Source organism: Pseudomonas sp. BIGb0381 (assembly GCF_024809815.1).
Taxonomy (GTDB): domain Bacteria; phylum Pseudomonadota; class Gammaproteobacteria; order Pseudomonadales; family Pseudomonadaceae; genus Aquipseudomonas.
In genome coordinates, this window is the sequence record NZ_JANUEN010000001.1 from 394,310 (window position 1) to 509,652 (window position 115,343).

Genomic DNA, 115,343 nt, shown 5'->3' on the forward strand with positions numbered 1-115,343 from the left:
GTTTGGCGTTGTAGCTCTCGTTGAGGTCGGCAAGCATGTTCTCGATGGCGGCCGACTCGGCAAGCTCGGAGTCGCGCGCGTGGAGAACTGCAGGTGTGCCGTCGGGTTTTTTGTCGATCAGGTGGACGATGCAATGACGGATCGGCATAGGCTTCTCGGCTGGTTGAAGGGGAGCGGTTGGCCTCCCCGAAAAGTCGCCCAGTGTACCGCACCCATTGGCCAAGACGTGCTTCGAAGGTGTTTTGGGTGCCTTCCGACGGGGCATATGCCTTTTTTTCACGGTTTAGAGCGATAAAGCTGACCAAATGGGTAGGTAGAGGCGGATATTTCCCCGTCTCTGTGCTAGTTTTGCCCCGTCTTACGCCAAGTCTCGGCGATAAGCGTGCATTCAGCATCTGTCAGGTCGAACCAATCCCCGTTTCAAGCATCTATAACCCCGATCTCCGTGGTTATAGCCGGGGGTGCCAGGCCGTGACGGTCGGGCTCGACGGCTGACACTGCACTCTGCAATCCATATGAATTTGATAGGGAAGGAACACCACAATGGCTATTACTAAAGACCAACTGATCGCTGACCTGGCTGAAGCAGTAGACGCACCGAAAACCACCGTGCGCGCTCTGCTGGACCAACTGAGCCAAGTTGTTGCTGATCAGCTGGAAAACGGCGGCGAAATCACTCTGCCAGGCGTTGGCAAACTGAAAGTGACCGAGCGTCCTGCCCGTACTGGCCGTAACCCTTCGACTGGCGCTGCCATCGAAATCGCTGCCAAGAAAGTTATCAAGCTGGTTGTGGCCAAAGGCCTGACCGACGCTGTTAACAAGTAAGACGCAGCAAAAAAAAACCGTGCTCCGGAGCGATCCGGGCACGGTTTTTTGTTGCCTGCGATTTGTCTCTATCGCACCCAGCGCTGGCGCCAGATCTGCTGCTCGTTCTTGGTCTGGAAGGTCCAGGCCACGAAACGGCTTTGCTTCTGGCCCTGGGACATTTCCACCACCTGGCTTTCCAGCACGCCGGCTTTTTTCAGGGCGGTCTCGATCGCGGGCAGGTTTGACGCTTTTGATACCAGGGTGCTGAACCACAACACCTTGTGGGCAAAGTGCGCACTTTCGGCGATCAACTGCGTCACGAAGCGCGCTTCACCGCCTTCACACCACAACTCGGCCGATTGACCACCGAAGTTCAGCACCGGCAATTTGCGCTTGGGATCGGCCCTGCCCAGGGCGCGCCACTTGCGCTCGCTGCCCTTGGTGGCTTCGTCCATGGACGCATGGAACGGCGGGTTGCACATGGTCAGGTCAAAACGCTCACCCGGCTCCAGCAGGCCCAACAGGATGTGCTTGGGGTTTTCCTGCTGGCGCAACTGGATGACCTTGCTCAGGTCGTTGGATTGCACGATGGCCTTGGCGGCGGCCACGGCGATAGGATCGACCTCCGAGCCGAGGAAGTTCCAGCGGTACTCCATATAGCCAATCAGCGGGTAGACGCAGTTGGCGCCCATGCCGATATCCAACACCTTGACGATTGAACCACGGGGAATCTTGCCGTCGTTGGTACTGGCCAGCAGGTCGGCGAGGAAGTGCACATAGTCGGCACGCCCTGGTACCGGCGGGCACAGGTAATCCTGCGGGATATCCCAATGCTGGATGCCATAGAACGACTTGAGCAGCGCCCGGTTGAACACCCGCACCGCGTCCGGGCTGGCGAAGTCGATGCTCTCTTTGCCATAGGGGTTGATGATCACGAATTGCGCCAGTTCCGGCGTGGTCTTGATCAGCGCCTGGAAGTCGTAACGGCCTGTGTGGCGGTTGCGTGGGTGCAGGGTAGCCTCTTTGCGCGGCGCGACGGGTTTGGCCGTGGCTGCGGTTTTAGGCTTCTTGCGTGGAGGTTTGGGCGTAGTGGGGGCGGTCATGATGATTCTGGTGTTGGCTCAAAGTGACGGCCATTGTCACACATTCCCGAGGATAACTCGGTCAAATGTGGGAGGGGGCTTGCTCCCGATAGCGGTGTGGCAGTCAAAAATGCTGGGACTGATACACCGCTATCGGGAGCAAGCCCCCTCCCACATTGACCGCATGCACAAAAAAAAGAGACCCGAGGGTCTCTTTTTTCACACGGATTGCCCCTTACAGGCTGGAAATCCGCGCATGTTGCTCCGCCAGCTTGCCCAGAGCCTGTTCGGCCTCGGCCAGCTTGGCGCGTTCTTTGTCGATCACTTCAGCCGGTGCCTTGTCGACGAATGCCGCGTTGGACAGCTTGCCGCCCACCCGCGCCACTTCACCTTGCAGGCGCAGGATTTCCTTGTCGAGACGGGCCAGTTCCGCGCCCTTGTCGATCAAGCCGGCCATCGGCACCAGCACTTCCATGTCGCCGACCAATGCGGTCGCCGACAGTGGCGCTTCGGCGCCCTCAGCCAGTACGGTGATCGATTCCAGCTTCGCCAGCTTCTTGAGCAGCGCATCGTTCTCGGTGAGACGACGCTGGTCTTCGGCGCTGGCGTTCTTCACGAACACCGCCAGCGGCTTGCCCGGGCCGATGTTCATTTCGGCGCGGATGTTGCGCGTGCCGAGCATCAGGGTCTTGAGCCATTCGATATCGCTTTCGGCCGCCTCATCGATGCGTGCTTCGTTGGCCACCGGCCAAGGTTGCAGCATGATGGTCTTGCCTTCGATACCGGCCAGCGGCGCCAGGCGCTGCCAGATTTCTTCGGTGATGAACGGCATGAACGGATGCGCCAGGCGCAGCGCCACTTCGAGCACGCGCACCAGGGTGCGACGGGTACCGCGCTGGCGTTCGATCGGCGCGTTTTCGTCCCACAGCACGGGCTTGGACAGTTCCAGGTACCAGTCGCAATACTGGTTCCAGATGAACTCGTACAAGGCTTGTGCGGCCAGGTCGAAACGGAACTGGTCGAGTTGGCGGGTCACTTCGGCTTCGGTGCGCTGCAGCTGCGAGATGATCCAGCGATCGGCCAGGCTCAGTTCAACGGCTTCGCCGTTCTGGCCGCAGTCTTCGCCTTTATCCAGTACGTAGCGCGCGGCGTTCCAGATCTTGTTGCAGAAGTTGCGATAGCCTTCGACGCGGCCCATGTCGAACTTGATGTCGCGACCGGTGGACGCCAGCGAGCAGAAGGTGAAGCGCAGCGCGTCGGTGCCATAGCTGGCAATGCCGTCGGCGAATTCATCGCGGGTCTGCTTCTCGATCTTCTTCGCCAGTTTCGGCTGCATCAGGCCCGAGGTGCGTTTCTGCACCAAGGTTTCCAGGTCGATGCCGTCGATGATGTCCAGCGGGTCCAGGACGTTGCCCTTGGACTTGGACATCTTCTGGCCTTGGCCATCACGCACCAGGCCATGCACGTACACGGTCTTGAACGGTACCTGCGGGGTGCCGTCTTCATTCTTCACCAAGTGCATGGTGAGCATGATCATCCGGGCAACCCAGAAGAAAATGATGTCGAAGCCGGTGACCAGCACGTCGGTGGAGTGGAATTTTTTCAGGAACTCGGTCTGTTGCGGCCAACCCAGGGTGGAGAACGTCCATAGGCCCGAGCTGAACCAGGTGTCGAGTACGTCGTTGTCCTGCTGCAGCGCGACGTCCGGACCCAGACTGTTCTTGGCGCGTACTTCGGCTTCGTCGCGGCCTACATAGACCTTGCCCGACTCGTCGTACCAGGCCGGAATGCGGTGGCCCCACCACAGCTGACGGCTGATGCACCAATCCTGGATGTCACGCATCCACGAGAAGTACATGTTTTCGTACTGTTTAGGCACGAACTGGATACGGCCGTCTTCCACCGCCGCGATTGCCGGCTCGGCCAGCGGCTTGGTGGACACGTACCATTGGTCGGTCAGCCACGGCTCGATGATGGTGCCGGAACGGTCGCCCTTCGGCACTTTCAGGCCGTGGTCGTCAACGCTGACCAGCAGGCCGGCGGCGTCGAAGGCAGCAACGATCTGCTTACGCGCTTCGAAACGGTCAAGGCCCGCGTATTCGGCCGGGATCTTGCCGTCGATGCTGTCGTTCAGCGTACCGTCCAGGTTGAACACCTGGCAGGCCGGCAATACGGCGGCGTTCTTGTCGAAGATGTTGAGCAGCGGCAGGTTGTGGCGCTTGCCGACTTCGTAGTCGTTGAAATCGTGGGCCGGGGTGATTTTCACGCAGCCGGTGCCGAATTCAGGGTCGCAGTAGTCGTCCGCGATGATCGGGATGCGGCGGCCTACCAACGGCAGCTCGACGAACTTGCCGATCAGTGCCTGGTAGCGCTCGTCGTTCGGGTTAACCGCTACGGCGGCGTCGCCGAGCATGGTTTCCGGACGGGTGGTCGCGACGATCAGGTAGTCGTTGCCTTCAGCGGTCTTGGCGCCGTCGGCCAGCGGGTACTTGAGGTTCCACAGGAAACCTTTCTCGTCGTGGTTTTCCACTTCAAGGTCGGAAATCGCCGTGTGCAACTTGGTGTCCCAGTTGACCAGGCGCTTGCCGCGGTAGATCAGGCCGTCTTCATGCAGGCGCACGAAGGCTTCTTTCACCGACTCCGACAGGCCGTCGTCCATGGTGAAGCGCTCGCGGCTCCAATCGACGGACGAACCGAGGCGACGGATCTGACGGCTGATGTTGCCGCCGGACTGGTCTTTCCATTCCCAGATTTTTTCCAGGAATTTCTCGCGACCCAGGTCGTGACGGTTCTGGCCGGAGGCTTCGAGTTGGCGCTCCACCAGCATCTGGGTGGCGATACCGGCGTGGTCGGTACCCGGTTGCCACAGGGTGTTGCGGCCCTGCATGCGGCGGAAGCGAATCAGGGCATCCATGATCGCGTTGTTGAAGCCATGGCCCATGTGCAGGCTGCCAGTGACGTTCGGTGGCGGAATCATGATGGTGTAGGACTCGCCCGCGCCTTGCGGAGCGAAATAGTTCTCGGACTCCCAGGTGTTGTACCAGGAAGTTTCAATAGCGTGCGGCTGGTAGGTCTTATCCATGCGCGGCGGGACCCTAGTTGGCATTTATTCAGGAAAGCCGGCAAGTATAACGGGGGATAGGGCGCAGGGCGAGGCGAAGGCGGGCTTAAGGTGCAGGCAATCAAATGAGGGAGGGACCAGCCCCCTCCCACAGGGGATCTGATGGACGGTTTAAGACTGGTACTGGCTGAGCAGCCGCTCCATCCGCGCATCCATCCGGCGCTTGATCTCGGTTTCGATATGGGGGGCAAAGTCGTCGATCACGTCTTGCATGATCAATTGCGCAGCGGCACGCAGTTCGTTGTCCAGGTGCAGCAGCAGGGCGTCGGGGCCCTTTTCAGCGGACGCAGGGCCAGTGTCCACGACGACGGGGGCTTCGACGACCGGCTCCGGTGCAGCCTGCTTGCTACCGACCATGTCGAACAACAGCGGAATCTGTACCTCGCCATCGGCCTGTTCGGTCAGCAGCGGCGGTTGCAAGTCATCATCACCCAGCAACTGACGGATCGACTCGAGGTCGTCCAGCAGGTGGTCATCTTTTTTTGTCGGGTTGGGAGTGTCCATCATGTACTCAAAGTCGTTGTAGCCGGTGATCTTGCAAAGGATAGCCCTGTTCGCGGTAGAAACGGAAACTCTCCCGCGCGGCCTGACGAATAGCCGGATCCTCCACCACCACTTCCGCCACACGGGCGAAGGCCTTGGCAAACGGCGGTACTTTCAGGTCCAGGTTAACCAGCAGGTCATGGTGATCGCCGCAACTGTCGCCCAAACCCAGGACAACCTGGCCTTCGGGTTCGGATTCTGCGGGGCCGTGGGGCACGAAGCTTTCGCCCTTGAAGCGCCACAGGCGGGCGTCGAGTTCATCGCGTTGGGTGGCATCGCTGCAATGCAGGTAGATGCGGTGGCCCATGCGCCAGGCTTTTTCGGTGAGTTTGCAGGCAAAGTCCAGGCGCGCGAGTGGATCGGCGCTGGGCAATATATAGAAGTCGACTTGGGGCATAGCGGTTCCTGGGCTGCCGCGCCTGCCGCCGTCATAATGTAGGAGCGAGCTTGCTCGCGAAGAACCTGAGAACAATGCGCTCATCCAGGATGAACGCGTTATCGTTGACGCTCTTCGCGAGCAAGCTCGCTCCTACAGTTGACCGCGGCAGGCAGCCGGGCAGGTGTTTAGGCTTTGGCGCGGTCCAGCAGGTATTGGGTCAGCAGTGGCACCGGACGGCCGGTGGCACCTTTGTCCTTGCCGCCGCTGGTCCAGGCAGTGCCGGCGATGTCCAGGTGCGCCCAGTTGAAGTTCTTGGCAAAGCGCGACAGGAAGCACGCAGCGGTGATGGTGCCGGCTTTCGGGCCACCGATGTTGGCGATGTCGGCGAACGGGCTGTCCAGCTGTTCCTGGTACTCATCGAACAGCGGCAGTTGCCAGGCGCGGTCGTCGGCGGCCTTGCCGGCGCTGAGCAGTTGCTCGATCAGCTCGTCGTTATTGCCCAGCAGGCCCGAGGTGTGGGAACCCAGGGCAACGATGCAGGCGCCGGTCAGGGTGGCGATGTCGATCACGGCTTGCGGCTTGAAGCGCTCGGCGTAGGTCAGGGCATCGCACAGCACCAGGCGGCCTTCGGCGTCGGTGTTGAGGATTTCCACGGTCTGGCCACTGAGGGTGGTGACGATGTCGCCCGGACGGGCAGCGCCGCCGCTCGGCATGTTCTCGGCGCAGGCCAGGATGCACACCAGGTTGATCGGCAGCTTCAGCTCCAGCACGGCACGCAGGGTACCGAACACGCTGGCGGCGCCGCCCATGTCGTACTTCATCTCGTCCATGCCCAGGCCCGGCTTGAGGCTGATGCCGCCGGTGTCGAAGGTGATGCCTTTACCGACGAGGGCGTAAGGTTTCTCGGACTTCTTGCCGCCGTTGTATTGCATCACGATCAGGCGTGGCGGCTGGTCGCTGCCCTGGCCCACGGCATAGAACGAGCCCATGCCCAGTTCCTTGATCTTCTTCTCGTCCAGCACTTCGACTTTCAGGCCCTTGAACTCTTTACCCAATGCCTTGGCTTGTTCGCCCAGGTAGGTTGGGTGGCAGATGTTCGGCGGCAGGTTGCCCAAATCGCGGGTGAACGACATGCCATTGGCGATGGCCAGGGCGTGGGTCACGGCGCGCTCGACTTCAGCCTGGGCGGCCTTGATGGTCAGCAGGGTGATTTTCTTCAGGGCGCGGGGTTCGGCTTTCTGGCTCTTGAACTGGTCGAAGAGGTAGCCGCCGTCCACCAGGGTTTCGGCCAGCAGGCGGGTCTTGCCGTAGCTGTCACGGCCTTTTACAACGATTTCATCGAGTGCCAGCGCTGCATCGCTGCCGCCCAGGCCCTTGAGGGTGTTGAGGATACCGCTGATGATCTTGCGGAACGGGCGGTCGCCCAGTTCAGCGTCCTTGCCCACGCCCACCAGCAATACGCGTTCGGCTTTCAGGTTAGGCAGGCTTTGCAGCAGCAGGCTCTGGCCGACTTTACCGGCCAGGTCGCCGCGCTTGAGGACCGCGCTGATGGCGCCGCCGCTGAGTTCGTCGAGTTGCTTGGCGGCCACGCCGAGCTTGCGGCCTTCGCCGATGGCGACCACGAGGGTGGCGGTTTTCAACGTTTCGGGGCTAACGCTTTTTACAACCAATTCCATTTTCGGGTCCCTTATAAAGGTCTGAGAGCCTTGCGTCTGTACGCAGGCTTTAAAGCTTGGCAGCCGTGTAAACCGCCAGCGACAAAGGCCGCAGTTTGAACCTCGCCGACGGAGCCTGACAACCCTTGGCGTACGCTTTGTAGGTGCGCGTGAGGTTGCGCAGTGACAGGCGCGGTCAATCACAGGATAATGCGCCATCTTTTTAGCCGGCCCGGTGTAAACGGGCTGACTCGGTATGCTTGCTTGTTTGGCCGCCTTAGCCTGACAACCCTGGAGTGTCTGGTTTGATCGTCTTCCGTTATCTGTCCCGCGAAGTCCTGTTGACCCTGAGTGCCGTGAGTGCGGTTCTGCTGGTCATCATCATGAGTGGTCGTTTCGTCAAATACCTGGCCCAGGCTGCCTCCGGCGCCCTGGACCCAGGCTCGCTGTTCCTGATCATGGGCTTTCGCCTGCCGGGGTTCTTGCAACTGATCCTGCCGCTGGGCCTGTTCCTTGGGATCCTGCTGGCCTACGGCCGCTTGTACCTTGAAAGTGAAATGACCGTGCTCTCGGCCACCGGCATGAGCCAGCAGCGTCTGCTGGGCATGACCATGATTCCGGCGGCCGGCGTTGCGCTGATCGTGGCTTGGCTGAGCCTGAGCCTGGCTCCCCAGGGCGCCATGCAGTTCCAGCTGGTGCTGAACAAACAGGACGCGATGACCGAGTTCGACACCCTCGAGCCGGGCCGTTTCCAGGCGCTCAATGACGGCTCACGGGTGACTTACACGGAAACCCTGACTGATGACCGCGCCAACCTGGGCGGCGTGTTCATCTCCGAGAAGCGTTTTGGCCAAGACAAGAAAGACCGTGGCATTTCCGTGCTGGTGGCTGATTCGGGTCGCCAGGAAGTGCGTCCTGACGGCAGCCGCTACCTGATTCTGGAAAATGGCTATCGATACGATGGCAGTCCAGGCATGGCTGACTATCGCGCGATCAAGTACGACACCTATGGCGTGATGCTGGCTCGACCGGATATCAGCGACGAAGTCACCGATCGCGACGCCATCCCCACGAAGGACCTGCTCGGCAGCAAGGAACTGCGCTCCATCGCCGAGCTGCAATGGCGGATTTCCCTGCCGCTGCTGGTGTTTATCGTGACCCTGATGGCCGTGCCGCTGTCGCGCGTCAACCCGCGCCAAGGTCGTTTCCTCAAGCTGTTGCCGGCGATCCTGCTGTACATGGCTTACCTCACTATCCTGATTTCCGCCCGTGGTTCCCTGGAGAAAGGCAAGTTGTCGCCGGTCCTGGGCCTGTGGTGGGTGCACGGAATGTTCCTGCTGATCGGCCTGGGGCTGCTCTATTGGGAGCCTATTCGTTTGAAAATGATGAGCCGTCGTGGCCAGAAGGAGTTGGCTCGTGGCTAAGCTCGATCGCTACATAGGTAGCAGCGTCCTGATCGCGATCCTGGCGGTACTGGGCATCATCCTGGGCCTGGCCTCGTTGTTCGCTTTCATCGATGAAGTCGGCAACGTCAGCGACACCTACACCGTGTGGGACGTGCTCAGCTACGTTGCACTTACCGCGCCGCGTCGTCTCTACGACATGATGCCGATGGCCGCGCTGATCGGCTGCCTGATCGGCCTGGGCAGCCTGGCCAGCAACAGCGAACTGACCATCATGCGCGCCGCCGGGGTGTCCATCGGTCGTATCGTCTGGGCGGTCATGAAGCCAATGTTGCTGCTGATGCTGTGCAGCGTGCTGATCGGTGAATACGTAGCGCCGCCGGCCGAAACCACCGCCCAGGCCAATCGCGCCCTGGCCCAGGGCTCGGGCGATGCACAGAGCGCCAAACATGGCCTGTGGCACCGTCAGGGTGATGAGTTCATCCACATCAACGCCGTGCAACCGGGCGGACTGCTGATCGGTGTGACGCGCTACACGTTCGATAAGGAACGTCACATGCTGTCGTCCAGCTTCGCCAAACGCGCGCAGTACAGCGACGAAAAGTGGCAATTGACCGACATCACCACGACTTACTTCCGCAATGTCGGCCAAGGCACCAAGGCCAGCACCGAAGTGATCAATGTGCCGAGTGAGGCGTGGGACATCGCCCTCAAGCCGGAACTGCTCAATACGGTGGTGATGATCCCCGAAAGCCTGCCGATCTCCGGGCTGTGGGGTTATATCCACTACCTGAAGGACCAAGGCTTGAATAACGGTCGTTACTGGCTGGCATTTTGGGTCAAGGTGTTACAACCGGTGGTGACCGCGGCACTGGTATTGATGGCGATCTCGTTCATCTTCGGTCCGTTGCGCTCCGTAACCCTCGGCCAGCGCGTGTTTACCGGGGTGCTGGTGGGTTTCACCTTCCGCATCGCCCAGGACCTGCTCGGCCCGTCGAGCCTGGTGTTCGGGTTCTCGCCACTGTTTGCGGTGCTGGTGCCGACGACCATCTGCGCCTTGGCTGGGTTCTGGCTGCTGCGCCGGGCCGGCTGATACCGCAGTGATGCATAAAAAATGCCCCACTCGAATGAGTGGGGCATTTTTGTTCTGGTCAGCAAAGATGACGCCTGGCCTGAGCATCAGGTACAATTCCCGGCTATTTTTCAGCGGGCAATCTGCCTGCAGCCTTTTTGAGTGTTGATCCGTGAGTGATTTGAGTCATATCCGCAATTTCTCCATCATCGCCCACATTGACCATGGTAAGTCGACGCTGGCCGATCGATTCATCCAGATGTGCGGCGGCCTTGCCGAGCGTGAAATGGAAGCCCAGGTGCTGGACTCCATGGACCTCGAACGCGAGCGCGGGATCACCATCAAGGCCCACAGCGTTACCCTGTACTACACCGCCAAAGACGGTATCAAGTACCAATTGAACTTCATTGACACCCCGGGCCACGTTGACTTCACCTACGAAGTCAGCCGCTCCCTGGCGGCCTGCGAAGGTGCGCTGCTGGTGGTGGACGCGGGCCAGGGCGTTGAAGCCCAGTCCGTGGCCAACTGCTACACCGCCATCGAGCAAGGCCTGGAAGTCATGCCGGTACTGAACAAGATCGACCTGCCACAGGCCGATCCGGACCGGGTAAAGGAAGAAATCGAAAAAATCATCGGCATTGACGCCACCGACGCCGTCGAGTGCAGCGCCAAGACCGGCCTGGGCGTCGACGAAGTGCTCGAGCGCCTGGTCAAGACCATTCCAGCCCCCACCGGCAACTACGAAGATCCGCTGCAAGCGTTGATCATCGACTCCTGGTTCGACAACTACCTGGGGGTTGTCTCCCTGGTACGCGTGCGTCACGGCCGTGTGAAGAAGGGCGACAAGATCCTGGTCAAGTCCACCGGCAAGATCCACCTGGTGGACAGCGTCGGCGTATTCAACCCCAAGCACACCGCGACCACTGATCTGAAAGCCGGCGAAGTAGGCTTCATTATCGCCGGTATCAAGGACATTCACGGTGCACCGGTGGGTGACACCCTGACCTTGAGCTCCACTCCTGACGTCGACGTGCTGCCGGGCTTCAAACGCATCCAGCCGCAGGTCTACGCCGGCCTGTTCCCGGTCAGTTCCGACGACTTCGAAGACTTCCGCGAAGCCCTGCAAAAGCTGACCCTCAACGACTCGTCGTTGCAGTACACCCCGGAAAGCTCCGACGCCCTGGGCTTCGGCTTCCGCTGCGGCTTCCTCGGCATGCTGCACATGGAAATCATCCAGGAGCGCCTGGAGCGCGAGTACGACCTGGACCTGATTACCACGGCGCCGACGGTTATTTTCGAGCTGTTGCTCAAAAACGGTGAAACGATTTACGTCGACAACCCGTCCAAGCTCCCAGACCTGTCTTCCATCGAAGACATGCGCGAACCGATCGTGCGAGCCAATATTCTTGTGCCGCAGGAACACCTGGGCAACGTCATTACCCTGTGTATCGAAAAGCGTGGCGTGCAGCACGACATGTTGTTCCTCGGTACCCAGGTGCAAGTGACCTACGATTTGCCGATGAACGAAGTGGTCCTGGACTTCTTTGACCGTCTCAAATCAACCAGTCGCGGCTATGCTTCGCTGGATTACCATTTCGACCGTTACCAATCGGCTAATCTGGTGAAACTGGATGTGTTGATCAACGGCGACAAGGTCGATGCCCTGGCACTGATCGTGCACAAGGACAACGCGCACTACAAAGGTCGCCAGCTGACTGAAAAGATGAAAGAACTGATTCCGCGCCAGATGTTCGACGTCGCGATCCAGGCCGCCATTGGCGGGCAGATCATTGCGCGAACCTCCGTCAAGGCTCTCAGAAAGAACGTACTGGCCAAATGCTACGGTGGTGACGTCAGCCGTAAGCGCAAGCTGCTTGAGAAGCAAAAGGCCGGTAAAAAACGCATGAAGCAAGTGGGCAACGTGGAAATTCCACAAGAAGCCTTCCTTGCGGTGCTCAGGTTGGATAGTTAGGTCCTATGTCGCTAAATTTCCCGCTGTTGCTGGTCATCGCCGTTGCCGTTTGCGGTCTCCTGGCGTTGCTCGATCTGGTGTTCTTCGCCCCGCGTCGGCGGGCGGCTATCGCGTCCTATCAGGGCAGCGTCAGCCAGCCCGATGGCCTGGTGATCGAGAAGCTGAACAAAGAGCCCTTGCTGGTTGAATACGGCAAGTCGTTCTTTCCGGTGTTGTTCATCGTGCTGGTGCTGCGTTCGTTCCTGGTGGAGCCGTTTCAGATCCCGTCGGGCTCGATGAAACCTACCCTGGACGTGGGTGACTTCATCCTGGTGAACAAGTTCTCCTACGGGATTCGCCTGCCGGTGATCGACAAGAAGGTCATCGAAGTCGGTGACCCGCAGCGCGGCGATGTGATGGTGTTCCGCTACCCAAGCGACCCGAACGTCAACTACATCAAGCGTGTGGTGGGCCTGCCGGGCGACGTGATTCGCTACACCAGCGAGAAGCGTCTGTTGATCAATGGCGAGTCAGTGGCCGAGAAGTTGATCGGTTCCGAACCGAACAGCCTGGGCAGTGCCGAGCTGTACCAGGAAAAACTCGGGGCGGTAGAGCACGAAATCCGCAAGGAAATGAGCCGCTACCGCGCCATGCCTGATGGCGAGTGGAAAGTGCCGGCCGGGCACTATTTCATGATGGGCGACAACCGCGACAACTCCAATGACAGTCGCTATTGGGATGACCCCAGCATTCCCAAGGATCTGCTGGGCATGGTTCCCGACCAGAATATCGTCGGCAAGGCCTTTGCGGTCTGGATGAGCTGGCCGGAACCCAAGCTCAGCCACCTGCCGAACTTCTCGCGGGTCGGGCTGATCAAGTAATACAAGCGGCGCTGTGAACACAGCGCCGAATGCTTTTCTGGGGCTTGGACATTTTCCGTCCCCGTGCAATACCAACCAGGATTTGAATTTGAACACTGCGTCAATCGTCGATGGCCGCCGGTGCCACCACACAGATATGGGTAAACCGTGACCGTTTCTCTAAGTCGTCTCGAGCGCCAGCTCGGCTACACCTTCAAGGATCAGGAATTGATGGTCCTTGCCCTCACACACCGCAGCTTTGCAGGGCGTAATAACGAACGCCTGGAATTTCTCGGTGATGCCATCCTCAATTTCGTCGCCGGTGAAGCCCTGTTCGAGCGCTTTCCCCAAGCCCGTGAAGGTCAGCTGTCGCGTTTGCGCGCACGGCTGGTAAAGGGCGAGACCCTGGCCGTACTGGCCCGTGGTTTTGGTCTGGGTGAGTACCTGCGCCTCGGCTCCGGTGAGTTGAAGAGCGGTGGGTTCCGCCGTGAGTCGATCCTGGCCGATGCGCTTGAGGCGTTGATCGGTGCGATCTACCTCGATGCAGGCATGGAAGCGGCCAAGGAGCGCGTCACCGCGTGGCTGACCTCCGAGATCGAAAGCCTCACGCTGGTCGACACCAACAAGGATCCGAAGACCCGCCTGCAGGAATTCCTGCAATCGCGCGGTTGTGACCTGCCACGCTACGAAGTGGTGGATATCCAGGGTGAGCCCCATTGCCGCGTGTTCTTCGTGGAATGTGAAATCACCTTACTGAATGAAAAAAGCCGAGGTCAGGGTGTGAGCCGTCGTATTGCCGAACAGGTAGCGGCCGCTGCAGCACTGATTGCCCTGGGCGTGGAGAATGGCCATGACTGATTCAACCGCAACACGCTGTGGCTATGTTGCCATCGTCGGCCGCCCGAACGTGGGCAAGTCCACGCTGCTGAACCATATCCTCGGCCAGAAGCTTGCAATCACCTCGCGCAAGCCGCAGACCACCCGCCACAACATGCTGGGCATCAAGACCGAAGGCAGCGTGCAAGCGGTGTATGTCGACACCCCGGGTATGCACAAAGGCGGTGAAAAAGCCCTCAACCGCTACATGAACAAGACCGCTTCGGCGGCGTTGAAAGACGTCGACGTGGTGATCTTCGTGGTCGACCGCACCAAGTGGACCGACGAAGACCAGATGGTCCTCGAGCGTGTGCAGTACGTCACCGGGCCTTTGATCGTCGCGTTGAACAAGACCGACCGTATCGAAGACAAAGCCGAGCTGATGCCGCACCTGAGCTGGTTGCAGGAGCAACTGCCGAACGCGCAGATCATGCCGATCTCGGCCCAGCACGGCCACAACCTCGAAGCCCTGGAGCGCGTGATCGCCGGCTACCTGCCGGAGAACGAGCACTTCTTCCCGGAAGACCAGATCACCGACCGCAGCAGCCGTTTCCTCGCCGCCGAACTGGTGCGTGAGAAAATCATGCGCCAGATGGGCGCCGAGCTGCCGTACCAGATCACCGTCGAAATCGAAGAGTTCAAGCAGCAGGGCAAGACCCTGCATATCCATGCGCTGATCCTCGTCGAACGTGACGGCCAGAAGAAAATCATCATTGGCGACAAGGGCGAGCGCATCAAGCGCATCGGCACCGAAGCGCGCAAGGACATGGAATTGCTGTTCGATTCCAAGATCATGCTCAACCTGTGGGTGAAGGTGAAGGGTGGTTGGTCCGATGACGAGCGCGCTCTGCGTTCCCTCGGTTACGGCGACCTGTAAGAACACCGCAGGGCAAAAAATGTGGGAGGGGGCTTGCTCCCGATGGCGGTGAGTCAGTTAATAAATAAGTGACTGACACACTGCCATCGGGGGCAAGCCCCCTCCCACATTAGGTTTGTGTTGTTTTCAAGATAGAGAACCCATGTCCCAATCCCAACCCCCCAGCCAACTCGCCTACGTCCTGCACAGCCGCGCCTACCGTGAGACCAGCGCGCTGGTGGATTTCCTCACGCCGCAAGGCCGCCTGCGCGCGGTGTTGCGTAGCGCGCGGGGCAAGGCGGGGACATTGGCGCGGCCCTTCGTGGCATTGGACGTGGAGTTTCGCGGCAAGGGCGAGCTGAAAAACGTCGGCCGCCTGGAAAGCGTCGGCACTTCCGCCTGGCTCAATGGCGATGCACTGTTCAGCGGCCTCTACCTCAATGAATTGCTGATCCGCCTGTTGCCCGCCGAAGACCCGCACCCGGCTGTCTTCGATCACTACGCCGCCACCTTGCTGGCCCTGGCAGAAGGCCGCCCCCTGGAGCCGCTGCTACGCGCCTTCGAATGGCGCCTGCTCGACGACCTGGGCTACGGTTTTGAACTGAACAACGACCTGCATGGCGAGCCCATCGCCGCCGACGGCATGTACCGCCTGCAAGTGGATGCGGGCCTGGAGCGTGTGTACCTGCTGCAACCGGGCCTGTTCCAGGGTACCGAGCTGCTGGCCATGAGCGAGGCCGACTGGAGCGCACCCGGTGCGTTGTCCGCCGCCAAGCGCCTGATGCGCCAGGCCCTGGCTGTGCACTTGGGCGGTCGGCCGCTGGTCAGTCGCGAGTTGTTTCGAAAGCCCTGACATCCCCGTGTATGCTGTGCAGCGTTTCTTTCCCCTTTTCAGGAGCGCTTCCGTGACCACCAGCAATCGCATTCTTCTTGGCGTCAACATCGACCACGTCGCTACCCTGCGCCAGGCCCGGGGCACTCGTTACCCTGACCCGGTCAAGGCCGCGCTGGACGCCGAAGAAGCGGGCGCCGACGGCATCACTGTGCACCTGCGCGAAGACCGCCGTCACATCCAGGAGCGCGATGTGCTGCTGCTCAAGGACGTGCTGCAAACCCGCATGAACTTTGAGATGGGCGTCACCGAAGAAATGATGGCCTTCGCCGAGCGCATCCGCCCGGCGCACATCTGCCTGGTCCCGGAAACCCGCCAGGAACTGACCACCGAAGGCGGCCTCGACGTAGCCGGCCAGGAAGCGCGGATCAAGGCTGCGGTGGAGCGCCTGTCGAAGATCGGCAGCGAAGTGTCGCTGTTCATCGACGCCGACGAGCGCCAGATCGAAGCGTCCCGCCGTGTCGGCGCGCCGGCCATCGAACTGCACACCGGCCGTTACGCCGACGCCACCACACCGACCGAAGTGGCGGATGAACTGCAGCGCATCATTGACGGTGTGAACTGCGGCCTTAATGAAGGCCTGATCGTCAACGCCGGCCACGGCCTGCATTACCACAACGTCGAAGCGGTGGCTGCGATCAAGGGCATCAACGAGCTGAACATCGGCCATGCGCTGGTGGCCCATGCGCTGTTCGTCGGGTTCAAAGGCGCTGTGGCCGAGATGAAAGCCCTGATCCTGGCGGCCGCCAAGCGCTGACCGCAGATTCACCTGTAGGAGCGAGCACGCTCGCTCCTACAGGTGTGCGCCGTCTTTGTGTCATGCGGCAATGCGAAGCCTTACTGTTTAGCCAATGCAGGTGTATCGTATCTGCCCTTTGCAGGCCCTGCGCCTGCGGCAGATACGTGAGGTTGTTGTGTCCCGATCCTTTTCCCGTCGACAAATCCTGGGTGGTCTTGCAGGCCTGGCCGTAGTGGGCGTCGGTGCCGGTGGCGCCTACCGCTACTGGCTGGGGAAGGTCGCCGAAGCCGAAGCGGGGCACGATTACGAACTGATCGCCGCGCCGCTCGATGTAGAGCTGGTGCCGGGGCACAAGACCGAAGCCTGGGCCTTCGGCCCTTCGGCACCTGGCACCGAGTTGCGCGTGCGCCAGGGTGAGTGGCTGCGGGTGCGCTTTATCAACCACCTGCCGGTCGCCACCACGATCCACTGGCACGGCATCCGCCTGCCGCTGGAAATGGACGGCGTGCCTTACGTCTCGCAATTGCCGGTGTTACCCGGCGAATACTTCGACTACACATTCCGCGTGCCCGATGCTGGCAGCTACTGGTATCACCCCCATGTGAACAGCAGCGAAGAACTCGGCCGAGGCCTGGTCGGCCCGCTGATCATCGAAGAGCGCGAGCCCACCGGTTTCAAGCACGAACGCACCCTCAGCCTGAAGAGCTGGCACGTGGACGAAGAGGGCGCCTTCGTCGCCTTCAGCATTCCCCGTGAAGCCGCGCGTGGCGGCACGGCCGGGCGCCTGTCGACGATCAATGGCGTATCCCAGGCGGTGATCGACCTGCCGGCCGGGCAGATCACCCGCGTGCGCCTGCTCAACCTCGACAACACCCTGACCTATCGCATCAACATCCCCGACGTCGAGGCGCAGATCTACGCCCTGGACGGCAACCCCGTCGAGCCGCGCCCGCTGGGCAAGGAATACTGGCTGGGCCCGGGCATGCGTATCTGCCTGGCGATCAAGGCGCCGCCGGCGGGCGAAGAACTGTCGATCCGTAACGGCCCGGTGCGCCTGGGCACTTTCCGCTCAGTCGCCAACACCGATGCACCGAGCGAATGGCCCCCGGCATTGCCCGCCAACCCGATTGCCGAGCCGGACCTGGCCAATGCGGAGAAACTCAACTTCAATTTCGAGTGGGTCGGCTCCGTATCGGTGGATAACGGCAAGCCGCCGAGCCTGTGGCAGATCAACGGCCAGGCCTGGGACATCACCGACAAGACCTGCGCCGACCGACCGATTGCCAAGCTGGAAAAAGGTAAGAGCTACATTTTCGAATTGAAAAACATGACCCAGTACCAGCACCCGATCCACCTGCACGGCATGAGCTTCAAGGTGATCGCCTCGAACCGCCACAAGGTGATCCCGTATTTCACCGACACTTACCTGCTGGGCAAGAACGAACGCGCCCGCGTGGCATTGGTGGCGGACAACCCTGGGGTGTGGATGTTCCACTGCCACGTGATCGACCACATGGAAACCGGTCTGATGGCCGCCATCGAGGTGGCGTGATGCGCCAGTTTCGCCCCACGGCGATTATCGACCGCAGCCGCGATCAGGATTTCATGCGCGAAGCCCTGGCACTTGCCGCCCAAGGCGCGACGCTGGGCGAAGTGCCGGTGGGCGCGGTGCTGGTGCAGGACGGTGAAATCATTGGTCGCGGCTTCAACTGCCCGATCAGCGGCCATGACCCCAGCGCCCATGCCGAAATGGTCGCTATACGCGCGGCTGCGCAAGCGGTCAGCAACTACCGCCTGCCGGGCAGTACGCTGTACGTGACCTTGGAACCGTGCAGCATGTGCGCCGGCCTGATCGTGCATTCACGAATTGCGCGGGTGGTGTATGGCGCGTTGGAGCCCAAGGCAGGGATCGTGCAAAGCCAGGGGCAGTTTTTTACCCAGGGCTTTCTGAACCATCGGGTGTTGTTTGAAGGCGGTGTGCTGGCGGAGGAGTGCGGCACGGTGTTGAGCGAATTTTTCAAGGCACGCCGGGCCAAGCCCCCGCTCTAAAAAAACTGATGAGCAAATGTGGGAGGGGGCTTGCCCCCGATAGCAGAGTGTCAGCCACCACATCTATGGCTGATACATCGCTATCGGGGGCAGCCCCCTCCCACATTTGGATCTCTGTTTCCGGGAGATTAGCGGTTACTTCTTGGCGATGATGACCGCCCGCATCGGCGCCGGCAGCCCTTCAATCGTCTTGCTGTGATCCTGCGGATCGAGGAAGTCGCTGAGGGACTGATACTTCATCCACTCCGTCCCGCGCTGTTCCTCCACCGTAGTCACGCTCACATCCACACACCTCACATCACTGAACCCGGCACGCCGCAGCCACAGCATCAATGCCGGTACCGACGGCAGGAACCACACGTTACGCATCTGCGCATAACGGTCTTCCGGCACCAGCACCTGTTGCTGATCGCCTTCCACTACCAGGGTTTCCAGGACCAGTTCGCCGCCCTTGACCAGGGTGTCCTTCAGCGCCAGCAGATGCTCGATCGGCGAGCGACGGTGATAGAACACACCCATGGAAAACACTGTGTCGAAGCCTTCCAGGTTCGCCGGCAGGTCTTCAAACGGGAACGGCAGGTGCCAGGCCTTGGGTTCGGACAGGTAACGCTGTACGGCTTGGAACTGGCAGAAGAACAGCCAGTTCGGGTCGACGCCAATCACGCTGTCGGCCCCGGCGCCGAGCATGCGCCACATGTAGTAACCGTTGCCGCAACCGACATCGAGAATGCGCTTGCCCTTCAGGTCCAGGTGCGGGGCCACACGCGACCACTTCCAGTCCGAGCGCCATTCGGTGTCCACATGCACACCGAACAGGTGGAACGGGCCCTTGCGCCACGGGCTCAAGCCCATCAGCGCGGTGTGCATCTGCGCGCGGGTGGCATCGTCGCAATCGGTGTCCAGCACCAAGCCATTGAGCAAGTCGACTTCGCTGGGCTGGATCTTTGGCAGCGCGTCCAGGGCACTCTGCCAACGCTCCAGGTCGCCATGACCCTTTTCCATCTTGCTATCGAGCTGCGCTTGCAGGCCTTGGGCCCATACAGCCAGAGGGGTGCCGACCAGATGGCGGGCGAGGGGGGACAGATCAATCATGGCAAGGCAATCAACGAGGCAAAGTTAAGACACTGGAACCACGGCACGACTTTCGAGAACCCGGCCGCCAGCAGGCGTTCGCGGTGTTCTTCGAGGCTGTCGGGCTTCATGACGTTTTCGATGGCGCTACGCTTCTGGGCGATCTCCAGTTCGCTGTAGCCGTTGGCGCGTTTGAACGCGATATGCAGGTCGGTGAGCAGTGCCTGTTCTTCAAGGTCGTTGAAGCGCAGCTTTTCCGAAAGGATCAATGCACCGCCGGGCAGCAATGACTGGCGGATACGCCCGAGCAACGCCAGGCGCTCATCCGGGGCGATGAATTGCAGGGTGAAGTTCAACGCCACCACCGAGGCCGGTTGGAACTGCAGCGCGAGGATATCGCCGTCGATTACCTCGACCGGCAGCAGCTCCTGGAACATCGAGTCCTGGCCATTGAGGTATTCGCGGCAGCGCTCGACCATGGCCGCCGAGTTATCCACAGCGATCACTCGGCAACCGTCCGTGCGCACATGGCGACGTAAGGCCTGGGTCACCGCACCCAGGGACGAGCCCAGGTCGTAGAGCACGCTGTTCGGTTGGGCAAATTGCGCCGCGAGCACGCCGAGGTTTTCGACAATCGTCGGGTAACCGGGCACCGAGCGCTTGATCATGTCCGGGAACACCCGCACCACGTCCTCGTTAAAGGCGAAGTCCGGCACCTGGGGCAGGGGCTGGGCGAATAGGCGATCGGGTTCTTTGCTCACGGTTGTTCCGGCGACGAGGGGGAAAGGCCGGCATTTTAGCCAAGTTGGTCAGCGGATGCGCGGGTTGTCTGATGGAAAGCCGAGGCGGTGATGCCCCATTGGCCGAGCCAGTAAGTTGTGATCAACAAATACGGCGCGGCCTCGAACGACAGCACAAACCGATTGATGCCGATCAGCGTGTCGGAAAATACAAACGACACCGCCCCCGCCGCCGCCAGCAGCGCCGAGCGTTTCGGCACATCGCTGCCCAGGCGTGCCAGCGCGCGCCAAAGCATGGCGCTGATCACCAGTGCGTAAACCACCACCGGTATCAGCAGTTCACCGAGGCCGTGGGAGATCAGGATGCTCAGCAGGATCGCGCCCACACCCAGCGCCAATACCAACGGCAACAGCGCCAAGCGGCGGCAGTCGCTGAAATAGGCTTTGAGATAGGCCAGGTGCGCAAACAGGAAGGCGCCGAGGCCGAAGATAAACAGGTCGCCCGGCCAGGCGAGCAATACATCGCCGACCAGGGAAAAAATCAGCCCGAGGCTGATCCAGCGTCGATAGTCAGTAGGCGGCGCATCATGTAGCCAGCCCAGCAGCGCCAGTACCGGCAGCGGCTTGACCAGCAGGCACAGCAACGTGGCATGGGTGCTCAGGCCGTAGATAAAGGTGCCTGCGCCCATCAGCGCAAGAATCAGCCATGGCATATCAGTTCACCGTAATGGCGCAGTCGAAGGTCTCGGCGGGCTCGGCTTCCGGTTCCCAGGGTTGCTGGGAGGTCAGGCGCAAACGACCCTGGCCGGCCGTGAAAGCCTGGAAGCGCCAGGTGGACTGGCCTCCGCCACCGACCACACCGGATTCCGAGCTGCTGTACACCTCGGGGCTCAGTGCGCGCAGTACGCCTCCGGCGGAATCCTGGATGGCCCAGCGATAACCCGTGGTTGGGTTGCTTGGCAGGGTGAGGATCAGGTTTTGCCCGGTTTTGAGTTGCAGCGGACAAGCGCCCTGTTCTTCCACGGTGACGTTTTGCTTCGGCGCACTGGCGCAGGCGGCGAGCAGGCAAAGGCTCAGGGGGAGAAGCAGGCGGGCAGCGGTCATGGGGGCTCCGTTGTTTGGCGACGAAGACCGAGCATAACCGAAGATGAGACAAGTTGTGACAAGAGGGCCGCAGAGTGCCCTTCGTGGCGAACCGGCTTGTTGTGGCGAGCAGGCTTGCCCTGCGTTGGGCTGCGAAGCAGCCCCTTTTAAAAGACCCCATTCTTTCCGGAAGAATGGGGTCGTTAGTTTTGGGTCTGCTGCGCAGCCCAACGCAGGGCAAGCCTGCTCGCCACAGGGGCAGGCTCAGGCTAGTGAAATATCAGAAGAGCACCTTCGCCACATCCGCAAAGCGTTTGGCAAAGTGCACCGTCATGCCTTCCTTCAGGTACTCCGGCAACTCTTCGAAACTGCCGCGATTGGGCTCCGGCAAGATCAACTCGTGAATCTTCTGGCGCCGCGCCGCAATCACCTTTTCACGCACCCCGCCAATTGGCAGCACATGCCCGGTCAACGTCAGTTCGCCAGTCATGGCCACGCCTTTTTTCGGCGCTTGATTGCGGGCCAGGGACAGCAGCGCGCTGGCCATGGTCACCCCGGCGCTCGGGCCGTCCTTCGGCGTGGCGCCTTCCGGTACGTGCAAGTGCACGAAGGCTTCGTCGAAGAACTTCGGATCGCCGCCAAACGACTTCAGGTTGGAGCTGATATAGCTGTAGGCGATTTCGGCGGATTCTTTCATCACCTCACCCAACTGCCCGGTCAGCTTGAAGCCGCGATTGAGGGTGTGGATGCGCGTCGCCTCGATCGGCAACGTAGCGCCACCCATGCTGGTCCAGGCCAGGCCGGTGATCACACCGGTACCCGACAACACCTGCTCGTTGCGGAACACCGGCATGCCGAGGGAGCTTTCCAGGTCCTTGTTGCCGATCTTGATCACCGAGTTCGGCGCGTCCAGCAGCTTGACTACCGCCTTGCGCACCAGTTTGCCCAGCTGTTTCTCCAGCTGGCGCACCCCGGCCTCTCGGGCGTAACCGTCGATCAGTGCGCGCAGGGCGCCGTCGCTGATGCTCAGGCTGTTTTTCGAAACGCCAGCTTTTTCCAGCTGTTTTGGCCACAGGTGGCGTTTGGCGATGGCGACTTTTTCTTCGGTGATATAGCCCGACAGGCGAATCACTTCCATACGGTCCAGCAGCGGGCCGGGAATCGAGTCCAGGGTGTTGGCGGTGCACACGAACAGCACCTTGGACAGGTCCAGGCGCAGGTCCAGGTAGTGGTCGAGGAATTCGACGTTCTGCTCCGGGTCGAGGGTTTCGAGCAGCGCCGAGGCCGGGTCGCCCTGGTAGCTCTGGCCCATTTTGTCGATCTCGTCGAGCATGATCACCGGGTTCATCACCTCCACGTCCTTGAGCGCCTGCACCAGCTTGCCCGGCATGGCGCCGATGTAGGTGCGGCGATGGCCCTTGATCTCGGCCTCGTCGCGCATGCCGCCGACGCTGAAGCGATAGAACGGCCGCCCGAGGGACTCGGCGATGGATTTGCCCACGCTGGTCTTGCCCACGCCCGGCGGGCCCACCAGCAGCACGATGGAGCCGGCGACTTCGCCTTTATAGGCGCCCACCGCAAGGAATTCGAGAATGCGGCTCTTGATGTCATCCAGGCCGGCATGGTGCTTGTCCAACACCTTGCGCGCGTGTTTGAGGTCGAGTTTGTCCTCGCCATACACGCCCCATGGCACCGAGGTGGCCCAGTCCAGGTAATTGCGCGTCACCGCGTATTCCGGTGAGCCGGTTTCGAGGATAGACAGTTTGTTCAGTTCTTCATCGATACGTTTTTTCGCCTGGGCCGGCAGCACCTTGCCCTCCAGGCGTTGCTCGAACTGTTCGACGTCGGCGCTGCGGTCGTCCTTGGTCAGGCCCAGTTCCTGCTGGATGACCTTGAGCTGTTCCTTGAGGAAGAACTCGCGCTGGTGCTCGCCGATCTTGCGGTTCACCTCGGCGGAGAGTTCTTTTTGCAGGCGTGCGACTTCCACCTCCTTGCGCAGCATCGGCAGGACTTTTTCCATGCGTTTGAGCATTGGCACGCAGTCCAGCACTTCCTGCAGCTCATTACCGGTGGCCGACGTGAGGGCGGCGGCGAAGTCGGTGAGGGGCGACGGGTCGTTGGGGCTGAAGCGGTTGAGGTAGTTCTTCAGCTCTTCGCTGTACAGCGGGTTGAGCGGCAGCAGTTCCTTGATCGCATTGATCAGCGCCATGCCGTAGGCCTTGACCTCGTCGGTCGGATCGCTTGGCTGGTGCGGGTATTCGACTTCCACCAGATACGGTGGGCGGTGGTGCTTGAGCCAGGTTTTGATCCGCACGCGGGTCAGGCCCTGGGCGACGAATTGCAGCTTGCCGTTCTCGCGGCTGGCGTGGTGCACCTTCACCAGGGTGCCGTACAGCGGCAGGGCGGAGGTGTCGAAGTGGCGTGGGTCTTCCGGCGGCGTGTCCATGAAGAACAGGGCGAGGGAGTGGTGGTCGGATTTGCTCACCAGCTCCAGGGTCTCGGCCCACGGCTCTTCGTTGACGATCACCGGCAGCACTTGCGCCGGGAAGAACGGCCGATTGTGGATCGGGATGATGTAGACCTTGTCCGGCAGGTTTTGCCCAGGCAGGGCCAGGCCGGTATTGGACGAAGGGGTTTCAGCGTTTTCGGGGTCGGCGTAATCGTTGAGGTCGTAATCAGGGAATTCTTGCTGGTCGCTCATGGGGCACCTGCATAAGGAAGTATGCAGGTTAGATGGGGCGGGGTAGCAGTGGTTTCAATGGTGGGGGTGAGATAGCAACATATTGCATGAAATTACTGCGGCGACTTGGTCAATGTGGGTCAGCTGATTTTGTGGAGGTAGGCGGGGAGTGGCTGTTCTGGCAGCACCGACAGCACTTTCAGACGCTGCAACATCCGCTGCCGCGCCCGCTGCAAATGCTCGCGCAGGTTCAACGCGGCCGCATCGAATGCGCCATGCAGCAGCAGTTCCAAAATCAAGCGATGTTCGGCGAGCATCGCCGGATCAGCGCCGATGCCCAGCAATCGGTAAAAAATCCGGCTGATAATCATCGGGCTCTGGCCTTGGCGAATCAGCGCGGCAATCTTGCGGTTTTGCAGGCCGGCCAGGCAGCGCTGGTGCAGGTCCTCTTCGATCTGCTCGATGGCTTCCAGGCTGCACTGCGGGCTGTCCTGGGCATCCAGCACGCGCTGCAGCATGGCTTCAAGCATGTCGCGGTCGAGGTTCGGGGCACTTTGGCGCAGGGCTTCGGGTTCCAGGCAGGCGCGCAGTTCGTAATCCTCGGTGACCTCCCGCGCGGTCAGTGGCCCCGCCAGCCATTGGGAATAGGGCTCTTTTTCCACCAGGCCACGGTCGCGCAGGCGCATCAGCGCCTCACGCACCACCGCGCGGCTGACGCCATAGTGGTCGGCGGCGGCCTGTTCATCCAGGCGGTAATGGCCAAAGGCGATGCAGGTGGACAGCGCCGCGCCGATTTCCTCGACGATGCGCTCGCCCAGCGGCCGGGTGTCCACCAGTTCGGCCTCGCCATTGAGGCCCAGGTGCGCATGGCTCAGGGGCAGGCGCAGCGGTTCCATGGCCAGGCCTTCGGGGTTGATCAGGTAACCCCGGCCGTTGAAACGGCAGATCAAGCCCTCAGCGTGCAGCAGGTCCAGCGCCTTGCGCACCGGCACGCGGCTGGTGCCGAACAGCTCGGCCAGGGGCGCTTCCAGCAATACCAGGCCATGGCGGGCGGTGCCGTTGACGATCGCGTCGCGCAACACCTGGTGAATCATCGCGTAACGGGAGGCCGAGGCGGACACTGCTTTCATCGATTTCTCAAAGGCATGTAGGACGGTGGCCGGGGATTCTCTCATAAGTTGCGCCTGTCACTCTGCGCCACGTCGGTGGCACTTTTTTGGGGCCTTGAATGTAGGAATGTTACTTTTCTGCACCAAAATGTACTTATTAATAAAAGGTACATTATTTCATCGGAGGCGCTTCGCAAGCGTGGCGCAAGGTTTTTTTCCATCGAGCAACACCATCTATCCCGTAGCTCTGGGTAAAAATGCGTAATCGCGTCAAGAGCGCTACGCAGAGACTGGCACGAAAGCTGCCTTTGTAAAATGTACATTTTATGAATATGTACGTTTTATGAGGTTTCCCTGATGTCAGACGCCACTTCACTGGCCGAGGATTTCGCCAGCGGTCGCAGCGACCCGGTGCAAGTCCTTGAGCAGGCACTCGATCAAGCGAGCCGCTCGACCAGCGTATTTATTTCCCTGACCGCCGAGCGCGCCCGCCGTGAAGCCGAAGCGTCCGCCGCCCGTTGGCGTGCCGGCCAGCCCTTGAGCGTGTTCGACGGCGTACCCCTGGCCTGGAAAGACCTGTTCGATGTGGCCGGCAGCATCACCACCGCGGGCGCCGCCTACCGCCGTACTGCGCCCGCCGCGTTGCTCGACGCCCCCAGCGTGGGCCTGTTGTGCCGTGCCGGGATGGTCAGCGTCGGCAAGACCAACCTCAGCGAACTGGCCTATTCCGGGTTGGGCCTGAACCCGCATTTCGGCACGCCGCACAATCCCCATGGCACGGACCATGCGCGCATTCCCGGGGGCTCGTCGTCCGGGTCGGCGGTGGCGGTCGCGGCCGGTATCGTGCCGATCGCCATGGGCACCGACACCGCCGGTTCCATCCGCATTCCGGCGGCGCTCAACGGATTGGTGGGGTACCGCAGCAGCAGCCGACGCTACAGCCGCGACGGTGTGTTTCCCTTGGCCCACTCCCTCGACAGCCTCGGTCCGTTGACGCGCAGCGTGCGCGATGCCTTGGCCATCGACGACCTGCTCCATGGCCGTACCCAGCAGCACAGTGCCCGCCGCCTGAAAGGGCAGCGTTTTGTGTTGGAACAGGGCGTGCTGGCCGACGTGGAGCCTGCCGTGCGCAACAACCTGCTGCGCGCCGTTGAGCGACTGAAGGCGGAAGGCGCGCTGATTGAAGAGCGTGAAAGCCCCCCGTTCCAGGCCACCCTGGACCTCATCAAGCACCAAGGCTGGCTCGGCGCGTTCGAGGCCTTCGCCCTGCACCAGTCCCTGCTCGACAGCACTGATGCCGAGCAACTCGACCCCCGTGTGCGCCGCCGCCTTGAAGCCGCGCGCGGATTGCCGGCCAGCCAACTGATCCACCTGACCGAGGCGCGCCGCCGCCTGCAACAGCAACTGCTCGACGACCTCGACGGCGCGATCCTGATCACCCCCACCGTCGCCCATGTCGCCCCGGCGTTGGCACCGCTTGAAGCCGACGACGAACTGTTCGTCAAAACCAACCTCGCCACCCTGCGCCTGACCATGCCCGGCAGCTTTCTCGACATGCCAGGCGTCAGCTTACCCAGTGGCCGTGATGCCCAGGGCCTGCCCACCGGGCTGCTGCTCAGCGCCCCGACAGGAGAAGACGCGCGGCTGTTGCGCGCGGCCTTATCCGTCGAATCCGTACTCAACATTTAAGGAGACACACCATGGCTAAAGACATCCTCTGTGCATTTGGCGTCGACGTCGACGCCGTCGCCGGCTGGCTCGGTTCCTATGGCGGCGAAGACTCGCCCGACGACATCTCCCGCGGCCTGTTCGCTGGTGAAATCGGTGCGCCGCGCCTGCTCAAACTGTTCGAACGCTACGGCCTGCGCACCACCTGGTTTATCCCCGGCCACTCGATGGAAACCTTCCCCGAGCAGATGAAGGCCGTGGCCGACGCCGGTCACGAAATCGGCGTGCATGGCTACAGCCACGAAAACCCGATTGCGATGACCGCCGAGCAGGAAGAAATCGTCCTCGACAAGTCCATCGAACTGATCACCCAAGTCACCGGCAAGCGTCCCACCGGCTACGTCGCGCCGTGGTGGGAATTCAGCAAGGTCACCAACGAGCTGCTGCTGAAGAAAGGCATCAAGTACGACCACAGCCTGATGCACAACGACTTCCACCCCTACTACGTGCGCAAGGGCGACAGCTGGACCAAGATCGACTACAGCCAGCACCCCGACACCTGGATGAAACCCCTGGTGCGCGGTGAAGAAACCGACCTGGTGGAGATCCCGGCCAACTGGTACCTCGACGACCTGCCGCCGATGATGTTCATCAAGAAAGCCCCCAACAGCCACGGTTTCGTCAACCCGCGTCACCTCGAAGAAATGTGGCGCGACCAGTTCGACTGGGTCTACCGCGAGCACGAACACGCGGTGTTCACCATGACCATCCACCCCGACGTGTCCGGCCGCCCGCAAGTGCTGCTGATGCTCGAGCGCTTGATCGAACACATCCAGAGCCATGCCGGAGTGCGCTTCGTCACCTTCGACGAAATCGCCGACGACTTTATCCGCCGCCAACCGCGTACCTGATCCCAACCCAAGCAGCCCCCACCTCCCGAGGCGCGATTATGTCCATCTACAACAAGCTTGACCTGACTGGCTGGAAACCCCGGCAACTGACGTCCCAGGAAGTACGCTTCGCCACCTGGATCGCGTTTTTCGCCTGGGTGTTTGCGGTGTATGACTTCATCCTGTTCGGCACCTTGCTGCCGGAGATCGGCCGGCACTTTGGCTGGGGTGAAGTGGAGCAAGCTGAAATCGCGACCTGGGTGGCGGTGGGTACCGCCGTCGTCGCCTTGGCCATCGGGCCGATCGTCGACAAGCTGGGGCGGCGCAAAGGGATTATTTTCACCGTGGCCGGTTCCGCACTGTGCTCGGCGCTGACCGCCATTGGCGGGGCGTGGGGCAAGTCGCCGCTGATTCTAATCCGTTCGCTGGGCGGCCTGGGGTATGCCGAAGAAACCGTCAACGCCACCTATCTGACCGAGTTGTATGGTGCGTCAGAAGACCCGCGACTGACCAAGCGTCGCGGCTTCATCTACAGCCTGGTGCAGGGCGGCTGGCCGGTCGGTGCGTTGATCGCCGCCGGTTTGACCGCGCTGTTGCTGCCGATCATCGGCTGGCAGGGTTGCTTCATCTTCGCCGCGATCCCCGCGGTGGTGATCGCGATCATGGCGCGCAAGCTCAAGGAGAGCCCGCAGTTCCAGATCCACCAGCGCATCAGCCAACTGCGTAAAAGCGGTGCGGTGACCGAAGCGCAAAACGTTGCCGTGACCTACGGCGTGGACTACGACGAACACAGCAAGGCCGGTCTCAAGGCGGCTTTCCGTGGCCCGGCCCGTCGCGCCACGCTGGTGATCGGCGCTGCGCTGCTGCTCAACTGGGCAGCGATCCAGGTGTTCAGCGTGCTCGGCACTTCGGTGATCGTCAGCGTGCACCACATCTCGTTCGAGAACTCGCTGATCATCCTCGTGCTGTCGAACCTGGTGGGTTACTGCGGCTACCTCAGCCACGGCTGGATGGGCGACAAGATCGGCCGTCGTAACGTCATCGGCCTGGGTTGGATGCTCGGCGGCCTGGCGTTTGCCGGCATGCTGTTTGGTCCGAGCAATATGCCGATGGTGGTCGGGCTGTACAGCCTGGGCCTGTTCTTCCTGATCGGGCCGTACTCGGCGGCGCTGTTCTTTATCAGTGAAAGTTTCCCCACCAGCATCCGCGCCACCGGCGGCGCGATCATCCATGCCATGGGCCCGATTGGTGCCGTGGTCGCAGGTTTTGGTGCGACCCAGGTGTTGTCCGCCGGCAGTGACTGGCAGACCGCCGCGCTGTGGTTCGGCGCGCTGCCGTGCTTCTTGTCCGGCGCGCTGATGTTTGCCGCCCGCCATGTGCGTCCGGAAACCGTTCAGTAAGGAGAATGTGATGAGCCGTAAAGTTGCGCTGATTACCGGTGCCGCCAGTGGCATTGGCCAAGCCCTCGCCGTGGCCTATGCACGCAGCGGCGTCGCGGTGGTGGGCGGGTATTACCCGGCCGATCCCCACGACCCGAGCACCACCGTGTCGCAGGTGGAGGAGGCGGGGGGCGAGTGCCTGATGTTACCGCTGGACGTGGGCGATACCGCCTCGGTGGACGCCCTCGCCGAACAGGCGGTACAGCATTTCGGCCGGCTGGATTACGCGGTGGCCAACGCCGGTTTGCTGCGCCGTGCGCCGCTGCTGGAGATGACCGATGAGCGATGGAACGAGATGCTCAATGTCGACCTCACGGGGGTGATGCGCACCTTCCGCGCGGCGGCGCGGCATATGAACGAAGGCGGCGCGTTGGTGGCGATCTCTTCGATTGCCGGCGGCGTGTATGGCTGGCAGGAACACAGCCATTACGCCGCAGCCAAGGCTGGTGTGCCGGGGTTGTGCCGCTCGCTGGCGGTGGAGTTGGCGCCCCTGGGCATTCGCTGCAATGCGGTGATCCCGGGGTTGATCGAGACACCGCAATCGCTGGATGCGAAGAACTCCCTCGGCCCGGAAGGCCTGGCCAAGGCCGCGCGGGCGATTCCGCTTGGGCGGGTAGGGCGCGCAGATGAAGTGGCGTCGCTGGTGCAGTTCTTGACCAGTGAGGCGTCGAGTTATTTGACCGGGCAGAGCATCGTCATCGACGGCGGCCTCACCGTGCGCTGGCCTGACTGACTGATGTACTTGATCCAAATGTGGGAGGGGGCTTGCCCCCTCCCACATTGGAAGTGGAATTTTTCAGGAGTTTTTGCATGAACCAACTGACCAACCGCCGCGCCGTGATCACCGGTGCCGGCAGTGGCATCGGTGCCGCCATCGCCCGCGCCTACGCCGTTGAAGGCGCGCGCCTGTTACTGGCCGACCGCAACGCCGCCAGCCTCGCCGAAACCGCAATCACCTGCCGCAACCTCGGCGCCGAAGTGGTCGAGTGCGTGGCCGATGTCGGCACGGTCGAAGGTGCCCAGGCCAGTGTCGACCGTTGCGTCGAACACTTCGGCGGCATCGATATCCTGGTCAACAATGCCGGGATGCTTACCCAGGCGCGTTGCGTCGACCTGTCCATCGAGATGTGGAACGACATGCTGCGCGTCGACCTCACCAGCGTGTTCGTCGCCAGCCAGCGCGCCTTGCCGCATATGCTCGCGCAGGGTTGGGGACGGATCATCAACGTGGCGTCGCAACTGGGCATCAAGGGCGGCGCCGAACTGACCCACTACGCGGCCGCCAAGGCCGGGGTGATCGGCTTTACCAAATCCCTGGCGTTGGAAGTGGCCAAGGACAACGTGCTGGTCAACGCCATCGCCCCCGGCCCGATCGAGACGCCGTTAGTGGGCGGTATCAGTGACGATTGGAAGCGCGCCAAGGCTAAGGAGCTGCCCTTGGGGCGCTTCGGCCTGGCGGACGAAGTGGCGCCCACCGCTGTGCTGCTGGCCAGTGAGCCGGGTGGCAACCTGTTCGTCGGCCAGACCCTGGGCCCGAACTCCGGCGATGTCATGCCATGAGTGAGGTGTAGCCATGTGCGGACTCTGCGGATTGCTCGGCGAAGACCTGCACTGGAGCGACCCCCTGGGCGATGAACTGCCCCGGCGCCGCGAACGCCTGCGCCGTATCGCTGCGATCAACCAGGTGCTGGCGGTGTTCCGACTCAAGGTCGAAGACTTCCAGGGCGCCTCCTATCTGCTGTTGGGCGCCACCGGCAAACAGGCACTGGCAAGCGGGCTGGATCAACTCTGGCAGGCAGCTGAAACCATGCTCGGCCGGCCGCTGGATCCCCTTGACCCGCGTCTACTTGACCACCTGGAAAACACCCCATTGTAGGGCCGGAGGTAAATATGAGCATTGCTCTAAATGTGATCACCGGCTTCCTCGGCAGCGGCAAAACCACCTTGCTCCAGCGCCTGCTGCAAGGTGAAAGCCTGGGTGACACGGCACTGCTGATCAACGAATTCGGCGACATCGGCATCGATCATCTGCTGGTGGAAGAAGTCGCGCCTAATACCGTGCTGTTGCCCAGCGGCTGCATCTGCTGCTCCATCCGTGGCGAGCTCAAGGACGCGTTGCTCGGTCTGTTGCAACGTCGCGAGCGTGGCGAAATTCCCGCGTTCAAACGGGTGATTCTCGAGACCACCGGCCTGGCTGACCCGGCCCCGATCCTCGCCACCTTGAACAACGACGTGCAACTGCGCGGGCGTTTTCATATCGGCCTGGTGGTGACGCTGGTCGACGCCAGCCACGCCGCGTTGCAGGAGCGCCTGCACCCGGAATGGCTGGCCCAGGTCGCGGCGGCAGACCGTTTGCTGCTGAGCAAGACTGATCTTGTGGATGACTGCGAACCGCTGCGTGCGCACCTGCAGGCGCTCAACGCAGGTACGCCGATCCTCGATACCCACGCCATCCACAGCGGCGACCAACTGTTGCTCGGTGAAGGCCTGCGCAGTGCCGAACCCGCCATGGAAGTCAGCCGCTGGCAATTGCATCAGACCACCAGCGCCAGCCATGGGGCAGCCCAAGTGTGCAGTATGACCTTCGACCAGCCGCTGGACTGGGTCGGCTTCGGGGTGTGGTTGTCGATGCTGTTAAGATGCCATGGCGAACGAATCCTTCGCGTCAAAGGACTGCTCAACGTGAACGCCAGTAACGCCCCCATCGTCATTCATGGCGTGCAGCATTGCCTGCATGCTCCGGTCCATCTGCCTGCGTGGCCAGGCACCGACCGGCAATCGCGCCTGGTGTTTATCCTGCGTGGCCTCGATCCTGCGTTGCTGCAGCGTTCCTTTGAAGTGTTCTCACGGCGGTTCGCCGGATGATCACCTTACGGGTGCTCGGCACCTCGGTCACCTTGCTCGAATGCCTGCGCGTGCGCGCCGAACAGGAACTGGGGATTCGGCTGGTGTACCAGGTGCACGACGTCGAACAGGCCCAGCGCATCGCGGTGATGCAGCCCGACAGTTATGACCTGTACGACCAATGGTTTCACAACGTCGACTTCGTGTGGCCGGCCCGGGCGATCCAGCCCATCGACACGCGGCGTATCGCGCTGTGGCACGAGATCAACGACCTGCCCAAGCGCGGTCGGCTGTCGCCCAACGACCGCCTGGGCAGCGGCAGCGTGCCCAGCGAGCGCCTATTCGTTCAACACGACGGCGGCCTTGGCAGCACCGTCACCGAACGCATCAGCATGCTGCCCCTGACCCACAATGCCGACAGCTTCGCCTACCGCCCCGAGCGCCTGCCCGAGGGGTTTTGCCACGGTAACGAAAGCTGGGGCTGGCTGCTGGACCCGGCGTGGCGCGCACGCACGGCGCTGCAGAGCGATGCCGCCATCGGCGCCCTGGATGCTGCGCTGGCCGTGCAGGGCGCGGGACTGGCACGCTTCAACGACATCGGCAATATGAGCATCGAAGAGATCGACGTGCTCGCCGATATTCTGGTGCGCAAGCAGAAGGAAGGGCATTTCGCCGCGTTCTGGTCCGACGATGAAGAGGCGGCGCAACTGATGCTCAGCCCGAGCATCGATATTCAGAGCTTGTGGTCGCCGACCCTGATGCGCCTGCACCGCGCCGGGGTGAAATACCGCCTGGCAGTCCCCCGCGAAGGCTATCGCGCCTGGTTCGGCGGCTTGTCATTGTCGCGCCATGCCCAGGGCCCGGTGCTGGATGCGGCGTATGCGTACCTCAATTGGTGGTTGTCCGGCTGGCCGGGTGCGGTGATGGCGCGCCAGGGTTACTACATCGGCAATCCGGCGCGCAGCCGCGATCACCTCAGCAGTGCCGAATGGGATTACTGGTACGCCGGCAAGCCTGCGCGGGAAGAGTTGCCCGGCAGTGATGGGTTGCCGTTGATCGATATCGGCGAGGTGCGCGATGGCGGCTCCTATGAGCAGCGCATGGGGCATATCGCGGTGTGGAATTCGGTCATGGATGAGCACAACTATCTGGTGCGGCGTTGGGGGGACTTCATGCGCGCCCGCGGCTGAATAAGCGGGTATGGCCAAGGGGTTGTCGCCAATAAAGTGACGGTGAAAACCCCGTTTTTATTCGGTGCGCTTCTGCTCTGTCCCAGCTAATCTGCTAAGACAAAATTTCCAGTCTAAATGGATGTTTTTTTGACGGCGGGTCTGGGCGTAGGGAATGCACATGACTAAGGGACGCGGCGGCAGAGAGAGGCGAACGCTGCCGGAGGGCACTGCCATGACATGGCGCCATACCTTTCAAACCCGCATCGCCGGGGTGTTGGCGCTGTTGCTGCTGGTGGTGGTCGCCGCGACCTATTTCGCCGTCAAGAGCGCCACCCGCCGAGCCGTGGAGAATCAGGCACAAGTCCAACTGAAAACCGGAACCCAGGTATTCGAGCGTCTGCTGGACCTGCGCGGGCGGCGCCTGCGATACGGGCTCGACTGGCTCGCTGGCGATGGCCCGTTCAAGCAGGCCGTGGCCGCGGGCAAGCCTGCGCCGATCCTGGCGGCACTGCGTCGCCACGGCACCGGCATCCGTTCCAGCGAAGTGTTTGTGCTGGGCCTGGACGGCAAGGTCATGGTCAGCACGCTCCCCATCCTCACCCGCGGCCAGCGGTTCCCCTATGACGTCGCCTTGCGTCATGCGCGGCGCAATGGCCTGCAAATGTTGATCGTGGCCCTGGACGGGCGGCCTTACCTGCTGGTGCAGGATGAGGTGCGCGACCCGTTGCCCATCGCGCGCATCGTGATGGGCTTTGCCATGGACCAACTGTTCGCCTATGAACTGCGCTCCATGAGCAACCTGGAAGTGTCGTTCCTCAGTGTGCAGGACGGCACGCCCGGCCCGCTGTTCAGCACCCAGCCCGACGCGTACCAGGCCACTGCCCTCAGCCTGCTGCACGGCGCACCGCTCAACCCTGAGGCGCAGATCCATGTGTTTCACGGTCAGCGCGTGCTCAGCCGAGTGCTGGCGTTGGCCAACACTGGCGAGGGTGATGAAGTGCGTGTATTGCTTCAGAGCCCGCTGGACCATGCACTGGAATCCTTTGCGCCGCTGGACCGGCAGTTTCTCGGGATTGCCCTGGCGGTGCTGCTGGTGTCGTTGGCCGGCGCGCTGTTCCTGGCGCGGCGGGTCTCGCGCCCGCTCAATGCACTCGTGGAGGCGGCCGGGCGCATCGGGGCCGGTGATTACCGCACGCCGGTGCGGGTACGCAGCCACGATGAATTCGGTTTGCTGGCCCGCGCCTTCAATGCCATGCAAAGCGGCATCGCCGTGCGCGAACGGCAACTGGCCCATAACGCTTTGCATGACTCCCTCACCGGCCTGCCCAACCGTGCCCTGGCCATGGAGCGCCTGGGCAGTGCGATCAGTGCGCGGCGGCCGGTGGTGTTGCTGTACCTGGGGATCGAGAACTACCGCGTTATCAACGAGGGCTTCGGTCCCGAGGGTGTGGATGAAATGCTGCGCGAAGCCAGCCGCTGCCTGTCCATGAGCCTGCTGGCCAGCGACACGGCGGCGCGCATCACCGGCAGCGAGTTTTTGCTGTTGCTGGAAAACACCGAGGTCGACCGTGCCGTGGCCCGCGCCGACCGCCTCTACGCGCTGCTTACCGAACCCCAGCGCATCGGCAATGACGAAGTGCGCCACGAAGTCAGCATCGGTATCGCCGCTTACCCCGCCGATGGTCAGCACGTTGAAGAACTGATCAGCCGCGCCGCTATCGCTCGCCATGATGCGGCGACGCTGCCGGGCTATCTGCAGATATACCAGCAGGACCGCGACCTCGCCCACCAGCGCCAGATCACCCTGATCCGCGACCTGCGCCGGGCCGTCGTCGAAGGCGAGTTGTACCTGTGCTACCAGCCCAAGCTCGACCTCAAGCACGGCGACGTGTGCCAGGCCGAAGCCTTGCTGCGCTGGCAGCATCCCACCCTGGGGCTGGTGTCGCCCGCCGAATTCATCCCCCTGGCCGAGCGCACCGGCAGCATGGGCGGGCTGACCCAGTGGGTGATCGAAGAAGCCATCCGCCAGATCGGTGAGTGGTCGCAGCGCGGCATGCACATTCAGTTGTCGGTGAATATCTCGGTGGATGACTTGGTCGATGACGACCTGGCGATCCGTGTCACCACCCTGCTGATGCAGTACGGCGTGGCGGCCAAGCAGCTGATTTTCGAGATCACCGAAAGCGCGATCATGCACAACCCGCAACAAGCCTTGAGCGTGCTGGAGCAACTGCGCGGTTGTGGCATCAGCCTGTCGGTGGATGACTTCGGCACCGGCTATTCGTCGCTGGCGCAACTGCAGCGCCTGCCGGTGCAGGAGTTGAAGATCGACCAGTCCTTCGTGCGCAACCTCGACAGCACCAGCGGTGACGGCGTGATCGTGCGTTCGACCATCGAAATGAGCCACAACCTGGGGCTCAAGGTGGTGGCCGAAGGCGTGGAATTCGAGCCCAGCCTCAAGCTGCTCAAGCTTTGGAACTGCGACACTGCCCAGGGCTACCTGATCAGCCGGCCGCTCAATGCCATGGCGTTCGAGATGTGGATGCGGCGTGAACGGACACCGCTCTAACGACGGGTGCAGTCCATCGCCCCTCCCGGATGTTGATCTTCATTGCTTATGAAAAAGGCGGCTACCTGTGAGGGTAGCCGCCTTTGTTTTGCCGCCGATAACGCTTAATCCGGCAGTTTAAACGCCATCACGTAGTCACCCTGTTTGGTCCCCAGGGAACCATGACCACCCGCCACGACCAGCACGTACTGCTTGCCGTCCTTGCCGGTGTAGGTCATCGGTGTGGTTTGCGCGCCGGCCGGCAGGCGGCCTTCCCACAGTTGCTTGCCGTTTTTCACGTCGTAGGCACGCAGGTACTGGTCGAGGGTACCGCTGAGGAACGATACGCCACCGGCGGTGGTGAAGGTGCCGCCCAGGCTCGGTACGCCCATGGTCAGGGGAACCGGGACCGGCGAGCTGTCACGCACGGTGCCGTTCTTGTGCATCCAGATGGTCTGGTGGGTGGTCAGGTCGACCGCGGCCACGTAACCCCATGCCGGTGCCTGGCACGGCAGGCCCAGGGGCGACAGCAGGGCTTCGAGGATCACGCCGTACGGCGCGCCTTTGTTCGGCTGCACGCCTTCGGTTTCGCTGACGCGTGGGCCTTGCTTGGCGATATCGGCCGCCGGGATCAGCTTGGATTTGAACGCCATGTAGCTCGGGTTCACGAAGGCGATCTGGCGTACCGGGTCGACGGAAATGCCACCCCAGTCGAACACGCCGAAGTTACCTGGGTAAACGATCGAACCTTGCAGCGAAGGCGGGGTGAAAGCACCGTCGTAGCGCATGGATTTGAAATCGATACGGCACAGCATCTGGTCGAACGGCGTCACGCCCCACATGTCACGCTCTTTGAGCGGCGGTGGCATGAAGTTCAGTTCGGACTTCGGTTGGGTCGGGGAAGTACGGTCACCCGCGACTGCACCTTGCGGCACGGCCACTTCGTGGATCGGCACGACCGGCTGGCCGGTGGCGCGGTCCAGTACGTAGATGCTGCCTTGCTTGGTCGACGCCATCACCGCCTGCTTCACGCCGGCTTCGGTCTTGATGTCGATCAGCGACGGCTGGCCGCCAACGTCCATGTCCCACAGGTCATGGTGAGTGAACTGGAAGGTCCACTTCACGTGGCCGCTGTCGATGTCCAAAGCGGTGAGGCCCGCTGCGTACTTCTCGGAATCGTCGGTACGGTCGCCGCCGTATTGGTCAGGCATCTGGTTGCCCATCGGCAGGTAGAGCATGCCGAGTTTTTCATCCACGGCGAACATGGACCACATGTTCGGCGAGTTGCGGGTGTAGGTCTTGCCCTCGGCCAACGGGGTGGTGTCGTCCGGGTTGCCGCTGTCCCAGTTCCACACCAGCTTGCCGGTGTGTACGTCGAACGCGCGGATCACGCCGCTGGGCTCGTCGGTGGAGACGTTATCGGTGACGTGGCCACCAATCACCACCAGGTTTTTGGTCACGGCCGGTGGCGAAGTGGAGTAGTAACCGCCGGGGGCGAAGCTGCCGATATTGGCACGCAGGTCGACCTGGCCTTTGTCACCGAAGTCTTCGCACATCTTGCCGGTGTCGGCGTTCAGGGCGATCAGGCGGGTGTCGGCGGTCGGTACGAAGATGCGTTTCGGGCAGGCGTTCGGCGCGGCAGCCGGGCTGGCGCTGCCGGTCGGGCTCTGCTCGGAAGCGTAGGCGGCGTCATCGTGATACGACACGCCACGGCAGGTCATGTGTGCCCAACCCTTGAAGTTCTCGGCGCCCTGGCTGCTGATCTTCGGATCGAAGCGCCAGATTTCCTTGCCGGTGTCCGGGTCCAGCGCGATCACCTGGCTGTGCGGCGTGCACACGTAGAGCATGCCGTTGACTTTCAGCGGGGTGTTTTCTGCGGTGGTTTCACCCGGATCGTTCGGGCCTGGGATGTCGCCGGTGCGATAGGTCCACGCCGGTACCAGCTTGTGCGCGTTTTCCGGGGTGATTTGCGCCAATGGCGAGTAGCGATCACCGTAGGCCGAGCGGCCATAGGAATTCCAATCGCCATCCGCCTGGGACGGTGCGGCGCTGGCCATGCCCGGTACCGCGTCGCGGTCCAGTTGGCCGGTCTTGACCATTTCACCGGGGTTGGTGAATTGGCTGGCAAGGGCGGTAGCACCGGCCAGCACCACGGCCACGCTCAGCGCTCCAGTGCCCAGCGGGGCAGGTTGGCCACGCAGCAATGGACGGCGAAACCACGGGAGCAGCATGACGATGCCCAGGGCGAACAGCAGCGCCAGGCGCGGCACCAACTGCCACCAATCCAGGCCGACTTCCCACAGGGCCCACACGGTGCTGGCGAACAGCACCAGCGCGTACAGGCCCAGCGCGGCGCGGCGGGTGGCCAGCAGCAACAGGCCGGTCAGGGTGATGCCGATACCGGCCAGCAGGTAATACAGCGACCCGCCGAGCAGGCTCAGCTTGATACCACCGGCCAGCAGGGCCAGCCCCATGATCAGCAGCAAGACGCCTAGCAGCCTTGGGAGCAGGCGGCTTGGACTTGAAGCACCGTCAGTGCTCATAGTTGTGTTTCTCCGTTACGTTGGAATTATGTATCCCCGTGTTTCTTCACTGTAGATGACGATTCGGCACGGGCTTGGTTCAGCGTTAATTACGTTTTTCTGGGGATATCAGCGTTATCCACAGGCGGGCGATTTATTCCCAGGCGCAGATCGGTGTAAGACAGCGCTGTCTTGACGGGTAGGAATAATCAGCAAAATGGGGTCGACCGGGGGAGTGAAACGTTTCAGGTTATTGCCGACAAGGATAAAGCGCCGGCGCACCAAGAGAAAGCACGAATCGCAAGATGCATCATTTCCGATTTGGTAACAGTGACAGATCGTCGCTGCCAAATAGGGGGGGAGGGGGAACTTCAGGGTTTTTTAGACGGTGGGGGCGGACGGTGATAAGGGTTGAGACGGGTGGTTACAACCTAACATCTGTCTTTCGCCGAAAGCGGGAACTTTTTTACCTGTAAGGGTGGAGTGATAAGGTGTGCACCTTCGTGAGTACTTTTTCATAGGCCCGGCATGACCGCGACAAGCAACGACCCCCTCCACGGCGTGACCCTGCAACACGTCCTCACCACCCTGGTGGAACATTACGAATGGGAAGGCCTTGCCGAACGCATTGATGTGCGCTGCTTCAAGAGTGACCCGAGTATCAAGTCCAGCCTGACCTTCCTGCGCAAGACGCCTTGGGCGCGGGAGAAGGTCGAAGGCTTGTACGTCAAGCTGATGCGCACCAAACGCCCGCTGGATTGATCCCATGAAGCGGTATGTGGCGGCAGCGGCGCTGGCCGGTTGGGTGGGGTTGGCGATTCAGCAATACCTGATTTTCTATTCGCGCTGGGAAGCCGGCGCCAGCCTGCTGGGCGGGCTGATCAACTTCTTCAGTTTCTTCACGGTGCTGACCAATACCCTGGCAGCGGTGGTGCTCAGTTACGCACTGATTCGTCGGGACTCTGCCGCCAGGCGGTTTTTTCTCGCGCCCAGTGTCAGCAGTGGCATTGCCGTGAGCATCGTGGTGGTGAGCCTGGCCTACAGCCTGTTGCTGCGGCACTTGTGGCAGCCCGAAGGCTTTCAATTTATCGCCGACGAATTGCTGCACGATGTGATGCCGGTGTTGTTTGTCATCTACTGGTGCCGGTGTGTACCCAAGGGCAGCCTGCGCCTCAAGCACGTTGGTGCGTGGGTAATTTATCCGCTGATCTACTTCGCTTATGTGCTGCTACGCGGAGATTTGCTCGGGCAATATCAATACCCGTTCATCGATGTCGGCACCCTCGGTTATCCACAGGTGTTTGTGAATGCCGGGGGCATTCTGGCCGGGTTTGTGCTGGTTGCACTGGCCGTGGTGGGGCTGGATAAGCTCATCAAGCCCCGCGCGTGATTCACTCCTTCCTTAGCGCTATTGGGCACGCACCGTCTTGTCGAACGGTTGCGTGCTTCCTCTCGAACTCTTCAACTCATTAGTTAATCTTTTCACATAAATGCCCTGGTTTTTCAGGTGATGTAATCCTGTTCCTACAGTTATATTTACCCATAAAACCTTCTCGTTAAAATCCATGTAATCCAATTCTTACAGATACATTCAAAGTTTTGGCAAATTGCCATAATTTTCCTATGTGTCTTGGTGTTGCAGGGCTACGTAATTAAATGAATCTGCCGACTTAACTTCTAAAATCTGCGCTGGATAATTGCCGGGCTTCAAATGAGCTGAGTTGCAATGCAAGTAATTGGAAAAAAGTGGGATGTTCTGCGTGCTAAAGCGGCGGAATGACTTAATGACGTTTATTACTATGTGAGCCTCTATACATGAACGCTAAAATTAACACTGCGCTGTTATCCATCGGGTTGTTGGTAGGGTCGATGTCTGTCGCTCAGGCGGCGGATGGAACGGTCACGTTTGTGGGCTCGGTCCATTCCGGGGCCTGCTCCATCAAGCCTGACTCCGTCGATCAAACCATTCCCCTCGGCGCGATTGCCAAGCATCAGTTGCAGGCGGGAGGGAAGTCCGAGCCTCGGCGCTTGCTGATTGAGCTCGAAGGCTGCGATCTGGCCGGCCTCACCGATAACACCGTGACCACGACTTTCACGGGGGCGCCATCCAGCGTTGTGCCGGGTGCGCTGGGTACCGTCGGTAGCGCGGGCAATGTGGGCATCATGATGACCCATGGCAGCCAACCCGTTCAGTTGGGTGTGGCTACCACACCGCAGGTTATTGCCACCGGTGATAACACACTGGAGTTCGGTGCCTATGTGCAAGGCGCTGCTACGGGCGACATCGTGCCGGGCGATTTCAGCGCGGTGACCAATTTCACCTTGGCTTATCAGTAAGCTTTTTCCCCCGCCACCCAGGGTGGCGGGGGAGGCTGGTGGAGGCATAGGTGAAAACATTCATAAGTCTCGCTATTTCCTCTTCATTGACGATGTTCATCAGCCCTTGGGTGGTTGCCCAGGTGCCTGCGCAAGGTAATGGGCTCGTCACGCTGGGAGGAGAGGTCGTTGACTCGGCCTGTGGGCTGGAGTTGGTCAGTGTCGATCAAACCATCGATGTGGACCCCGAGCCCATTGGCCGGTTTTTGCGACGCGCCAGGGGAGGGGACCAATCCTTCCAGTTGCGCCTGGTCAATTGCACATTGAGTCGCACCGACCCGTTGCGCCCTGGAGTAACGCTGCCCGACTGGCAGCACCTGCGGGTGACATTTGATGGCCCCACCGACAGAGGCGGCCGTTCTTTTGCGGTGTTTGGTGGCTCGCAAGGCGTTGCTCTCAATATCGAGGATTCCGTTGGCCAACTGAGTATTCCCGGTCAGCCGATGACGCCGCATCCCTTGTCGGAAGGCGACATGACGCTTCACTTCACGCTTCATTTTGTTGGCAACGGATTGCCCATAGTGGCCGGCGCGCACCGTGCCGCAGTGCGGTTCAAGTTGGAATATTTCTGAACTTTGATGGGTTGCTTGCATGTTGAATACGGCGAAGGTCAAAAATACGCTGCGCTCAAACTTTTTCAGTGGGTTGATATTATTGCCGGGCACTGCGATGGCTGTCGGGGATATTGAGTTTAATACGGACGTTCTTGATCTGAGTGATCGAACTAATATTGACTTGTCTCAGTTCGCGCGCAGCGGTTTTATTCTGCCTGGCACTTACTCGATGGGGGTGCAGATCAATAACCAGGCGATTGCCGAGCACCCAGTGGCTTTCTATCCTCCCGATAATGATCCTAAAGGCAGCCAGGCCTGTTTGTCGCCGGCCTTGGTGGGCCTGTTGGGCCTCAAGGCGTCGGGCGCTGCTGAACTCAAGTGGTGGAAAGGCAGTGACTGCCTGGATATAGAAAGCTTGCCGGGCATGGAGGTCAGTGGCGACCTGGCCACCTCCACGCTGAACATCAGCGTGCCCCAGGCCTACCTTGAATACAGCGCCATCAATTGGGATCCACCTTCCCGTTGGGATGAGGGCGTGCCGGGGCTGCTGGTCGATTACAACATGACGGTGCAGTCCAGTTATCAGAAGAATGACGGCACCCGAAACAATCTCAGTGGTAACGGTACCCTGGGGGCGAATGCCGGGGCCTGGCGCCTGAGGGCGGACTGGCAGGCGCGTGTCGAAAAAGGCCTCGACAGCGGGTACGGGGACCCACAACAGCTGGAGTGGAGTCGTTACTACGCCTATCGCGCAGTGCCTGCACTGAAGGCGCGCCTGACGGTGGGAGAGGACTACCTGTATTCGGACCTGTTTGACAGCTTCCGCTATACCGGCGCCGCTCTCATTTCCGATGCAAGCCAGCTGCCCCCCAACTTGCGTGGTTACGCGCCGGAAGTGGTGGGGGTCGCCAAAACAAATGCCAGGGTTGTTATCAGCCAGAAGGGCCGCGTGCTCTATGAAACGCTGGTCGCGGCAGGCCCGTATCGTATTCAGGACCTCAATGACGCCGTGAGCGGCACCCTGGATGTGCGGGTGGAAGAGCAGGATGGTTCGGTACACACCTTCCAGATCGATACGGCAAGCATTCCCTACCTGACGCGCCCTGGCCAGGTTCGTTACAAGCTGGCGGCGGGGCGACCCTCCGATCTTCAATACGGCGCCGATGGCAATGTTTTCGGTACCGGTGAATTCTCCTGGGGGGTCAGCAATGGCTGGTCGCTGTTCGGCGGCGCTATCACCGATAACAACTACCGTGCGTTGTCTGTCGGCGCCGGTCGTGACCTGTTGGCGCTTGGAGCCGTATCGCTGGATGTCACTCAGTCCCACGCCAGTGTGTGGGGTCAGTCGCTCTCGGGCAAATCCTACCGCCTTCAATACTCCAAGCACTTCGAGCAGTACGACAGCCAGGTGACGTTTGCCGGTTACCGGTTTTCCGAGAAAAACTACTTGAGCATGAGTGAGTACCTGGACGCTCGCCATTACGGGTTGAACGGCGAGCGTGGCGAAATCGATAACGTTGAGTTCATCGAGGGCTGGAAACCGATCGGCGACAGCAAGGCACTGTATACGGTGACGCTCAATAAGCAGTTTCGTGACCTTGGGGCGACGGTCTACGCCAGTTACAACAAACAGACGTATTGGGGGCGCCCGGACACGCAGCGCTGGAACCTGTCGATGTCGCGCTACTTCAATGTGGGCTCCGTCAGGAACATGAGCCTGTCCCTGAACATGTACCGCAGTCAGGAGTACGCCTACAAGGATAGCGGAATGGCGCTGACGGTCAGCCTGCCATTGGGGCGCAGCGGCACACTGTCGCTGGATGGGAGCAGGACCTCGGGCAAAGAGAGCTTTTCCACGCGTTACAGTGACCGCATCGATGAACGCAACAGCTACCAGCTCAGTGCCAGCGATCGCTCTGCCAGTGGTTATCTGAGCCATATTGGCGACCAGGCTGATATCGATCTCAGCGCCAGCACACAACAAGGCAATGGCAGAACCCTCAGTGCGTCTATTCGCGGTGGCGGCACGCTCACGCCCTACGGTGCGGCCCTGCACCGAACCAATACCGTCGGCGGGACCCGCCTGATGCTCGACACCGGTGGGGTACCCGACGTGCCTGTGCGGGGTTACGGCGTGTCGACCCGGACCAACGCCTTCGGCAAGGCGGTGATCTCCGATATCAGCAGCTACCAGCGTACGGCCGCCAGTGTTGACCTGGAGAGCTTGCCGAGCAACGTCGAGGCCACTCAGTCGGTGACGCAACTGACACTCACCGACGGGGCCATTGGTTATCGATCGCTGGACGTGATTGCCGGTGAAAAGGCCATGGCAGTCCTGCGCCTGCCGGATGGCAGTTCACCGCCCTTCGGCGCGACGGTGAAAAACATAAAACAGCAGGACACCGGAATTGTGAACGACGGCGGCGCCGTTTACCTGAGCGGCATCCAGGCCGGCGAGCAGATGATCGTCAGTTGGGGCGGCATCGACCAATGCCTGCTCACGCTGCCTGTGGTGTTGCCAGCCGACAGCTTGACCGATGCCCTGCAACTGCGCTGCCAGAGTGTCGCCACTGATCAATCCTCACCCGAGCCAGCAGCGCTGACCGGGAAGCGCACCGATACGGAGAATACCGCCTCATGATGCTCAATACGCGCCCTACACTCCTGGTCTTCGCACTGCTGGCTCTGGGCCTCAATCCGAACGCTGACGCTGCGGTTGGCCTGGACCGGACCCGTGTGATTTTTGATGGGGGCAAGGATGCCACCAGCGTGAACATTACCAATAACAACACCCAGTTGCCGTACCTGGCCCAGGGGTGGATCGAGGACGAGCAGGGCAACAAAATCGCCTCGCCCCTTATCGTGCTGCCGCCGGTTCAACGCTTGGAGCCCGGTAAACAAAGCCAGGTGAAAGTCCAGGCGTTGCCAGCGGTCAAATCGTTGCCCCAGGATCGCGAGACCGTCTACTACTTCAACCTGCGGGAAATTCCTCCGCGCAGCGACAAATCCAACACCCTGCAAATTGCGCTGCAGACCCGCATCAAATTGTTTTACCGCCCGCAAGCCATCATGCCCAGCCAGCAGGACTTGGCCAATCCCTGGCAGGAAAAGCTCACCCTCACCCGGCAAGGCGACCGTTACCAGGTGAATAACCCCACGCCTTACTACGTGTCCCTGGTGGACGCGCGCAGCAGCAAAGACGGCAAAACCGTGGCGGGCTTTGAACCGGTGATGATCCCGCCCAAGGGCACGCTGGTTTTGGGGCCAACGGCCAAGGCACTTGGCCAGGCCCCCTATCTGGCCTATGTGAACGATTACGGTGGACGCCCGCTCCTGGCGTTCACCTGCAGTGGCCAGACTTGCACGGTGAACGCGCAAGTCTCATCGCCTAATGAGTAGCGTCTGCTGCGGGAGAACGCCATGAAGTCGCACAACGTGAAAGTCCTGGGCTGCGTGTTATTGGCCTTGGCGGCGCGTGTGAGCGCCGAGGATGACGACGGTATCGATGGCCAGCGTGGCCGGTTGAACGTTAACGGGTCCATGCATGAATCGCCTTGCAGCCTGGAGATGACATCGCGCCATCAAACGATTGACCTGGGCGCCGTGTCGGCCAGCCAGTTGCAAAGACCTGGCGACCAGGCGCCATCGAGGCCCTTTCAGCTGCGCTTCCAGGACTGCCAGCGCATCGCCGGCAGTATCCGCAGTGAGCGTACCGGGAACCTGGCATGGAGCGCCCATCAACCGGTGCTGTCGGTCACGTTTATCGCGCCTGCCGATGCTGATGATCCACGGCTGGTCAAGGTGCAAGGCATCACCGGTATGGGGCTGCGTTTGACCGACGCCCTGGGCCGGGACGTGCAACTGGGCTCCCGGGGCGAGCCGTTGTTTTTGACCGAGGGCAGCAGTCTCCAGACCTGGCATGTTCAACCCACGCGCACCTCCGCTCCGTTGACCAGTGGCGCATTTCGGGCCGTGGTGGATTTCAGGCTCAGTTATGAGTGAGGGCAATCTAATGACGAAGGCAGTCGGCTCGCGGGCCATTCTTATAGGGGGAGGCCTGCTGTGGGCCGTCAGCCAGGGTGCGCTGGCCGAAACCAGCCTGATCATCCGCGCGGTCATCATTGCGCCTCCTCCATGCGTCATTAATGGTGGGAGTACGCTCAACGTGCCCTTTGGCAATGATCTGCTGACGTCGCGGGTGGACGGTGTCAACTATCGTCGCGACGTGCCCTATACCGTCACCTGCGACGCGCCTTTCAGCAATGCGATGAGGCTTGAGCTCAGGGGCACCGGGGCTTCGTTCGATGGTCGCGTACTCTCGACCCGTAACCCTGATCTTGGGGTGAAACTGTTCGTTAATGGCGCGGATTGGCCCCTGAATGCGGCCGTGAACTTTACCTATCCAACCTTCCCCGTCGTGCAGGCGGTGCCTGTCAAACGCGCGGGCAGCAGACTGACGGGGGGCGCGTTCGATGCCGCCGCTACCCTCGTGGTCGATTACCAGTGATGAGGAACGATCAATGACCTGTTGGCAGCGGCGAGCCTTGCTCGCCTTGTGTTCCATCGCCCTCAGCAGCGGCGCCTCGGCCAACTTGACCTTCAGCGGAACGCTTAATGAACCGCCGCCCTGCACGATCGATGCGGGGAACAAAATTGAAGTCGATTTCGGCGATGTCGGCGTAAAGCGAGTCGATGGTGTGAGATACCGTCAGGAGGTTGGCTACACCATCAGTTGTGGGGCCGACACGCTGCCGTGGGTGCTGAAGTTGAGTGTCAACGGGACACCTACGACATTCGACGGCGCGGCATTGCAGACCAGTGCGCCAGACCTGGGGATTCGGATATTTCAGAATAACCTGCCGTTTCGACTCAATACGCCACTGGACATAACCGTGTCGTCACCGCCGGTATTGGAAGTCGTGCCGGTCAAGCAGCCGGGTGCAACGCTGGCCCCCGCAAGGTTTACAGCGGTGGCCACGCTGTTGGCCGAATACCAGTAGGAGTTGAAGCCATGGGACATGAAAGGGTTCATCGGAGGTGGCTGTGTGCCGTGCTGGCGGGGCTGCCAGCCTTCAGCCTGATCCCCGGGGCGCAGGCGGCGGACAACCTGAATTTCAAGGGCAACCTGGTTGAAGAGGCCTGCACTATCCGGCCTGGCGACGAGGCAATTAACCTGGAGCTCTGGGACCTTACCAGCAAGCACCTCTACATCAACACGCGCTCAGTGGGCAAAGGTTTCAAGCTGCATCTGGAGGACTGTGACACCACGATCGGCAACACGGTGACCATCACGTTCGGCGGCGTGGAAAACCAGGCGCTGCCCGGATTGTTCGCGCTTGATGGCGGTAGCGGTGCCTCGGGTATCGGGCTGGGGCTGGAGACGCTGAGCAACAAGCCATTACCCGTGAATAACGTCAGTGACGAACAGGTGTTGGTCAATGGCAGCAATGTGATCGAGCTCAAAGCCTATGTGCAGGGTGAGCCGAATGCCATCAGGGATCAGACCATTGGCCATGGCGCCTACACCGTGACCTCTACGTTCACGCTGGACTATCCGTAATTCATAAGCTCAACAACCGGGTGCATACGCATTGGCTTTCAGGTCATTTACACGGGCTGATTGTTCGCTGGATGGCGCCTGTGTAGAGAAGCAACGAGAGATCAACATGAAACGACTATATGACAGCGCCATTGTGCTTCTCCTGCTGATGGGCATTAACACGACCGCGCAAGCCGTAGACTGCAGGGTCAATGGCGGTGAGTGGGCGCGCGTCACTCATCTGACCGTTCCCGTAACTGTGCGACTCGATACAGATCGCACGAGGATTCTGATGGAAGGTGCTCGGCTCGAATGTCGGTTTACGGCTGGAGCGGGCCCCGTGTGGGGCGCTGACTATTGGGAAACGGGCAATGCCTCAGGTACACCTTGGACATCCGGCCCCAAGTTCGCCGGTGAACAGAGTGGTTTGCGCATCAATGGCGCTTTCCTCAATACCCCGGTTCCGGCGGGTATACGGGTGGCCACCATGCCCAACAACGGGATCGGCTATCCGATCAATATCACCCCCTATATTCTGGTGCGCCACAGTCCCTCCAACCCGATCGATATTCGAGCAGGCGACACCCTCGGCCTGTTACGCCTGACCAGCTCGAACAATTACGACGCGACTCGGCCGCAACTCACCGTCACTTATACGGCCGCCAACAACTTCACCATCTCCCCGTCTACCTGCACGATCAACAATAACAACCCGATCGAGATCAACTTCGGCGATGTTCATCAGAGAGCAATAGGTACCGATCCGCTGACCACGTCCATCCGCAGCAATCGCCGGCTCACTTATTCATGCCCGGACGGCGGGATTTCCACGCCGATCACCATCACTTACAAGGGCAGCCCCTCATCGTTCGACACGCGTCTGCTGATGATGACCAACCCGGACGTGGGGACAGCCCTTGTTCGTGGCGCAAGTGCGGTTCAAGTCGGTGGTTCGTTCCTGACCCAGATTACCAACAGTGTAGGAGGCGACGATGTGACGTTTTCCCTCGTACGGCGTGCCGGGTCCTTGCCTGCCGCCGGGGCTGTGAGCGGCAGCGGTGTACTTGTCATGGGGGTGCCATGACATTCCCACACCTTAGGCTTACTCCTCTTCGCTGTCGGCCGCACGCCAGTAACCCACGGCCTTGAGGAATTCCTCATTGACCTTATGCGTGTCCAGGAGCACCCGGCGGACCTGGCGCGACAGCTTGGTTTCGGTGGCGACAAAGCTGTACAGCGAGCCACTCGGCAGCGTGAGGTTTTTCACGCTGTCGAGCAGGTCATCCTGACCGCGCACCACCCAGATCACCTCCACATCGGCGGCGCTTTCCAGGGCCTGCTGTTCCGCCGCATTGGCGATTTCAATCAGCGCAAGTACCTTGCGCCCCGCCGGCAGTTCTTCCAGGCGTCGACCAATGGCCGGCAGCGCGGTTTCGTCACCGATCAGCAGGTAGCTGTCGAAGATGTCCGGCACGATCATCGAGCCGCGTGGCCCGCCGATGTACAGGTGTTGGCCGACCTTGGCCTGGTCGGCCCAGGTGGAGGCGGGGCCGTCGCCGTGCAGCACGAAGTCGATGTCCAGCTCGCCGGTGTCCAGGTCGAAGCGGCGTGGCGTGTAGTCGCGCATCGCCGGTTGCGGGCCGTCACCCTTGATGCTGAACGTCGGGCTCTCCAGCGCTGCCTGTTCGGCGGCGTTCTGCGGGAACAGCAGCTTGATGTGATCGTCACTGCCCAGGCTGATAAAGCCCGCCAGTTCCGGCCCGCCCAAGGTGATGCGGCGCATGCGCGGGGTGATATCGACTACGCGCAGTACCTCGAGGCGGCGGCGTTTGATTTCGTGGGTCACGCGGTGGATGGCTTGGGTATTCATTGGGCTTCCCCGTCGGCAATGGCTTGGGCGGTGCCGTTGAGCAGCGCCGCGACACGAACGATTTCTTCCGGGCTCCAGCGCCCGTGGTGCGAATGCAAGGCGTGACGCAGGTTATGCACCGCCTCGTGGATTTCCGCTGGGCGATCATGGCCGCGCAACGAGCGCTTGCTCACCTCCATGCGCAGGCGAATGCCGTCGAGAGCGACAGCCTGTTCGCTTAAGAACAGACGACCGGCGTCGGTGATTGTGTAGCGTTTTTTTCCACCCTCGGCATCGCCGGCGATCAATTCGCTTTCTTCCAGGAAGGTCAGCGTGGGGTAGATCACGCCGGGGCTGGGGCTGTAGGCGCCATCGAAGAGGGTTTCGATGCGGCGAATCAGGTCATAGCCGTGGCACGGTTGTTCGGCGATCAGGGCCGGCAGCAGCAATTTCAGGTCACCCGGCGCAAAGACGCGCGGGCCACGTCCGCCGCGTTCGCGGCCGGGGCGTTTTTCGAAGCCGTCGCGGTCGTCACCGTGGTCTCGGTGGTGATGAGGGTCTCTCATTGTCGTGTTCTCCTGTCTGATTTAGATACAACTTAAGATATATCTTACGCTTTGCGCAAAAGCGTCTGACGAGCGGTAGCGGCGACAAAATGCAGCCTGCAACGGGCCGGATGCATTGAATTAGCGCCTGGCAATACCAGCAATTACTTGACAGGTAAATGGCACTTTTATGAATGAAAGATAAACTGGTTAATCAGTGCGTTAGTTCTAATCACGTTGAGAACCCCTCAATAGATAGCGTGTAGCCCATGTCCTACGGATAAGTGATTAATGCGAGTGGTACTGAGGTATCTGCGGTGTAATAAATGGATGACAGTTAATATTCATCTTATTGAATAATAAGGTTTTTATCTGTCGCGTCGCGTCGTGATTAATTACGCGTTTAAGCGAAAGCGCTGGCATCGTTAAGTGGGTTTTCGAGGGACTATTTACCGGCGTCGCAAGACACGAATTGCTCGGGTTTTGCCATGCAGTAAATAACGAATCCCCCACTAACATCTGATGCCACAACAGGTAATTAAAATGCTTAAAAAGACCGCTTTCGTACTGCCACTGATCGCACTGGCTGTCGGCGCTTCCAGCGTGTTTGCCGCCGGTGAAGCCACCAGCGTCATCAACATCAAGGCAACGATCCCAACCAAACAGTTCCACGCCCAGCCGTTGGACCCGGATTTCGGTAAGGACGAAACCATGTCCTACAACACCGTGACCGGTCAGTTGAGCCCGATCCGTGCGACCTACGCGGTAAAAAATACCGACGGTTCGATCAAGGCCTACATCGAAGGCGGCCCGGCTTCCCTGAGCAACGGCACCTCTTCGATTGCCCTGACCACCACCTTCAACGGCGTGACCCTCACCGGTTCGCCACTGGAAGTCGTGGATGATGCCAGCTCCACTCCCGGCACCCAGGCTGACCTGGTCGTTGCGGCCGCCAAACCGGCTGACACCGACGCTGGCCTGTACACCACCAACTACACCGTGGTGTTCGATCACGAGCCGCGCGTCACCCGTTGAGCGCGATTTGTTGATCGATAAGCATCGGCTTATTGCTTAGCCCTTACCGATCGACGGGCAGCCTCTGTCGGTTGATCGGTATCCAAGAATTCCCCGAGTGTAATCAGAGTATCCGTTCATGTTCCCGATGATTCTCATCGCGGCAGCGCTTGCCTTGTTGTTTTGTACGGGGGCGTTTGCAGCTGACGCGACAACTGGCACAACCCCAAGAAGTTTGCTGTCCCAGGCCAAGGGTTTACCGGCGGACTTTGAAGAGCACTTTTTTGATGTGCCGTTGGCAGTACGGGTCGAATTGGACCAGGAGTTTGTCGCCGAGGCGATGATCGTGCTGACCCGTGATGACCGCCTGACCCTGCTGGATTTCACCGATCACGAAGGCAGTGTGATCAAGGACGTCGAGCGTGATAGTTGGGGTGATTACCTCAAGCAGGGCGTGCCGTTGGGCGCCTGCGAAAGCAGCTGCCCGGCGCAACTGCTGGCGGTCCACTACAACCTGGAAAAGTCCCTGGTCACGTTGTTGACCGAAAACGCCGAACGTGAGGGGCAAGAGTCCAAGTATTACTCCCTGCCCTCCGGTGGCAGCACCGGCCTGATCGTACGTAACCAGCTCAACCTCAGCGGCGGCCAGGGCCAGGACCTCGGCGGACGCCTGGGGCTGGACGCCAGCGGCAGCCTGGGCAACTGGAACCAGGTGATGAACATGCAGTTTTCGCGCTTGGGCGGCCCGGACGACGATGCCCTCAACCATGCCGTGTACTCGCTGTATGCCCAGCGCGAAATGCGCGGTGAGTTCCTGCGCCTGGGCTATTTCACCCCCAATGCCGAAGGCCTGACCCGCCAACTGCGCACCTTCGGTGCCAGCCCCGACACCGCCGTCGGCGTGATGTATGGCAGCTCCGACAGCCTGATGATCAGCAACCCCAAGCCGAGCATCTACCCGATTTACGTCACCGCCAATCGCCAGGCCTCGGCGGAGATCTACCGCAACGGCCTGCTGATCAACACCCAAGCCGTTTCCACCGGCCTGCAAAGCCTGGACACGCGGCCCTTGCCCGGCGGCATCTACGAGGTGGAAGTGCGCCTGGTAGAAGACGGCCAGATCACCAGCACCACCCAGGAGTTGGTGTACAAGCCCAACAACTGGCGCAACCTCGACAACCGCTGGCGCTACAACGTATTTGCCGGGCAAGAGAGCAAGTTGCTCAGCAACTGGGACGAACAATCCAGCGGCGACCTGACCGCCGGCGTATCCCTCAACTACCTGGCTCACCCGCGGGTGGTGCTGGGCATGTCCGGGCGCCAGGTCAAGGACAGCATGCAATACGGCACGTCGCTGGACTGGAGCCTGGCCAGTAACGCCAGCCTGTATGCCAACGTCTACCAGACCGACAACTACGGCACCGGCGTCGACTTCAACAGCCTCTACAACTACGGCCTGGGCAGCGTGGTGTTCAACCACACGCGCAGTTGGCTGGACAACCGCAACACCTACGAAACCCTGCCCGACGGTACCCGCATCCGCCAGCGCGATGTGTTCATCGGCCAGACCAGCCTCTCGTCGCTGTCCATCAATCATCGCCTGAGCAACCTGCGTTCCATCAATGCGCGGCTGGCCTACAGCGAAGGCAACAACGAAGGCCTGGGCCTGGACCTGGGCTGGACCGAACGCACCCAATTGTTCGGCAGCGATGCCAACTGGCGCTTGTCGGTGTTCGACCGCCCGGCCAGCTCCAGCACCGGCGACAAACGCAATCGCGGGATCGACCTGAGCGTCAGCCTGGCGCTCGGCAGCCCCGGCGAGCAGTGGTCCGCCAGCATCGGTACGCGAACCTCCCGCGATGGCAAGCGTGACAACAATGGCTCGCTGAGCTACCGACGCGACCTGCAGGACCACGTGCTGCAAAGCGTCTCCGCTACGGTACTGGCCGATACCTACGGCGTGGGCCTGTCGGGCATGGCCAGCTTCCAGAACGACGCGGTCAATGGCGACGGCTTCGTGCAGCGCTCATCGTTCAATAACGAACTGACCGGTGGCCTGAACCTGGACAGTACCTTTGCCTTCGGTGGGCAGAAGATGGTGTTCACCAGCCAATACGCCGGCAGCGGCTCGGGGATGATTGTCGATATTGAAAGCGACGTGGACGACATCGTCCTGCGCGCCGATGACCTGAGTGGCGGCAGCACCGTGCTGCGGCCGGGGCGCAACTTCATCCCGATCACCGCCTACAGGGGCAGCTCGGTCAGCTTCGACTTCGACGGCAACCACGCCCCGGCGGCGAATATCCAGCCACCCCGCACCGCCTACCACTTGAACAAGGGCGGCGTGGACTACCGCAAGGTCAGCGTGATGCGCACCGTCACCGTACTCGGGCGCCTGGTGGACCCCCAGGGCAAGCCGCTCAAGGGCCATCACATCCTCAACCACGCCAGCCGTGGGGTGAGCGAAGTGGATGGGTTCTTCTCCCTGGAGATGAACGCCAGCTCGCCGACCCTCGAAGTGCGCCGCAACAACCAGTTGCTGTGCCAGTTCCGCCTGGATACCGCCAACGCGCGCAATGAAAACGACGTGCTGATGATCGGTGATCTGCGGTGTACGCCGGATACGTTGGCCGATTCCGCTATCACCACACACGTAGCAGGTTGAGTGTCATGACACGTTCACTAATTACCATGAGACCTATCAGCACATTGATCACCCGGTTCGGCAGTGTGGGCGCAGCTCTGTTGTTCAGTACAACGGCGGCTGCATTTACCCAGGAAATTACTGCTGTGTTCAGCCCCGATCCCGGCAACCCGATGGTCAACAAATTCAAGAACACCACGCCCATCAGTACGATCTGCGAATTCCATATTCCGGCACGGTGCAAGGCGCTGGATATTTTCAGTCTTCGAGAACCGACCTTCACCGCCAGCTCCAATGGACCGGTTTTGGCCAATCACGAGGACGACCGTCAAGGGTTTATGGTGCAGGTGCCTTCAGACTGGCGAGATTTGACCGTCACGCATCTTAGAACGGGAGAGACTGAGACTGTACAGATGCGCATTGCAGGTCTGGGTGGGATGTGGAGTGTTTCGCGCCCGCCGGGAGTCTCGGCTTGGGCCCAACCAGGTGTTGGCTGGGACCGTCAATGGCGACAAGCGCCCAGTCCTTGCCAAAGCACCAACCATCTGGCGGCAGGCGTTACGTTTGCCTCGTACTTCTGGCTGGTTCCTGAAGGGGCTGGCATTTGCAATCGAAAGCCCTCGGTGGACATCCCGGTGATGAGGTTCACTCAGCTGGAGTATGCCTATGAGCTCAGGACGCCCAACCCGCTGGGCATGTCCTCCGGCGAATACACCGGTAGCCTCACCTACACGATGGGACCTCGGGGTGATTATGATTTTGGTGATGTGATGATGCCCTCACAAAATTCCATCACCTTCAATTTCACCCTGACTGTGCAACACCAACTTCAGGTCGAGGTTCCCCCCGGTGGCAACCGTGTCGAACTGATCCCTCAGGGCGGCTGGCAGGCCTGGTTGAACCAGGGGCGCAAGCCGGCGCGGCTGTTCCGTGACCAGACCTTCAATATTTCCGCCTCGTCGCGCTTCAAGATGCAGATGGCCTGCGAGCGCGTCATCGGTGACACCTGTGCGTTGAAAAACAACACCGACGGTCATGAAGTACCCCTGGATATCAGCGTCAGCCTGCCCCATGGCTTGAATCGTCAGGATGGCGCAGCCGTGAACCGCCAGCCGCTGCTGTTGAGCGGTGCCGGTACCGAGTTGTTCCAGCCGGGGTTCTACGTCGATCGACGGCCCGGTACGTTGCACTTCGAGGTCACGAAAGACTCCGCCGACCAGATGCTCAGCCGGGGCGGATCGACCTATTCGGGCCAGGTCTCGGTGGTCTGGGATTCAGAAGTATGAGGTGCCGTCAGATGGATGCCGTTGCGGGAAGCGGCAAGAATGTATCGAGGCTGGCAGGGCGGTGTTCGCAGCTTGCTGCCAGTTTGTTATTGGCGTCGCTGGCAATGCCCGTAATGGGTGTGGAGATGAACATCCATGCTGAGTTTCGGCCGGACCCTTCACAGCCGCACTTGAATAAGTTCGAGAACAAAACGCCAAGCGTTGGTTACTGTGCGTCTTTTCCCGCCCAATGTACTGCCTTGAATATATTCAGTCTCAGGGCCGCCATTTCGGCGGATTCCGTTACGCAGATCGCTGCTTTTCATACGGATCAACGCCAAGGCGCGATGTTTAAAGTGCCAACGGAGTGGCAGGACCTGACCGTCGTGCATCGACAGACTCAGGAGACCGAGACGTTAAGGGTACGGATCATGGGTGTCGGCTCGACGTATGCCATCCCCAATCTGGTCAGTCTGGTGGGCGGCGGCGTTACCCCTTTGCAGGCTCACCAGCAATTATGGACCGGCTCCAGTTGGGTTTACCCGCCGCGCACCTGCCTGGGCACAGGGGTGAGCTTGTATGGGACGACAACGTATGGGTTTTTCTGGCGAACACCGGTCGGTTCTCTCTGTGCCAGACAAGCCAGGTTCGATATTCCCACCATGCGCTTAACCAACCTGGAGTTCGCCTATGAACTCATCACGCCCAACCCCTTGGGCATGACTTCAGGGGAGTACGTCGGTCGCCATCAATACACCGTAGGGCCAGGGAAGGACTTTGATTTGGGCGACGTGATGTTGCCCAGCAGTCCTACCCTGACCCTGAACTTCACCCTGGCGGTGCAACATGACCTTAAAGTCGAAGTTCCCCCCAACGGCAACCGTATCGAGCTGGTGCCCCACGGCGGTTGGCAAGCCTGGCTGAACCAGGGCCGTAAACCTGCGCGTTTGTTCCGCGACCAGACCTTCCGCATTTCTGCTTCGTCGCGTTTCAAGATGCAAATGAGCTGCGAGCGGACCATAGGCGACACCTGCGCCCTGAAGAACCCCACCGACGGCCATGAGGTGCCGCTGGACGTCAGCGTCAGCCTGCCCCATGGCCTGAATCGACCGGACGGCAGCGCTGTGAATCGCCAACCGCTGTTGCGCAGCGGCGCCGGTACCGAGCAGTTCCAGCCGGGCTTCTATGTCAACCAACGGCCCGGCACCTTGCACTTCGAGGTTAAGAAGGATTACGCCGACCAGATGCTCAGCCGGGGTGGATCCACCTACTCGGGCCAGGTCACGGTGGTCTGGGATTCGGAGCTCTAAATGAGGTTTACAGCAATGAAACATTTGTTGGCGCTGTGCGCGCTGTGCTGGTTGCCGCTGTCGGCACCAGCGGCCCCCAATATCAACGTGGGGGTGTTTTATGACTACCTGGACGGCGACAAAAGCACCTACCTGAAACGGGTCTTCAATGGCGGCGACAGTACGGCGTTCATCAAGGTGTCGGTGATGGAGATCCTCTACAAGGCCGACGGTAGCTCCGAGGAAGTCGAGCTCCAGAGCAACGCAGAAAACACCGCTCGCGATGGCTTGATGGCCACGCCGGCGCGTCTGATCGTCCCCTCCAATGGCATGCAGGGCACACGCTTGCTGTACCTGGGCGCGCGGGAAAAAGAGCGCTATTTCCGCCTGCGCTTCGTGCCGGTGATGCCGGAGCCCGAGGATGACTTTGCCGTGTCCAGTGAGGCGCGTGAATCCTATAAAGAAAGTCTCTCGGCCGGGGTCACGGTGCTGGCCGGGTTTGGCACGGTGTTCTTCGTGCGCCCCAAAGACACTCGCTTTGCCACCCGTATCGACGAGCAACCCGCCCAATACGCGCTGCATAACGACGGTAACAGCGTCGTGGTGGTGGATCAGTTCAAGGACTGCGCCAGCGGCGATGCCCAGGACTGTCTGCCCGTCACCAAGAACCACATCCTGCCCGGTCGTGCCTTCAGCTTTACCAAGCAGGCCGGGCGTACCTACCGCTTTACCCTGGTTGAGGGCAGCGAAAAAAAACCTTATGAGGTCAAAGGCTGATGCTCAGGAAAAGAGCCCATGGAGCCGGGTATCGCCCGGACAAGGTCATCGCGACGCTATTGCTGTTGATGGTTACAGCGCTGCTCAGTACCCAGGCCCTCGCGATCCGTGAGGAGCAGGTGTTCGATGTGTCGGTCACCATCCCAACCGCCGATTTTTACGTGCTGCCCATCAACCCGGTGTTTCTGGAGCGCGAGCAGGAGATGGCCTGGAACCTGGTGAGTCGCACGCTCAAGCCATTGCGTGAGCACTTCGATGTGAAGAACAGCGGCGGCGGCATCGTCGCGCGCCTGGGGGAGTTGCCGGTGCTCTCCAACGGCCGGCGCCTGATTCTGTTGAATGTCAACTTCAACGGCGAATGGCTGGACTTGACCGACACCCTGGTGGTGCCTGCCGAGGAGGCGCGGGCCGGCAAGCGGGTGCTGTTGGAAATTGCCGCTGTCGAGCCCGAGGACGGTTATACCCCGGGCGACTATTTCGGCAGCGTTCATCTGATCTTCGACGCGTTGCGACCGTGATAACGAGGTGCTTATGAAATACGTTTATGCAGTACTGGGCATGTGCCTGTGGTCCTTCAACGCCCAGGCCGGGCCGGCCATCAACGTCGGCGATTTTTACGACTACTTGAATGGCGACAAGAACACTTACCTCAAGCGCGTGTTCAACGGCGGCACCAGCACCGCGTTCGTCAAGATCAAAGTCACGGAGATGCTCTACAAACCCGATGGCAGCTACGACGAAGTGCCCCTCAAAAGCCAGGCCGACGGCCTCGTGCGCGATGGCCTGATGGCCAGCCCGGCACGCCTGATCGTGCCGGCCAATGCGATGCAAAGCACGCGCTTCCTGTTCATGGGCGAGCGCGATCGGGAACGTTACTTCCGGGTGCGCTACCTGCCGGTGGCGCCGGAAAAGGACGATGACTTCGGCATCAATGACGAAGACCGCGCCGCCTATGAAGCATCCCTGGCGGCGGGTGTGCGGGTGATGTCCGGATACGGTACGGTGTTTTTTGTGCGGCCCGAACACAGCCGTTTTGATACCCGCGTCGAGAACGGCGGGCGCACCTACACCCTGCGCAATGCCGGTAACACCGTCGTAGTGGTGGATGAGTTCAAGGACTGTTCGGTCGCCGACCGCACGGACTGCGCGCCGATCACCAAGAACCATATCTTCCCGGGTCGGGTGTTCAGCTTTGAGAAGCAGGCCGGACGGGTCTATCGGTTCTTCGTGGTAGAGGGCAGCACCGAGAAAGTCGTCGAGATCAGTGGCTGAGGTACGCTGCACAAGGTATGGCCACCCGGTTGCAGATACGGCATCAGCACCGGCGCCATGCCCTTGAGCACCTGCACCGGCAGTGCCGAGGTAAAGGTGAAGTTCTGCGCGCCGCTGCCGGGGACGAAGGCGGTGAGGGTGCCGAAATGCCGGTCGCCGATATAGAACACAAAGGTCGCCGTGCGGTTGATCGACTTGGAGCTGAGCACGCGCCCACCGGCGCCAATCGCTTCGATGCGGTTGTCGCCGGTGCCGGTCTTGCCGCCCATGGCCAGCGGTGTGCCGTCGCCCAGCTTGAAGCTGCCCGACACGCGTTTCGCCGTGCCCGCATCCACCACTTGGGACAACGCCCCGCGCAAGGCGGTGGCGACTTCGCTGGGCATCACCCGCTTGCCTTTGTCGGGGTTGTTGACCAGGTGGGTTTCATAGGGGGTGTCTGCGGCAAAATGCAGGCTGTCGATGCGCAGCGTCGGCTCGCGTATGCCGTCGTTAAGGATCGTCCCCACCAGTTCCGCCAACGCCGCCGGGCGGTCTCCCGAGCTGCCGATGGCGGTGGCCAGGGAAGGCACCAAATGGTCGAACGGGTAGCCGACCGCCCGCCAGCGTTGATGAATATCCAGGAACGCCTCGATCTCCAGCATGGTACGGATGCGACTGTCGCGCGCGCTCTTATGACGGCTCTTGAACAGCCAGCCATAGACCTCCTGGCGCTCGTGCTCGCTGGCGGCGACGGCTTGGGTGAAGGTGGCGTCGGGGTGGTTCAGCAGGTAACCGAGCAACCACAGGTCCAGGGGGTGGACCTTGGCGATATAACCTTGGTCCGGCAGGTCGTAGGCACCGGGGCCGTAGTTTTTGTAGAGCTTGCTCAGGCGCTCGTCGGTGAGTTTTTCTGCGGTTTTGGTGCCGGTCAGGTGCGAGCGCACGAAGCTGTTGAAACTCGCCTGGCTGGCCTGGGGCAACAGGTAGCGGTGCACGGCGGCCAGGCGGATGGCGGTAGGGTGCAGGCCGTCCAGAAAGGTCGCGAGCCGGGCCTGGGTGTCCTTGTTGCGGTATTTTTTCCAGAAGCGCAGCAGGAAGGTCGTGCCTTCGCGGTCGGCGAACTGGGCCAGGTATTCCTGGCGCCGTGGGTCGCTGTCGTCCTTGAGCAACTCGGCACTGTTGTTGTCACCGTGATAGGTGCTGTAGCGCACCAGGTCGCGCATCAGGCGAATGAACGGCAGGTTGATCGACTCGCGCAGGGCGTCGCGCAAGGTCGGGTTGCGGCCGTTGTCTTCATTGCGAAAGTTATGGAAGCGATGCAGGCCGCCACCGGTAAAAAAGCTTTCGCCGGGGCTGGCGGAATATTGCCGGTCGAGCGCGGCGTCGAGCATTTTCGACAGGCTCTGGTCGCGGTTTTGCGTCAGGTAGTCCACGGCCCAGCGCGACAAGCGGTCCTGCTCGTCAATCTCGACTTTCTTCAACGCGGCGGGCGTCTGGCCGGCATAGCGCTGGTGCAACTCGCTGATGATTTGCAGGTAGGTGGTGAGCACCCGCAGCTTGGCGGTGGAGCCCAGTTCGAGCTTGCTGCTCTCGTTGATATCGAAAGGTTGGTCGGTGTTGTCGGTCTGCACCCGCACCCGCGCGCCGTCGCCCGTCATCTCGTATAGCGTGAAGCTGTAGCGCACCTGAGTCGTGCTGGCGGGTGTCAGCAGGCGCGGGCCGAGCAGGCCGAGTTGCCCGGCGAAGGCCGGATCGGCCAGGTGCTTGAGGTAGGCGGTGGTCTGGGTTTGCAGGTCATTTTGCAAGGTGCTGGTGGCGCTCAGGTCCAGGCGATCAAGGTCATACAGCGGGCGGTTGAGCAGGGTGGCTAGACGGTTGCGGGCCACGCTGATGCCTTTGTTGGTTTCAATCGGTTGGATCGTCGGTTGCTGCTGCCAGTCGCGGTAACTGACCTTGCTGGCCAGGGCCGCCTTGGCCAGGGCAGGGGCGATGACGCTGTTTTGTTCCAGCAGGCGGATATGGCTGTCGGTCAGGGTCGCCAGCTCCGCGTGGCCTTTGGACAGGTAATGGGAAGGCCGGCGCTGGGCGATCATCAACGACAACACTTCGCGCAGGGCCAGGCCCTTTTGCGCGAGGTTCTGCGGGCTGTTGTCGGCGAGCAGCGCATTGGTGCGGTTGAAGTCGGCGCCGTACCACACCCGCAGACCGTCGGCCATACCATGCACTTCGCCGTGACCGGGCACCGCAGACAACGGCACGCTGTTGAGGTAGTCGCGCACGATGTTCTGGCGCGCCTGCAAGGTCTGCGGGCCGTCCTGATAGGCGCGCACGCTGGCGGAAAACATCTGGCGCAGTTTCTCGCCGCCCGACAGCGTCAACCCATCAGGGGAGTGGCGGTATTTTTCCAGCTGGGTGGCCAGGGTGCTGCCGCCGGCCGTCTGTCCGGGCAAATGCAACAGCTTGGCCACTTGCGACCACGCCGCCTTGGCGAACCGCGGCCAGTCCACCGCCGGGTTGGCCTGGGGGTGTGCCGGGTCGAGCAGGTCGCGGTTTTCGATGAACAGCAGGCTGTTGACCACCACGGGCGGGATCGCGTCGAAACGCTGGTAGGACTGCTGTGGATAGATGAACTGGTACAACGGCTCGGCGCGGCAGTCGCTGATCGACAAGCCCGCCTGGATTTTCTCCGTGTAGGGCACGAACAGGCCGCGCTCGACATAGGTCATCAAGGGCGCGGAGAAGCGCACCTGGCTCTGGATCAGGTAGTTGCGCTTGAGCAGGCGCGGCAGGAACTCATCGAGGTCACTGTAACCCAGGCGTTTGTCGAACGGCCCGGCACCGGGATAAACCAGCGCATCGCTGGGGCCGGGTTCCAGGGTGTAGGTCAAGGTCGCGGCCAGGCGGCTCAGTTCCCGGGCCTGCCAGTGCGACGTGCGCATTTCGCGCTGGGCGGCAAAGCCCGCAGCGATCAGGCCGATCACCAGCAGCAGCCATACCATTCGCCACCTGTACAACGGTTTGCGGGGGCGTCGTGGCAATGGCTGTTCGTCCATGCTGTCGGTGGGAGCCGCAGCCTCGGTTGAATCGGTTTGCCATAAAGCGCCCATAGTCGATTGATCCATCCCTGCAGATTGATCGGACTTGACTGAAGCTTAGACGCTGATTGGCGCTGTCGAGGAAATTGTCTGCAGTGAGGGCGGGCGGGTGCATACCCGGTTACCACAAATGGGCGCGGGACTGCCCCTACCGTTCAGGGCTTATCGGACCGATTCCAGCGTCCGTACAAGGAAGTCCAGCCCATGCCTGAAACACCTTCATTGCGTCGTAACCATATCGAGCAAGTTCTCACGCTGTTTTCCAACGCCCCCACCCTGCGGGAGGTGGCGATCACGCAGGTGCAGGCCACACTCGATCGACGTTTCCCAGCCTTCAACCTGCTGGCCGAACGGGTGGCCATCGGCACCCCGATGCAGGCCGACCAGTACCACTACAGCCTGCTTGCCGATGAGGTGATGGTGCGCCTGACCAGTGCCCGGCCGATGCGGTATATCGAGGACTACCATCAAGTATGCCTGCGTCAACGAGAAATCCATGTGCCCGGTGGCCCGCCCTTGGCGGCTATCGAGCAGGTGGTCAACCAGCTCGGGCCGAACCTGTTGCAGGCCTGGCTGGAGCGGCTGGAAGCATGGTGGCGGGCAACGGTGCCGGTGAACACCACGCGATGGGCCTACCTGTCCGATGACTGCCTGGCCTTGTTGTATGACAGCCAGAAACCGCCGGGGATGGATGAGCAGCAATTTGCCCGGTTATTTCCCCGCACGGCGTTACGCGCCAGTCGCCCGGATCGCGAATGGAGCCTGCACGGCGCAACGTTGCAGGTCCAGACCGTACATGTCAGGCCGCAAGGTTCACAGACCTCGGAAATGCTGCCGCTGCTGATCCTCGCCCATCGGTTGCCCGGTGCCGAGCTGCCTGCCTTGCTGCTGTTCAGCCCGGCGACCGGCCTTCACCCGCTCGCCCGCCTGGAGGACATCGAGCCATTGATTCCCGACTACCTCAGCCAGCGCCTGGCCGGCCCGACGCTCGAGTGGTTTGTCCAGGTGCCCTGGGGGGATCCATTCGATGCGCTGGCCGCCAGTTATGCCGAGCGTCAGCGGGCGGATGTATTGGCCATCGACCTCACGGTGCCCCGAACGCCCGCGCAGTTTCAGCACATGCTCGACTATGTGACTGATCCTTCGCGCTGGTTTGAGTCAGTCCTGACCCCGTTTCAACTGCGCTTGCAGGACCAACTGCCGCTGTGGCTGATCCATGCGTCGGCGGCAGACAGCCTGGCGTACGCCCGTGCGCTTCAGGCACTGGTCGTGGCGCAGGCCGCAGCCGGCGGGCGTAGCTTTGTTGACGGCATCGCGCCGCTGCGTACCTTTGCCGCACAGGCTCTGAAGCAATGCCTGCGCAAGGATCGCCGGGCCGACGGCATCGAGCCGGAAGACATCGAACTGACTTACCACATCGTGACGGCGGCGATGACGCCGGGCGGGTTTGCCACGGGCGAGGTGCACCCGGTGAGCCTGAGCCTTACGGACCTGGCCTTGGCGAACCTGGGTGGTTTTCCCCATTTGCCGTCGTCGATCCACCTCAACGGCAGCCCCGCCCCCGACTGGCTGACGGCAACGTTGCTCAAGGGGTGTGTGACCGAGGTGGATATCGGGCAAACCTACCCGGCGCTGCTCCAGCAAACGCTGGTGGACGACGCGGCTGAGCGGCAGCGCCGTGAAGGGTTGTTCACCCGGCAGGTCCGTGCACAACTGCCGCTGCTGGCGTTGCAGATGAAGATCAAGGGCGAGCACGGCTTGACCGAGGCCGGTTATCGCCTGGTGCAGGCGGCCGTGATGCAGCAGCCAGAGGCGGCGTTTTGGCCGTTGGCATTCGAGGCCACGCCGACCTCATCGCCGGATGCGGTGGTCAATCTGTATGTGATTGGCCCCCGGCAGTCCGAGGAGGGGCCGCATCTGCTCTACCAGCCCTTGTTCAGTCCCTGCCTGCGTGAATTCGCAACGGCTCAAGCCTTGTTCGATGCGATCAAGGCTCCCGGCGAACTGCAGGACACGGTACTGGCCTGGCTCCCCGCGACACGCCAGGCGGTGTATGCCAACGGCGGTTTCGAGGAACCGCATGTGCGGCGCTTCCTGGCCGGCGATGAGTTCAGCGTGCCCGAGCGCCCGGCGCCGGCGCGCTTGAGCAAGCAACCGCTGGCCGCTGACCCGCTGCCTCAGGTATTTGCTTCCACGGTCCAGGCGCTGGTCAGTCTGGCCCAACGCCAATCGGTGTCCAACGCCGAGCAGCGCTGGGCGACGTTGAAGGAAGGCGGCTGGTTGCTGTTCAACAGCCTGTTGCCGTTCCTCAGGGGACCGGTGGCGTTGGTGGGATGGATGGTTCAGGTGATGGACAGTGTTCAGCAGGACGTGCAGGCCATCAGCGGCAACCAGCCGGCCTTACAGGCATCGGGTGTGATGGACCTGTTGAGCAACCTGGTGCTGATACTCGCGCACCGGGCTTCGCCCCACGAGTGGCCGTCGACCCTGGACCTGCAACACCCGGCGTTCGAGCCGATCCCCCCGAGGCTCGCGCCGGCAACCCTGGTGCGTGGCCCACTCGACGTGCAACTTCGCGCCCCCGGTGGCTGGAGCAATGCCCGCGACACCCTGACAGCGGATTTGAAAACCCGCCTTGAGCAGCTGAGTCTCAAGGCCTTTGCCCTGCCTTGGCCGGTACGTTTGCCCGGCGCGCAGGTGGGCGGGCGGCTCAATGGGATGTTATTCAACCCCGCCACGCAACCGCCGCAGTGGCAGGTGCTGGTACGCGGTCATTTGTACCGGGCCAGGGTCACGGACAACAGTGTGCGGATCATCAGCGCCGATGGTCGTGTGTCCGGGCCTTGGCTCAAATTGGTGGACAATGTCTATTGGGACGTGGATTTGAGCCTGCGTCTGCGCTTGATCGGCGGGCAGCCCGATACACCGGTGGCAGGGGCGGACACTGAGTCGCGTCACGAGCAATTGGAGCGGGACTATCGTCAATACGGCCAGCGTCGGGAAACCGCGAATCGGGCCATGGTCGTGGCCTACACCCTCAAGACCAGTGATGCCGCCAGCGTCACCGACCAGCAGCGCGCCACGGCGAGCAGTCGTTATACCCAGGAGTTGCAAAGCAAGCTGGAGGCTTCGTTGCTGGAACTGCAATGCCTCAAGGCGCTGCAACTGCTCAAGCCCCGAGCGGGCTATGAACGTGAACTGTCGACGTCGCTCGAGGGGCTGATCCTCAGCCTGCGGCAACTGCTGATGCACGCCCGGGCAACGACCGTCGCCATCAATGCCCGATTGGTTCCGGTGCTGGACCGGGTGCAATCGCTGAGTGAGGACGAGGCCACCTGGGACGTCAATCAACAGGCCCACCAGGTGTTGATGGAAGGGCTGCGGCAGTTGGCTGACAGCAACGAAAATGCGATCCGCTGGCGTACTCAGGAACTCAACTTGCTGCAAGAGCTGGAAGCGGTTCCCAAGTTCGGGCGGGACAGGGCCCAAGCTTTGCGGCAGAGCGAGTTGGTTGGGCCGACGGTGCTGGAACTGCAGTCGTTGCAGGTGACGGCCCTGTGGGCGGTGGCGCTGAAGACCGAAGGGCCGAGGCTGGATGAAGATTTTTTCCAAAGCCTGGACGACACCATTCAGCGCGCGCGTTGGGCCAGTGGGTCCCAGGCGCAACTGGACGAATTGGCGCCCCATAGCACGGAGTTACGCATCGAGTTGCTGGAGAGCTTCAACCGTGTCTACGCCCAGACCGATGACCGCATCGAATTCTGGCGGGCCATGGAGCCGGATAAATTCCATCTCGGTTACCTGGATAAGTTGCAGCAGCTGTTCACCCAACTGCACGCTGAGGTCGAACGCGAGCTGTCTGCGGCCCTGATGCCCGCGAACCCTGCGCCACGCCCGGTGCCGGCACCTCGTGCACCGCGCAAAAATATCATTCGCACACGCAATCAGGGTTTGTATGTCGCTCAACTCAAGATGACGACTGGCGAACAGCCGACGCAGGTGGCAGAGGTGTTGGATGCCCAGAACAGCGTGATTGCCTCGTTCACCCCGGCCGCCGATGGGATCTGGGAACCGGTCGAGAAAGCGGCTCCCCGGCGTGCAGGTTCAATGCCCAGTCTCAATCGCTTGATTGAGCAGGGCCAGGCCTTGCGGGCTGCGGTGGAGCAAGCCATTGGCGAAGTTCTGAAAATGGCGCGCAGGGCCAACGAACCGCAGTCGCTGCAGGACATCCTGGAACAGCGCGCCGACAAGTTGCGCCAGTGTGCCGAGGCCATCCAGCGACACCTTCAGCACAGCGAGCCGGCGCGCCTGGCTGCCACCCAGCGGGCGCGGGCCAGGACCGAAGCCGACGCACTGCGGGCTGCTGCCAGTCGTTTATCCGAGCAGGGCCTGCAGGCTCGATTGAATGCGATCAAAGCGCGCCTGCCCACTCAGTCCGGGGTGGACGTGCTGGTCAGCCATCATGAGGCGAATATTTTCCGGCAGGGCGGGCGTGTCGCTCTCGCCGCACGCCCCAATGATTGGTTGCAGGCTTATGGGGTGGTGGATGTACACACGCGCCAGCCCCTGTGGTACGCGCATTTCCACTATGAACGCCAGGCGGGGCCGGACGACCATTTCACTGCGGCGCACCTCAAGACCCCGGAGCAACACCGCATGGGCAAACAAACCCAGGCCCAGGCGCAGGCCCAGGCGTTTGCCAGCATCCAGGCCGGGCAGGGCGGGCGGGCCTCGCAGGCCCTGGAGATCCATCGTGGCGAAATCAACCTGCGCATGGCGCGCAAGTTGTTCTTCGACGCACCGCAGTGGAGGCGTGACGAATAGGCGCGGCTTGAAATGACGCACCATTGCCGTGCGATACTCCAACCGCGCAATCGGAGTTTTCCGGGAATTCCCGCTGAATATTGCCGTTTATAGAGTGAAAATCACTGGGTTGAGCTTTTTATACTGCACCCCCCTGATCTGGCCCGGCCAGACCGTTTGACCCAAAAGGTCAAGCGGAGACGGCACCCCATGGCGCACCCGCCGTGGCGTGCCGGACTCGGAGGCTCATATCCAATAACAAGACGAGGTTGTATCCCTATGCCAGTCGGCAACCACCTGCCCCATGGCGAGACCGCTTCGGGCGGCCCGCTCAAACGCGAACTGGGCGAACGGCATATCCGCCTGATGGCGCTCGGCGCCTGTATCGGTGTCGGCCTGTTCCTTGGCTCGGCCAAGGCCATCGAAATGGCCGGCCCGGCCATCATGCTCTCCTACATCATCGGCGGCCTGGCCATCCTGGTGATCATGCGCGCCCTCGGCGAAATGGCCGTGCACAACCCGGTCGCCGGCTCATTCAGTCGCTACGCGCAGGATTACCTCGGCCCGTTGGCGGGCTTCCTGACCGGCTGGAACTACTGGTTCCTGTGGCTGGTGACCTGCGTGGCGGAGATTACCGCCGTGGCCGTTTACATGGGCGTGTGGTTCCCCGACACACCGCGCTGGATCTGGGCCCTGGCAGCCCTGATCAGCATGGGTACCATCAACCTGATCGCAGTGAAGGCCTTCGGTGAATTCGAATTCTGGTTCGCGTTGATCAAGATCGTCACCATCATTGCGATGGTGATCGGCGGCGTCGGCATCATCGCGTTCGGCTTTGGCAACGACGGCGTGGCACTCGGCATTTCCAACCTGTGGACCCACGGCGGCTTTATGCCCAATGGCGTCCAGGGCGTGTTGATGTCCCTGCAAATGGTGATGTTCGCCTACCTGGGCGTAGAGATGATCGGCCTCACCGCCGGGGAAGCGAAGAACCCGCAGAAGACCATTCCCCGCGCCATCGGTTCGGTGTTCTGGCGCATTCTGCTGTTCTACGTGGGCGCGTTGTTCGTGATCCTGTCGATCTACCCATGGAATGAAATCGGCACCCAGGGCAGCCCGTTCGTGATGACTTTCGAGCGCCTGGGCATCAAGACCGCCGCCGGCATCATCAACTTCGTGGTGATCACCGCAGCGTTGTCGTCATGCAACGGCGGCATCTTCAGCACCGGGCGCATGCTCTACAGCCTGGCGCAGAACGGCCAGGCACCGGCCGCGTTCGGTACCACCTCGAGCAACGGGGTACCGCGCAAGGCACTGCTGTTGTCGATTTTTGCCTTGCTGCTGGGCGTGTTGCTCAACTACCTGGTGCCGGAGAAAGTCTTCGTCTGGGTCACGTCCATCGCCACCTTCGGTGCGATCTGGACGTGGGTCATGATCCTGCTGGCGCAGCTCAAGTTCCGCAGCAGCCTGAGCCCGGCCGAACAGAAAGCCCTCAAGTACCGCATGTGGCTGTATCCGGTCAGTTCGTACCTGGCCCTGGCGTTCCTGGTGCTGGTGGTGGGCCTGATGGCGTACTTCCCGGATACCCGCGTGGCGCTCTATGTGGGACCGGCCTTCCTGGTGCTGCTGACCGTGTTGTTCTACGTGTTCAAGCTGCAGCCGACCCAGGTCGCCCAGGGTTCACAGCCGTCGGCGTGATCCCTTGAGCGCGGGCCGGCCTGTTTCGCGACAGGTCGGCCCGCACTGTCTCAGACCCGCTGCAACGTGCGTTGCGTGCCTTCGGTCAACTGCCGTACCAGGCGGTTGTGTTCGTTGGCTTCCTCGTCGGCCAGTTGCTGGCGACGCTCCAGGTATTCATCCGAACGCCTGTCCAAAAACGCCTGATCCAACACGCTGACTTTGTAGGTGATGGTGTCCTTGACGGTGAAAAACGCCTCCGGCTCACTGCTGGCCAGGTACTCGATCCAGAACTGGGTGGCCACGATCGCCTCCTGCAACGCCGGTGACTGGCCGAGCCTGCGCAGGGTCCGGCGCGCGTCGTCGATCACTGCCGGCGTCACATAGTCATCCACGCTGTACAGCAGCTCCAGTGGATAAAACGGCAGGTTGAATTCCCGCGCCAGTTTACTGCGCAGGTAGATGGTCACCTCGGCGTGATCGACGTCCAGGTCGGCACGCTCGCGCGCAAGCACGAACTGGTCGGCAAAGTGATCGAGCTGATTGAGGTAGAAGCAACTCTTGGCCAGTTCCAGCAAGGCCCGGTCGGCCAGGTAGCTCCTGGGTTGCAGCTTGGCCTGGTGGATACGGTGATGCAGCTCCATGTTGGTAAAGGCCAGCAGCACGCTGTCGCCGCAATTGCCTGAACCATAGGTATTGAGGCAGATCGTGTTGCGCAGTTGCGTCGATTCGCTCATGGCGATCAGCAGGCTCCAGACCCGCTCGGTCAGCCGTGTTCTTGACGCGGGGCTGCGGTAGGCGTGGGTCCTCTTCAGGTCACGCAGTACCCGGAACACATCATCGGCACTTGCCGTTTCATTCGCCTTCAACTGCTCCCACAGTTGTTGGCGGGCGGCCACGTCCTGCGCCGCCACGCCGGTCAGCCAGGTATCGAGGTCGTTCGGCGCCGCCGGGGCATGGGCCGGTGTACGCAGTTGGCCACCCAGTCGGATACCCGTGGCAATCCGGTAGGCGTCGATGCTCTCCAGGGTCTCCACCGACAGCGGGTTTTCGTGCAGCAGGGTGTTGCGATTGGCGGTTTGCAGCCAGGGGTTGGTGAAGACTTCTTCGGGAACGGTAGTGATCCCGTTTGCCTGCAGGTGCAGCTCTGTAAGCACCGGCAGCGCGCTGGCCCCGATGGGCCATTGCGTGATGCCGGTGTTGGCCAGGCGCAGTGTATTCATCTGCAGCATCCGGCTGACATCCGGTGTGAGGGTCAGGTCCGGGTTGTCGTTCAGGTCGAGTTTTTGCAAGTTGACCATGTTTGCCAGGCGCTGCACGGCCTCTTCGGTCAAACGCAGGTCGTTGTCACTCAGGTCAAGGTGGGTGAGGGTGGTCATATCCGTGATCGCGCTGGGCAAGTCCGTGAGGCGACAGTCGACGCGCAATGCCTTGAGCTGGGCGAACTTACTGAGAAATTCCGCCCCCGTGGCAGGGAACGTGTTGCCGGAAATTCGCAGGTATTCAATGTGGCTGAAGCCGCTGGTACCCGTCAGGAAAGACCCCGGCGGCAGACCTTCATCGTCCAGTTGCAACTCCAGTGACGGCACGTTGAACAGGCCGGCGATATAGAACGTCGCGTTTTCGCGCCGCCATGCGCCCCGCAGTTGGTAGGCGATATGGCGTCGCCGGCCACGGTTCATGCCCAAGGGGTCGTTGAGTGCGTTGTCAGCCGGCAGCAAGGTTTCACTCCAGCGGGAAAGCTCCACATCCATGGCCTGGTACTCGGCCTGGCGGCGCTCCAGCTCGATCAGTATTTCCGGGTCCGTCATGTTCAACGACCGCAAGAAGCGCCGTGCGTCGTCGTTGTTGAAGCTGGGGTAAAGCTCCTGGGCCTTGGCCACCAGACTCGGCGGTCGGGGGCCGAAAAAAGACTGGATCTGGCGCCATAGCGGATACACCAGAAACGAACGGTCCAGCCCCATGGCCGGTTGCATCCAGGGCTGCAAGTGCGGGATGTCCAGCAGGCCCTTGATGTCCACGCGACGGGCGAAGGCCAGTTCGGCAAGCTGGTTGCGCAGGTCGGCGATACCGGCTTCGGTGTCCACTTCAAGGACGGCCTGCTCGGCGGCAGTCAAGGTGCTGAGAATGACCCGCAGCAGTCTGATCGAAGGCTGGCCCAAGGCTCGGCCCTGTTGGTCATAGGCTTGATAGCCGTGGGTGGTTCGGGCCACGGTCTTGCGTGATGAACCCACCAGGTAACCCGCCGTTTCCAGCAGGCGCCCCTCGTTGTCCCGTTCACGGATATCGATGCGCAGGCTCCGTGGCCAACCCGGCAGGGAACGCAGCAGGTACAAGGTGATCCGGTCGCTGTCGGCATTGGCGCAGGCGTCTGCATATAAGCCTTCGAAGGCGCGATTCAAGCGCAACTCGTGGCTACTCAGGCGCGCCTGTTCCGAAAGGCGCAGGCTCAACTGGTTTTTCTCGTGCAACTGCTTCAGCTCGCGTGGCGAGGCGTGGCCAAGAATGGCCTTGACCGTGCGGGTCGGCAGGTCTGGATGCCGGGTCTTGAAGCGGCGCTCTTGCTCGGTGCCTTCGGACTCGCTGCGTCGGTAAAGGGACTTGAGGATTTGGGCCCGCTCCCGGTCGGTGTACTCGACGATTTGCGTAATCAGCTCGACCCGGCGCTGTTCCGGGGTCTTCGGTAGCCGACCCAGCAGGCCCTGGACCACATCGTCGTGGGGGACGATGGCGTCCAGCAGCCTGGCGCTTTTGAACTGCGCATCGGTGACCTTCACGACCTGGTCGTTGGGCCGCCGATGCTCAGGGTATTGGTGGGTGACACGATCATTGCTGTCGACAATCTGCAGCACGTGGCTGTCGGGCCAGCCGGGCAGGCTGGAGATCACCAGCAATTGCAGGTCCGGACGCGCGGAAGGGGAGCCGGGGAACTCATACATTGCCTCGATGAACCGGTTGATTTCCTGGTCGATACGCAGGCGTTTGCAGGTATCGGCCAGCAGCGGCGGCGCCGCCCGGCCGCTGCGGTGTGCCTGGCGCAGCACGTGGGCCGGGGTGTCGGTCAGGGCGAGAAGGGTGCGGGCGGTATCCCGAGGGAATGCGTAGTGGTCGCCCCCAAGACGGTAGAGCAGGCTGTGGTCGTCCCACCCCATGGGATTCTCGCTGGACAGGCGCCAGGCGCCGTCGCCATTGTGCTCCAGGGTTGGGGTGTCGACGCCGATCTTTTGCGGGTGCTTGAGCCGCCACTTGAAGGTCCGCGTGTCATGGACAATCCGGTACCAGGAACCGAACAGGGGCAGATAGTGCTCGCCCCCAAGCGCGAAAATGCCCAGGGCATCCGGCCGCAGGTGGGTCGGCAGTGACAGCGTATGCTCGTACTGCGCCAGCGACCCGTCGGCCAGCCTCACAAAACCCTCCGGGCCGCGCTGGTTGCTCATGTAGTCGCCCAAGGTGACCCGCAGGCCCATGGTGTCGGAGGCACTGCGCATGCCCAATTGTTGCCGCTCATGGGGTTGCAGCACCGAGCTGATGGCCAGGTAGAAACTGTCCACCGCCGGCGATACCGCAATCGTGCCGGCATTGTGCATATCGTAGGCTTCATAGACGCCCTCGCCGTAGTGACGCAGCTCTACAGTGAGGTCGTCAGGACCGCTGCTGGCATACGGCTTGGCGATACGGCCGGCAACCACTTCGGTGATGACGAAATTGCGCTTGAGACTTCGGCGTATCAACGCCGAGGCAAACTCCCTGGCCCATTGATCGGCATCGTTGTTGAACTGGCGCGGGTGATACAGCGCGTCGATCGCGGCGTCGATACGCAGCGCGGTGCGATGGTTATCCAGCAGTTCGGCAAAGCCCGTCGGCAGTCCTCCTTCTCGTAAGTAGGCCTGCTGCTGGCGCGGGGTCAGCGGATGCTGGGCCAATAGACGCTCCAGCATGGCCGGTGACAGTGGGTTATTGAGGTCGCGCAATTTTTTCAGCAGTGGAGTGACGGCGACCGCCGGCGCTGAAGCCTTGAGTGGCAGGAAGCGGCGCACATTGGTGGGTGGCAATGGCTCATGTTTTTCATAACCGGCGTAATTCACCACGGCGGCGAACAATGCCAGGCGTTCGCGACGCGCGAGGGCGGCGACGTCGCGCCGTACCGCCATGATCCGCTGTTCAGGCGTGGCGTCGGGTTGATCCGTGAAGCCCAGTGGTGAGGTGCCCGGTTGCAGGCTGATGACCAGGCTCAACAGGGGGTCGGCCCGATAGGGCGGCTGGCCGTGATCGCCTTCGGCCTGGTAGCTGCCGTTAGCGCTGCGGATGATCGTGATCGTCGTCGAGCCGGGCATCGGCTGCTCGGTCTTGCCGAAGGTTGCGATCACCCTGCGTTGCGGGTCCTTGATGCTCAGCAGGGCGGCGCTGGGCCAATCGGGGAGCTGGGTCAGCAGGCATAACACCACGCTTTCGCCATAGGGAGGCAGGTAGCCGGCTTCATGAAAGCGATTGATGATGTGTTCGATCACCTGGTCGGCCTGCAGGCGTCGCACGCCTTCGATCAGGTTCAACGGTGCCGGTTCGCCGCGCCACACATGCTCCAGGGTATCGCGGGAGGTGGCCGTGCTGCGCAGTGTGCGTTCCAGATCGGCCTGGGCGATAACCGATGCATCGTTGGGCAGCATCTGCTGCAGCAGTTGGGTATCCGACAGGGCTTGGGTGTTGTGCAGGTCGAAGGTCCAGGCTTGCAGCGCCGGGTTGAAGATAATCGGCGGCTTGTACCCGCTGCTGCTGCGCTTGAGGCTGTAGCGCTGCGAGACCTGGTCGTGGACGACCTCTGCCACCAGGGTCTGGTTGTCATGGTGTAGCTTGACGTATTGCCGGTCTTGTACGGTGAACACGCACAGGGCGTCGGCGCGTTTACCCTCGAGCAGGTATTGCTGGCTGTGGGCGTAGGGGCGGGCGTCGGGTTTCCACAGTTCATCCACACCGTCGGGGCGCGTGACTTTGCGCGGGTTGCCCAGCCGGTGCAGGTGTTCGCGCATGCGCTGGCGATGGGCGCTGCCGGCAACGCTGATCAAGCGCCCGCTGATGGCCAGGTCGGCGACATCGCTCAGGGTCGAGGCGAAGCTGCTGGCATCGCCCTTGACCGCTTCATCCAGGCCTGCGCTGACGCTGTAGGTCATGCTGCCCAGTACTGCCAGTTGCATGACCCGGTTCATGCCCGTGACCCCGCCGGGCAGGGGTGTGAGCAGCAGTTGCAGGACTTCGGCGGCAATGGCGGCGGTGGCGTCCTTGACCGCTTGCCAATCGGCTTCGGAACGGCTGTTGGCCAGGGTGTCCAGATCGGCCTGGCAGCGTTGGATCTGGCGGTAAGTCAGGGCTTGCACCAGGGTGACGGCGGGGCCGGTATGCGGGTCGGTGGAGAAGCGCATATCGTTGAGCGTCCGCTCCGGGAACGCCGTGTGAAAGCCATCGTAAAGCCGCCCGGCCAGCCAGCTCATGCCCTCGGGGCGTGGCGCCTGGGTCAGCAACGACTGGAACACCGACAGCCCCACCAACGGCAGTTGCTGGGAAAACCAACCCAGGTCGCCTTGCTGGTGACTGTCCAGCAACTGCTGGCGAAAATCCGCCTCTGCCGCGCGCGCGTCGCTGTGGTGGCGCAACGCCCCGCCGGGGCGGAACGGAAAATAGGACAGCACGCCGAGGCTGGCCACCCTGATCAGCAGCAGCGGTACGGGAATCGCGCTTTCCCAGGGGACGAAAGGCACGGCGATGATGGGCGTGACGCCGGAGGTCAGGCTCAGGCTGTCGACCGGCAGTTGCGGCCCACTGCCTTCGAGCGATGCCGTAAGGCGGTCATACACCTCGCGGGTCAGGCCGTTGCGGGCGCGGTTGCGCCAGGCGTCGAGCACATCGAATTGCAACAGCGCCAGTACCGCCTCGCCCATCAGCCGGCGCAGCGTGCCTTTCTCACCGAGGGTGGCCTGGATTTTCACTTGCAGTTGGTGGCCCAGGTCCAGCTCGCGGGCAATGGCGATGAATGCCTGCGCCGTGAGGCTCAGATCACCGTCTTCGCCCACGACGCGGCTGGCGTCCACCAGGCTGTAGCCGGAGTCCTGGCGGATCGAAGTGGTGAAACCAAAATTCAGGCAGGCGGCTTCCCATAACGACAGGCTCTTGACGTGTTCGATGTCGCGCAGATCCCTATCGGAGCGACGGGGCACGCGGACGTGGCTGCCCGGCTGCCGGTCCCAGGGCAAGGGTTGCTCGACCTTTTCCAGGTAGGTGGTCTCGAAGCGATAGTGCTCCGGATCGCGCCCACCGATTCGGTTACGCAACTGCGCCAGGCCATCTGTCTTGAAGCTGCGTACCACCCGCTCCTTTTCGGCCTCAACCGCGGCCAGGGCCGCCAGGGCGTTGCGTTGCAAGCGCAGGAAACGTGGTTTTTCCTCGGCGTCCAGGCCCTCCAGGGCTTGCAGGACATTACGCTGGATCAGTGCCAGTGCCTGTTGCTGGGACCAGGCGGTACTTGATTGCAGATTGCCGGACAGGCCGTTGAGTAATTGATGAGTCGGCATGCGCTCTACCTTCACGATAAGTGGAAGGCAGATGGAACCATCGCGCATGCCGGCGCCGGGGCTATCTATTTAAAGGCCGGTGCATCGCCGCGCAGCGTCTGGTCCAGACGCTTGTTGAACTCCAGCCACGCCGCCAGCCCGGCCATCAGCGCCAGCCCCAGCAGTGCGCTGAAAATCTGCATAGGCCAGGCATCCTCGGCCTGGGCGTTGAGCATGTCTGCCAGCGGCGCCAGCAGCACGCCGAGGCAGAACACCTCCAGGGAGTAGCGGCCCATGCGGCAGCTTTGCTCGGCCAGCCAGTTTTGCGTCCAGCCGCGACCCGGCAACAGTTTGGCGGTGACATAGGCCAGGGCCAGGAAGTGCAGCAGGCGTAGCGGCGAAAGGTCGGTCTTGCTGATGGGGTAGATCAGGTCGCTGAGCCAGGACGGCATCACCGCGTCATGCACCTCGGGCCAGCGCCACGACAGCGTCAGCACACACGCCACCACGGTGTACACCGTCGCCGCCAGGAACAACGGCTGGCGCTTGAGCGGGCGCTGTTCCGGCGGGCGCGCTTGGCTGGCATGCAGCGCCGCCGCGCCACCGAGGATAAACAGGAACTGCCACGTCACCGGGTTGAAGTACCACACACCGTCGGCAATCGCGCGCAGGTTCCAGCCCATCCAGGGCGCCAGCAGATACACGGTCGCCGACGCGGCCACCACCAGCCAGGTCCTGCGCAACAGCAGCGGCAACACCAGCGGCAATCCGGCAAGCAGCACGATATACAGCGGCAGCGGGTCCATCAGGTTGGGTTTGAAGCGCAGCAGCAACTCATCGGTCAGGGCCTGTTGCGGGTGGGTGACGAAGTGCGTCAGGCCCATCTCCTCGACCAGGTCGCGGGTTTCCACATGGCTGTTGGCGAAGAACACGATGCCCATCAGCATCGCCAGCAGGAAGATATGCACCACGTACAACACCCAGGCGCGGCGCAGGATTTTCAGTGCGGCAATCCAGTAGCCGTCACGTTGCAGGATCTTGCCGTAGGCCAGGACGGCGGCGTAACCCGCGAGGAATACAAAGACCTCCGCCGCATCGCTGAAGCCGAAATTTCGCAGGGTGATCTGGCCGAGAGGATTGTGGGGGACGTGATCCCAGAAAATGAAGATCAACGCCAGGCCCCGAAAAAAATCGATGCGTGGGTCGCGTCCGTTCAGCATGGCAGCGGGCTCTTGAACAAAAGGTTTAGTAATGACAGGCGAACGCGCGCGTCGTCGTACGCCGCACGTCGGGCGGGCGCAGGTTGGCGTTATTTGTAAGTAATTGCAAAGGTTGGGTATTACTGAATGTCTCTAGGCATCAATGATCACCAGTAGCCCGGCGATTGCAGCGAAGTCCAGTAACGGCATGTGAATCTCCTTGCTTCAACGATGCCGTCGGTGGTCCGGTTCAGCGGGGAAAGGGTGGGCTAGAACGCATTCATCAACAGTACTGTGCACGGCTTGGCTTGGTGCTCGTTGATCTGCGGCACCAGCCGGGTGAAGTGTTCGGTCCGGCAATGGGTGTCGAGCGCGGCCTGGTCGGGCCATTGCTCGATGAAAATGAAGTGCCCTGGGTCTTTCTGATCGACAAACAGATCGTACGAAATGCACAGCGGTTCCTGGCGGGTTTTTTCCACCAGTTCGGCGTACCAGGGGCGCACGGTGTCGAGGTATTCGGGTTTGATGAAATCTTCGGCGATGACTTTCAACACGATCTGGGTCCTTTAAGCAGCGTCGACTTCATGGGGCTCAAAACTGTCCGCCCGCGCCATTTGCCACATGCGTGAATAAAACTCGCCAGTGACCTCGCCGGTGAGCAATTCGCCAGGCTTGAGGAACACATGCAACTGCGAGAACAGCTTGATCTCGGTCGCCGACATGCGCCGTACCAAGTGTTTGGCCGACAGCTGCGACGGATGGTCCAAACCTGCCGCCGCGAGCATCTCGGCCAGGGCCTTGAGGGTGTTGCGGTGGAAGTTGAACACGCGCTGGGCCTTGTCCGGTACCACCAGGGCGCGTTGGCGCAATGGGTCCTGGGTGGCGACGCCGGTCGGGCATTTGTTGGTGTGACAGCTTTGGGACTGAATGCAGCCGATGGCGAACATGAAGCCACGCGCCGAGTTGGCCCAGTCGGCGCCGATGGCCAGCACGCTGGCGATGTCGAAGGCGCTGACGATCTTGCCGCTGGCACCGAGCTTGATCTTGTCGCGCAGGTTCAGGCCCACCAGGGTGTTGTGCACGAACAACAGGCCTTCGCGCAGCGGCACGCCGATATGGTCGGTGAACTCCACGGGCGCCGCGCCAGTACCGCCTTCCTTGCCGTCCACCACGATAAAGTCCGGGAGGATGCCGGTTTCGAGCATGGCCTTGGCAATGCCCATGAACTCCCACGGGTGGCCCAGGCAGAACTTGAAGCCCACCGGCTTGCCGCCGGACAGTTCGCGCAGTTGCGCGATGAACTGCATCAACTCGACAGGGGTAGAGAAGGCGCTGTGACGCGACGGCGAGATGCAGTCTTCGCCCATCATGATGCCGCGCGTTTCGGCAATCTCTTTAGTCACCTTGTGCTTGGGCAGGATGCCGCCGTGGCCGGGTTTTGCGCCCTGGCTCATCTTGATTTCGATCATGCGCACCTGCGGGTTTTGCGCCTGCACCGCAAAGCGCTCCGGGTCGAAGCGGCCGTCGCTGGTGCGGCAGCCGAAGTAGCCGCTGCCCAATTCCCAGGTCAGGTCGCCGCCGTTTTCGCGGTGATAGGGGCTGATGCTGCCTTCGCCGGTGTCATGGGCGAAATTGCCGAGCTTGGCGCCCTGGTTGAGTGCGCGGATCGCATTGGCGCTCAACGAGCCAAAGCTCATCGCCGAGATATTGAACACCGACGCCGAATACGGCTGCGTGCATTGCGGACCACCGACCATCACGCGAAAGGCACTGGGGTCGCTCAGCGGCGCGGGGCGCATGGAGTGGCCGATAAATTCGAAACCCAGTTGGTACACATCGATTAGGGTGCCGAAGGGTTTGTCGGCCGTTTCGTTCTTGGCGCGCGAATACACCAGCGAGCGTTGCGAGCGCGAGAAGGGCAGGGCGTCGCTGTCGGACTCCAGCAGGTACTGGCGGATTTCCGGGCGGATGGCTTCTACCAGGTAACGGATATTGCCCAGGATCGGGTAGTTGCGGCGCACCGCGTGGGGGCTTTGCAACAGGTCGAAAATACCGATCAGGCTCAACACACCGGTGACCAGGGTGATGGGCCACAGCCATTCGTGTTGGATAAAGGGTAGGCTGGCGAGGGTGAAAATGACGCACACGGCAAAGAAGGCGTAACGGCTTAGCAAGGACAGGCTCATACGGTTTCCTTGGGTTCGGACTCTCAGGTCGATCCGGCATTCTGCGCCAGTAACGAAACGCCAGACAACCTGCAGGTGTGCTCAGTTTGATCCCCGTGATGGGACAGACTGGCCCGAAATAGACAATGCGCGGCTATCGGTCAGTTCAAACCGGGCCTGGTTTTCGGTGGTCGAATCTGCCCCGACGAAGACGGTGAACGTGCCGGCCTCAACCACCGGCGAAAAATCGCGGTCCAGCAGGGCGAAGTCCTCTTGATCAAGGGTAAAGGTCAGGTCCCGAGCCTCGCCGGGCGCCAAGTGCACTTTGCGAAAGCCGCGTAATTGGCGAACCGGGCGGGTCACGCTGGCGACATCATCGCGCAGGTACAACTGCACGATTTCGTCGCCTGAGCGCGCTCCGGTATTGGTGACGGTGACCGTTACGGCCAGCGCTTGGGTGGACGCCAGCCGCTGTGCGCTGAGCCGCGGCGGGGAGTAGCTGAACGAGGTGTAGCTGAGGCCGAAGCCGAAGGGGTACAGCGGCGCCCAGTGCTCATCGATGTAGCCGGAGACATACCTCTCATCGCCGCTGGGCGGACGACCGGTGCGCTTGTGCGCGTAGTAGAGGGGGATCTGCCCCACGCTGCGCGGGAACGTGATCGGCAGTTTGCCGCTGGGGTTGACGTCACCGAACAGGATATCGGCCACGGCATTGCCCATCTCACTGCCCAGGAACCAGGTTTCCATCAGCGCCGGCGCCTGGCGCACGGTCTGCGAGAGCACCAACGGGCGGCCATTCATCAGCAGGATGACCACGGGTTTGCCGCTGTCCAGCAGGGTACGCAACAGCGTCTCCTGGCCACCCGGCAAGCCCAGATTCGCGCGACTGCGGGCTTCGCCGCTCTGATCTGCGTGCTCGCCAAGTACGGCGACCACCACCTCGGCAGCGCGGGCGGCCTGCTGGAGCTCGATAAGGTTCTGAGTCTCGTTGCTGATGGGCGAAGCGCCGGGCAGGTAAACCACCTCAGTGTCAGGCGCGACAGCGCGGCGTATGCCCTGCAAGACCGTGATCGAATCTTCGGGATGACCCGCCGAGGCCCATGGGCCGATCGTGGCCTCGGCATCCGTGGCCAGGCTGCCGACCACCAGCACGTTACGCAGGTGCTTGGACAGCGGCAGCAGGGCATCGGTGTTTTTCAACAAGACAATCGACTTCTGCGCGGCCTCGCGCGCCAGTGCCCGGTGCTGCGGTGTCAGCACATTGGCCTGTTGCCGTGCCTCGTCGCTGTAGCGGTAGGGATCTTCAAGCAGTCCCAGGCGCTGCTTGGCCTGGAGTACGCGGCGCACCGCATCGTCCACGGCGGCCAGGGGAACCTGGTCATTGCGCACCAGCGTGGGCAGGTATTGGCGGTAAGTCTGGCTGGCCATGTCGATGTCCACGCCGGCGTTGAACGCCAGCCTTGCCCGGTCGGCCGGAGCGCCGGCGATGCCGTGCCGGCTCAGCTCCCAGAGGGCGTTGAAGTCACTGACAATGAGGCCACGGAACTGCCACTGATTGCGCAGCACACCGGTCAACAAGGCGCTGTTGCTGTGCAGGGGTGTCCCGGCCAGCTCGTTGAACGCGGGCATGATCCCATCGACGCCAGCTGCTACAGCCGCCTGGAAAGGCGGCAAATACACTTCCCGCAACGTGCGTTCCGACACGTCAGCGACGTTGTAGTCGCGCCCGCCTTCGGCCGCGCCGTAGGTCACGAAGTGTTTCGCGGTCGCCAGCATAAATGAGGGGGCTGGAGGCCCGGGACCATGGAATCCCAGCACTTTAGCGCTGGCCAGCGCCGCGCCCAGGAACGGATCTTCGCCGGTACCTTCCACCACGCGACCCCAGCGCGGGTCGCGGGCAATGTCGACCATCGGGGCGAAGGTCCAATGCACGCCGCTGGCCGTCGCTTCAACGGCCGCCGCGCGAGCGGTCCGTTGTGCCAGGTCGGGGTCCCAGGCCGCGGCTTCTGCCAGCGGCACGGGAAATACGGTACGAAAACCGTGAATCACATCGAACGCAAACAACAGCGGTATATGCAGGCGCGAACGCGTGACGACCTGTTCCTGCAACCGGCGAGTCCGCTCGAAACCGTAGACGCCGAGGACCGAACCAACGGTGTGCATGGGCAGTTGCGTCAGTTCGCCCTGGTCAATGACGGGGCCGGTAGGCGTGTCCTGGACGCCGAGTTGGTTGAGCTGGCCAACTTTTTCTTCGAGTGTCATCTGCTGCAACAAGCGCTCGACGGGATCTTGCTCGCCCGCGTGAAGGGCGCGGCCGCTGATACTGAACGCCAGGTACAACAGTGCCAATGTGCTGCAGAGCCTCACGGGCGATTGCCGGTGTCAGCCGTTGAAGGGGTACCGATTGCCGTCGATTCCGAATTGAAGGGATGGTACTGATACAGCCAGGTCTCTGACAGCGGCTGGCCGTCAAGGCGCAGGAAAAGGCGCAATTCCACCGGGTCCTTGCCGTCGACGCTCAAATCGAACTGTGCTCGCCAATGGCCGGCGACGTCGTCCGGCACCGCTTCGGTAAAAGCCTGGCTGAGCTCGCCTCTGGAGCAACTGATCACGGCCTCGGGCTTGATCCCCGGAGCGAGTTTTTCCAAGGGGGCGCCTTGGAATTCGACCACGAATTTACGCACACCCGCAACGCGCGGCTGGCCCGGTTGGCCGCCTTTGCCCAGGCGTGTGGCCACGCACACTGCCAGTGGCGAAACGTAGGGCTCCCGGGCCAGCCAATGCAGGCGATAACGCAGCGCATAGCGGTTGCCCGCTTCGGCTGGTGCCGAGGGCACCCACATTGCGACGATGTTGTCGTGGATCTCGTCGTCGGTGCCGTTTTCCATCAGTTGCACGCTGCCGTCGCCCCAATCGCCCAACGGTTCGACCCACAAGCTGGGGCGCCGCTGGTAATTCACTCCATCGAGGTAGTGGTCAAAATTGCGGTCGCGCTGTAACAGGCCGAAGCCCTTTGGTTGACGATCGCTGAACGCCGAAACCAGGGTGCGTGGCGGGTTGTTCAGGGGGCGCCAGATACGTTCTCCGCTGCCGGTCCACAGCGCCAGGCCGTCACTGTCGTGGACCTCGGGGCGCCAGTCGGCGGCGGTGCGCTTGGCGGTTTCACTGAACCAGAACATCGAGGTCAGCGGCGCAATGCCCAGCCGGCTGACGTTCTTGCGCAGGAAAAACGTGCAGTCGATGTCCATGACCACGCCCTGTGTGCGGTGGATCTCGAAACGGTAGGCCCCGCAGATACTGGGACCGTCGAGCCGCGCATAGAGGGTCATGGCGTTTGCGTGTGGGTGCTTTGGCGGCTCGAACCAGATGTGGGTGAAGTCGGGAAACTCTTCGGCCTTGCCGGCTTGTGCCACGTCCAGGGCAATCGCCCGTGCCGATAGACCGTACTGGTACAACTCGCCGATGGCCCGGAAGTACGATGCGCCAAGAAAGGCCACCCAGTCGTTCTGTTGCCACGCCAGCCTGGCCTGGTCGCCCAGGCGGCTTTCCTGGATACGGAAACCGGCGAACCCACTGTTACGGGGCAAGGCATGGGCCGGGCTGTCGCCTGGCATATCGAAGTGCGCCGGGTCGTAGACGATCTCGCGGGCGATGCCGTTGTCCAGGACATACATCCTCACGGGCGTGCGAAAAAACGACCCCAGGTGAAAGAACGTCACAGGGAACTTACCCGGGCCTTTGGCGAACAGGGCGCGCTCGGGTTTGAAGCGGATCTGGCCGTGGGCGGTGTAGTCGAGTCTCGCCAGCAGCGTGGCCGATGCGGTGCTGGGGTAGGTGTAGGGTTTCAAGGCATCGGCTTGTGCCTGTTCGATCAAGTCTTCGAAGGAAAACGCGCTGGGCTGGTCGGTTGTATCGGTCGCCAGGGCGCCCCTGCCCAGTGGCGTGAGCAAGGCGCCCAGTGAAGCGAATGTGAGGAACTCGCGGCGCGTAGACATGGTGTCCTTTCCTTCGACGATGAGGGGCCGGGCCTCACGTTCAGCACGCCACCGGCATGCAACCGTGTTGCTTGTGTGGAGTGTCGAGTCGGGAAAAGGGTCTGTCTACTGTCAGAAATAACAGGTTGCGAGGGCAGGCAGATCAACGCTCTGAGCAGGTTTTTTCAAAGGTCGATCGTTCATGCTGCGTCTGCTGCGAAATCGCGGCCAAGGCTTGGCCACGCAGGTGCCCATTTCAGAGGCCTTGGCGCGCGGAACTCATAGGTCGTCCCTGGCCACTTAAACGGGAGTTCCTCCACCTTTCCCAAAGTGAGCCGACCATGAATATCAATACTGCCCTGACCTCTTTGGACCTCCTGGCACGCTTTGCCCAGCCGCCGCAGGTGCCTTCTACCGCGCCTCATTCTGCGTCAGACAGCACGCCGCTCTATACGTCGACACGCCGCGAATCTGCACCCGCCATGTCCAATGACAACGCGTTGGTCAAGGCCAGGCTCGATCGGCAACTGGCACCGTCATTGGGTTCTACTCACCGGGCTCCATCGGCGCAGACGCCCGAAGCCGCAGAGCGCAGCGGGATACAAAAGGCGAGTGGCGACATTGCTCGGCACACCTGGTTTATTCCCGGCTTGAGCAACATGCTTCATGGGGTGGAAAAGTCAGATGGCAGCGTAGACGGGATGATGGAAGGGCTGAAAAGCGGCCTTGATAAAACCCTGAAGACGGGTTTGGCCACAGCGATTGCGGGGGCCACGAGGGGCGATTGGTTGTCGGTTATAAACGGATACGGGCAAGCGGTCGCCCATAACGAGTCCACGCCCAAGTCGGTCAAGTCGATGTTGGGCTGACCCAGGCGCTGGGGGGCACGTTCGTTTGCGCTGCCGGGCTTGCAGGAGCACTGAAAACAGCGCCGACTGGGATTTGATCCCCCGCATTCGAGCGATGTCCTTACTGGCGGGGCCGCTGAGCGTCAAGCGGCCTACGTTCAGTTCGCGGAGGGCGTGTCCTACGTCGTCGTCTGCCGAATCGGCAATACCACGCGAAACGTCGTCCCCTTGCCCAGCTCACTGCTGACAGAGATATCGCCATGGTGTTTCTTGACGATGCCGTAGGAGAGTGACAGCCCCAACCCCGTGCCTTCGCCCACCGGCTTGGTGGTGAAAAACGGGTCGAAGATTTTCTGTATCGCCTCGGGGGCAATCCCGCAGCCGTTGTCCGCCACTTCCAGCCACACGTTCTCGCCTTCCACACCGTTGCTGAGGGTGATGATGCCGCGTTCCGGCCCCATGGCCTGCGCAGCATTGATCACCAGGTTCATCACCACCTGGTTGAGCTGCGAGGCCAGGCATTCGATCTCTGGCAGCGGCGCGTAGTGCTTGACCACATCGGCCTTGTACTTGAGTTCGCTGGCAACGATGTTCAGTGTCGAATCGATGCCTTGTTGCAGGTTTGCAAATTGCCAGGTCTGGTCGTTGTCCACCCGCGAAAAGTTTTTCAGGTCCTTGACGATCTGCGCCACGCGACCGATGCCTTCCTTGGACTCGTGGATCAATATCGGAATGTCGTCCTGTAGAAAGTCCAGTTCCAGGCGGGTGCGCAATGCCTTGAGCTGCGCGTGCTGTTCACCCGTGGCGAGGGTTTCTTCGGCCTGCTGGTAAGCCTCCAGCATCTGTTGCAACTGGTTGAAGTAGCCGTCGAGCGTGCTGAGGTTGGACGAGATAAAGCCTACCGGGTTGTTGATCTCATGGGCCACGCCCGCGGCGAGCTGCCCCAGCGAGGCGAGTTTTTCCGACTGCACCAGTTGGCTTTCCAGGTGCTTGCGCTCTTCGATTTCCTGCTGCAGCGCTTGCGTGCGTTGTTCCACCTGCCGTTCCAGCTGGCTGGTTTGCAGGGTGGCGCGACGGGCCATGTCCCATTTATTGCTCAGGGTGTTGGCCATCTGCTGGACTTCGATGTTGTCGAACGGCTTTTTCAGGATCAGCAAGCGATCATGACCGTGCAGGCGATCCAGCAGGTCTTCCCAGGAATAGTCCGAGTACGCGGTGCACACCACCACTTGCAGGTCGGGGGCGACTTTCCAGAGTTCTTCTATGGTCTTCGCACCGTCCCAGCCTTGGGGCATACGCATGTCGACAAACGCCAGGGCATAGGGCTTTTGTTGCGCCATGGCGGTGATGAGCAACTGCAGGCCTTCTTCGCCGCCGTAGGCCGAGTGCAGGTCGAACACCTGGGCCTGGGCTTTGGCTGTATCGCCGAAGAGTGCCGACTCCATGTCGTCCAGCACCTGGTTGGATTCAACGGCAGGCATCAGGATCTTGCGGAAATCGTCGTGAATCGACGGCGTGTCATCAATCAGCAGGATGCGCCGGTTGGGAGGCTGGTTCATACGGGGCTTCCGGCAGGAGTGAGGGGGATTGTCAGGGTGAATATCGCACCTTGGCCCGGCCCGTCGCTATGGGCGGTGAGCCGTCCATTCATTTCCACGGCGGCCAGTGCGCAGCTGTGCAGGCCGAAGCCGTGGCCTTCCTTGCGGGTGGTAAAACCGTGGGTGAAGATGCGCGTCATATTTTCTGCGGGTATACCTTCGCCCTCGTCCTTCACGCTGATCTGCAGAGTGTCTTCATCCAGCTGCTGGACCGTCAGGGTCATCTGCCGTGGCCGGTCGGTGAGGTTGGACATGGCGTACTTGGCGTTGCTGATCAGGTTGACCATGATCAGCAGCAAGCGATGTTTGTCGCCGAGGACTTCCGGAACCTGCCCGTAGTGCTTGACCACCGTGACATTGTGCCGGCTCAGTGCCCCCGCGTTCATGCGCAGGGCGTCTTCCATCAAGGTGCTGATCTGCACCGGCTCCTTCAGTGAGGCTGCACCCGCATAGGATTGTTGGGTGGAGACGATGTCCTTGATGTGGTCCACGCTTTTGCTCAACTGCGCCAGTTCCTCGATCAGGCCTTGTTGCTCGACGGCAATGGCGTCCACCAACTGGTTCAAGTAGCCGGGCAGCAGTTTGCCCTTTTCATCCTCGGTGATAAAGGTGCCCAGGTCGGCCTGGCGCTCATTGATCAACTGCATGGCTTTGCCCAGGCCCATCGCCTTGCTGCTGCGCAGTTTGCGTGTGACCAGGTCGGCGGAGATGTTCACGCTGTTAAGCACGTTGCCGACATTGTGCAGCACGTTGGTGGCGATCTCTGCCATGCCGGCCTGGCGCGCGCTGTCCATCAGCTCGGTTTGGGCATTCTTGAGCTGTTGGGTGCGCCGCTCCACGCGCTGTTCCAGGGTTTCGTTCACCGCCTGCAAGGCGCGATTGACGCGGTTGATCTCGGCGAAACTGCGCAGCAAGCGAATCGTCAGGTACAGCAGCAAGGCCACCAGCAGGGTCGAGAACACCAGCAGGTAGCGGTGGTATTGCTGTTCGACAAGGTCGAGGGCCTGTTGGTCCTGGTTGAGGTGGTTGGTCAGGTCATCCAGGCGTTCGGCAACCGGGATGGCGGCGATCTCTTCGAGCAAGGTGTTCACCACCGGCTGCTCGCGCAGGATCAGTTCGATGTGATTGCTCAGGATCTCCACCGGGGCGCGAAACTCGCTGGGCAGCAGTTCCTTGTTGACTGCCAGCTTGCCCAGGCCGACGAGGATGTCGGCGGCGCGCTCTTGGGTGGTGACCAGGGCGAATTCCAGGCTGCTGAGCAGCAAGTCGTAGGTGTCGGTGGCCACGCTTTGCAGTTGCGGTTTTGTATCGTCGTTCACCTGGTTGAACTGCGCCTGGATATCGTCTTCGGCGGTCGGCAGGAAGGCCAGGGAGTTGCGCAACACGGCATTGTGGGACTTGAACTGGTCGATGCGCCGGGCCTTTTCCTGGATGGCCGCTTGATAAGCCTGCCGGCTGGCTTGCCAGGCGGGCAGGTCTTGCGGGCTGTGGTACGAGTCGTGCGCTTCCAGCTCGGCCCACAGCCGCGTCATTTCTGTCAGAGGCGCCACCAGGGGGTCGTAATTGTGGGTGATGGCGATCCTGGCCTTGAGCACTTCGCTGTCCCACTGGGCGTTGAGTTGTTGCAGCTGCCGGATCAGGTCCCGGGAGTGGGTGTAGGAAGACGCCTGGTCGCTGGACGACTTGACGTACAGGAAGATCAGCGTCGAGGCCAGCAACAGGGTGATGAACCCCAAGGCCAACTGGCTGGCACGGCGGCGATAGAGGGTCATGACAATCTGCTCATAAAGGCTTGCCCAACCATTCGCCGGTCAGGGTCTTGAGAAACTGGATAATCAGGTCTTTATCCTCTTGTGAGGGGTTGCGTCCCAGTTGGTACTTGAACATGACGTCAACCGCTTCTTCCAGGGTCCTGGCCGAGGCATCGTGAAAATACGGCGCCGTGACCGCGACGTTGCGCAGGCTGGGCACCTTGAACACGTGGCGGTCTTCTTCATCCTTGGTCAGCAGGTAGCGCCCCAGGTCCGACTCGACGGGGTTGCCGCGTGCCTTGAAGTAGTCGCCCATCACGCCGAACTTCTGGAACATGTTGCCGCCGATGTTGATGCCCTGGTGACAGGCGATGCAGCCGTAATCCTTGAAGCGCTGGTAACCGTACTTTTCCTGGATCGTGAGGATTTCCGTGTTGCCCAGCAGGTACTGGTCAAACCGTGAGTTGGGCGTCAGCAGCGTGCGTTCATAGGTGGCCAGGGCATTTTGCACATTGGCCGCGGTGATGCCATCGGGGTAGGTCTGTTTGAACGCTGCCTGGTAGGCGGGCAGGGCGGTCAGGTTCTGCACCACGGTTTTCCAGTCGCTGCCCATTTCCACCGGGCTGATGACCACCTGCTCGACCTGCGCTTCCAGGGTATCCACCCGGCCATTCCAGAACTGTTTGAAGTTCAGGCTGGCGTTGAATACCGAAGGCGTATTGATTTCCACGGGCTTGCCGTCGAAACCCAGGGAGAAGGGTTTCGTGTCGGCGCCCCCGGATTCGAGGTGATGGCAGCTGGCACAGGACAGTGTGTTGTTGACCGACAGGCGCGGCTCATTGAACAGTTGGCGCCCCAGCTCGACCTTGGCCGGGTCGAGTTGGGGCAGCGGCGGCATGGGTTTGAGCGCTTCGTCCAGCGGCGCGGCCGTCACGGTCATCCCCAGGCACAGCCCCAACGAGAGGGTGAGGCCGAAACGGTAGGTTGAAACGTCGCTCAAGCGAGCACTCCTTGCAGGCATAGGGCTATTGGTCGGGCATCAGTGTGGGGCTGCCCACCTGCAGTAACTGGGCGAAATCCTTCGCAGGTACGGCCTTGCTGAACAGAAAACCCTGGCCTTCTTCGCAGTGCTGGGCTCTCAGGAAGTTCAGCTGTTCGACGGTCTCCACCCCTTCGGCGATGATGTTCAGCTCCAGGCTCTTGCCCATGCCGATGATAGCGCTGATCAGTTGCGCGTCCTGGCTATTTTCGTGCAGCCCGCGCACGAATGATTGGTCGATCTTCAGCACATCGATGGGAAAGCGTCGCAGGTAGCTGAGGCTGGAGTAGCCGGTGCCGAAATCATCCAGGGCCAGGCGCACGCCCATGGCCTTGATCCGGTTCAGAATATCGACCGTATCGTCGACATTCTGCATCAGTACGCTTTCGGTGATTTCCAGCTCCAGCTGGTTGGGCGGCAGGCCGGTCTGCTTGAGGATGGCGGCCAGGTTGTCGACAAACTCGCGCTGGCGGAAGTCGATGGCCGAGATGTTCACCGAGATGCGCAGCGGCGTCAGGCCCATGGTGCGCCAGGCCTGTGCCTGTTCGCAGGCGTGGCGCAGCACCCACTGGGTCAAGGGGACGATCAGTCCGCTGTCTTCGGCCACCGGAATGAAGTCGGCCGGGTGGACCCAGCCCGAGCGCGGTTGAAACCAGCGGATCAGCGCCTCTGCGCCGAGGATCCGTCCGGTTTTCAGGTCCAGCTTGGGCTGGTAGTGCAGCGCAAACTCATCGTGTTCCAGGGCCTGGCGGATCGCGCTTTCCAGGTTCTGTTGATGCTGGGCGCGCAGGTTCATGTCTTCGGTGTAGAAACTCAGATCGTCCGGGCCACGCTCCTTGGTGGTGTGCATGGCGGTTTCGGCGTGCTTGATCAGCTCCACCGCAGTGCTGCTGTCATTCGGATAGAGGCTGATGCCCAGGCTGGCGGTGACGCTCAGGTCGTGCCCCGCGACATGGCGGGTGACGCTGATGGCCTTGAGTACCTTCTGGGCGATGTGCTGGGTTTGCTGGGGATGCTGGACATCATTGAGCAGGATCACAAACTCGTCCGAGCCATAGCGAAACACCGAGTCCGACGCCCGAACGGCCGCCACCAGGCTTTGGCTGACCTGCTGGAGCACCTCATCTCCCACCGGATAACCCAGGGCGTTGTTGATGCGCTTGAAGCGGTCGAGCCCGATAAACATCACCGCCAGTTGCGTGTCATGGCGTCGGCCCAGGGCAATGGCCTGGGTCAGGCGGTCGCCCAGCAACGTGCTGTTGGGCAACTCCGTGAGCGCGTCGTATTGCAGCAGGTGCGAGACTTTCAGCAACTCCTGCACGCGGTCCTCAATCGTGCGTTCGAGCCCGATCACCTTAAGGGCGGCATCCTGGGCGAGCTGCCATTTCCAGGTCAGGGCGCTGGCCATCTGGCGGATTTCCAGGTGGTCGAAGGGCTTCTTCAGGATCAGCAACTGGTCGTTGTACTTCAATCGCGCTTCGATCGCTTCAAACGAATAGTCGGAATAGGCGGTGCACAGGGCGATCTGCAGGTTGGGATCGACGTTCCACAACTGCTCGATGGTTTCCAGGCCGTCCCAGCCAGGTGGCATGCGCATGTCGATGAACGCCATGGCATAGGGCGCATTGGCTGCCAGGGCCCGATTCACCAGATCCAGGGCTTCCTGGCCCTGGTAGGCGGAGTCCAGCACAAACGCCTGGCGCACAACCGTCGTGGTGCCGAACAGGGTTTGCTCAAGGGTGTCCAGGGAAGCCTCGCCGTCTGTGTCGGCGCAGAGGATCTTGCGAAAGTCCTGGTGGATGGATGTGGTGTCATCGACGATCAGAATTCGCCGATTGGCCCGTCCTGAGTCCGGGGTCATGACGCACTCCACAGCTGCAAGCGACTCGACGACATAACGATTCCTTCCCTGATTGCAAAGATGAGTGAGACGCCCACTTAAGGTGACAGCATAGTCGAGCTCCCTTGATATCGACGGCCAGTTGGCGTCAAATCAGTGCAGGCTTTTGCATGTATACACACCGCGTCGACCGGCTTTGCCCTTCCAGAGACGGAGGCGGCATGGCACAAGTGTATAAATCGGCTCAATTTTGTTTAATTTGAAGGCGCAGTCAGCATGGATGAACAACTCGCTAAACAGCCCACTATTTTGCTGGTCGACGACGAAGAGTCGATCCTCAACAGCCTGCGTCGGCTGCTGCGTGGCCAGCCTTTCGATGTGGTGCTGGCCGGCAGCGGTGCCCAAGCCCTGGAAATAATGGCGGCCCAGCCCATCGACCTGATCATGAGCGATGCGCGTATGCCTGGCATGGACGGCGCGCAATTGCTGGCCGAAGTCCATCGGTTGTACCCCGGCACCTGCCGTATCCTGTTGACCGGTTACGCCGATCTGCCGACGATCATCAAGGCGATCAACGAAGGGCAGATCCACCGCTATATCGGCAAGCCCTGGAACGACGACGAACTCAAGCTGATCCTCCAGCAGACCCTGGATCATCAGCGCCTGGAGCGCTTGACCCTGGAGCAGAACGAACAGCTCAAGGTGCTCAACGCCACACTCGAAAAACGGGTGGCGGCGCGCACGTCCGAGTTGCAGCAAACCGCCGACATGCTCGACCTTGCCTACGACGAGCTAAAGCGCAGCTACGTGACCGGCACTGAAGTGTTTTCGTTGTTGGCCAACCTGCGCCTGCCCAAGAACAAACAGACCAATCGTCCGCTGATCGAACTGGTGCGCGTGTACTGCGCCGCCCAGTACATGGACGAAGCCAGTTCGCGCGACCTGGCCATGGCCGCCGCGTTGTACAACATCGGCAAGCTGAGCTGGAGCGACAGCATGTTGATCGAGCCGGCCGACAAGCTGCACAGCACCGATCGCGAGCGCTACCGTGGCTATCCGGCCCAGAGCGAATCGCTGCTGATGACCCTGGAGCCGATGAAGGATGCCGCGCGGATCATTCGTCATCACCAGGAGCGCTGGGACGGCAGCGGTTTTCCCGACCACCTCAAGGGCGATGCGATTCCGTTTGGTTCGCGCCTGCTGAAACTGGCGGTGGACTTCATCGAGTTGCAGAAGGGGTTGATCCTTGAGCGGCAGATGAACAGCGATGAGGCATTGTTGTACATCCGCAAATATGCCGGGCGCCTCTACGATCCGGAGCTGGTCGAGGACTTCATCCTGGCCTGCGCCGCGTTTCTCAGTGATGTGACCCTGGGCGACCCCACCGTCAAGGTGCTCACCACCCGTGAGCTGGAAGAAGGCATGGTCCTGGCGCGCAACCTCAACGCCGATAACGGCATGTTGCTGCTCAATGCCGGCAAGGTGTTGAACCTGCCGTTGGTGGACAAGCTGATTGCGTTTGAGGCGATGGAAGGCGCCAAGTACAGCGTGTTTATCAAGGAGCCGGACGAGACCGACGCGGTGCTTCATTAATTTTCATTTTTTGAGTTCAAGGTTTTCAGTTTATGCCTAGCACTATCCGTATCGCCGCTGCCCTGCTGATCGGCAGCGATGGCCACACCCTGCTGGTACGCAAGCGCGGCACCCAGGCCTTTATGCAACCCGGTGGCAAGATCGACGCCGGTGAGCAGCCCGCCGAGGCCCTGGCCCGCGAGCTGTACGAAGAGCTGAACCTGCGCATCAAGCCCGGTGACGCGGTCTACCTCGGTCACTTCTCGGCCCCCGCAGCCAACGAACCGGGATTCACCGTGGACGCTGAATTGTTCCAGGTGCAGATCGATGGTCCGGTCAGCCCGGCCGCTGAAATCGAAGAGGTGTGCTGGATCGACCCTGCCGGTGATGGCGGCCTGGTTCTGGCGCCCTTGACCCGTGACCTGATCCTGCCGTTTTACCGTGCGTCACTGACCACGCCGGCCTGACGCGAATGAGCGTCCGTGCGCTGGGGGCCAACGATGCCGAAGCTTATCGGGCGTTGATGCTGGAAGCTTACGGCGCCTATCCCCAGGCGTTCACTTCCAGTGTGGCTGAGCGTGCAGCCATGCCGTTGAGCTGGTGGGAAAAGCGCCTGGAGAGTCCGCTGGATCGTTTGCTCGGCGCATACGTCGACGGGGAGCTGGCCGGCATCGTTGGCCTGGCCTTCGAGCCTCGCGAGAAGGCGCGGCACAAGGTGACTCTGTTCGGCATGTACGTGAACGCGGCTTACCAGCACAAAGGCTTGGGTCGGCGCTTGGTCGAGGCCGCGCTGGATGAAGCGCGCCGACATCCGCGTCTGAAAGTGATCCAGCTGACCGTCACTGCCGGCAACGATGCAGCGTTTGCACTGTACCGACGCTGCGGGTTTATCCAGTACGGCCTGGAACCGTTGGCGGTGCGGGTGGGCGTGGACTACTTCGACAAAATCTACATGTGGCGCGAACTCACGGCTCACTGAGTTCCAGATGTGTTGCTTCAGCGTACCGCGCTCACGCCATCCAGCGTTGAAAACGACGTGTCCTTGGCCGTCAGCAAAAAGTCGCGCATGTACGGCGCATCCAGCATGTCCGCACGAATCCCCGCGTACAACGTCGCAAACAGCCCTTTCTCGCCCAAACGCTTGGCCTTCACGTAGCCGCGCGAGCTGTATTCATGCAGCGCCCAATGGGGCATGCCGCACACGCCGCGGCCGCTGGCGACCAGTTGCATCATCATCACCGTGAGTTCCGAGGTGCGCACCTGGGCCGGTTCCACATCGGCCGGTTCCAGGAAGCGGGTGAAGATGTCCAGGCGGTCGCGCTCCACCGGGTAGGTGATCAAGGTTTCGGTCAGCAGGTCTTCGGGCACGATGTACGCCTTGTTCGCCAGCGCGTGCTGGTTGGCCACGGCGAGCATGGCTTCGTAGGTGAACAGCGGCACATAGGTGATGCCCGGCAGCTCCAGCGGGTCGGAGGTCACCACCAGGTCCAGGTCGCCACGGGCCAGGGCCGGCAGCGGGGCGAACGCAAAGCCCGACGCCAGGTCCAGCTCGACTTCCGGCCAGGCATCGCGGAACTGGTCGATGGTCGGCATCAGCCACTGGAAACAACTGTGGCACTCGATCGCCATGTGCAAGCGCCCGGCGGTGCCACCGGCCAAGCGTGCGATGTCGCGCTCGGCGCCGCGCAGCAGGGGCAGGGTGGCGTCGGCCAATTGCAGCAGGCGCAGACCGGCGCTGGTGAAGCGTACCGGCTTGGTTTTGCGCACGAACAGCGGCATGCCCAGGCGTTCTTCCAGCTCCTTGAACTGGTGGGACAGCGCCGACTGCGTCAGGTGCAGGCGCTCGGCGGCCTCCACCAGGCTGTCGGCTTCGCGCAAGGCGTGCAGGGTCTTGAGGTGGCGGATCTCGAGCACGGGCTCTCCATGAAGACAATTTGTGACGAAGCGGGATAGCGTGAGTTTGTCTCATGTTGCAACGCGTGTCGACCAGGACCGCCGGGCACTCTTCATCAAACTGTCATGGAACTGTGGCAGCGCGCTTGAACAAACTTCATCAGACTCGCGCTCTACTGGGGTTCTGCGTTTCGGTGTTTTTCATGCGCGTGTTGCTTTTACTGGCCGCTCTACTGTTCGGCCTGCCGTCTTTTGCGGCTTCTCGATGTGATGTCAATGTCCCGACCCAAACGGTCGACCTGGCTCAGGTGAGCATCGCTTACCAGAGTATCGGCCGTGCGTCCGACCCTGCCTTGCTGCTGGTGATGGGGTTGGGCGGGCAACTGATCCACTGGCCCGACGAAGTCGTCGTCGCCCTGTGCCAGCAGGGTTTCCGAGTGATCCGCTATGACAACCGCGATGTCGGCCTGTCGACCTGGCGCCAGGCGCCGGTAAACGCCAACCTGACCTTTGAGGTACTGCGCTACAAGCTCGGCCTGCCGGTGGCGGCACCCTACACGCTGACGGATATGGCCGATGACGCCCTGGGCTTGATGGACGCCTTGCAGATCCAGCAGTTTCACGTACTGGGCGCAAGCATGGGCGGCATGATCGCCCAGCACCTGGCGGCGATGGCGCCGCAGCGCGTGGAAAGCCTGACCCTGATCATGACCAGCTCCGGTGCCGAAGGCTTGCCGGCACCGAATGCGGCGCTGGTGCAGTTGTTGTCGCGACGCAGTGCGCCGAATCGTGAAGTGGCGCTGGAACAGCAGGCCGATTTGCTCGCGGCGCTGGGCAGCCCGAACGTGAAGGATGATCGCCAGGCGTTGCTGCACCAGGCGGCGCTGTCTTACGACCGCGCCTTCAACCCGGAAGGCGTGAAGCGCCAGATTATGGCGATCCTCGCCGAACCGAGCCGCGTGCCGTTGCTCAACCAACTGCGTGTACCGACGCTGGTGGTCCACGGCACCGCCGACCCGTTGCTGCCGGTGATGCACGGCGTGCACCTGGCGGCGCATATCCAGGGCAGCCAGTTGAAGTTGATTCCCGGCATGGCCCATCGTTTCCAGGAAGCGTTCAAGGCGCCGCTGCTGACAGCGGTGTTGCCGTACCTGCAGGCTCATCGCGAAGATGCCGCACATTGGGCGCAGATTGACCCGGTCGCGCCTTCGAAGCTGCTGTGACATTGGTGTATCGTGCACCCTTTACGGCGTATTGAAGCCTGCGAGGTTGCCTACCATGAGTACTCCCCTGAAAATCGATTTCGTCAGCGACGTGTCCTGCCCCTGGTGCATCATCGGCCTGCGCGGCCTGACCGAAGCCCTCGACCAGCTCGGTGCCGAGGTGCAGGCCGAGATCCATTTCCAGCCGTTCGAACTGAACCCGAACATGCCCGCCATCGGTCAGAACATCGTCGAACACATCACCGAGAAATACGGCTCCAGCGCCGAAGAATCCCAGGCCAACCGTGCGCGCATCCGTGACATGGGCGCCGAGCTCGGTTTTGCCTTTCGCACCGATGGCCAAAGCCGCATCTACAACACCTTCGACGCGCATCGCCTGTTGCATTGGGCCGGGCTCGAAGGCTTGCAGTACAACCTCAAGGAAGCGTTGTTCAAAGCCTACTTCACCGATGGCCAGGACCCTTCCGATCACGCCACCCTGGCGATCATCGCTGAAAGCGTCGGCCTGGATATAAAGCGCGCCGCCGAGATTCTCGCCTCCGATGAATACGCCGCCGAAGTCCGCGAGCAAGAGCAGTTGTGGACTTCCCGTGGGGTGACGTCGGTGCCGACCATCGTGTTCAACGACCAGTACGCCGTCAGCGGTGGCCAGCCGGCGGAAGCCTTTGTCGGCGCGATTCGCCAGATCATCAGCGAAGCCAAAAACCAAGCCTGACTGAGATCCAATGTGGGAGGGGGCGAGCCCCCTCCCACATTTATTTCTCACTGACCTTGAGGTAAGCGCTGGCCCGCCCCTTGCATTGACCCCCTAAAGCCATAGGGGAACATGACCTTGAACATTCTTGACCTCGACCACAGCCTCACCGGTCAGGCACCGATTGCCCGACGTTTGGCCAGTGGCCGTGCCACGCGTATCGACCTGCTGGACCTGGGCCCGAAGCTGCGCCTGTGGTCTACCGAAAAAACCTGGAAGCGCTTCGCCGAACGCCTGGCCCAGCGGCCCCGGCCCACGGATGCGCGCCCGGAAATCCTGTTCGTCGGCTCCGGCGATTATCACCACCTGACCCCGGCGTTCCTGGCCGACCTGAAAGAACCCATCAGCCTGATCCACTTCGACAACCACCCCGACTGGGTGCGCTTTGCGCCCAAGCGCCACTGTGGTTCGTGGGTCAATCGCGCGCTGAAAATGCCGGCGATCAAGCGCATCGTCACCCTCGGCCCGTGCAGCGATGACCTGCACAACCCGCAACTGCGCGGCGGTAACCTCGCTGCCCTCAAGCGTGGGCAGTTGCAGTTGTTTCCCTGGCAGCATCCGCCGTCGAAAGTCTGGGGCCGGGTCGGCGATGGCGCCGGCCACCAGCAACGGGAAAACCATCTGCACTGGCGCAACCTGGCCGAGTTGGACTGGGCGGCGTTTCTCGAACAGATGATCAGCAGCCTGCCCACTGAAGCGATCTGGATCACCCTCGACAAAGACGTGCTCGCCAGCGAAGACGCCGCCACCAACTGGGACCAGGGCGGCATGCGCCTGACCCACCTGCTGCAAGCCCTGCGGGCGCTGGCAGCGCGTAAGCGCATCATCGGCATCGACGTGTGCGGCGAGTTCGCCACGCCGGCCTTCAGCAATGCGTTCAAGCGTTGGGAAGCCAAGTCCGACCAACCGCCACCGGAGCGCTGGAGCCCGGAGGATTTGCAGCGCAACGCCGCCACCAATGAAGCCCTGATCGACCTGTTTGAGGAGCTGTTCCCGTGACCCTGACCGTGGTGTTGCTGGTGGCCTTTTCCATCGTGCTCGATGTGATCGGCCAACTGTGTTTCAAGCTCGGCCTGGACCGTTTGCCGGAGCTGGAGGGCAACTTTCGCCTGAATGCGTTCTGGGGCCAGGTATTCAATGCGCCGCTGCTGTGGGCGGGGATCGGTGCTTATGTGATTGAGTTTTTCGTGTGGCTCGAAGCGCTGTCTCGTGCGCCGTTGAGCCTGTTGTTCCCGGCCGCGGCGCTGGCCTATTGCGGCGTGGTGCTGGCGGGCAAAGTGGTACTGGGCGAAGTCGTCAGCCGCCGCCGTTGGTTGGGCACGCTGGTGATTACCTTGGGTGTGATGCTGGTAGCGATTGCAGGGAGTCAGGCATGAGTACGCAAACGATCCATACCGGTTGGTTACATGGGCGCCTGGGCACGGTGGTGCTATGGGCCTTGCTGATCTGCACCGAGAGTGCCGGGCAGCTGTTTACCAAGGTTGCCGGCGACCAGTTGGGGCAGATGGATTTCAACTGGCAGTGGTTGTCCGAGGTGGCGCGCAATCCGGGGATCCTGGCGGCGATTGCCTGCTATATCGGCGCGTTTTTCGTGTGGATGCTGATCCTGCGGCGCAGCAGCCTGTCCCTGGCGTTTCCCCTGAGTTCACTGGTGTTTGTGGTGGTGTTGCTGGGTTCGTGGCTGGGGCTGGGGGAACATATCAGCCCGCTGCATTGGGCGGGGGTGGCGGTGATTATTGGCGGTATAGCGCTGCTGGCCGAAGGCGAAGAAAACTGAAATACGCACCCATGTGGGAGGGGGCTTGCTCCCGATAGCGGTAGATCAGTCCCGTATGCATTGGCTGACCCTGCGCTATCGGGAGCAAGCCCCCTCCCACATTTCGTCCGAAGTGATCAATCGAACGTGTAGCTGATCGCCGTCTGCACCTGGCCCTGGTTCACGTCGCCGGTTTGCTTGACGATGCTGCTGTTGGCCGCCGAACCCACCAGGTGTACCCAGCTGGCGCTGGTCAGCAGTGACCAGTTGGGCGCCAGCGGGAACTGGAAACTCTGGCTCAGCGTGAGGTTCTGGAAACCGCCGCTGGCGTTATAGGCCTTGAAACCTGTGGCTGCCGCCTCGTTATCGTCTACCCCGAAAAACGTCTGGGTCTGGCGCGCATCGGCAAAGTGCGCCACCAGGCCGCTGCTGCCGATAATCCCACCGCCCAGCGGGTAGCCCAGTTCGCCGCCTACCTTGCCTAGCGCGCCGCTTTGCGAATGACCGCCTCCAACCGCCTGGCCCAGTTGGGCATAGACCCGCCAGAAGTCGGCCGGTGCGTATTGGATGAAACCGCCGATCTCGGCCATGTCCGACACATTGCGCAGCCCCTGCAGTGAGCCATTGGAGGTGCGCCCCTGCAGGTAATTGATGTAAGGGCCGGCGCTGAAGCCGTGGGTGTTCAGCGCGCTCCAGGTCAAACCGTCATCGGTGCCCAGGCTGACGTTGCCCCAGTCCAGGTCGAGATAGGGCACCGGCCGAGTTTCATAGCGGCTGCCGGTGGGGTCGTGGGGTTGGTAGCTGATGCCAGCACCGACGTCACCGCTGATGCTATTCGCCAATGCGGTGTTGGAGACACTCCACAGTCCGAGTAAACCGGCGAATGCCGCGCATGTGATCCTCAACATGGTCACAGTTCCTTGATTGAATACGCCCGCATGAACGCGCAAACCGCCGCGCCTGCGCAAGCACTCATCTTGTTTGTAGCAAGCTACAAAAATTGTAGCTCCTGCGACACATATCCCCGCGCGCGCCCAGCCCCGCCGGGCTTCAGCCAGTTGGCACACTCCCTGCTCTACCCCTTGGGCAAGCGCACACAGCGCGCTCCTCAAGGTAAACGCAGATGATCCACTGGCATATCGTGTGTGACTTCGACGGGACCATTACCCCCACCGATGTCATCGACAACGTCCTCCAACGCTTCGCCGGCCCCGAGTGGGAAACCATCGAACAGGAATGGCTGGATGGGCATATCGGTTCCCGCGAATGCCTGAGCCGCCAACTGGCGCTGATCAAGGCGACCCCAAGCGAACTGCTGGCGTACTTCGACAGTGTCGAGATCGACCCGGACTTCCCGGATTTCGTCGATCACGTCATGGGCCTGGGTGCGTCCATCGAAGTGGTCAGCGACGGCATCGAGCAAGGCATCGCGCGGATCCTGTCGCGCAACTACGTGACCTTGCTGCCGATCCTCGCCAACCGCCTGCGCCAGGTCGACCAGAACAGCTGGCGCATCGACTTCCCGTACGCCAGCGACGCCTGCCGCGCGGCGTCCGGCAACTGCAAGTGCAAATCCACCCCGCGCAACAAGCGCGTGCTGGTGATCGGCGACGGCAAGTCGGACATGTGCGTGGCCTCCACCGCCGACTTCGTGTTCGCCAAAGGCAGCCTCGCCCAGTACTGCGAGGCCAACAACATTCCTTACGCGCGCTTCGACACCTTCGCCGAAGTGCCTGCATTGCTGGCCCGACTGCCTCAGGGCATCGCCGCCAACGCCACCCCTTTTTCTGCTGCCGACAACCAGGAACTCTTCCATCATGTCTGATATCCGTATCGCCACCGCCGAAGACCAGATCCTTCTGGATAAAGAAGCCAAGTACTGCTCCTACGGCGACACCGTCCACTACATCGAGCCACCGCGTATTTTCAGCCGTTGCGAAGGCTCCTACGTGTGGGACACCGAGGACCAGGCCTACCTCGACCTGCAAATGTGGTACTCGGCGGTCAACTTCGGCTACGCCAACCCGCGCCTGAACAACGCGCTGAAACAGCAGATCGACACCCTGCCGCAAATCGCCAGCCAGTACCTGCACAAAGGCAAAATCGAGCTGTCGGAAATGATCGCGGTGGACGCCAAGAAGAAATTCGGCCTCGACGGTCGCGTGCACTTCAACGTCGGCGGCTCGCAGTCGATCGAAGACTCCCTGAAGGTGGTGCGTAACGCCACCAACGGCAAAAGCCTGATGTTCGCCTTCGAAGGCGGCTACCACGGGCGTACCCTCGGCGCCTCGTCGATCACGTCCAGCTACCGCTACCGTCGTCGCTACGGTCACTTCGGCGAGCGTGCCCAGTTCATCCCGTTCCCGTACCACTTCCGCGGCCCCAAAGGCATGACCAAGGAAGAGTACGGCAGCCACTGCGTGCAGCAATTTGCCCGCTTGTTCGAGACCGAATACAACGGTGTGTGGGACCCGAAAGTCGGCCAGAGTGAATACGCCGCGTTCTACGTCGAGCCGATCCAGGGCACCGGTGGCTACGTGATCCCGCCGATGAACTTCTACCGCGAGCTCAAGCATGTGCTGGACCAGCACGGCATCCTGATGGTGTCCGACGAAATCCAGATGGGCTTCTACCGCACCGGCAAACTCTGGTCGATCGAGCACTTCGACGTACAACCGGATGTGATCGTGTTCGGCAAGGCGCTGACCAACGGCCTCAACCCACTGGGCGGCATCTGGGCCCGTGAAGAGTTGATCAACCCGAAGATCTTCCCGCCAGGTTCGACCCACTCCACCTTCGCCTCCAACCCATTGGGCACGGCGGTGGGCCTGGAAATGTTCAAGATGACCAACGAAGTCGACTACGGCGCGATGGTCATGGCCAAAGGCAAATTCTTCCTCGAAGGCCTGCAAGACCTGCAGAAGCGTTTCCCGATCATCGGCGACGTCGACGGCCTGGGCCTGGCCCTGCGCTGCGAAATCTGCGGCCCGGACGGCTTTACGCCAGACAAGGCGACCCTGGACTACATGGTCGAAGAAGGCATGAAAGGCGACATGGTGGTGGATGGGCGCAAACTCGGCCTGATCCTCGACGTGGGCGGCTACTACAAAAACGTGATCACCCTGGCACCGTCCCTGGAAATCAGCTACCCGGAAATCGAGCTGGGCCTGAAGCTGCTCGAACAACTGCTGGTACGGGCGACCAAACGGTGAACGCAACTGGGATCGACCTCGGTGAAGGTAGTGCCGGTTTCGTTCTCGGTGAAGGTCCGGTCGGGATCCTGTTGATCCACGGCCTGACCGGCACCCCGACGGAATTGCGCCAGGTCGCCAAGGGCCTGGCCAAGGCGGGTAACTGCACGGTGTACGTGCCCACCCTGGCCGGGCATTGCGGCGATAACAGCGACCTGCAGGCCACTGGCTGGCGCGACTGGTACGAAGGCGTGCGCAAGACCTTCGTACAGGTCAGGCAACGCCACGAACAGGTGTTTGTCGGTGGCTTGTCCATGGGCGCGGTGATGTCGATGTACGTGGCCGCCGAGCACCCAGGGCAAGTCGCCGGGCTGCTGATGTATTCCACCACCCTCAAGTACGACGGCTGGAGCATCAACAAGCTGGCATTCCTCACGCCGTTGCTGATGAAGATTCCGTTCGGCGTGCACGTCTGTCGCTTCGAAGAGAAGCCGCCCTACGGCATCAAGAACGAACGCTTGCGGGCAATCGTCGAGCGGCAGATGAAGGAAGGGGAGAGCAGCGAAGCCGGTCTGTTGACCATGGAAGGCATCACGGTGCGCGAGTTGCACCGCATGAACGCCGTGGTCAGGAAACGCATGCCCAAGGTCAAGGTGCCGGCCCTGGTGTTGCACTCCCTCGAAGACGACATCACCAGCCGCTGGAACGCCGATTACGTGGAGCGTCACCTGGGTGGCCCGGTGACCAAGATCCTGCTGGACAACTGCTACCACATGATCACCGTCGACCTGCAATACCGGCGGGTGATCGAGTTGAGTGCCGACTTTGTCGAGCAGCACACGGGCGTCAACCCAATACAGATCAATGTGGGAGCTGTCGAGCTTCAGCGAGGCTGCGCTGCAGGCGCCTCGGTCTTTCAGGTACACCGAGGTGATGCCATCGCAGCCTCGCCGGGGCTCGACAGCTCCCACATTTGATCGGCGTTCACCACAGAAATAAGGGATACCTGTGATCACCACCCAAGCCTTCCCGACTATCCGGGCCCTCCAGCGTAGCGCCTGGAACGACTGTTTTCCCGGTGCGCTGGAAGACTGGGACTATTACGTCGCCGTGGAAAACGCCGCCATCGATGACTTCCAATGGCGCTACCTGGCGGTCTACGACGATGGAACGCTGGTGGCCGTGGCCACTGCGTTCATCACCCATTACCGGCTCGACACCACGGTGTCGGGCGCCGGCAAGCGTTTGGCCGAACGTGTGGAGCGGCTGTGGCCGGGTGTTTTGCAATTGGGCCTGTATGCCATTGGCTCCCCGGTGGCCGAGCGTTGCGACGCCGGGGTTGCCAGTGGCGTGCCCGAGTCGCGTCGCCCGTTGTTGCTTAAACACTTGCTGGACGCCGCGCGACAGGATGCCGATGATTTCGGTATCGGCCTGGTGGCGGTCAAGGATGCACCCAGCCAGGACCCGCATTGGCTCGACAGTTGCCGGGCGGTGGGTTTTCAAAGCATGCCGAGCTTGCCCACCGGGGTGTTGCCGCTGCCGTACGGCTCGGTGGACGCCTACCTCGGCTCGCTGGGCAAATCCACCCGCAAGGACTTGCGCCGCAAGCTGCGTGCACCGGGACCACGGGTGGAATGGCGAGGCAATATCGACGATGTGCTGCCCGAGGTCATGCGCCTGTACGAGGCCACGCTGAAGCGGGCCGAGTTGCAGTTCGAACGCCTGCCTGCCGGTTATTTTACCGGCGTGCTCGAACGCCTTGGCGATCGCGCCGTCTGTGTTCTTTACTGGGTCGACGAGCAGTTGGTGGCGTTCAACCTGATCCTGGTGGACGAGCACCGGCTGGTGGACAAGTTTTTCGGGCATGACGTTGCGTTCTCCCGTGACTACAACCTGTACTTCCGCAGCTGGCTGACCAACGTCGACTACTGTATTCAACACAATATTGCGGTGTATGAGTGCGGTCAGGCCGGGTATGCCAGTAAGCTGCGCCTGGGCTGCGAGTTCCAGGGCAACAGTGTGTTTTTCCGCCACCGCAACCGGCTGGTCAACGGCCTGCTCAAGCTTGTAAAACTGTTTATTCGACCGGATCGTTCCGACCCTGCCATGGCTGCTGCGATAAGCGAAACCTGATGATCACCAAGACCCGCCAGAAAGCCCGCCCCTTTGCCATTTCGCGCTGGAGCGTCCAGCGCAAGCTGGTGCTGGCGTTCTGGCTGGTCAGCGTGATTCCCACCATGATCGCGGCAGAGCTGGCGGCGACCACGCTGTCGCAGATTTTCGACAGCAACGTGCGTATCTGGCTGCAAGAATCGACCAAGATCGTCAAGGATGAGATCGGCGACATCCTTCACGACAACGCGCGCATGGCCAAGTTGTTCCTGCGCTACACCAGCCCGCCCTCAAGCAAGCAGGCCGCCAAGCATGACCGGCTGACCGCGGACATCGCCGATGCCACCGACATCGACGTGGTGGCGCTGATTCGCACCAGCGATCAAAAGGTGGTGTTCAGCACCGCCTCCGATGACATCGTCAAACAGATCAGCCTGACCAGCAACGCGGTGCTGCAGACCGTGCAAGTGGCGGGGGTGAGCACGGGGATTGTGGTCTCGACCTTCGAAACCAGCCAGGACGGCGTCGACTACCGCTTGCTGGTGGCGACCTACCTGGACAGCAGCTTCCTCACCAGCGTGGCCGATGTGCATTCCCTCGACCTGCGCTTGTACCTGGCCAACCCCGAGGGGTTCTCGGAGATATTTTCGACCCAGCGCTTCGTGGATCACCCTTCGCGCATCCCGAAAAGTGTCGAGACCGCGATGCGCAGCACCAAGCAGCCCAGCGAGCAGTTCACCAACAGCTACAGTGGGTTGTACTGGCCGATCTTCAATGACGCCGGTGACCTGCAAGGCGTGATTTTCAGCGGCCTGCTGCGCCATACCAGCCTGGTGGGGCTGGTGAACCAGAGCAACCTGTTCGTGCTGATTTTCCTGCTCAGTTCGGCATTGTCCCTGGCGGCCGGTGTGCTGGTGTCGCGGCGCCTGACCAAGCCGTTGCGGGACTTGTCCGAAGGCGTGAGCGCGGTGATCTCAGGCAACTACGCGCACCGCGTGCTGGTCAGTGGTGGCGACGAACTGGCGCAATTGAGCAGCACCTTCAACCATATGACCGAGCGCCTGGGCGAGCTGCACCACCTCGAAGCCCAACTGCGCCGGCGTGATCGCCTGCATGCCCTGGGTGAAGTTGCCATGGGCCTGGCCCACGAGATCCGTAACCCGTTGGGCATTATTAAGACGGCGACCCAGTTGTTGCACCGCCGCGCAGACCTGCCGGACGCCGACAAGCGTCACCTGGAATATGTGATCAGCGAAGTCAGCCGCATCAACGACTTGATCACCGAGTTCCTCGACTTTGCCAAACCCAACCCACCGTTGCGCGTGCTGCAGCCGGCCCGCCCGTTGGTGGAGGAGATCCTTGGCTTCTGTGCGCCGGAACTGGCCAGCCATAACATCGACGCGCAGATCGATGACCAGGCGCCGGGAGCGACGATCTACGCCGATGCCAAGCAACTCAAGCAGGCGTGCCTCAACCTGATTATCAACGCTATCGATGCCATGCCCGAAGGCGGGTGCCTGACCCTGGGCATTCGCAGCGTGGGCGACAACACCGTCATCACCATCGCCGACACTGGCCAGGGCATTGCGCCGGAGATGATCGAGCGCATCTTTACGCCCTTCGTCACCACCAAGGCCTCGGGCACGGGCCTGGGCCTGGCCAAAGTCTATTCGATCATGGAAAGTCACGACGGCAGCATCGAATGCGCCAGCGAAAACGATGCCGGTGCCACCTTCAGCCTGTACATTCCAGCGATAGGCGAAGACGACGAGGACAGTCATGACGCATAACATTCTGGTAGTCGACGACGAACCCAAGCTCTGCGACCTGCTGGCGTCGGCCCTGGGCCAGAACAACGTGCAGGTGTTCATTGCGGGCAACGGCCTGCATGCGCTCAAGGTGCTGGAACAGGAAGACATTGACCTGGTGATCAGTGACTGGCGGATGCCGGGCATGGACGGGCCGGCCTTGTTGGCCGAGATCAAGGTGCGTTATCCCCACGTGCCGGTGATCGTGATGACCGCCTACAGCACGGTGAAAAACGCCGTGCAGTCGATGCGCAACGGTGCCTACGACTACATCGCCAAGCCGTTCGATATCGATGAGCTGGACATCACCGTGGCCAAGGCCCTGCAGTTTCGCGACATCATGCGCGACAACGTCCGCCTGCGCGCCGAGCTGGATGAGCAGACGCAGTTCGACAGCCTGGTCGGCGACAGCCCGGCGTTTCGCAAAGTGCTGCAGGCGGTGGATTCGGTGCGTGACAGCAGCACCACCATTCTGCTGACCGGCGAAAGCGGCACCGGCAAGGAAATGGTCGCCCGCGCCATCCATAAGCACGGCAGCCGTGCCGACAAACCGTTCGTGGCGGTCAACTGCGCGGCGATCCCCGAAGGGCTGCTGGAAAGCGAAATGTTCGGCCATCGCAAGGGCGCGTTTACCGGCGCCGTGTCTGACCGGGTAGGGCGTTTCCAGCAGGCCGACAAGGGCACGCTGTTTCTTGATGAAGTGGGCGATATGCCCCTGGCGCTGCAAGCCAAGATCCTGCGGGCCTTGCAGGAGCGGGTGATCGAGCCGGTGGGCGACCCGCGCGAGCGCAAGGTGGATGTACGGGTGATCGCCGCCACCAACAAGAACCTGCTGGAGGCGGTGGCCAATAAAGAGTTTCGCGAAGACCTGTATTACCGCCTCAACGTCTTCCCGATCCCGCTGCCGGCCCTGCGTGAGCGTGTGGAGGACATCGCGCCCCTGGCCCGTCACTTTGCCCAGACCCTCAGCGCCACGGCCGGCAAGCGTATCACCGGTTTCAGCCCTGAGGCGTTGCAGGCCATGGCCGCGTATCACTGGCCGGGCAATATTCGTGAGCTGCAAAACTGTGTGGAGCGCGCGACCATCGTGGCCGCCACGCCTGTGATCGAAGACATTGATTTGCCGGGTTATCTGTTTGCTTCCAAACCCAGCGAAGGCGGCGTGACCGCGATCCTCAGCGACGGGCCGGGCATTCCCCGGGACCTGGATGCGGCGCTGGCGGAGGTGGAGAAAGCCTACATCCTGGCGACGTTGCAGGAGAGTAATGGCGTGCAGGCTGCTGCGGCGGCGAAGATCGGGATTTCCGAGAGAAGCTTCTGGTATCGGTTGAAGAAGCTTGGGATCCAGGTCGACAAGATAGTTCGCTGACACGCCTCGATTAAAAATGTGGGAGGGGGCTTGCCCCCGATGGCAGTGGATCAGTTAAAGATGAGCTGACTGACACACCGCTATCGGGGGCAAGCCCCCTCCCACATTTTTTGGCCGAGTCGGGTCAGGTATGGATGCGTACCCAGATACTCACCAGGATCGTCGCGGCCATCAGCCACGCCACCGCTGCTACGGCTAAAGAGGCCTCCAGCCGCATTCGATCCACCATCACATACAGCGTCGCCAAATACACAAAATACGGAATGATCGACCACATCCCGAACAGGATGGTGGTCTTCAAGTCGTCCACCGAACGGCCCTTGCCGACGATGTAGTGGGCGATCAGCGCAAAGGTCGGAAACAGCGGCACCAGCCCTGCGATGTAATAGTTTTTGGTCTTGGCCAGTGCCGCCAGGATCAACACCACCGCCGCGCCAAGGGCGGCTTTCAAAAAAAGATCCATCAGTGGCTCAACCCGTATTTCTTGACCTTGTCGAACAGGGTGGTCTTGGCCATGCCCAGTTCCTGACTGGCCTGGGTCAGGTTGCCGCCGCTGCGTTGCAGGGCATCGCTGAGCAGGTTGCGTTCAAAGGCTTCGACCGCCTCGGTAAAGGCCAGGCCTTGGCTGCCGCTGCTGCTGCCACTTTTCTTGAAGGCGGGCAGGCCGAGGGCGAAGCGTTCGGCGACGTTGCGCAGTTCCCGTACGTTGCCGGGCCAGTCGTGGCTCATCAGGCTGGACAGGGTCTGGTTGTCCAGTTCCGGCGCGGTGCGGTCAAAACGCAGCGACGACTGCTGCAGGAAGTGTTCGAACAGTTGCAGGATGTCCTCACGGCGCTCGCGCAGGGGCGGCAGTTCCAGGGTCACCACGTTGAGGCGGTAGTACAGGTCGCTGCGGAACTGGCTGGCGCGGCTCAGTTCGTCGAGGTCGGACTTGGTGGCGGCGATTACCCGGCAATCCACGGCCACGCTCTGGTTCGAGCCCAGGCGTTCCAGGGTGCGCTCCTGCAACACCCGCAGCAATTTGATCTGCAGGTTGATCGGCATGCTTTCCACTTCATCGAGGAACAGCGTGCCTTCGTGGGCGTGCTCGATCTTGCCGATACGGCGCTTGCCGGCGCCGGTAAAGGCGTTGGCTTCGTGGCCGAAAATCTCGCTTTCGAACAGGTTCTCGGGCAGGCCGCCGCAGTTGAGGGCGACGAACTGGTGATCGTGGCGGCGGCTGAAGTCATGCAGGCAACGGGCGACCAGTTCCTTGCCGGTGCCGGTCTCGCCCTCGATCAGCACGTTGGCCGAGGTGTCGGCGACGTTGGCGATCAGCTCACGCAGGTTCTGCATGGCCGGCGAGCGACCGATGATGCGGCCTTCCAACGAATCCCGTTCAGCCAACTGGCGGCGCAGCGACCAGACTTCCCGCGCCAGCCCGCGTTGTTCCAGGGCTCGACGTGCGACATCGACCAGGCGTTCGGGGGAGAAGGGCTTTTCCATGAAATCGTAAGCGCCATTGCGCATGGCGCCGACGGCCATGGAAATATCGCCATGCCCGGTGATCAGCACCACGGGCAGGCTTTTATCCAGGGTCTTGAGACGGGTGAGCAGCTCCAGGCCGTCGATGCCCGGCAGGCGAATATCGCTGATCACAATGCCGGCGAAGTTCTCGCCGATACGTTTCAATGCCTCCTCGGCACTGCCCACGCCCACGCTTGGGATATCTTCCAGCGCCAGGGCTTGCTGACAGCCGAGCAGCACATGGGGGTCGTCTTCGACGATCAGCACGGTGAGGTCTTGAGGATCAATATTCATGTCGACTCAGCTTGTTGAGCGCCCACCAGCGGCAGGCTCAGGACAAAGGCAGTTCCACCACCGGCCGGGTGTTCCACGGCGAGGCTGCCGCCGGTGGCCGCCGCGAGGCTGGCGGAGAGGGTCAGGCCCAGGCCTAGGCCTTGCTCGCCGGGCTTGGTGGTGAAGAACGGTTCGAATAAATGCTTGCGGACCTCGGCGTCGATGCCGTGGCCGTTATCGCGTACCAGCAGGCGGTATTTGCCCTCGGCGACGCTGCCTTCCAGCCACAACTCGGGAGCCGGTTGTGCCTGCATGGCGTCGAGGGCGTTGCCGATCAGGTTGACCAGGATCTGTTCCAGGCGTGTCTGGTCGATCTGCAATTGGGCCGGGATAAAGTCGCGGTGCAGGGTCAGCGGCAGGCTGTCCAGGCGTGGGCCGAGGACCTGGAACGCGGCGTCCACGGCCTTGGCCAGGCTGGCTTCGCCCTGGTCATCGCCGCGTCGGGCAAAGGAGCGCAGGCTGGCGGTGATGCGGCCCATGCGGTCGATCAGTTCGTTGATGGTCTTGAGGTTGGCGCTGGCAGTGTCCAGCGCACCGCGTTCGAGGAAGCGCACAGTGTTGCCGGACAAGGTGCGCAGCGCGGCCAGCGGCTGGTTCAGTTCATGGGCAATGCTGGTGGACATCTGGCCGATGGCTGCCAGTTTGCCGGCCTGTACCAGTTCATCCTGGGCGCGGCGCAGGGTTTCTTCGGCCTGGCGCCGTTCGCGGATCTGGCCCTTGAGTCGTTCGTTGCTGGCGCGCAGGTCGGCGGTGCGTTCGGCAATCCGTCGCTCCAGCTGGCTGTTGGCTTCCTGCAAGGCTTCGCGCGCAGCGAGGCGGGTGGCAATGACTTTGCGTCGCTCGTTCCAGGCAATCAGCAAAAACGCGACGAGGCCAAACGCGACAGCCACCAGGATGCCCTGGTTGATCGCCGCGCGGCGCAGGTCGTTGAGCGGGGTGAGCAGGGTGAAATTCCACGGTGTGTCATTGAGTGGACGGGTTTGCGCCAGGTAGCTGACTTCGTGCTCGTCGTTGACCACTTCGGTGTTGGCCGGGAAGGTCAGCTTTTCGCTGCGTTCATTCAAGCGCTCGCGGGCCAGGGGTTCCAGCTCGTTCAGCGTGGCCCAGTAATATTGCAGGCTGTGCGCCAGGCGTTCCTTGATCTCATCGCTCAGCGGGCGTACCGCCTTGAGGCGACGGGCGGGATCGCTGGAGAGGATGATGATGCCGTTCTCGTCGCTCACAAAGGCTTCGAGGCGCGCACGTTGCCAGCGTTCCTCCAGGGCTTCCAGGCGCACTTTGACCACCGCCACGCCGATGATCTTGCCGTGCTCTTCTAGGCCGTGGGCCAGGTAGTAACCGGGTTCGCCGTTGGTGCTGCCGATGCCGTAGAAACGCCCGGGCTGGCCGCGCACGGCATTCTGGAAATAGGCGCGAAAGGACAGGTCTTCACCCTGGTAACTGTCGGCATCGCGCCAATTACTAGTGGCCAGCACGCGGCCGGTGGTGTCCATCACGTAGATGGCCCGACTGCGACTGCGTCGGTTCAGGCCTTCGAGGTAATCGTTGACCGCTTTGCGGGTTTCCTGGTTAGGCTCGGCCAGCAGCTTGGAGACGCTGGTCTCCAGCTCCAGCAGGCTGGGCAGGTAGGTGTATTTGCTGATTTCGCTTTCGACGGTGCGGGCGTGCAGCTCCAGCTGGCGTTCGCCATTGTCGCTGAGCGTACGGATGCCGTAGTACTCACTGATCCAGAAGCCGATATAACCCAGGCCGATCATCAGGGCGATGATCAACGGCGGCAGGAACAGTTGGCGAATCAGGCGAGGTTTCACGGCAAGTGATGGCGGTGCGGCGCGAAATTGGTTGGGGTCGCATTTCATCACAGATGCCTTGGGTCAACCAGAGCTGCCAGCCTGTGCGGTCCAATGTGGGAGGGGCTGCCCCCTCCCACATTGGCTCGGTTTCTACAGTAGGCGCTATGGAGTGCTTAGTGCTGCAGGATTTTCTCAAGGAAGTGCTGCGCGCGTTCGGAGCGGGCGCTGACGTCGCCGAAGAATTCCTCTTTCGGGCAGTCTTCGATGATCTGGCCTTTGTCCATGAAGATCACGCGATCGGCCACTTTGCGGGCAAAGCCCATTTCGTGGGTCACGCACATCATGGTCATGCCTTCCTGGGCCAGTTGCACCATCACGTCCAGCACTTCGTTGACCATTTCCGGGTCCAGCGCCGAGGTCGGTTCGTCGAACAGCATGACGATCGGGTCCATGGCCAGTGCACGCGCAATGGCCACGCGTTGTTGCTGACCTCCCGAGAGTTGGCCGGGGTGCTTGTGGGCGTGTTCCGACAGGCCCACGCGCTCAAGCAGTTGCAGGCCTTTCTTGGTGGCTTCTTCCTTGCTGCGGCCGAGCACCTTGATCTGCGCGATGGTCAGGTTTTCGGTGATGGTCAGGTGCGGGAACAGCTCGAAGTGCTGGAACACCATGCCTACGCGCGAGCGCAGTTGCGGCAGGTTGGTCTTCGGATCGGCGATGGACGTGCCGTCGACGATCACGTCGCCTTTCTGGAACGGTTCCAGCGCGTTGACGCACTTGATCAGGGTGGACTTGCCCGAGCCCGATGGCCCGCACACCACGATCACTTCACCTTTTTTAACCTCGGTGCTGCAATCGGTCAGCACCTGGAAGTCGCCATACCACTTGTTGATGTTCTTGATAGAGATCATACGGCAAACCTTTTTTGCAGACGCTTGACCAGCAGCGAGGCGGAAAAGCTGATGATGAAGTAGACGACACCGGCGAAGATCAGGAACTCATTGGAGCGCCCGATGATGTCGCCGTTGGAGCGGGCGGAGTTGAGGAAGTCCACCAGGCCCACGGTGTAGACCAGCGAGGTGTCCTGGAACAGGATGATCGACTGTTGCAGCAGCAACGGGGTCATCTTGCGGAACGCCTGGGGCAGGATGATCAGGCGCATGGTCTGGCCATAGGTCATGCCCATTGCCTGTGCCGCCGCCATTTGGCCCTTGGGGATCGACTGCACGCCGGCCCGCACGATCTCACAGAAGTACGCGGCTTCGAACATCATGAACGCCACGACGCAGGAGGCGAACGCGCCGATCGGTGTGTCTTCGCCAGTGATCCAGCGCAACACGAACGGCACCGCCAGGTAGAACCAGGTGATCACCAGCAGCAGTGGGATCGAGCGGAAGTAGTTCACATAGGCGCCGGCCACCCGGGACAGCAGTTTGTTTGACGACAGGCGCATCAGTGCGAGGATCGTACCCAGCGCGATACCGCCGATCACGCCCATGACCATCAGCTTCAAGGTCATGACCATGCCGTTCCACAGGCCTGGGATGGCGGGGATGATGCCGCTGAAATCGAGTTCCATTATTTACCCCCCACGGAGATCAGGCCGGGCACTGCGACTTTCTTCTCGACCACGCGCATCAGCAGCATCAGGCTCATGTTCAGGGTGAAGTAGATCAGCGTGGCCAGGGTGAAGGCTTCAAACAGGTTGGCCGAGAACTCGGCGGTCTGTTTGGTTTGTGCCAGCAGTTCCATCAGGCCGATCAAGGACGCCACGGAGGAGTTCTTGAAGACGTTGAGGAATTCCGAGGTAAGCGGTGGAATGATGATCCGGTAAGCCTGGGGCAGCAGCACGTTCCAGTAGATCTGCGGCAGCTTGAAGCCCATGGCACGCGCGGCGGCCTCTTGGCCGCGTGGCAGCGCCTGGATACCGGTGCGCACTTGCTCGCACACACGGGCAGCGGTGAACAGGCCCAGGCACACGACAACGCTCAGGTAGGCCGAGGTGGTCGGGTTCAGGTCCTGCTTGTACCAGTCCTGCAGGTTTTGCGGCAGCAGGTCGGGTATCAGGAAGTACCAGATGAACAGCTGCACCAGCAGCGGCACGTTACGAAACAGTTCCACGTAGCAGGTCGCGATGCCTGATACGAGGCGGTTTGGCACAGTGCGCATGACCCCAAGAATGGAGCCCAGCAGCAAGGCGATAATCCATGCCACGACAGCGATGGCGATGGTCCAGCCCAAACCGGCGATGTACCAGTCGAGATAAGTCTCGCTGCCCACGCCGGTGGACTTGAAGAACACGCCCCAGTCCCAGTTGTAATTCATTAGGGTCTCCCCTCGAGATCGATCGATGTACAAGCACCCGCTTGGGGAAAGTCCATTCCCGCCTGACGATGAACGCCAGGCACACACGATCGGCTCGAAAACCGCCAGGTCGAGTGTTCCAAAGTATAGCCAGCAGGTAGTAACAGACGCCTGAGGGAGGGTTGGCTCCCTCAGGCGATAAGGTTAGTCAGGAATCAGATTTTTACGTCAGGCGCCGGCTTGTCAGTCGGGTTCTTGATCAGTTCCTTAACCTTGTCGCTCATTGGGAAGTTCAGGTTCAGGTTTTTAGGTGGGATCGGGCTTTCGAACCACTTGGCGTAGATCTTGTTGATTTCGCCGGACTTGTACAGGCCCGCGATGGCGTCATCTACCGCTTTCTTGAAGGCAGGGTCTTCTTTGCGAACCATGCACGCGTAGGCTTCGAAGGACTGTGGAGTACCGGTGATGACCCAGTCATCCGGCTTCTTGGCCTTGGCTTCTTCACCGGCCAGCAGGGCGTCGTCCATCATGAAGGCTACGGCACGGCCGCTTTCCAGCATCTGGAAGGACTCGCCGTGGTCTTTGGCGGAGATGACGTTCATGCCCATCTGCTTGTCAGCGTTCATCGCCTTGATGATGCGCTCGGACGTGGTGCCGGCGGTGGTGACGACGTTCTTGCCTTTCAGGTCGGCGAAGTCGGCGTAGCTAGGCTTGCCTTCCTTGTCTTTCTTGACCAGCAGGCGGGTGCCGATTTCGAAGATGTTGGTGGTGAAGGCGACTTGCTGAGCGCGTTCGGCGTTGTTGGTGGTGGAACCGCACTCAATGTCGACGGTGCCGTTCTGAACCAGCGGAATACGGGTCTGCGAGGTGACCAGGTTGTACTTGGCCTGCAGATCGGGTTTGTTGAGGTCTTTTTTCAGGGCTTCAACGATGGCCAGCTGAATGTCGTGAGAGTAGCCCACAGGTTTGCCCGAACCATCCGCAATGTAGGAAAACGGAATGGAACTGTCGCGGTGCCCGAGGGTGATGGTGCCGGAGTCGTTGATTTTCTTCAGTGTGCCGGTGAGTTCGGCGGCAAAAACTGGAGTGCTGATCAGAGCAGCAGCGATAGCTGCGCCCAGGATATGGGGAACGATGCGCATCAATACTTCCTCGACATTTGTTTTTTTTATGAAGCCGGCTAGACGGCTCTCTTGTACAGCGAATGCCCGTGACGGCTCCTGAGGCGTCCCAGGCAATCGTCTAGGAGTGTAGAGCATGAGTCGTGCCAGACCGGAAATAAAAGGTTAACAGGTTGATTTATATGAAGATTAATTTTGTATGACGGCAAATATGTAACCGTTTGATCCGGCAAACCGAATAGGCTTACCTGTGGCGTTCGGAAAACCGAATGCCAAGGCCGGCATAAAAAAGCCCCTGGGCTTACGGCGCAGGGGCTTTTGTACGACGGGCCTGTCAGGCCGCTTCGATCTTGCTGCGGTTCTGCTCAACCTTGGACAGGTAGCGCTGCAAGTTGTCCTGTTCCTGCGGGGTGGTGAACAGGCCGAGTTTGGTGCGGCGCCACAGCACGTCCTGGGGCTGGGTTACCCATTCCTCGGCACACAGGTAATCGACCTCGCGGGTGTACAGGCCGCCACCCAGATGCTCGCCCAGGTCAGCCAGCGATTGCACGCCTTCCAGCAGGCGCCAGGTGCGGCTGCCATAGGTGGTGGACCAACGGCGCGCGATCTCGCTCGGCACCCAGTCGAATTTGCTGCGAATGGCCTCGGCCAGGGCTTCTGGCGTGGTCATGTCCTCGCCGCCGGGCAGGCTGGCGGTGGCGGTCCAGCTTGGACGCATCTGGGTGAAGTACGGGGCCAGTTGCGCCATCGCCGATTCGGCGAGCTTGCGATAGGTGGTCAGCTTGCCGCCGAACACCGACAGGATCGGTGCCTCACCCACGCCACCGGACAGCGACAGGGTGTAGTCGCGGGTGATGGCCGACGGGTTGTCCGACTCGTCGTTGCAAAGTGGGCGCACACCCGAGTAGGTGTGGACGATGTCGTCGCGGCTCAGCTGTTTCTTGAAGTGCGCGTTAACCACCTTGAGCATGTAGTCGGTTTCACCTTCGGTGATCGCCACTTTCGCCGGGTCGCCGGTGTATTCGCGGTCGGTGGTGCCGATGATGGTCAGGTGGTTCAGGTACGGAATGGTGAAGACGATACGCTGGTCTTCGTTCTGCAGGATGTGTGCGTGGGCGCCTTCATACAGCTTCGGCACGATCAGGTGGCTGCCCTGGATCAGGCGGATGCCGTAGGGCGAGTCCAGCTTCAGGTCGTCCCTGATGAACTTGGCGACCCACGGGCCGGCAGCGTTCACCAGCGCGCGGGCGCGGATCGAGAACAGGCTGCCATCGGCGCGTTCCATGTTCATGTCCCACATGCCATTGCTGCGATGGGCGCTGATGCAGCGGGTCTGGGTGTGGATATGCGCACCCTTTTCACGGGCAGCCATGGCGTTGAGTACCACCAGGCGCGCGTCGTCGACCCAGCAGTCGGAGTATTCGAAGCCTTTGGTGATTTCGCTTTTCAGCGGGCTGTCGGGGCCGAACTTGAGGCTCTTGGAGCCAGCAAGTTTCTCGCGCTTGCCCAGGTGGTCATACAGGAACAGGCCGGCACGGATCATCCACGCCGGGCGCAGGTGTGGGCGGTGTGGCAGGACAAAGCGCATCTGCTTGACGATGTGCGGGGCCTTGGCCAGCAGCACTTCACGTTCGGCCAGGGCTTCGCGTACCAGGCGGAATTCGTAATGTTCGAGGTAGCGCAGGCCGCCGTGGATCAGCTTGCTGCTGGCGGAGGAGGTGTGGCTGGCCAGGTCGTCCTTTTCGCAAAGGAATACCGACAAACCGCGACCGGCTGCGTCTGCTGCAATGCCGACGCCATTGATCCCGCCACCGATTACGGCAACGTCATAGACTTCGGCAAGCGGTGGAGCAGGCAAGGTAGAAGGGTTCATCGGCTGGCCTCGGGATCTTTTTCATATTGGAAATCGAACATTAATGTTCATTTTCGAAAATGGTAGCTGATAAACGTGGCCACAGCCAGCCGACTTCGATTGAAAAAACTCATCGAAGGGCGGGAAAAGGAAAATTTGTGAACATAAGCCTGGGTAAGGCTCGAGAAAAAAGCGCTGGATAAACCGCCATCGGGGGCAAGTCGAATCGTCGCCCCCGATGGCGTCAGTGCAGGCGCTATACGACTTCCAGACGAACCTTGTGCTGATTCAACAACTGCACCAAGGCGGGCACCGGCTCCTGATCCGTCACCAGGCAGTCCACCAGGCTGATCGGTCCCAGTCGAATCATGGCATTGCGCCCGAATTTGCTCGAGTCCGCCGCCAGGATCACCTGGCGCGCATTGGCGATGATCGCCTGGGAGACCCGGACCTCCTGGTAGTCGAAGTCCAGCAGGCTGCCGTCCTCGTCGATACCGCTGATACCCACCAACGCGAAGTCGACCTTGAACTGGTTGATGAAGTCGACACTGGCCTGGCCCACCACGCCGCCGTCACGGCGCACATTGCCGCCGGTCAGCAACACATCGAAGTCGTCCTTGGCGCTGAGCATGGTGGCGACGTTGAGGTTGTTGGTGATGATTTTCAGGTGGTTGTGGTTGAGCAGCGCACGGGCGATGGATTCGGTGGTGGTGCCTATATTGATGAACAGCGAGGCGTGATCGGGGATTTGTGCCGCGATGGCTTCGCCGATGCGTTGTTTCTCATCGCGCATCTGGTCGGCACGCATGGCGTACGCGGTGTTCTCGACACTGGAGTCATAGGCCGCGCCGCCGTGGTAGCGGCGCAGCAGATTGGCGTCCGCCAGCTGGTTGATGTCGCGGCGGATGGTTTGCGGGGTGACAACGAATAGCTGCGCCATTTCCTCGATACTCACGTAGCCGCGTTCGCGGACCAGTTCGAGGATTTGCTGCTGGCGGGGAGGCAGATTCATGGGGCGTCCTTTGGGCTGCCATACAAAAGTGGCCCATGATGACGCAGGAATCTGCTCCCTGCCAGTTACAACCCAATATGGGTCCAGCGCGTGGCTTATTCGGCGCCTTCGTGCGGTTCCCAGTCACGGGTGCGGCTTACCGCTTTTTGCCAGCCGGCGTAGAGTTTCTCTTTGGCGGTTTCTTCCAGTTGCGGTTCGAATTCGCGCTCGATCACGGCCTTGCCGCGCAACTCGTCCAGGCTGCTCCAGAAGCCACAGGCCAGGCCCGCCAGGTAAGCGGCGCCGAGTGCCGTGGTTTCACGCATTTGCGGACGTTCGACCTGGGTACCGAGGATATCGGCCTGGAACTGCATCAGGAAGTTGTTGGCCACCGCCCCGCCGTCTACGCGCAGGGCCTTGAGGCGTTCGCCCGAGTCCTGTTGCATGGCGTCGAGTACGTCGCGGGTCTGGTAGGCAATCGACTCCAAAGCGGCACGAATAATGTGATCCACGCGTACGCCGCGGGTCAGGCCAAACAGTGCGCCACGGGCATACGGGTCCCAGTACGGGGCGCCCAGGCCGGTGAAGGCCGGCACCAGGTACACGCCGTTGCTGTCCTTGACCTTGCCGGCGAAGTATTCGGTGTCGGTGGCATCGGCGATGATTTTCAGCTCGTCCCGCAGCCATTGCACGGTGGAGCCACCGTTGAACACCGCGCCTTCCAGCGCATACGCCACTTCGCCACGCGGGCCGCAGGCGATGGTGGTGAGCATGCCGTGCTTGGATTTCACCGCTTTATCACCGGTGTTCATCAGCAGGAAGCAGCCGGTGCCGTAGGTGTTCTTGGCCTGGCCGGCCTCCACGCACATCTGGCCGAACAGCGCCGCTTGCTGGTCACCGGCGATACCGCCGATGGCGATGCCGCTTTTGGTGCGGCCGTAGATCTCGGAGGAAGACTTCACTTCCGGCAGCATTTCCCGCGGAACGTCGAGGATCTCCAGCATCTTCGCATCCCACTCCAGGGTGTGGATGTTGAAGAGCATGGTGCGCGAGGCGTTGGTGTAGTCGGTGACGTGGGTCTTGCCGCCGGTAAATTTCCAGATCAGCCAGCTGTCGATGGTGCCGAACAGCAACTCGCCGTTGCGCGCGCGCTCGCGGCTGCCTTCGACGTTATCGAGGATCCACTTGAGCTTGGTGCCGGAGAAGTACGGGTCGGTGACCAGGCCGGTGGTGTCGTTGATGTATTGCTCGTGACCGTCGCGCTTGAGCTGCTGGCAGATCTCGGTGCTGCGGCGGCACTGCCAGACGATGGCGTTGTAGATCGGACGGCCGGTGACCTTGTCCCATACCACGGTGGTTTCACGCTGGTTGGTGATACCGATGGCGGCGACCTGGTCATGGTGCAGGCCGGCTTGTGCCAGGGCTTCTACCATCACCGCGCTCTGGGTGGCGAAGATTTCCATCGGGTCATGTTCGACCCAGCCAGCCTGTGGGTAGTGCTGCGTGAATTCACGCTGGGCGGTGCAGACCACGTTGGCGTCACGATCAAAGATGATCGCCCGGGAACTGGTGGTGCCCTGGTCAAGGGCAATGATGTAGTTCTTATTCTGAAGGTCGGTCATATTGATTGCCTTGCACGGAAATAAGGAAGTCAGAAATCAGCCTGGGCCGCAAAGGGCAGAGGACCAGGCTGGCGCTTTCAGGAAATACGAGTCTTGCCGTTGACAGCCGTGTCAGTTGTTTCAGCTATAGCAGGTGCGGCGCTCGGCAAGTGGCGGGCAATCAGCCCGCGATAGGCCGCAGCACCGAGGCATGCGCCGACAATCGGCGCGAAAATCGGAACCAGGAAGTAAGGAATATCGCGGCCGCCAGTGAAGGCCATTTCACCCCAGCCGGCGAAAAAGGTCATCAGCTTGGGCCCGAAATCCCGCGCCGGGTTCATCGCAAAACCGGTCAGCGGCCCCATGGCGCTGCCAATCACCGCAATCAGCAGTCCGATCAGCAGGGGCGCCAGCGGGCCGCGCGGCAGGCCGTTGTTGTCATCGGTAAGGGCCATGATTACGCCCATCAGGATCGCGGTAATGAC

The 115,343-nt window shown here is 61.5% G+C and carries 94 protein-coding genes (2 of these 94 running past the window's edge); 55 read left to right on the forward strand and 39 right to left on the reverse strand.

Features of this window, described 5'->3' with window-relative positions:
• Positions 1-148 carry the start of a nucleoid-associated protein YejK gene (gene yejK / locus M2397_RS01920; protein WP_131698303.1) on the reverse strand. It extends 857 nt beyond the left edge of the window, so 148 of the gene's 1,005 nt are visible here — the first part of the coding sequence; its start codon is at positions 146-148; its stop codon lies beyond the left edge, outside the window.
• A gap of 395 nt (positions 149-543) precedes the next feature.
• Between yejK and M2397_RS01925 the strand changes: the two genes are divergently transcribed.
• The gene (locus tag M2397_RS01925; protein ID WP_003188840.1) at positions 544-825 is read left to right on the forward strand and encodes an HU family DNA-binding protein; all 282 of its coding nucleotides are present in this window, start codon (positions 544-546) and stop codon (positions 823-825) included.
• Between the two features lie 68 nt (positions 826-893).
• On the opposite strand, the gene rlmF is transcribed toward M2397_RS01925, so the two are convergent.
• The 5 genes from rlmF to M2397_RS01950 form a co-directional block, all read right to left on the reverse strand.
• Positions 894-1,910, reverse strand: a complete 1,017-nt coding sequence (rlmF, locus tag M2397_RS01930; protein ID WP_259242187.1) for a 23S rRNA (adenine(1618)-N(6))-methyltransferase RlmF — start codon at positions 1,908-1,910, stop codon at positions 894-896.
• A gap of 214 nt (positions 1,911-2,124) precedes the next feature.
• Positions 2,125-4,971 (reverse strand): valine--tRNA ligase, encoded by a 2,847-nt coding sequence (locus M2397_RS01935; RefSeq protein WP_259242188.1) that lies wholly within the window; start codon positions 4,969-4,971, stop codon positions 2,125-2,127.
• Between the two features lie 150 nt (positions 4,972-5,121).
• A complete protein-coding gene (locus tag M2397_RS01940; RefSeq protein WP_405046394.1) occupies positions 5,122-5,514 on the reverse strand; it encodes a DNA polymerase III subunit chi in 393 nt (130 codons plus the stop codon).
• Between the two features lie 7 nt (positions 5,515-5,521).
• Complete coding sequence (locus M2397_RS01945; protein WP_184744564.1) at positions 5,522-5,950, reverse strand: DNA polymerase III subunit chi; 429 nt, start codon at positions 5,948-5,950, stop codon at positions 5,522-5,524.
• Positions 5,951-6,117: 167 nt separating this feature from the next.
• On the reverse strand, positions 6,118-7,608 hold the full coding sequence (locus M2397_RS01950) for a leucyl aminopeptidase (protein WP_259242189.1): 1,491 nt from the start codon (positions 7,606-7,608) through the stop codon (positions 6,118-6,120).
• A gap of 284 nt (positions 7,609-7,892) precedes the next feature.
• Here M2397_RS01950 and lptF point away from each other — a divergent pair, with 284 nt between their 5' ends.
• The 10 genes from lptF (at position 7,893) to tadA (ending at position 18,285) form a co-directional block, all read left to right on the forward strand.
• A complete protein-coding gene (gene lptF / locus M2397_RS01955) occupies positions 7,893-9,011 on the forward strand; it encodes an LPS export ABC transporter permease LptF (protein ID WP_259242190.1) in 1,119 nt (372 codons plus the stop codon).
• A complete protein-coding gene (gene lptG / locus M2397_RS01960) occupies positions 9,004-10,083 on the forward strand; it encodes an LPS export ABC transporter permease LptG (protein ID WP_131698296.1) in 1,080 nt (359 codons plus the stop codon). Before lptF ends, lptG begins: the two co-directional genes overlap by 8 nt.
• A 151-nt stretch (positions 10,084-10,234) precedes the next feature.
• Positions 10,235-12,034: a translation elongation factor 4 gene (lepA, locus tag M2397_RS01965; protein WP_027604664.1), complete on the forward strand. Its 1,800-nt coding sequence runs from the start codon at positions 10,235-10,237 to the stop codon at positions 12,032-12,034.
• 5 nt (positions 12,035-12,039) lie between these two features.
• Positions 12,040-12,894, forward strand: coding sequence for a signal peptidase I (gene lepB, locus M2397_RS01970; RefSeq protein ID WP_131698295.1), 855 nt, complete (start codon positions 12,040-12,042; stop codon positions 12,892-12,894).
• Positions 12,895-13,041: 147 nt separating this feature from the next.
• Positions 13,042-13,731 (forward strand): ribonuclease III, encoded by a 690-nt coding sequence (gene rnc / locus M2397_RS01975; RefSeq protein WP_027604662.1) that lies wholly within the window; start codon positions 13,042-13,044, stop codon positions 13,729-13,731.
• Positions 13,724-14,626, forward strand: a complete 903-nt coding sequence (gene era / locus M2397_RS01980; protein WP_027604661.1) for a GTPase Era — start codon at positions 13,724-13,726, stop codon at positions 14,624-14,626. The genes rnc and era overlap by 8 nt, the downstream gene beginning before the upstream one ends.
• 142 nt (positions 14,627-14,768) lie before the next feature.
• The gene (gene recO / locus M2397_RS01985) at positions 14,769-15,458 is read left to right on the forward strand and encodes a DNA repair protein RecO (protein WP_131698294.1); all 690 of its coding nucleotides are present in this window, start codon (positions 14,769-14,771) and stop codon (positions 15,456-15,458) included.
• 52 nt (positions 15,459-15,510) lie between these two features.
• On the forward strand, positions 15,511-16,254 hold the full coding sequence (gene pdxJ, locus M2397_RS01990; protein ID WP_027604659.1) for a pyridoxine 5'-phosphate synthase: 744 nt from the start codon (positions 15,511-15,513) through the stop codon (positions 16,252-16,254).
• Between the two features lie 157 nt (positions 16,255-16,411).
• Positions 16,412-17,788, forward strand: a complete 1,377-nt coding sequence (locus M2397_RS01995) for a multicopper oxidase family protein (RefSeq protein WP_145335210.1) — start codon at positions 16,412-16,414, stop codon at positions 17,786-17,788.
• Entirely contained in the window at positions 17,788-18,285 is a 498-nt protein-coding gene (gene tadA / locus M2397_RS02000) for a tRNA adenosine(34) deaminase TadA (protein ID WP_145335208.1), read from the forward strand. The genes M2397_RS01995 and tadA overlap by 1 nt, the downstream gene beginning before the upstream one ends.
• Before the next feature lie 135 nt (positions 18,286-18,420).
• Here the strand turns inward: tadA and cmoB are convergent, their stop codons facing one another.
• The 6 genes from cmoB to M2397_RS02030 form a co-directional block, all read right to left on the reverse strand.
• Complete coding sequence (gene cmoB / locus M2397_RS02005; RefSeq protein ID WP_065938637.1) at positions 18,421-19,377, reverse strand: tRNA 5-methoxyuridine(34)/uridine 5-oxyacetic acid(34) synthase CmoB; 957 nt, start codon at positions 19,375-19,377, stop codon at positions 18,421-18,423.
• Positions 19,374-20,117: a carboxy-S-adenosyl-L-methionine synthase CmoA gene (gene cmoA, locus M2397_RS02010; protein ID WP_131698289.1), complete on the reverse strand. Its 744-nt coding sequence runs from the start codon at positions 20,115-20,117 to the stop codon at positions 19,374-19,376. The genes cmoB and cmoA overlap by 4 nt, the downstream gene beginning before the upstream one ends.
• Positions 20,118-20,152: 35 nt before the next feature.
• Complete coding sequence (locus tag M2397_RS02015) at positions 20,153-20,809, reverse strand: lysoplasmalogenase (RefSeq protein WP_131698288.1); 657 nt, start codon at positions 20,807-20,809, stop codon at positions 20,153-20,155.
• A 1-nt stretch (position 20,810) separates the two neighbouring features.
• Complete coding sequence (locus M2397_RS02020) at positions 20,811-21,200, reverse strand: protease inhibitor I42 family protein (protein ID WP_131698287.1); 390 nt, start codon at positions 21,198-21,200, stop codon at positions 20,811-20,813.
• Positions 21,201-21,459: 259 nt separating this feature from the next.
• Positions 21,460-23,880 (reverse strand): endopeptidase La, encoded by a 2,421-nt coding sequence (lon, locus tag M2397_RS02025; RefSeq protein ID WP_131697436.1) that lies wholly within the window; start codon positions 23,878-23,880, stop codon positions 21,460-21,462.
• A gap of 119 nt (positions 23,881-23,999) precedes the next feature.
• Positions 24,000-24,989: a GntR family transcriptional regulator gene (locus M2397_RS02030; RefSeq protein ID WP_027604651.1), complete on the reverse strand. Its 990-nt coding sequence runs from the start codon at positions 24,987-24,989 to the stop codon at positions 24,000-24,002.
• A gap of 336 nt (positions 24,990-25,325) precedes the next feature.
• Between M2397_RS02030 and M2397_RS02035 the strand changes: the two genes are divergently transcribed.
• From M2397_RS02035 to M2397_RS02075, 9 genes are all read left to right on the forward strand, one after another.
• Positions 25,326-26,657 (forward strand): amidase, encoded by a 1,332-nt coding sequence (locus tag M2397_RS02035; protein ID WP_259242191.1) that lies wholly within the window; start codon positions 25,326-25,328, stop codon positions 26,655-26,657.
• Between the two features lie 11 nt (positions 26,658-26,668).
• On the forward strand, positions 26,669-27,547 hold the full coding sequence (locus M2397_RS02040) for a polysaccharide deacetylase (protein WP_003234086.1): 879 nt from the start codon (positions 26,669-26,671) through the stop codon (positions 27,545-27,547).
• A gap of 38 nt (positions 27,548-27,585) precedes the next feature.
• Positions 27,586-28,926 (forward strand): MFS transporter, encoded by a 1,341-nt coding sequence (locus tag M2397_RS02045; RefSeq protein WP_065948897.1) that lies wholly within the window; start codon positions 27,586-27,588, stop codon positions 28,924-28,926.
• Between the two features lie 10 nt (positions 28,927-28,936).
• Positions 28,937-29,698 carry an SDR family NAD(P)-dependent oxidoreductase gene (locus tag M2397_RS02050; protein ID WP_259242192.1) on the forward strand — a complete coding sequence of 254 codons (762 nt, stop codon included), beginning with the start codon at positions 28,937-28,939 and terminating at the stop codon, positions 29,696-29,698.
• Positions 29,699-29,775: 77 nt separating this feature from the next.
• A complete protein-coding gene (locus M2397_RS02055) occupies positions 29,776-30,525 on the forward strand; it encodes an SDR family NAD(P)-dependent oxidoreductase (protein WP_145335198.1) in 750 nt (249 codons plus the stop codon).
• A gap of 13 nt (positions 30,526-30,538) precedes the next feature.
• Entirely contained in the window at positions 30,539-30,841 is a 303-nt protein-coding gene (locus M2397_RS02060) for a hypothetical protein (RefSeq protein ID WP_065938646.1), read from the forward strand.
• A gap of 14 nt (positions 30,842-30,855) precedes the next feature.
• Positions 30,856-31,830: a GTP-binding protein gene (locus M2397_RS02065; protein ID WP_145335196.1), complete on the forward strand. Its 975-nt coding sequence runs from the start codon at positions 30,856-30,858 to the stop codon at positions 31,828-31,830.
• Positions 31,827-32,999, forward strand: a complete 1,173-nt coding sequence (locus M2397_RS02070) for a PotD/PotF family extracellular solute-binding protein (protein WP_259242193.1) — start codon at positions 31,827-31,829, stop codon at positions 32,997-32,999. Before M2397_RS02065 ends, M2397_RS02070 begins: the two co-directional genes overlap by 4 nt.
• Positions 33,000-33,213: 214 nt before the next feature.
• Positions 33,214-35,550 (forward strand): bifunctional diguanylate cyclase/phosphodiesterase, encoded by a 2,337-nt coding sequence (locus M2397_RS02075; protein ID WP_167654788.1) that lies wholly within the window; start codon positions 33,214-33,216, stop codon positions 35,548-35,550.
• A 104-nt stretch (positions 35,551-35,654) separates the two neighbouring features.
• On the opposite strand, the gene M2397_RS02080 is transcribed toward M2397_RS02075, so the two are convergent.
• Positions 35,655-38,072 carry a glucose/quinate/shikimate family membrane-bound PQQ-dependent dehydrogenase gene (locus M2397_RS02080; RefSeq protein ID WP_145335192.1) on the reverse strand — a complete coding sequence of 806 codons (2,418 nt, stop codon included), beginning with the start codon at positions 38,070-38,072 and terminating at the stop codon, positions 35,655-35,657.
• Positions 38,073-38,579: 507 nt separating this feature from the next.
• Between M2397_RS02080 and M2397_RS02085 the strand changes: the two genes are divergently transcribed.
• From M2397_RS02085 to M2397_RS02135, 11 genes are all read left to right on the forward strand, one after another.
• Positions 38,580-38,813 (forward strand): VF530 family DNA-binding protein, encoded by a 234-nt coding sequence (locus M2397_RS02085; protein ID WP_016977534.1) that lies wholly within the window; start codon positions 38,580-38,582, stop codon positions 38,811-38,813.
• A gap of 4 nt (positions 38,814-38,817) precedes the next feature.
• Entirely contained in the window at positions 38,818-39,441 is a 624-nt protein-coding gene (locus M2397_RS02090; RefSeq protein WP_131697428.1) for a Pr6Pr family membrane protein, read from the forward strand.
• Between the two features lie 425 nt (positions 39,442-39,866).
• Entirely contained in the window at positions 39,867-40,388 is a 522-nt protein-coding gene (locus M2397_RS02095; protein WP_131697427.1) for a fimbrial protein, read from the forward strand.
• A 50-nt stretch (positions 40,389-40,438) separates the two neighbouring features.
• Positions 40,439-40,999 carry a fimbrial protein gene (locus M2397_RS02100; protein WP_131697426.1) on the forward strand — a complete coding sequence of 187 codons (561 nt, stop codon included), beginning with the start codon at positions 40,439-40,441 and terminating at the stop codon, positions 40,997-40,999.
• Positions 41,000-41,018: 19 nt separating this feature from the next.
• Positions 41,019-43,622, forward strand: a complete 2,604-nt coding sequence (locus M2397_RS02105; protein ID WP_259242194.1) for an outer membrane usher protein — start codon at positions 41,019-41,021, stop codon at positions 43,620-43,622.
• On the forward strand, positions 43,619-44,380 hold the full coding sequence (locus tag M2397_RS02110; protein WP_259242195.1) for a fimbria/pilus periplasmic chaperone: 762 nt from the start codon (positions 43,619-43,621) through the stop codon (positions 44,378-44,380). The genes M2397_RS02105 and M2397_RS02110 overlap by 4 nt, the downstream gene beginning before the upstream one ends.
• Positions 44,381-44,401: 21 nt before the next feature.
• Positions 44,402-44,983, forward strand: a complete 582-nt coding sequence (locus tag M2397_RS02115) for a fimbrial protein (RefSeq protein ID WP_131697423.1) — start codon at positions 44,402-44,404, stop codon at positions 44,981-44,983.
• Positions 44,976-45,488, forward strand: a complete 513-nt coding sequence (locus tag M2397_RS02120; protein WP_371920959.1) for a fimbrial protein — start codon at positions 44,976-44,978, stop codon at positions 45,486-45,488. Before M2397_RS02115 ends, M2397_RS02120 begins: the two co-directional genes overlap by 8 nt.
• A gap of 13 nt (positions 45,489-45,501) precedes the next feature.
• Positions 45,502-45,981 carry a fimbrial protein gene (locus M2397_RS02125; protein WP_259242196.1) on the forward strand — a complete coding sequence of 160 codons (480 nt, stop codon included), beginning with the start codon at positions 45,502-45,504 and terminating at the stop codon, positions 45,979-45,981.
• A gap of 11 nt (positions 45,982-45,992) precedes the next feature.
• Positions 45,993-46,541 (forward strand): fimbrial protein, encoded by a 549-nt coding sequence (locus M2397_RS02130; RefSeq protein WP_145335186.1) that lies wholly within the window; start codon positions 45,993-45,995, stop codon positions 46,539-46,541.
• A gap of 106 nt (positions 46,542-46,647) precedes the next feature.
• Positions 46,648-47,604, forward strand: coding sequence for a fimbrial protein (locus M2397_RS02135; protein ID WP_145335184.1), 957 nt, complete (start codon positions 46,648-46,650; stop codon positions 47,602-47,604).
• 18 nt (positions 47,605-47,622) lie between these two features.
• Here the strand turns inward: M2397_RS02135 and M2397_RS02140 are convergent, their stop codons facing one another.
• Together M2397_RS02140 and M2397_RS02145 are read right to left on the reverse strand one after the other, a co-directional pair.
• Positions 47,623-48,390, reverse strand: coding sequence for a siderophore-interacting protein (locus tag M2397_RS02140; protein ID WP_131697419.1), 768 nt, complete (start codon positions 48,388-48,390; stop codon positions 47,623-47,625).
• Positions 48,387-48,935, reverse strand: coding sequence for a PadR family transcriptional regulator (locus M2397_RS02145; RefSeq protein ID WP_145335182.1), 549 nt, complete (start codon positions 48,933-48,935; stop codon positions 48,387-48,389). The genes M2397_RS02140 and M2397_RS02145 overlap by 4 nt, the downstream gene beginning before the upstream one ends.
• 522 nt (positions 48,936-49,457) lie before the next feature.
• Between M2397_RS02145 and M2397_RS02150 the strand changes: the two genes are divergently transcribed.
• From M2397_RS02150 to M2397_RS02180, 7 genes are all read left to right on the forward strand, one after another.
• Positions 49,458-49,949, forward strand: coding sequence for a CS1 type fimbrial major subunit (locus M2397_RS02150; RefSeq protein ID WP_131697417.1), 492 nt, complete (start codon positions 49,458-49,460; stop codon positions 49,947-49,949).
• 118 nt (positions 49,950-50,067) lie between these two features.
• On the forward strand, positions 50,068-52,593 hold the full coding sequence (locus M2397_RS02155) for a CS1-pili formation C-terminal domain-containing protein (protein ID WP_259242197.1): 2,526 nt from the start codon (positions 50,068-50,070) through the stop codon (positions 52,591-52,593).
• A gap of 5 nt (positions 52,594-52,598) precedes the next feature.
• The gene (locus M2397_RS02160) at positions 52,599-53,858 is read left to right on the forward strand and encodes a hypothetical protein (protein WP_237683035.1); all 1,260 of its coding nucleotides are present in this window, start codon (positions 52,599-52,601) and stop codon (positions 53,856-53,858) included.
• 365 nt (positions 53,859-54,223) lie between these two features.
• On the forward strand, positions 54,224-55,147 hold the full coding sequence (locus tag M2397_RS02165; protein WP_259242198.1) for a hypothetical protein: 924 nt from the start codon (positions 54,224-54,226) through the stop codon (positions 55,145-55,147).
• 15 nt (positions 55,148-55,162) lie between these two features.
• Complete coding sequence (locus tag M2397_RS02170) at positions 55,163-55,903, forward strand: molecular chaperone (protein WP_131697414.1); 741 nt, start codon at positions 55,163-55,165, stop codon at positions 55,901-55,903.
• Positions 55,903-56,421, forward strand: coding sequence for a CS1 type fimbrial major subunit (locus tag M2397_RS02175; RefSeq protein WP_237683036.1), 519 nt, complete (start codon positions 55,903-55,905; stop codon positions 56,419-56,421). The genes M2397_RS02170 and M2397_RS02175 overlap by 1 nt, the downstream gene beginning before the upstream one ends.
• A 13-nt stretch (positions 56,422-56,434) precedes the next feature.
• Positions 56,435-57,175, forward strand: a complete 741-nt coding sequence (locus tag M2397_RS02180; RefSeq protein ID WP_131697413.1) for a molecular chaperone — start codon at positions 56,435-56,437, stop codon at positions 57,173-57,175.
• Here the strand turns inward: M2397_RS02180 and M2397_RS02185 are convergent.
• Entirely contained in the window at positions 57,118-60,261 is a 3,144-nt protein-coding gene (locus M2397_RS02185; RefSeq protein WP_259242199.1) for a transglycosylase domain-containing protein, read from the reverse strand. The genes M2397_RS02180 and M2397_RS02185 overlap by 58 nt on opposite strands.
• 192 nt (positions 60,262-60,453) lie before the next feature.
• Between M2397_RS02185 and M2397_RS02190 the strand changes: the two genes are divergently transcribed.
• Both M2397_RS02190 and M2397_RS02195 read left to right on the forward strand, forming a co-directional pair.
• The gene (locus tag M2397_RS02190) at positions 60,454-65,073 is read left to right on the forward strand and encodes a hypothetical protein (RefSeq protein WP_259242200.1); all 4,620 of its coding nucleotides are present in this window, start codon (positions 60,454-60,456) and stop codon (positions 65,071-65,073) included.
• Positions 65,074-65,331: 258 nt separating this feature from the next.
• Positions 65,332-66,750, forward strand: coding sequence for an amino acid permease (locus M2397_RS02195; RefSeq protein ID WP_131697410.1), 1,419 nt, complete (start codon positions 65,332-65,334; stop codon positions 66,748-66,750).
• 50 nt (positions 66,751-66,800) lie between these two features.
• On the opposite strand, the gene M2397_RS02200 is transcribed toward M2397_RS02195, so the two are convergent.
• The 6 genes from M2397_RS02200 to M2397_RS02225 all read right to left on the reverse strand — a co-directional run bounded on the left by M2397_RS02200 (position 66,801) and on the right by M2397_RS02225 (position 80,627).
• Positions 66,801-73,289 carry an NEL-type E3 ubiquitin ligase domain-containing protein gene (locus M2397_RS02200; RefSeq protein ID WP_259242201.1) on the reverse strand — a complete coding sequence of 2,163 codons (6,489 nt, stop codon included), beginning with the start codon at positions 73,287-73,289 and terminating at the stop codon, positions 66,801-66,803.
• Between the two features lie 65 nt (positions 73,290-73,354).
• A complete protein-coding gene (locus M2397_RS02205; RefSeq protein WP_259242202.1) occupies positions 73,355-74,488 on the reverse strand; it encodes an OpgC family protein in 1,134 nt (377 codons plus the stop codon).
• A gap of 248 nt (positions 74,489-74,736) precedes the next feature.
• Entirely contained in the window at positions 74,737-75,021 is a 285-nt protein-coding gene (locus M2397_RS02210; protein ID WP_131697407.1) for a putative quinol monooxygenase, read from the reverse strand.
• Positions 75,022-75,033: 12 nt separating this feature from the next.
• Complete coding sequence (locus tag M2397_RS02215; RefSeq protein WP_167654799.1) at positions 75,034-76,653, reverse strand: FMN-binding glutamate synthase family protein; 1,620 nt, start codon at positions 76,651-76,653, stop codon at positions 75,034-75,036.
• A gap of 81 nt (positions 76,654-76,734) precedes the next feature.
• Complete coding sequence (locus M2397_RS02220) at positions 76,735-78,981, reverse strand: glycoside hydrolase family 3 N-terminal domain-containing protein (protein ID WP_259242203.1); 2,247 nt, start codon at positions 78,979-78,981, stop codon at positions 76,735-76,737.
• A gap of 14 nt (positions 78,982-78,995) precedes the next feature.
• Complete coding sequence (locus tag M2397_RS02225) at positions 78,996-80,627, reverse strand: glucan biosynthesis protein (RefSeq protein WP_131697405.1); 1,632 nt, start codon at positions 80,625-80,627, stop codon at positions 78,996-78,998.
• A gap of 320 nt (positions 80,628-80,947) precedes the next feature.
• On the opposite strand from M2397_RS02225, the gene M2397_RS02230 reads away from it, so the two are divergent.
• Positions 80,948-81,475 (forward strand): hypothetical protein, encoded by a 528-nt coding sequence (locus M2397_RS02230; protein ID WP_145335163.1) that lies wholly within the window; start codon positions 80,948-80,950, stop codon positions 81,473-81,475.
• 158 nt (positions 81,476-81,633) lie between these two features.
• Here M2397_RS02230 and M2397_RS02235 read toward each other — a convergent pair whose 3' ends face one another.
• The 4 genes from M2397_RS02235 to M2397_RS02250 all read right to left on the reverse strand — a co-directional run bounded on the left by M2397_RS02235 (position 81,634) and on the right by M2397_RS02250 (position 87,703).
• Positions 81,634-83,013, reverse strand: coding sequence for an ATP-binding protein (locus M2397_RS02235; RefSeq protein WP_131697403.1), 1,380 nt, complete (start codon positions 83,011-83,013; stop codon positions 81,634-81,636).
• Positions 83,010-84,824, reverse strand: coding sequence for a DAHL domain-containing protein (locus M2397_RS02240; RefSeq protein WP_184744525.1), 1,815 nt, complete (start codon positions 84,822-84,824; stop codon positions 83,010-83,012). Before M2397_RS02240 ends, M2397_RS02235 begins: the two co-directional genes overlap by 4 nt.
• Positions 84,825-84,834: 10 nt before the next feature.
• Complete coding sequence (locus M2397_RS02245; protein ID WP_405046404.1) at positions 84,835-85,743, reverse strand: cytochrome-c peroxidase; 909 nt, start codon at positions 85,741-85,743, stop codon at positions 84,835-84,837.
• Positions 85,744-85,828: 85 nt separating this feature from the next.
• Positions 85,829-87,703, reverse strand: a complete 1,875-nt coding sequence (locus M2397_RS02250; protein ID WP_259242205.1) for a bifunctional diguanylate cyclase/phosphodiesterase — start codon at positions 87,701-87,703, stop codon at positions 85,829-85,831.
• A 255-nt stretch (positions 87,704-87,958) separates the two neighbouring features.
• Here M2397_RS02250 and M2397_RS02255 point away from each other — a divergent pair, with 255 nt between their 5' ends.
• Genes M2397_RS02255 through M2397_RS02265 form a run of 3 tightly spaced genes read left to right on the forward strand, consistent with a single transcriptional unit; the run spans position 87,959 to position 90,233 of the window.
• A complete protein-coding gene (locus tag M2397_RS02255) occupies positions 87,959-89,275 on the forward strand; it encodes an HD domain-containing phosphohydrolase (RefSeq protein WP_145335160.1) in 1,317 nt (438 codons plus the stop codon).
• A gap of 32 nt (positions 89,276-89,307) precedes the next feature.
• Entirely contained in the window at positions 89,308-89,721 is a 414-nt protein-coding gene (locus tag M2397_RS02260) for an NUDIX domain-containing protein (RefSeq protein ID WP_131697398.1), read from the forward strand.
• Between the two features lie 5 nt (positions 89,722-89,726).
• Positions 89,727-90,233: a GNAT family N-acetyltransferase gene (locus M2397_RS02265; RefSeq protein ID WP_167654805.1), complete on the forward strand. Its 507-nt coding sequence runs from the start codon at positions 89,727-89,729 to the stop codon at positions 90,231-90,233.
• 17 nt (positions 90,234-90,250) lie between these two features.
• On the opposite strand, the gene metR is transcribed toward M2397_RS02265, so the two are convergent.
• Complete coding sequence (gene metR, locus M2397_RS02270; RefSeq protein ID WP_053133526.1) at positions 90,251-91,168, reverse strand: transcriptional regulator MetR; 918 nt, start codon at positions 91,166-91,168, stop codon at positions 90,251-90,253.
• A gap of 182 nt (positions 91,169-91,350) precedes the next feature.
• Here metR and M2397_RS02275 point away from each other — a divergent pair, with 182 nt between their 5' ends.
• From M2397_RS02275 to M2397_RS02295, 5 genes are all read left to right on the forward strand, one after another.
• Positions 91,351-92,370 carry an alpha/beta fold hydrolase gene (locus M2397_RS02275; RefSeq protein ID WP_145335156.1) on the forward strand — a complete coding sequence of 340 codons (1,020 nt, stop codon included), beginning with the start codon at positions 91,351-91,353 and terminating at the stop codon, positions 92,368-92,370.
• A gap of 55 nt (positions 92,371-92,425) precedes the next feature.
• On the forward strand, positions 92,426-93,085 hold the full coding sequence (locus M2397_RS02280) for a DsbA family oxidoreductase (RefSeq protein WP_259242206.1): 660 nt from the start codon (positions 92,426-92,428) through the stop codon (positions 93,083-93,085).
• Between the two features lie 117 nt (positions 93,086-93,202).
• Positions 93,203-94,123, forward strand: coding sequence for an arginase (locus tag M2397_RS02285; protein WP_184744519.1), 921 nt, complete (start codon positions 93,203-93,205; stop codon positions 94,121-94,123).
• Complete coding sequence (locus tag M2397_RS02290; protein WP_131697393.1) at positions 94,120-94,500, forward strand: transporter; 381 nt, start codon at positions 94,120-94,122, stop codon at positions 94,498-94,500. The genes M2397_RS02285 and M2397_RS02290 overlap by 4 nt, the downstream gene beginning before the upstream one ends.
• Positions 94,497-94,901 (forward strand): EamA family transporter, encoded by a 405-nt coding sequence (locus M2397_RS02295; protein ID WP_131697392.1) that lies wholly within the window; start codon positions 94,497-94,499, stop codon positions 94,899-94,901. Before M2397_RS02290 ends, M2397_RS02295 begins: the two co-directional genes overlap by 4 nt.
• A gap of 116 nt (positions 94,902-95,017) precedes the next feature.
• Here M2397_RS02295 and M2397_RS02300 read toward each other — a convergent pair whose 3' ends face one another.
• Complete coding sequence (locus M2397_RS02300) at positions 95,018-95,788, reverse strand: MipA/OmpV family protein (RefSeq protein ID WP_131697391.1); 771 nt, start codon at positions 95,786-95,788, stop codon at positions 95,018-95,020.
• A gap of 215 nt (positions 95,789-96,003) precedes the next feature.
• Here M2397_RS02300 and M2397_RS02305 point away from each other — a divergent pair, with 215 nt between their 5' ends.
• Genes M2397_RS02305 through M2397_RS02330 form a run of 6 tightly spaced genes read left to right on the forward strand, consistent with a single transcriptional unit; the run spans position 96,004 to position 103,360 of the window.
• Positions 96,004-96,705 (forward strand): MtnX-like HAD-IB family phosphatase, encoded by a 702-nt coding sequence (locus tag M2397_RS02305; RefSeq protein WP_259242207.1) that lies wholly within the window; start codon positions 96,004-96,006, stop codon positions 96,703-96,705.
• Entirely contained in the window at positions 96,698-98,092 is a 1,395-nt protein-coding gene (locus M2397_RS02310) for an aspartate aminotransferase family protein (RefSeq protein ID WP_053133503.1), read from the forward strand. Before M2397_RS02305 ends, M2397_RS02310 begins: the two co-directional genes overlap by 8 nt.
• A complete protein-coding gene (locus tag M2397_RS02315) occupies positions 98,089-99,048 on the forward strand; it encodes a carboxylesterase (protein WP_145335148.1) in 960 nt (319 codons plus the stop codon). Before M2397_RS02310 ends, M2397_RS02315 begins: the two co-directional genes overlap by 4 nt.
• 31 nt (positions 99,049-99,079) lie before the next feature.
• Positions 99,080-100,204, forward strand: a complete 1,125-nt coding sequence (locus M2397_RS02320) for a GNAT family N-acetyltransferase (RefSeq protein WP_131697387.1) — start codon at positions 99,080-99,082, stop codon at positions 100,202-100,204.
• Complete coding sequence (locus tag M2397_RS02325) at positions 100,204-101,973, forward strand: HAMP domain-containing sensor histidine kinase (protein WP_145335146.1); 1,770 nt, start codon at positions 100,204-100,206, stop codon at positions 101,971-101,973. The genes M2397_RS02320 and M2397_RS02325 overlap by 1 nt, the downstream gene beginning before the upstream one ends.
• A complete protein-coding gene (locus M2397_RS02330) occupies positions 101,963-103,360 on the forward strand; it encodes a sigma-54 dependent transcriptional regulator (protein WP_259242208.1) in 1,398 nt (465 codons plus the stop codon). Before M2397_RS02325 ends, M2397_RS02330 begins: the two co-directional genes overlap by 11 nt.
• 124 nt (positions 103,361-103,484) lie before the next feature.
• Here M2397_RS02330 and M2397_RS02335 read toward each other — a convergent pair whose 3' ends face one another.
• The 11 genes from M2397_RS02335 to M2397_RS02385 all read right to left on the reverse strand — a co-directional run.
• Entirely contained in the window at positions 103,485-103,823 is a 339-nt protein-coding gene (locus M2397_RS02335) for a GlpM family protein (RefSeq protein ID WP_131697384.1), read from the reverse strand.
• The gene (locus M2397_RS02340) at positions 103,823-105,160 is read right to left on the reverse strand and encodes a sigma-54 dependent transcriptional regulator (RefSeq protein WP_131697383.1); all 1,338 of its coding nucleotides are present in this window, start codon (positions 105,158-105,160) and stop codon (positions 103,823-103,825) included. The genes M2397_RS02335 and M2397_RS02340 overlap by 1 nt, the downstream gene beginning before the upstream one ends.
• Positions 105,157-107,058 (reverse strand): sensor histidine kinase, encoded by a 1,902-nt coding sequence (locus M2397_RS02345; RefSeq protein WP_131697382.1) that lies wholly within the window; start codon positions 107,056-107,058, stop codon positions 105,157-105,159. The genes M2397_RS02340 and M2397_RS02345 overlap by 4 nt, the downstream gene beginning before the upstream one ends.
• Before the next feature lie 107 nt (positions 107,059-107,165).
• Entirely contained in the window at positions 107,166-107,900 is a 735-nt protein-coding gene (locus M2397_RS02350) for an amino acid ABC transporter ATP-binding protein (protein ID WP_131697381.1), read from the reverse strand.
• Positions 107,897-108,568: an amino acid ABC transporter permease gene (locus M2397_RS02355; protein ID WP_131697380.1), complete on the reverse strand. Its 672-nt coding sequence runs from the start codon at positions 108,566-108,568 to the stop codon at positions 107,897-107,899. The genes M2397_RS02350 and M2397_RS02355 overlap by 4 nt, the downstream gene beginning before the upstream one ends.
• On the reverse strand, positions 108,568-109,314 hold the full coding sequence (locus tag M2397_RS02360) for an amino acid ABC transporter permease (protein ID WP_024073702.1): 747 nt from the start codon (positions 109,312-109,314) through the stop codon (positions 108,568-108,570). Before M2397_RS02360 ends, M2397_RS02355 begins: the two co-directional genes overlap by 1 nt.
• Positions 109,315-109,508: 194 nt before the next feature.
• On the reverse strand, positions 109,509-110,435 hold the full coding sequence (locus M2397_RS02365; protein WP_090408822.1) for a glutamate/aspartate ABC transporter substrate-binding protein: 927 nt from the start codon (positions 110,433-110,435) through the stop codon (positions 109,509-109,511).
• Between the two features lie 313 nt (positions 110,436-110,748).
• Positions 110,749-112,287 carry a glycerol-3-phosphate dehydrogenase gene (gene glpD, locus M2397_RS02370; RefSeq protein ID WP_145335140.1) on the reverse strand — a complete coding sequence of 513 codons (1,539 nt, stop codon included), beginning with the start codon at positions 112,285-112,287 and terminating at the stop codon, positions 110,749-110,751.
• A 235-nt stretch (positions 112,288-112,522) separates the two neighbouring features.
• A complete protein-coding gene (locus M2397_RS02375; RefSeq protein ID WP_027604598.1) occupies positions 112,523-113,278 on the reverse strand; it encodes a DeoR/GlpR family transcriptional regulator in 756 nt (251 codons plus the stop codon).
• A gap of 95 nt (positions 113,279-113,373) precedes the next feature.
• The gene (gene glpK, locus M2397_RS02380; protein WP_145335138.1) at positions 113,374-114,879 is read right to left on the reverse strand and encodes a glycerol kinase GlpK; all 1,506 of its coding nucleotides are present in this window, start codon (positions 114,877-114,879) and stop codon (positions 113,374-113,376) included.
• Positions 114,880-114,956: 77 nt separating this feature from the next.
• Positions 114,957-115,343 carry the 3' end of an MIP/aquaporin family protein gene (locus M2397_RS02385; protein ID WP_167654813.1) on the reverse strand. 468 nt of this gene lie beyond the right edge of the window, so the window shows 387 of its 855 coding nt (coding positions 469-855); its start codon lies off the right edge, out of view; the stop codon is at positions 114,957-114,959.

Bases quoted from the DNA above. Each gene is read 5' to 3' on its own strand.
- M2397_RS01925 (WP_003188840.1), top strand. From the start codon at position 544: ATGGCTATTACTAAAGACCAACTGATCGCTGACCTGGCTGAAGCAGTA.
- rlmF (WP_259242187.1), bottom strand. From the start codon at position 1,910: ATGACCGCCCCCACTACGCCCAAACCTCCACGCAAGAAGCCTAAAACC.
- M2397_RS01935 (WP_259242188.1), bottom strand. From the start codon at position 4,971: ATGGATAAGACCTACCAGCCGCACGCTATTGAAACTTCCTGGTACAAC.
- M2397_RS01940 (WP_405046394.1), bottom strand. From the start codon at position 5,514: ATGGACACTCCCAACCCGACAAAAAAAGATGACCACCTGCTGGACGAC.
- M2397_RS01945 (WP_184744564.1), bottom strand. From the start codon at position 5,950: ATGCCCCAAGTCGACTTCTATATATTGCCCAGCGCCGATCCACTCGCG.
- M2397_RS01950 (WP_259242189.1), bottom strand. From the start codon at position 7,608: ATGGAATTGGTTGTAAAAAGCGTTAGCCCCGAAACGTTGAAAACCGCC.
- lepB (WP_131698295.1), top strand. From the start codon at position 12,040: ATGTCGCTAAATTTCCCGCTGTTGCTGGTCATCGCCGTTGCCGTTTGC.
- era (WP_027604661.1), top strand. From the start codon at position 13,724: ATGACTGATTCAACCGCAACACGCTGTGGCTATGTTGCCATCGTCGGC.
- recO (WP_131698294.1), top strand. From the start codon at position 14,769: ATGTCCCAATCCCAACCCCCCAGCCAACTCGCCTACGTCCTGCACAGC.
- tadA (WP_145335208.1), top strand. From the start codon at position 17,788: ATGCGCCAGTTTCGCCCCACGGCGATTATCGACCGCAGCCGCGATCAG.
- cmoB (WP_065938637.1), bottom strand. From the start codon at position 19,377: ATGATTGATCTGTCCCCCCTCGCCCGCCATCTGGTCGGCACCCCTCTG.
- M2397_RS02015 (WP_131698288.1), bottom strand. From the start codon at position 20,809: ATGCCATGGCTGATTCTTGCGCTGATGGGCGCAGGCACCTTTATCTAC.
- M2397_RS02020 (WP_131698287.1), bottom strand. From the start codon at position 21,200: ATGACCGCTGCCCGCCTGCTTCTCCCCCTGAGCCTTTGCCTGCTCGCC.
- lon (WP_131697436.1), bottom strand. From the start codon at position 23,880: ATGAGCGACCAGCAAGAATTCCCTGATTACGACCTCAACGATTACGCC.
- M2397_RS02030 (WP_027604651.1), bottom strand. From the start codon at position 24,989: ATGAAAGCAGTGTCCGCCTCGGCCTCCCGTTACGCGATGATTCACCAG.
- M2397_RS02035 (WP_259242191.1), top strand. From the start codon at position 25,326: ATGTCAGACGCCACTTCACTGGCCGAGGATTTCGCCAGCGGTCGCAGC.
- M2397_RS02040 (WP_003234086.1), top strand. From the start codon at position 26,669: ATGGCTAAAGACATCCTCTGTGCATTTGGCGTCGACGTCGACGCCGTC.
- M2397_RS02045 (WP_065948897.1), top strand. From the start codon at position 27,586: ATGTCCATCTACAACAAGCTTGACCTGACTGGCTGGAAACCCCGGCAA.
- M2397_RS02050 (WP_259242192.1), top strand. From the start codon at position 28,937: ATGAGCCGTAAAGTTGCGCTGATTACCGGTGCCGCCAGTGGCATTGGC.
- M2397_RS02055 (WP_145335198.1), top strand. From the start codon at position 29,776: ATGAACCAACTGACCAACCGCCGCGCCGTGATCACCGGTGCCGGCAGT.
- M2397_RS02060 (WP_065938646.1), top strand. From the start codon at position 30,539: ATGTGCGGACTCTGCGGATTGCTCGGCGAAGACCTGCACTGGAGCGAC.
- M2397_RS02065 (WP_145335196.1), top strand. From the start codon at position 30,856: ATGAGCATTGCTCTAAATGTGATCACCGGCTTCCTCGGCAGCGGCAAA.
- M2397_RS02070 (WP_259242193.1), top strand. From the start codon at position 31,827: ATGATCACCTTACGGGTGCTCGGCACCTCGGTCACCTTGCTCGAATGC.
- M2397_RS02075 (WP_167654788.1), top strand. From the start codon at position 33,214: ATGACATGGCGCCATACCTTTCAAACCCGCATCGCCGGGGTGTTGGCG.
- M2397_RS02080 (WP_145335192.1), bottom strand. From the start codon at position 38,072: ATGAGCACTGACGGTGCTTCAAGTCCAAGCCGCCTGCTCCCAAGGCTG.
- M2397_RS02085 (WP_016977534.1), top strand. From the start codon at position 38,580: ATGACCGCGACAAGCAACGACCCCCTCCACGGCGTGACCCTGCAACAC.
- M2397_RS02090 (WP_131697428.1), top strand. From the start codon at position 38,818: ATGAAGCGGTATGTGGCGGCAGCGGCGCTGGCCGGTTGGGTGGGGTTG.
- M2397_RS02095 (WP_131697427.1), top strand. From the start codon at position 39,867: ATGAACGCTAAAATTAACACTGCGCTGTTATCCATCGGGTTGTTGGTA.
- M2397_RS02105 (WP_259242194.1), top strand. From the start codon at position 41,019: ATGTTGAATACGGCGAAGGTCAAAAATACGCTGCGCTCAAACTTTTTC.
- M2397_RS02110 (WP_259242195.1), top strand. From the start codon at position 43,619: ATGATGCTCAATACGCGCCCTACACTCCTGGTCTTCGCACTGCTGGCT.
- M2397_RS02115 (WP_131697423.1), top strand. From the start codon at position 44,402: ATGAAGTCGCACAACGTGAAAGTCCTGGGCTGCGTGTTATTGGCCTTG.
- M2397_RS02120 (WP_371920959.1), top strand. From the start codon at position 44,976: ATGAGTGAGGGCAATCTAATGACGAAGGCAGTCGGCTCGCGGGCCATT.
- M2397_RS02125 (WP_259242196.1), top strand. From the start codon at position 45,502: ATGACCTGTTGGCAGCGGCGAGCCTTGCTCGCCTTGTGTTCCATCGCC.
- M2397_RS02130 (WP_145335186.1), top strand. From the start codon at position 45,993: ATGGGACATGAAAGGGTTCATCGGAGGTGGCTGTGTGCCGTGCTGGCG.
- M2397_RS02135 (WP_145335184.1), top strand. From the start codon at position 46,648: ATGAAACGACTATATGACAGCGCCATTGTGCTTCTCCTGCTGATGGGC.
- M2397_RS02140 (WP_131697419.1), bottom strand. From the start codon at position 48,390: ATGAATACCCAAGCCATCCACCGCGTGACCCACGAAATCAAACGCCGC.
- M2397_RS02145 (WP_145335182.1), bottom strand. From the start codon at position 48,935: ATGAGAGACCCTCATCACCACCGAGACCACGGTGACGACCGCGACGGC.
- M2397_RS02150 (WP_131697417.1), top strand. From the start codon at position 49,458: ATGCTTAAAAAGACCGCTTTCGTACTGCCACTGATCGCACTGGCTGTC.
- M2397_RS02155 (WP_259242197.1), top strand. From the start codon at position 50,068: ATGTTCCCGATGATTCTCATCGCGGCAGCGCTTGCCTTGTTGTTTTGT.
- M2397_RS02160 (WP_237683035.1), top strand. From the start codon at position 52,599: ATGACACGTTCACTAATTACCATGAGACCTATCAGCACATTGATCACC.
- M2397_RS02170 (WP_131697414.1), top strand. From the start codon at position 55,163: ATGAAACATTTGTTGGCGCTGTGCGCGCTGTGCTGGTTGCCGCTGTCG.
- M2397_RS02175 (WP_237683036.1), top strand. From the start codon at position 55,903: ATGCTCAGGAAAAGAGCCCATGGAGCCGGGTATCGCCCGGACAAGGTC.
- M2397_RS02180 (WP_131697413.1), top strand. From the start codon at position 56,435: ATGAAATACGTTTATGCAGTACTGGGCATGTGCCTGTGGTCCTTCAAC.
- M2397_RS02185 (WP_259242199.1), bottom strand. From the start codon at position 60,261: ATGGGCGCTTTATGGCAAACCGATTCAACCGAGGCTGCGGCTCCCACC.
- M2397_RS02190 (WP_259242200.1), top strand. From the start codon at position 60,454: ATGCCTGAAACACCTTCATTGCGTCGTAACCATATCGAGCAAGTTCTC.
- M2397_RS02195 (WP_131697410.1), top strand. From the start codon at position 65,332: ATGCCAGTCGGCAACCACCTGCCCCATGGCGAGACCGCTTCGGGCGGC.
- M2397_RS02200 (WP_259242201.1), bottom strand. From the start codon at position 73,289: ATGCCGACTCATCAATTACTCAACGGCCTGTCCGGCAATCTGCAATCA.
- M2397_RS02205 (WP_259242202.1), bottom strand. From the start codon at position 74,488: ATGCTGAACGGACGCGACCCACGCATCGATTTTTTTCGGGGCCTGGCG.
- M2397_RS02215 (WP_167654799.1), bottom strand. From the start codon at position 76,653: ATGAGCCTGTCCTTGCTAAGCCGTTACGCCTTCTTTGCCGTGTGCGTC.
- M2397_RS02225 (WP_131697405.1), bottom strand. From the start codon at position 80,627: ATGTCTACGCGCCGCGAGTTCCTCACATTCGCTTCACTGGGCGCCTTG.
- M2397_RS02230 (WP_145335163.1), top strand. From the start codon at position 80,948: ATGAATATCAATACTGCCCTGACCTCTTTGGACCTCCTGGCACGCTTT.
- M2397_RS02235 (WP_131697403.1), bottom strand. From the start codon at position 83,013: ATGAACCAGCCTCCCAACCGGCGCATCCTGCTGATTGATGACACGCCG.
- M2397_RS02240 (WP_184744525.1), bottom strand. From the start codon at position 84,824: ATGACCCTCTATCGCCGCCGTGCCAGCCAGTTGGCCTTGGGGTTCATC.
- M2397_RS02245 (WP_405046404.1), bottom strand. From the start codon at position 85,743: ATGACCGTGACGGCCGCGCCGCTGGACGAAGCGCTCAAACCCATGCCG.
- M2397_RS02250 (WP_259242205.1), bottom strand. From the start codon at position 87,703: ATGACCCCGGACTCAGGACGGGCCAATCGGCGAATTCTGATCGTCGAT.
- M2397_RS02255 (WP_145335160.1), top strand. From the start codon at position 87,959: ATGGATGAACAACTCGCTAAACAGCCCACTATTTTGCTGGTCGACGAC.
- M2397_RS02260 (WP_131697398.1), top strand. From the start codon at position 89,308: ATGCCTAGCACTATCCGTATCGCCGCTGCCCTGCTGATCGGCAGCGAT.
- M2397_RS02265 (WP_167654805.1), top strand. From the start codon at position 89,727: ATGAGCGTCCGTGCGCTGGGGGCCAACGATGCCGAAGCTTATCGGGCG.
- M2397_RS02275 (WP_145335156.1), top strand. From the start codon at position 91,351: ATGCGCGTGTTGCTTTTACTGGCCGCTCTACTGTTCGGCCTGCCGTCT.
- M2397_RS02280 (WP_259242206.1), top strand. From the start codon at position 92,426: ATGAGTACTCCCCTGAAAATCGATTTCGTCAGCGACGTGTCCTGCCCC.
- M2397_RS02295 (WP_131697392.1), top strand. From the start codon at position 94,497: ATGAGTACGCAAACGATCCATACCGGTTGGTTACATGGGCGCCTGGGC.
- M2397_RS02300 (WP_131697391.1), bottom strand. From the start codon at position 95,788: ATGTTGAGGATCACATGCGCGGCATTCGCCGGTTTACTCGGACTGTGG.
- M2397_RS02305 (WP_259242207.1), top strand. From the start codon at position 96,004: ATGATCCACTGGCATATCGTGTGTGACTTCGACGGGACCATTACCCCC.
- M2397_RS02310 (WP_053133503.1), top strand. From the start codon at position 96,698: ATGTCTGATATCCGTATCGCCACCGCCGAAGACCAGATCCTTCTGGAT.
- M2397_RS02325 (WP_145335146.1), top strand. From the start codon at position 100,204: ATGATCACCAAGACCCGCCAGAAAGCCCGCCCCTTTGCCATTTCGCGC.
- M2397_RS02330 (WP_259242208.1), top strand. From the start codon at position 101,963: ATGACGCATAACATTCTGGTAGTCGACGACGAACCCAAGCTCTGCGAC.
- M2397_RS02335 (WP_131697384.1), bottom strand. From the start codon at position 103,823: ATGGATCTTTTTTTGAAAGCCGCCCTTGGCGCGGCGGTGGTGTTGATC.
- M2397_RS02340 (WP_131697383.1), bottom strand. From the start codon at position 105,160: ATGAATATTGATCCTCAAGACCTCACCGTGCTGATCGTCGAAGACGAC.
- M2397_RS02345 (WP_131697382.1), bottom strand. From the start codon at position 107,058: ATGAAATGCGACCCCAACCAATTTCGCGCCGCACCGCCATCACTTGCC.
- M2397_RS02350 (WP_131697381.1), bottom strand. From the start codon at position 107,900: ATGATCTCTATCAAGAACATCAACAAGTGGTATGGCGACTTCCAGGTG.
- M2397_RS02355 (WP_131697380.1), bottom strand. From the start codon at position 108,568: ATGGAACTCGATTTCAGCGGCATCATCCCCGCCATCCCAGGCCTGTGG.
- M2397_RS02360 (WP_024073702.1), bottom strand. From the start codon at position 109,314: ATGAATTACAACTGGGACTGGGGCGTGTTCTTCAAGTCCACCGGCGTG.
- M2397_RS02365 (WP_090408822.1), bottom strand. From the start codon at position 110,435: ATGCGCATCGTTCCCCATATCCTGGGCGCAGCTATCGCTGCTGCTCTG.
- glpD (WP_145335140.1), bottom strand. From the start codon at position 112,287: ATGAACCCTTCTACCTTGCCTGCTCCACCGCTTGCCGAAGTCTATGAC.
- M2397_RS02375 (WP_027604598.1), bottom strand. From the start codon at position 113,278: ATGAATCTGCCTCCCCGCCAGCAGCAAATCCTCGAACTGGTCCGCGAA.
- glpK (WP_145335138.1), bottom strand. From the start codon at position 114,879: ATGACCGACCTTCAGAATAAGAACTACATCATTGCCCTTGACCAGGGC.